The sequence below is a fragment of the Variovorax sp. N23 genome, from assembly GCF_025486315.1.
GTDB lineage: Bacteria > Pseudomonadota > Gammaproteobacteria > Burkholderiales > Burkholderiaceae_C > Variovorax.
Map to the genome: position 1 here is coordinate 237,501 of NZ_JAOOPY010000002.1, position 111,814 is coordinate 349,314.

The window sequence follows — 111,814 nt, forward strand, 5'->3', positions numbered from 1 at the left end:
TGAAAGACCTGACATATTCCTTGAAATGATTTTGTGTTTCGTAAGAAACGTCAAAGTTATAGGGTCAAGTGAATAAGAGCACGTGGTGGATGCCTTGGCAATGATAGGCGACGAAGGACGTGATAGCCTGCGATAAGCTTCGGGGAGCTGGCAAATTAGCTTTGATCCGGAGATTTCCGAATGGGGAAACCCACCGAAAGGTATCGCATAGTGAATACATAGCTATGCGAGGCGAACCGGGTGAACTGAAACATCTCAGTAGCTCGAGGAAAAGACATCAACCGAGATTCCGAAAGTAGTGGCGAGCGAAATCGGAGAAGCCTGCAAGTGATAGCACAAGACATAACGGAACAGTTTGGAAAGACTGGCCATAGCGGGTGATAGCCCCGTACGTGAAATGACCTGTGTGGTACTAAGCTTGCGACAAGTAGGGCGGGACACGAGAAATCCTGTCTGAACATGGGGGGACCATCCTCCAAGGCTAAATACTCATCATTGACCGATAGTGAACTAGTACCGTGAGGGAAAGGCGAAAAGAACCCCGGGAGGGGAGTGAAATAGATCCTGAAACCGCGTGCTTACAAAAAGTAGGAGCCTCGTAAGGGGTGACTGCGTACCTTTTGTATAATGGGTCAGCGACTTACATTCAGTGGCAAGGTTAACCGAATAGGGAAGCCGTAGAGAAATCGAGTCCGAATAGGGCGATCAGTCGCTGGGTGTAGACCCGAAACCAAGTGATCTATCCATGGCCAGGATGAAGGTGCCGTAACAGGTACTGGAGGTCCGAACCGACTAGTGTTGCAAAACTAGCGGATGAGCTGTGGATAGGGGTGAAAGGCTAAACAAACTTGGAAATAGCTGGTTCTCTCCGAAAACTATTTAGGTAGTGCCTCAAGTATTACCATCGGGGGTAGAGCACTGTTTTGGCTAGGGGGTCATGGCGACTTACCAAACCAAGGCAAACTCCGAATACCGATGAGTACAGCTTGGGAGACAGAGCACCGGGTGCTAACGTCCGGACTCAAGAGGGAAACAACCCAGACCGCCAGCTAAGGTCCCTAAAATTGGCTAAGTGGGAAACGAAGTGGGAAGGCTAAAACAGTCAGGATGTTGGCTTAGAAGCAGCCATCATTTAAAGAAAGCGTAATAGCTCACTGATCGAGTCGTCCTGCGCGGAAGATGTAACGGGGCTAAGCCAGTTACCGAAGCTGCGGATTTGCAATTTATTGCAAGTGGTAGGAGAGCGTTCTGTAAGCCTGTGAAGGTGCGTTGTAAAGCGTGCTGGAGGTATCAGAAGTGCGAATGCTGACATGAGTAGCGTTAAAGGGGGTGAAAAGCCCCCTCGCCGTAAGCGCAAGGTTTTCTACGCAACGTTCATCGGCGTAGAGTGAGTCGGCCCCTAAGGCGAGGCAGAGATGCGTAGCTGATGGGAAACAGGTCAATATTCCTGTACCGATATATAGTGCGATGTGGGGACGGATCTTAATAGGTCATCCGGGTGTTGGATATCCCGGTTTAGTTGGATGTAGGCGTGCATTAGGCAAATCCGGTGCACATATACCGAGGCCAACGATCGAGCCAGCTTGCTGGTGAAGTGACTGAACGAGGTTCCAGGAAAAGCCACTAAGCTTCAGCTATATACGACCGTACCGCAAACCGACACTGGTGCGCGAGATGAGTATTCTAAGGCGCTTGAGAGAACTCAGGAGAAGGAACTCGGCAAATTGACACCGTAACTTCGGAAGAAGGTGTGCCCTATTAGTGTGTAGTGAACAACGAAGCATGAATGGGTTGCAAAAAATCGGTGGCTGCGACTGTTTATTAAAAACACAGCACTCTGCAAACACGAAAGTGGACGTATAGGGTGTGACGCCTGCCCGGTGCTGGAAGATTAAATGATGGGGTGCAAGCTCTTGATTGAAGTCCCAGTAAACGGCGGCCGTAACTATAACGGTCCTAAGGTAGCGAAATTCCTTGTCGGGTAAGTTCCGACCTGCACGAATGGCGTAACGATGGCCACACTGTCTCCTCCTGAGACTCAGCGAAGTTGAAATGTTTGTGATGATGCAATCTCCCCGCGGAAAGACGGAAAGACCCCATGAACCTTTACTGTAGCTTTGTATTGGACTTTGAACAGATCTGTGTAGGATAGGTGGGAGGCTTTGAAGCAGGGTCGCTAGATCTTGTGGAGCCAACGTTGAAATACCACCCTGGTGTGTTTGAGGTTCTAACCTAGGTCCATTATCTGGATCGGGGACAGTGCATGGTAGGCAGTTTGACTGGGGCGGTCTCCTCCCAAAGCGTAACGGAGGAGTTCGAAGGTACGCTAGTTACGGTCGGACATCGTGACGATAGTGCAATGGCATAAGCGTGCTTAACTGCGAGACTGACAAGTCGAGCAGATGCGAAAGCAGGACATAGTGATCCGGTGGTTCTGTATGGAAGGGCCATCGCTCAACGGATAAAAGGTACTCTGGGGATAACAGGCTGATACCGCCCAAGAGTTCATATCGACGGCGGTGTTTGGCACCTCGATGTCGGCTCATCTCATCCTGGGGCTGTAGCCGGTCCCAAGGGTATGGCTGTTCGCCATTTAAAGAGGTACGTGAGCTGGGTTTAAAACGTCGTGAGACAGTTTGGTCCCTATCTTCCGTGGGCGCTGCAGATTTGAGGAAGCCTGCTCCTAGTACGAGAGGACCGGAGTGGACACACCTCTGGTGTATCGGTTGTCACGCCAGTGGCATTGCCGAGTAGCTAAGTGTGGAAGAGATAACCGCTGAAAGCATCTAAGCGGGAAACTCGTTTCAAGATGAGATCTGCCGGGGCCTTGAGCCCCCTAAAGAGTCGTTCAAGACCAGGACGTTGATAGGTCAGGTGTGGAAGCGCAGTAATGCGTTAAGCTAACTGATACTAATTGCTCGTGCGGCTTGACCCTATAACTTTGATCTGTCAGATCAAGGTGTTATGCCAAGTTGACGCATTCAAAATACATTCAAGCAGCGCAGTCATTGCGTGCTGATTCAAAACTCTATGAATTCGTTTGATTGATCATGTGATCAATCAGACATCAAGTTATGCCTGATGACCATAGCGACGTGGTACCACTCCTTCCCATCCCGAACAGGACAGTGAAACGCGTCAGCGCCGATGATAGTGCGGGTTCCCGTGTGAAAGTAGGTCATCGTCAGGCTCTTACAGCCTAGAAAGCCCCAACCAACCGGTTGGGGCTTTCTTATTTGTGCTGCAGAAATCGATTTCTTTGATTTCAGGTGTTGGCGATGACATCGGCAGCACGCCGTGCGGCACCCGAACGCACGAGGTCGTCCAGAACATCCTCCCCAAGGGCTGCAAGATCCCAATTCGGGAAAAAGCGAGATTGAATCGTCCGAAGGTACGGTGTCTCGTCTCGCCAAGCGCTCCATTCGTTCGTCCGCATGGACTGAACCTCCAGCAATTTGAACTTCACCAGCACCTTGAACGCGTGCCGCGCATGCTTGTGTGGATCTGCGGAGAGCCCGTCCAAGCGCCGGCGGGCCGTGGAGAGGGCTCGCGTCACATCCGAGAACAAGGAACCATGCCCTGGGATCACCGTGCGCGGTCCCAATCCCTCGATCAAGTCGAGCGTTGCCGCGACTTCATCAAAGGACGGCTCACCGACAAGCTCCGGAAAGACGACGCCGAAGCCGTTCTCCCAAAGCGCGTCCGCCGAGATGAGCGTCCGCGTGACGGGCTCGAACAGAACGACGGAGTTCGGATCGTGACCCGGCGCAGCATGGACCTCCCAACCATGCACTCCCAGCTGGCGCCGCTGCCCGGGAACGAGCACGCCATCAGCCCGAAAGCGTGGGCACTGTTGTCCTGTCGCGCGGTAGCTTAGCGCGTCGACGTCCCAGCGCGAGACGGCTTCCGCCTCGCCGGGCGGGATCTCGGTGCGCAGGGAGGCGTAGCGCTTCTGCAATGCCAAATTGCCACCGCAATGGTCGCTGTGCAGATGGGTGTTGATCAGGAGCAAAAGAGGACGCTCACCCAATTCGCTTTCGACCAAGGCCACGGTCTGCGCCGCATGCGTGACATAGCCGCTATCGACCAGCACGGGCCGATCGCCATGCAGCAGCACGTTGTTCGACGACAGCCATCCGCGCTCAAAGACCGTGACGCCGGTCGGCAATTCCGGCGTCACGGGTGCGCCGCGGCGGTGTTGACTCGAAGCTGCCGACGCAGAATCTTCCCCACGTTGCTCTTGGGCAGCGCATCTCGGAACTCGATGCTCCGCGGCCGCTTGTAGCCGGTCAGCGCCTGGCTGCAATACCGCAGCACGGCGTCTTCCGTCAGGGTCGGGTCCTTGCGCACGACGAAAACCTTGATGGCCTCACCCTGCTTCTCGTCAGGGACGCCGATCGCCGCGCATTCGAGTACACCCGGGCACAGCGAGATCACATTCTCGAGCTCGTTCGGGAAGACGTTGAAGCCGCTCACCAGGATCATGTCCTTCTTGCGGTCCACGATCCGGCTGTAGCCGTCGGCCTGCATCAGGGCAATATCGCCTGTCCGCATGAAGCCGTCGGCGGTGAAGGCGGCGGCGGTCTCCGCAGGCTGCTGGTAGTAGCCCACCATGACATTGGGGCCCTTGATGCACAACTCGCCGGCCTGGCCTTCGGGCAGCGTTCGACCTTCATCGTCCTTGATCGCGATCTCGATGCCCGGCAACGGCAGCCCGATGTTTCCGGTGAAATGCGTGTTGCTGACCGGATTGTTGGTGCCGATCGCACAGGTCTCGCTCATGCCCCAGCCTTCGATCATCGGGCAGCCGGTGACCTCGAACCACCGCTGCGCGGTGCCCTCGGATGCCGCCATACCCCCCGCCTGGGACACGAACAGCGTCGAGAAATCGAGTTTGCTGAACGCCGGGTTCATCAGGAGCGCATTGAAGAGCGTGTTGACCGCCGGCAGCATGTGGAACGGGCGCTTTTTCAGCACGGCGACGAACTTGTCGAAGTCCCGTGGATTCGGAATCAGGGTCAGGTGCGAGCCCTGGCGGATCGCCAGCAGACAGAGGGTGAGCGCGAAGATGTGATAAAGCGGCAGCGCTGCGATGCTGTTGACCTTGCCCAGGTCGCCGACGCGCTTGAGCGCCGGCGTGAACCACGCTTCGGCCTGCAACGTGGCGGCGACGATGTTCCGTTGCGTCAGCACGGCGCCCTTCGACAAGCCGGTCGTTCCGCCCGTGTATTGGAGGAATGCAACGCTGTCGAGCGTGCTCGTGTCGGCACTGAGCTCACGCCCTGCACCTTCGGCCAGCGCCTGTGTGAACGTGGTGACCGTTCGACCTTCCAGGGGCAGCTTGTACGGCGGCACCATGCGCGCCAGGTGTCGGACGGCCACCGTGATCCAGGTGCCGTACAGGCCGCCGAACAGGTCGCCCATCGCTGTCACGACCACGTGCCGCAACGGCGTGCGATCGATCACCTGCTGCAGCGTGGACGCGAAGTTCTCGAGGATGACGATCGCCGTCGCGCCGGAGTCCTTCAACTGGTGTTCGAGCTCCCGCGCCGTATAGAGCGGGTTCACGTTCACGCAGGTGTAGCCGGCGCGCAGCACGGCGCACATGGTGGCGGCGAACTGCGGGATGTTCGGCAGCATGATCGCCACACGCGCGCCCGGCTCGAGACCCAACGACTGCAGCCATGCACCCAGCGCCTTCGACTGCCGGTCCAGCTCCCCATAGCTCGTCCAGCGCTCCATGCAGACCGAGAACGGCCGCTCGGCGTGGCGCTGGAACGACTCGTCGAACATCTGCCCGAGCGAGCGGTACTGCTCGGGGTGGACCTCGTGCGGCACGCCGGCCGGATAGCTCTTCAACACGGAGGGTTGCATGCGTGCTCCTTTGCAGCGCATTGTGCGAGGCAACGTGTCGATGCCGTCCCGGGGCTTGCCCCAGGGTCGACCGGCGCGACGCCTATTTGAGCCAGCGGTCCAGCACGCGCTGCATGTCCCCCCCGGCCTGCGACAGGTGCAGCCACTGGTCGACATACGCTTTGAACGCCACGTCGTCGCGCGGGAGCATCCAGCCCATCTCGCCGTACTGCAGCGGCTTCTCGGGGTTGATCGCGCACAGCCCCGGCTTGAGGCGCTGCTGCGTGATCGCTTCGGCCGATTCGGTGACGAACACGTCGGCACGATTGGCGAGGATCTCGTCGAAGATGGTCACGTTCTCACCGTGCAGCGTCATCCGGGCACGCTTGAAGTTCGCACGGGCGAAGCGTTCGTTGCTGCCGCCCGGGTTGAAAATCACGCGCGTCTCGGGCTGATCGATCGCCGCGACGGTCTGGTACTTCGCGACGTCCGTGCAACGCGCGATCGGCGTTTTGCCGTTCACCATGTAAGGCGTGCTGAAGAAGGCCCGCTTCTGGCGCTCGGTCGTCACCGACACGCCGCCCACGGCGATGTCGCACTTGTCGGCGACCAGGTCCGGCAACAGATTCGCCCAGGTGGTCTTGACCCACACCGGCTTTGCGCCCAAGCTGCCGGCGAACGCGGTCACCAGGTCGACGTCGATGCCCTCGAAGGGCGCGTTGGCCTGCTGGAAGCTGAAGGGTTTGTAGTCGCCCGGCGAGCAGACGCGCAGCGTCGCCGATTTCTGCACGGCGTCGAGCCGCGACGGAGCGGGGCCGGCCGTCGGCGCCATGGCACATCCACCCAGCGCCGCCGCGAGGGCCAGGGCCGCCAGGGGCTGGAAACGAGAAAAACGGGACATCGTCAACTCCTTGGAAGGCAGGGAAAAGAGCGATTGTGCGCGGGACGCCGCGGCGCCAAAAGGATGCGCGAACGCAACGTTTCCCGAATTTTCTGGAGCAAACACCCCAATCCGTGCGCTTCGTCTCGCTCTGTGAAACCGGTATCTTGTGATCTAGGGATAAACCCTTATATTCGACCCATGAACCCCGCCAAGGCCTTCCTCCGCGCCTCGCTCGGCCTCGGATCCTTCCTGAAGGTCCCGATCGTCGACGCCCAGGCGCACGGCCGTGCAGCATCGGCCCCCGTCATGGTGCCCATCCGCAGCATCGGGCCGCGGGAGCGCGGCCGGATCGCCGCGCATCTGCTGGCGCTGAGCCCCCAGGACCGCTACCTTCGCTTCGGCTATGCCGCGTCGGACGAGCAGGTGCAGCGCTACGCCGACGGCCTCGACTTCGAGCGCGACGAACTCTTCGGCATCTACAACCGCCGTCTCGAATTGATCGCCATGGCGCACGTTGCCTTCGCGCCGAGCGGCCAGCCGCGCGAGTGCGCCGAATTCGGCGTCTCCGTGGCGAGCCATGCGCGCGGCCGCGGCTACGGTGCCCGCCTGTTCGAGCGCGCCGTCGTGGTCGCCCGCAACGAAGGTGTCGGCATGCTCTTCATCCACGCGCTGAGCGAGAACGCCGCGATGCTGAAGATTGCGCGCAAGGCCGGTGCCACCGTGGTGCGCAGCGGTTCCGAATCGGAGGCGCACCTGCAGTTGCCGTCGCCCACGCTCGACAGCCGTCTGAACGAGATCGCGCTGGAGCATTACGCCGAAGTCGACTACCAGCTCAAGGCCCGGGCCAAGCAGTTCTGGTCGTTTCTGGCCGGCGTACAGGAAGTGCGCAGCGGCATGCGTGCTGCGCGCGAAAAGTCCGCGCCCTGACGGCGCCGCGGGCGCCGGTGTCAAATCAATCCGGTATCCTTGCGCTTCCCCAACTCCGCCCTCCCGCAGTGGCCGACCCTCATCCTGAACGCACGCCCGTCGAACGGGAAGACAAACGCGGCTTCCTTCAGAAGCTGGCCGAGTTCATCCATCCCGGACCGGATTCCCGGGACGAGCTGATCGAAACCCTCGCAGATGCCGAAGACAACGACGTGATCGGCGCCGAGTCGCGCGTCATGCTCGAAGGCGTGCTGCGCATGGCCGACATGACGGCCGGCGACGTGATGGTCGCTGCCCCGCGCATGGACCTGATCAACATCGACTCGCCGTACGACACCCTGCTGCACGGGGTGATCGACACCGCGCACTCGCGCTTTCCGGTGTACGAGGGCGAAAAAGAAAACATCATCGGCATCCTGCTCGCGAAGGACCTGCTCAAGCTGCAGCGCGCGCCGGGCCTGAACATCCGCGCACTGCTGCGGCCGGCCACTTTCGTGCCCGAGAGCAAGGGCCTGAACGACCTGCTGCGCGAGTTCCGTGGCAACCGCAATCACCTGGCGATCGTCATCGACGAGTTCGGCCGCGTGGCCGGCCTCATCACGATCGAAGACGTGCTCGAGCAGATCGTCGGCGAGATCGAGGACGAGTTCGACATCGCCGAGGACGAGGGCGATATCTTCGGCCTGGCCGACCACACCTACCGCGTGTCGGGCGACACGCCCATCGAGCGCGTGGCCGAAGCCTTCGGCATCACCTTCGACGACGAAGCGCTGCACGAGGACTTCGACACCATCGGCGGCCTGGTTGCGCACGAGATGGGCCACGTGCCGAAGAAGGGCGAGCACCATGCGTTCGGCGGCTTCGACTTCGTCGTGCTGCACACCAAGGGCGGCGCGGTGCGCTGGTTCAAGGTCTCGCCGGCGCGCGGCAGCGACGCTTCTGATTGAGCGCGTCGATGGCCGCGGCGGCCCCCGCGCCTTCGCGCACCGCCTTCCTCGCCCGCATCGCGCTCTTCGCCGGGGCGGGCCTCGCGCAGGCCGTCTCCATCGCCGCGCCCTGGAACGGCCGCCCGCTGTGGTGGCTGCAATTGCTGTCGCTGGCGGTGCTGGTGTGGCAGCTCGACGCACTCCGCGCCGATCCGCGGCCGAAGCGATGGCGCAGCGCCGCGCTGCATGGCTGGCTGTTCACCACCGTCTGGCTTTGCGGCACCTTCTGGTGGCTCTTCGTGTCGATGCACACCTACGGCGGGCTCCCAGCGCCGCTGGCGGCCACCGCGGTGCTGGCCCTGGCCGCGGCGCTCGCGCTCTACTACGCGGTGGCGTGCGGCGTGTTCGTGGCGGTCGCACCGACGCGTCCGGTGGGCGCGGCCGCCCTGTTCGCGGCGCTCTGGACGCTGGGCGAGCTGCTGCGCGGCAGCTGGTTCACCGGCTTCCCCTGGGGCGCGGGCGGCTATGCGCATGTCGACGGCCCGCTGGCCGTGCATGCCGCCTGGCTGGGCGTCTACGGCATCGGCGCGGTCGCGGCGACGATCGCGGCGCTGGCCGTGCTGGCGCTGCGCCGCCGAACGTGGCGCGCGGCCGCAGCGCTGATCGTCGCGCTGGTCGCGGCGCCCTACGCGCTCAACCTGCTGCGCGACGACGCGGATGCACCGTCCAACGCGCGCGGCAAGCTCGGTGTCGCGCTGCTGCAAGGCAACATCCCGCAGGACGAGAAGTTCATCCCCAGCGGCGGCATCGCTACCGCGCTGCGCTGGTACGGTGAGCAGCTGCGCGACGCCACCGCGCAGCTGGTGATCACGCCCGAGACGGCGCTGCCGCTGCTGTCGTCGCAACTGCCGCCGGGCTACCTCAATGCGATCGCGGCGCGCTATGCGAACGGCACGCAGGCGGCCATCGTCGGCCTGCCGGTGGTGGGCACCACCGGCGAGAACCGCGAGTTCGACGGCTACCGGAATTCGGTGCTCGGCTTCAAACCGGGCGAGGCACAGCCGTACCGCTACGACAAGCACCACCTGGTGCCCTTCGGCGAATTCGTGCCGGGCATGTTCCGCTGGTTCACCGACCTGATGAACATCCCGCTGGGCGACTTCCGCAGCGGTGGGCTGGCGCAGGCGCCCTTCGTGTGGCAGGGCCAGCGCATCGCACCGAACATCTGCTACGAGGACTTGTTCGGCGACGAGATCGGCGCCAATTTCCGCGACGCCGCCAACGCGCCGACGATCCTGCTCAACGTCAGCAACATCGCCTGGTTCGGCGACACCGTCGCCATCGACCAGCACCTGGCCATCTCGCGCATGCGTGCGCTGGAATTCGCGCGGCCCATGGTGCGTGCGACCAACACCGGCGCGACCGTCGTCATCGACCACCGCGGCCGTGTGACCGCTGCGCTGCCGCGCCTGACGCGCGGCGTGCTCACCGCCGAGGTCGAAGGCCGTGCCGGCCTCACGCCCTACGCGCTGTGGGTGTCACGTTTCGGGCTGTGGCCGTTGTGGGGCCTGTCGCTGCTGGTGGTGGTGGCCGCCGTGTGGCAGCGCCGGGGTCAGGGCGATCAGCGCGGCAGGTAAGCCGTCGCCTCGATCTCGATCACCAGCGCGTCGCCGGGCAGGAAGCGCGACACCTCGACCACCGTGCTGACGGGCGGCTCGCCCGGATAGAACAAGCCGCGCACGCGGTTGTACGCCGGGTACTGCCGGATGTCGCGGAAGTACTGCACCAGCTTCACCACGTCGTTCATCGTGCCGCCGTGCTCCGCCGCCAGCTGGCGGATGCGTTCGAGCACGAACCAACTCTGCGCGACGATGGGCGCCTCGTACACGTCCACGGACATCTGTCCGGTGACATAGCCGAGCGTGCGCAGCTCGTCGCGGGCGATCGGCGGCAGGTCGTCATACGAGGCGACGGCCTGGCGCCGCGCCGGGTCGACCGCCACCACGCCGCTCATGAAGACGAAGTCGCCGACGCGTTTGGCGGCGGCGTAGTTCGCCATGGGCGCGCCCATGACCGGCACGTTGCTAGAGCTCATGCTTTCACCGGCCAGTCGCGCAGCTTGCCCGGGTTGAGCAGGCCCAGCGGATCGAAGTGCTGCTTCACCGCGAGGATTTCCGGCGGCAGTGCGCCACCGGCCTTGCCGTCCTCGACGATGAAGGTGTGCGGGTTGTTGATGCGGATGCCGCGGTCGCGGTGGATGCGGATGATCTCGTCGAGCCGCTCCTCGGTCGTGAAGCGCACCAGCTGCAGCCCGCTGCAGGTCAGCAGGCCATCCATGCCGCGCAGGAACTCGATGTGCATCATCACCTCGCCCGCGAGCAAGGCTTCCATCTCGGTGATCTGCTGGATGTACTGGCCGGGCGTGAAGCTGCTCTGCAGGTAGGTCAGCGACTTGTCGATGCGCAGCGCATGCAGCGTCGTGTGGTTCCAGGTGAACTCCATCAGCGTGCGGTTGCTCTTGGCCACCTCGGCCGCATCGCGGCGGTAGGTCACGGTGCCGCCGTGCGCGGCGACCAGGTCCTTCAATGCGTCTTCCGCCGGCTCGTCGACCAGCGACAGCACCGCATGGCAGCCCTTCGACAGGTACTCGGCGAGCTGGCCCAGGTGGTCGGGCACCGGGCTGCCGAAGAAGGCGACCTCGCGCTTGTCGATGCCCGGCGCGCGCGCCAGCGCATCGGCGAAGGCCAGGGCGGTGTCGAAGCGCTCGAAGGTGACCAGCGTTTCCAGCCACGGCCGTGCCGGCGCCATCGCCACCTCGACCTCCAGCACCAGGCCGTTGGTGCCCCACAGATGGTGCATGCGCAGCGCTTCGGCACCGCGCAGCTCGACGATCTGGGGTTCGGGTTCGATCGTCATTGCACGGATGCCCAGCACATTGCCCGGCGCGCCCAGCGGCCCGTAGTTGATCGAGCCGACTCCGCCGAAGCCGCCGCCAAACAGCCCGCCGAGCGTGGCGCTGCGGAAAGTCGACGGGATGCAGCGGAACTCGTGGCCGGTGGGCCGCGTCGCCTTCTCGATGTCGACCAGCCGGATGCCGGCCTGCGCACGCGCCGTGCCGCCGCGCACCCAGCACATCGCGTTGTAGCTGGTCATGTCGAGCACCACACCACCGGCGAGCGGCGTGGTCTGGCCGTAGTTGCCGGTGCCGCTGCCGCGGATGGTGATCGGCAGCTTGCGGCGCGCGCAGGCGCCGACCAGGCGGCGGATCTCGTCCTCGGTGCGCGGCCGCACCACGGTGTCGGCGCGCTTGTCTTCCAGCTGGCGCTTGAGCACGGGGCTGAACCAGGCGAAGTCCTGCGACAGGCGGGCGACACGGCCCGGGTCGTTGATCCAGTCGAGGTCGGGGAGTTCGAGCTGCAGTTGCTCGATGGCGGAGACGGGAGCGTTCATGGCAGGGGTCGTGTCAGTCTTGGGAAATTTCGCTCGCGTGCCAGGAGCCCAGCGCCAGCTTGGAGAGCCAGGCCATCAGCACGAACAGGCCCACGCCGGTGAGCGAGATGAGCAGCAGGGCCGCGAACATGCGCGGGATGTTGAGTTGGAAGCCCGCCTGCAGGATCTGGTAGGCCAGGCCCGCACCCGAGCCGCCAGTGCCGGCGACGAATTCCGCGACCACGGCACCGATGAGCGCAAGGCCGCTCGAGATACGCAGCCCGCCGAAGAAATACGGCAGCGCGCTCGGGATGCGCAGGCGCACCAGCTGCTGCCAGCGGCTTGCGCGGTTGAGCTTGAAGTAGCTCTGCAGGTCGGGGTCGATGCTGCGCAGGCCCAGCGTGGTGTTGGCGATGATCGGGAACAGCGCCACCAGCGCGGCGCACACCGTCATCGCCGCCACCGGGTTCTTCACCCAGATGATGATCAGCGGCGCGACCGCCACGATGGGCGTCACCTGCAGCAGCACCGCGTACGGGAACAGGGCCGTCTCGATGCGCTTGCTCTGCACGAACAGGAAGGAGATCAGCACGCCCGCGACCGTCGCCAGCACGAAGGACAGCACCGTGATCTTCAGCGTGACCAGCAGCGCGTTGCCGAGCGGCACCCAGTCCTTGATCAGCGTCTCCATCATGAGGTAGGGCGAGGGCACGAGGTACGGCGGCAGTTCCATGCCGGTGACCAGGCCCTGCCAGATCGCGACCAGCACGACGCCGACCATCACGGGATAGAACACGCGCTGCACACGCGGCTGCTGGAGAAAGGGCACGCGCGCGGCCGGCCGCGAACGGGATGCAACGGCGCTCATCGGCTCGTCTCCTCGTGGGCGCCGCTCGCGCGCAGCAGGCTGTCCTGCAACTGCTTGGCGTAGCGGCTGAATTGCGGCGACACCATGAAGTCGGGTGTGCGCGGGTAGGGCTCGTCGATGGTGAACTGTTCCACCACGCGGCCGGGCCGCGCGGCCATCATGATTACGCGGCTCGACAGAAACACCGCCTCGTGGATCGAGTGCGTCACGAAGATCACCGTGAGCTTCTTCTTGCGCCACAGGTCGAGCAGGTCGGCGTCGAGCTTGTGGCGCGTGATCTCGTCGAGCGCGCCGAAGGGCTCGTCCATCAGCAGCAGGTCGGGTTGCGTGACGAGGCCGCGCGCGATCGACACGCGCATCTGCATGCCGCCCGACAGCGCGCGCGGCAGGGCGTCGGCGAACTTGTCGAGCCCGACGAGTTCGAGCGCCTCGGTCACGCGCGCATCGGCCTCCTTGCGCGGCACGCCGGCCAGGTCCAGCGGCAGGCGCACGTTGGTCTGCACGCTGGCCCACGGCATCAGCGTGGGCGACTGGAACACGAAGGCCATCTTGTGGGCACAGGTGTGCAACTCCGCCACCGGCCGGCGCCACAGCAGCAGCCGGCCGTCGGTGGGCTCCAGCATGCCGGCCACCATCTTGAGCAACGTGCTCTTGCCGCAGCCCGAGGGGCCGAGCAAGGTGATGAACTCGCCCTCGGCGATCTTCAGGTCCACCGGCAGCAGGGCCTGCGTGCCGTTCGGGTAGGTCTTCTCGGCGGACAGGATCTCCACCGCCGGCGTGGCGTGAGCCCACGCGGTCGGCGGTGCGAGGGTGTCGGGTTCGACGCGGTTCATTCAAGAGCCTTTCGAGGGGGCCGTGCCGTGTGCGGCCGGCCCCTGGGTTTCAGGGCGTGGGGCGCAGCGGGGTCAGGGCAGGACCTTGGCGTCCTTGATGAACTCGGTCGTGTAGGTCTTGGCCAGGTCGACCTTGGCCGGGTCGAGCAGCTTGGCCGACACCAGGAAGTCGTAGCTCGCCTTCGAGCGCGCGTCGGTGATGACGCCGATGCCCAGCTTGGCCGCGTCGCCGCCGGTGATCATTCCCATCTCCTTGAGCTTGGCGACGCTGTAGGCCAGCTGGTCGTCGGTCATGTTGGGGTTGTCCTTCTTGATCAGCGCGTTGGCCGGCGCCGGGTTCGCGAGGTAGCTCTTCCAGCCTTCGGCCGAGGCCTTGACGAAGGCGGCGACCTGCTTGCTGCGGTCCTTCACGGTCTTGTCCATGCACGACACGGTGGTGGCGTAGGCGGGGAAGCCGTGGTCGCTGAACATCAGCACGTTGGCCTTCACGCCGGCCTTCTGGATGGCATAGGGCTCCGAGGTCAGGTAGCCCTGCTGCGCGGCGTTCTTGTCGGCCACGAAGGGCTGGATGTTGAAGGTGTAGGGGCGGGTCTGCTCGTCGGTGAAGCCGAACTTGGCCTTCAGCCAGGGCCAGTAGCCGCGCTGCGCCTGCGCGCCGATCAGCAGGGTCTTGCCCTTGAGGTCCTCGAACTTCTTGACGTCCTCGTGCGCGATCAGCACCTGCGGGTCCTTCTGGAAGAAGGCCGCCACGTTGACCACCGGCACGCCGCCTTCGCGCACCTGCATCATCTGGATGTCGCTCGAGCCCATGATGCAGTCGGCCTGGCCGGCCGCCATCATCTGCGTGATGTTGACCTGCGGGCCGCCCATCTTGATGGTCACGTCCAGCCCATGCTTCTTGTAGATGCCTTCGGCCACGGCCTGGTAGAAGCCGCCGTGTTCGGCCTGCGCGTACCAGTTGGTCATGTAGGTGAACTTGTCCTGCGCCTGGGCAGGTGCCGCGGCGGCGAAGGCCAGCGCGGCGGCGCCGGCGAGGGAGGCGAGACGGAAGACGGAAGGCTGGCGCATGGAGTGGACCTCTCGAAGTGCGGGGTGAAGGAAATGCAAGGGAAAGACGAAGGAGCAATGCAAGGAGCGCGCCTCAGGCGGGCTGGCGCAGCCCCTCGGCGGTCTGGATGAAGCCGGTCTCGTGGCCGCGGCCCCAGGTGGGTTCGTCGCGCACGATCCAGCGCAGCGCGTACAGCTCGGTCAGCGCCTGCACCCAGCTGTCGGACAGCGTGTCGAGGATCTCCAGCCCTTGTTCGCGCGTGGCGCTGGTCGGGTCGCCGATCACGCCGCTCGGGCCGAAGTCGCGCGCCGTCCAGGCGCAGGCCGGGCGGCCGTCGGGCGACAGCAGCTTGATGGGGAAGGGCGGCGGGAAGTTGGCCGCGGCACGTTCCATGTGCACCGTGTCGGGGGCCAGCGCCAGCATCAGTGCCGTCTCCGAATGGCCGGCGTGCATGGCGAGCTTCTTCTCCTGCTCGCTCACCTGCTGGCTGGCGGCGCTGGGCAGGCGCGACACGCCGTGCGGCACCACCACGAAGTCGCCATGGCGCAGGCGCAGTTCGCGCGCGGCCATCTCCAGCACCTGCGGCTGGCCGCCGTGGCCGTTGGCGAACAGCAGCTTGCGAAAGCCCGAGCGGTAGACCGACTCGCCGATCTCGATGATGGTCGACAGGAGCGTGGTGCCGGTCAGCGTCATGGTGCCGGGGAAGTGCAGGTGCTCCTCCGACTTGCCGTAGGTGATGGTCGGCAGCGCGAAGGCGCGCACCTCGGCGGGGAGTTTCTCGAGCGCCTTGCCCATGACGCCGGAACTGATCACGCTGTCGACCGAGCAGGGCAGGTGCGGGCCGTGCTGCTCGATGGCGCCGCAGGGCAGCACGATGACGGTGTTCTCGCGGTCGGGCAGCGCGTCGATCTCGGTCCAGCTCAGGTAGGGCAGGAAGCGGTGGGGCGGGATGTAGCCGTGGAGCATGGGTGTCCTTGTCGTTCGTGTCGTGTCAATCGTCCCGTTATCGGGGAAGGAAGGGCGTCGCGTCGCCCTGTGTCACGCCGCCCTCGCGCAGCACCACGCGCTTGGCGCTGCGCGAGGGCCAGCCGTGGCGGTCGGCATCGGTGAAGAGCACCAGGTCGGCCGGCGCACCGACCAGCGTCGGCCGCGCCGCGGCGGACGCGCGCTGCAGCCAGTCGCTGCGGCACAGCGCCTCCGACCAGGTGTCGAAGGGCTCGTCGAGCTGTGCGACGAGCGCGGCCGTGCCCATGGCCTCGACCGGATCGAAGCTGCCGAGCCGGCAGAAGGGGTCCTGCACGTTGTCGCTCGCGAACAGCAGCGGGATGCCGCGTTCGCGCGCTTCCTTCACCAGCGTGATGCCGCGCTGGCGCGGCGTGCGGCCGGTGACGGCGTCCTGCAGCAGCAGGTTGGTGGCGGGCAGCGAGACGATGGTGATCGGCGCGCGCGCCACCGCGTCGAGCGTGGCCAGCGCCTGCGCCTCGGGCTGCGCCGCCAGCGCGCAGACATGGCCGCAGACCACGCGGCCCTCGTAGCCGATCTCGCGCAGGAGGCGGGCGGTGGTCTGCAGGCCGACCGATGCGGCGTTGAGCTCCTCGTCGACGTGCAGGTCGATGTCGAGCTCGCAGGCCTGCGCCGCCAGCAGCAGGTGGCGCAGCGCGGTCTCGCTCCAGTTGGTGGAGTGCACGAAGCCGCCGAGCAATGCATGCGGGCCGGTGGCCTTCACCTGCTTGGCCAGACGCATCGCCTGGTCGGCGTCCTCGAACAGCGGCAGCTTGATCAGGCTCACCTGTTCGAGGCGCACCCGGCCGGCCCATTCCTGCGCCAGCTCGGCGATCACGGGCCAGGCCATCGGCGTCGCGTCGGGCTCCCACCAGTCGACGTGCGTGCGCACATGGGTGGTGCCGCATTCCCAGGCCCACTGCAGGCCGCGCGCGGCGCGCTCGCGCACGTCGGCGGGTGTCCAGTTGACGCGGTCGGCCAGCATCGCGTCGATGGCGCCGAGCAGTCCGGGCTCCACCTGCTGCATGCGCGGCAGCGTGAAGGCCTTGTCCAGGTGCGTGTGGGCGTCGACGAAGCCGGGCAGGGCGAGCGTGCCGGCGGCGTCCCAGGTTGCAGCCGATGGCGCCGGTGCCTGCGTTGCCGGCTGCACCGAACGCACGCGGCCCGCTTCGATCGCGAGGCGCGCCAGCACGGGCACGCCGCCCTGCTGCGGCCAGTCCGTCGGTAGCAGCCAGCGCGGCAGCCGCAGGTTGTCGATCGCGGTCGGCATGGTGGGCGTGTGCATCGGGTGATCAGCCAAAACGCGCCATCGCCTGGCCGACGCGCGCCTTGAAGCGCGTGAGCTGCGGCTCGGTCGCGATGTTCATGTGGTAGTGCGCGTGGTAGTCGACCCGCGCGGCCTGGCCGGTGAGCCGCAACATGTACCGCGTGACGATCTTGCGCGGCGGGTCGCCCATGTACCAGGCGACCCAGCGCGGGCGGCCGTAGGTCACGACGGCCGAGATGCGCTTGATGTGCGTGAGCATCGGCTTCACGTTGGCCGGGTCGCTGATGTCGAAGGCCACGCCGGGCATGAAGAGCCGGTCGAAGAAGCCCTTGAGCATCGCCGGCAGGCCGAAGCACCAGGTTGGGAAGCAGAAGACGATGGCTTCGGCCCGGTTCAGCCGGTCGATGTAGGGCTGCAGCGGAATGCGGTTGCTCGGCACCTCGTGGTAGCCCAGCCGCTCCTCGCGGGAAAGCACCGGATTGAAGCCTTCGGCGTACAGGTCGCAGTCGTCCACCTCGTGCCCGGCGGCGCGCAGGTTGGCCAGCACCTCCTGGTGCAGGGCGGAAGCGAAGCTGGTTTCGACCGGATGGCAATAGACGACGAGCACGCGCATGGTGTTTGACCGCTTAATCAGAGCAAGTGGTCAGATCCATGCAAAGGGCGTGCCAAGGCGGACGCACCGAATCGGAGCGGACGCCGGGGGGCGGTCGGGGGCGACCGCTTCAGCCGGTCGACGGATTCAGCGGCGGCAGATGCCCAGCACGACTTCCTGCTCGGTGCAGGGCTTGGTGCGCACCGGCGCAGCGCCCGGGGGAGGCCGCCCGACCGACGCCACCGCGCGCTGCGACGCGCAGGCACGCAGGCGCTTCTCCATGGGCGCGAAATAGCGCCAGCCCGGGCCCAGCGGCGGCAACTCGAGCCGCACCTGCTTCCACTTCGGGTGGCCCTGCGCCTGCAACTGGTCGAAGTTGGCGCACAGCGCGTCGGCGAAGCGCGTGAGGTCGCCGACCGTCGCGCGCAGGCCGTAGTCGTAGGTGACCAGGTAGGCCTGCACGCTCAGCGTCGGCACGTCGGCGGCCAGCCAGTTGGCGTAGCTGGCCGCGCGGATGGTCGCGGCCTGGTAGGTGCCGCGGGCGCGCCCGCTCTCGACGGCGGCGTCGTCGCGCCGAAGCAGCTTGATGAAGCGCCGGGCCTCGGGCTTCATCTCGGTGAAAAGCTTCGCGGGCTGCCCGGCCACGATGACCGCCACGTCGATGCTCTTCTCCACCGTCAGCTGGGCCAGCGCCTCCTCGTTGCTGAGGTACTGCGCGCTGTCGGGCGGCAGCGGCACGTCGAACATGCGCTGGTACAGCGTGCGCGCGGTGAGGGCCGTGCCGCTGCCGATCGGCCCGACGCCGATCTTCTTGTCGCGGATCTCGTGGATGGCGTTCAGCGGCGAATCGGCCCGCACCACGAAGTAGATCTCTTCCTCGTACAGCGGCATCACGAGCCGCAGCGGCCGGATGATGTTGCCCGCTTCCGCGTTGCCGGCCTTGGCCTCGTCGAGGTAGGCCTGGTAGACGTCGGACTGCACCAGCGCGAGCTTCACGCCGGGCTCGTAGCGCATGCGCAGAACGTTCTCGGCCGAGCCTTTCGACTCCAGCACCTCGAGCCCGATGCCGGCCGGCGGCGCCACCCACTTGGCCAGGTCCCGGCCGATCTGGATGTACGTGCCGGCGCTCGACGCCGTGACGATCTTGTAGTCCGCGGCCGAAGCCCCGACGGCGCCGATCAGCGCCAGGCCCGGCAGCAACGCCGCCCGTGCGACGCGCCGCAGCAGGGTGCGAGCATCAGGGTGCATATCCGCTCCTTGCGGTGTTCGTCGGCTGGCACAGCGCCAGCGCGACCAGGGCGGCATTGCAGCCGCCCGGCTGCGCCGCGGTGGTGGGTTGCGGGCTGACGGCGCCGACGATCTGCACGGTGTCGTCGGCACGCGCCGGCTCGGGTTCGGGCCGCGCCGGCGCATGGAAACCGAGCGCCAGCGACGCGCGACGTGCCGCTTCCTGCAGCCGCTCGCGTCGCTGCGCTTGTGCCTGTTCATGCCGGCCGATGGCCTGCCGCGCCGCGTGCACCCGCGGGTCGTCGGGGTGCGCGGTGGCGACGAGGCCGAGCGCCCGTTCCGCCGCAGCGAAGTCGCCTCGCGCCACGGCCGCCTGCATCTGCGCCATGCCGGCCTCGATCGCATGCTGCGACGCGCCGTGGCCCTGCCGCCCGAAATAGAAGTAATCGAGCGCGAGCCCCATGCCGAACAGGCCGAGGACGAGCGCGATGCTGACCATCAGGCGCCGGGTGGCCTGGGCGTCGGCGGACCAGCCGGACGATGCGTCGCGGGCCGGCGTGGCGCCGCGCTCCGGGGCCAGGTGCGCAGCCGATGGTGCTGGAAGATGGGTCACCGCCGCCGGGGGCGGCATGGCTGTCTGCAGTGGCTCGTCCGCATCGTCGAGCGGGAGCACGGTGTCCGGGTCGTCGGCGGCGTTCTGACCGAACTCGTGCAACGACTGCACCAACGCCGCATCGTCACGCGGCTCGTCCGCCGGGGACGGGCCGGGCATCCATCCGTAAGACAGGATACCGGTGGGTGGGGTGGACATCTTCGACCCTTCGCGCGTGAACGGAAGTAGTAGAAAAGACGCATCCTTCGCCCTTTGCCCGGGGCGGTCATCAGGGTCTACCCATAGAGGGGCAGCCGCAGATGTTTCAAGGTGAAAGCCGCGGGGCGTCGTGCCGCGGCGGGCTAGCTTGTTTTCGGCGCGGTCTGGATGCCGCAGCCGCCGAGCACGAAGGCGATCAGCTCGCGCGCCACCTGCTCGCGGTCGATCGCCGTCTCGGTGCCCACGCCCATCATCACGCGCGCCTGCAGCGCGTAGTCGGCGTGGTACTGGGTCATCGCCCAGATGTGCTGCAGCAGCAGGCGCGGGTCGAGCGGGCGCATCAGGCCGCGCGCGATCCAGCCGTTGATGATGTCGATCTTCTTCTGCGTCCAGGCCTGCGAGTTGGGCCAGTAGCCCTCGAGGTTCCGGCCGCCGTCGAGCACCTCGCGCGTGAAGATGCGCGACATCTCGGGGTGGTCGAAGGCGTGGTCGAGCTTCTTGCGGATGTAGTCGCTCAGCACCGCGGCCGGCCCGCTGGCGGCCTGGTCGAAGGAGAACACGACCTTCCAGGCGTGCAGCACCTGCATCAGCAGCTCTTCGTAGAGCTCTTCCTTGCCGGCGATGTAGTAGTGCAGCTGCGGCTTGGTGATGCCGGCGCGCAGCGCGATGGCCTGGGTCGACGTGCCCTTGAGCCCGTGCAGGCTGAATTCGGTGACGGCCGCCTCGCGGATCGCCGCCATGATGCGTTCGCGCCCGGGGCGTGCCCGGGACAGCGGCCCGTCGGGCGCGGGCATGTCCTGCGGTGGGAGGGGGGAGGCGGCGGGAGTTTCCACGGTAGGCAGGTGAGCGGCGGCGCCATGCACGGCGCGGTGGCGATGGTACCGCCCCACGGCACCGCGCCCCTGTTGCAGCCCTTGCATGGCGGGATGCCGTCTCTGCATGGCAGCGTGCTGCGGCGGGCACCGTTCTTGTATCCCAATAGCCGCTCTCCGATTTCTCCATCCACCCAGAAGGACGCACATGATCTCCTCTTCCCGCCTGCGCAGCCTCGCCGCTTCCGCAGTGCTGCTCGCCGCCGCCGCGGTGGCCCATGCCCAGGCCGCCTTGCCCAACGTCGTGATCCTGGCCACCGGCGGCACCATCGCCGGTGCCGGCGCATCGGCCGTCAACAGCGCCACCTACGCGGCGGCCAAGGTCGGCGTCGAGAAGCTCATCGCCGGCCTGCCCGAGCTGTCGGCCATCGCCAACGTCAAGGGCGAGCAGGTCTTCCAGGTCGCGTCCGAGAGCATGACCAACGACAACCTCATGACGCTGGCCAAGCGCGTCTCGGCGCTGTCCAAGCAGAGCGACGTCGACGGCATCGTGATCACCCACGGCACCGACACGCTGGAAGAAACCGCCTACTTCCTGACGCTCACCGTCCACACCGCCAAGCCGATCGTCGTGGTCGGCTCGATGCGCCCGGGTACCGCGCTGTCGGCCGACGGCGCGCTCAACCTGTACGACGCCGTGAGCGTCGCGGGCAGCAAGGACGCCGTGGGCAAGGGCGTGCTGGTGACGATGAACGACAACATCGACAGCGGCCGCGACGTGAGCAAGTCCATCAACATCAAGACCAGCGCCTTCTCCAGCCAGTGGGGCCCGCTGGGCATGGTGGTCGAGGGCAGGAACTACTGGTTCCGCGCGCCGGTCAAGCGCCACACCATGAACTCCGAGTTCGACATCGACAGCATCACGGCGCTGCCGAACGTGGGCATCGCCATGGGCTACGAGGGGGTCGAACCCACCGCCATCGAGGCCTTGGGCAAGAGCGGCGTGAAGGCGCTGGTGCACGCCGGCACCGGCAACGGCTCGGTCGCCAACCGCATCGTTCCTTACCTGCAGAAGGTGCGTGCCGACGGCGCCATCGTGATTCGCTCGGCTCGCGTGCCCGATGGCTTCGTGCTGCGCAACGCCGAGCAGCCCGATGACAAGTACGACTGGGTGGTGGCGCACGACCTGCGCCCGCAGAAGGCGCGCATCCTGGCGATGGTCGCCCTGACCAAGACGAGCGACACCAAGGAACTGCAGCGCATCTTCTGGGAGTATTGAAGCGGGGTTGAAGCGAGCTTGAAGCGCGGGCCTCGCCGGGCGGGCGGGCGATCTGTCGCGGCTTGTGGCCCCGTTCACAACCGGCTGCGGTCGCCGCTGGGACGGTGCAAGGGGCGCCGATAAGGTCGGCGCATGACCCCGACCCTTTCGACGCGCTCCACGCGCGCCATCGCTTTTCTTCGATGCGCGGCCGCTCTGCTGGTGCTGAGCGCCGTCACCGCATGCGGCGGCGGCTCCGACGCCAGCAGCCCCACAGCCACCACCACCACGCCGCCGCCGCAAACCACGCTGCCTGTGCCTGTGCCTGCGGATCCGGTGGCGCCGGCGCCCACCCTCAGCGGGACGGCCGCCGTGGGCGCGCCGATCGCGGGCGGCGCCATCGCGGTGCAGTGTGCCCAGGGCGCGACCCTGAACGCCACCACCTCCGATGCGGGCGTGTGGTCGGTCCAGACGGCCGGCCAGACCTTCCCCTGCATCATCACGCTCACCGGCGGGAACCTGGACGCGGCGCTGTACCCGACGGGCCTGCATTCCTTCGCCGTCGACGCGACCCGCGCCAACGTGACGCCCGTGACCGAGCTGATCATGGCGATGGCGCTGGGCAGCGACCCGGCCGCCTGGCTGGCCGCGCAAGGCACAAACCTCGGTGCGCAGTTGACGCAGGTGGCGGCCGATCTGCCCGCGGCGAAGGCATCGCTGTCGAGCTGGCTGGAGAACGCCGGGTACGTGCTGGGCGACGTCGACCCGCTCAGCGGCGTGTTCTCGCCGACGGCGGGCGATGCGTACGACGACGTGCTCGAGGCGCTGAGCACGAACCTGGCGCAGGCGGGCACCTCCCTGGCCGACGTGGTCACGTCCGTGGCCGCCACCGAGCCGGGCGAAGCCCCGGTCGCGCTGCCCGGCGCCTATGTGATCTCGGCGGCGGACGCGGCCGCCATGCCGCAACTCAACGCCTCGACGCTGTCGGTGGCCGATGGCCTGCTGACCATGGCGGCCCCGGCGACGGCGGCCCAGCCCATCGGCGCCTTCGTGGGCGGCGGCACCGGCAACAAGGCGGTGCTCCAGTTCAGCGGCCTCAACGGCATGAAGCTGGCCGACCTGAAGTCCCTCGAGATCGTGGCGCAGCACATCTCCGGCAACACCAACCTCGGGCCGTACTTCAACTTCATCGTCGACCTGCAGTGCAACACGGCGCTGCCCGGCGCGACCATCGGCGACCTGCGCACGCGCCGCGTGATCGGCTTCTCGCCCGGCACGGCCAGCCTCTACACCGCCGACTTCTCGACCGGGATGACCCGGCTCTCGATCACGGACAAGACCCCGGGTTGGTACATCGTGGGCACCCCGCTGCTGGGCGTTCCCGCATCGAACAGCAACAACGGCAACCCGCTCGCCGGTGTGGACGGCTTCGACTTCGCCACCTACCCGAACGCCTGCATCGTGGATGGCCCCTCGGGCGACGCCGGCCTGTTCCGCGATCGGACGGCGGCGGGCTGCGACACCGGCGCGGCGCTGACCACCGCCGACCCGGCACGCTGCGCGAAGTCGCATGCCGGCGCGATCCTGGTGATGGGCGATTCGGTGAGCGTGGCCGCGCGCCAATGGAAGCTCCAGAGCGTGTCGATCGCCGGCCGCAAGTACGCTTTCAAGTAGCGGGCCGCGCCCAGGTGCGCCCTTGCGCCCAGGTCAGGCTGGCGATGCACACCGCCAGCCAGGTGCCGCCGGACAGCAGCCCGGCGGCCACGTCGCTCGCGAAATGCACCTGCAGGAAGATGCGGCTGCACGCGGTGGTGAGGATCACCGCGATGGCCGCCATCACGGCCGGCGCATGCCAGCGCGGCGGCAGCAGCCGCAGCGCGAGATACAGCGCCATGCCATAGGCCACCATCGCGCCCGAGCTGTGGCCGCTCGGGAAGCTGTAGCCGCCCTCGACGGCCAGGCCGTGCTCGTGCAGCGGCCGCGCCCGTGCGAAGAGGCGCTTGAGCATCGGGTTGAGCACCGCGTTGCCGCCCAGCGCCAGCATCCAGCCCAGCGCCAGGCCGGTGTGGCGGCGCCACAGCAGGGCCACGGTCACGCCGACGCCCAGCGCGATCAGCACCGCGGGGTCGCCGACATGCGTGAGCAGGCTGAACGCGCGCAGCGCTGCCCAGGGCAGCGTCGCGGCGATGCCGTCGGCCAGCACCTGGTCGGCGCGGCCGAGCGTGCGCGTCGGCGTCGCCCGCTCGGCGATCCAGGCGAAGACAGCCGCTGCGGCGATGACGGCGACGAAGCCCAGCGCCAGGCTCGGCAGGAGCCGCCGCGGTTGGGGGGCGGCGTCGGCGGTCATCGCCGCACGCCGCCGTTGCAACCCGACACAGGCGGCACCGCCGGCCACCACGGCCGTCAGCAGCGCGAGCAGGAAGATCGGCAGGGCGTGCGGCGCCACGGCGCCCGCCAGCGAGATCAGCAACGGGGTCCCGGATGCTTCAGACATCGGCCAGCGCCAGCGTGTGCACCTGGCCCGGCACGAAGCGGCCTTCGGCGGCGGCATGGTCCCAGCGTTCGACCGTGCAACTGCGCGGCCCCGACATACCGCCGGGCCGCAGCAGGTTGACCGAGTTGGGCTGGCCGCCGCGCACGCGCGACGACACCGCCGTGCCCGCCTGCACTGTCCAGAGCGCGCGCGACAGGCTGGCGTCGGCGTCCTGCGCCGGGCGCACGAAGGGCAGATGGATATGGCCGCCCATCACCACGTCGGCCCCCGCCGCGGCCCATCGGCGCAAGGCGGCGTCGGCGCCGTGCAGGCGGTTGCCACGGTCTTCCGGCCGGGTGACGAGCACCGGCTGATGCGTGACCACGATGCGCACCTGCGCAGGCGTCGCGCGCTCGAGCCGTCGCGCCACCCGCTCGATCTGCGCCTCGGACACCTCGCCATCCGTGTGCCGGTACCAGCGCGTCGTGTTGACCGTGACGACCAGCCAGTCGGGCGACACGAATTCCGGCTCCAGCTCGGCGCCGAAGGCTTCGACGTAGCGGCCGTAGGGGGTGAGCAGCCGCGCACCCAGTTGAAACAGCGGGATGTCGTGGTTGCCGGGGATGGCGACCCACGGCACGGGAAGCCGGTCCATGAAGGCGCGCGCCGCGCCGAACTGCGCCCGCGTCGCGCGCTGGGTGATGTCGCCCGACAGCACCACCAGCGCCGGCTGCGTGTCGCGCACCAGCGCCTCGAGCGCTGCGACCACGGGCGCCTGCTCGGTGCCGAAATGCGTGTCCGATATCTGCAGCAGAACGCTCATTGCCGCGCCGCCTCCAGCTCCGGCGCCACGGCCGGCTTGATGAGCCACAGCGGCTCGGGCGCCACGCGGAACAGCAGCGGCATGTCGAGCCAGGCGAGCTCGCCGTCGGTCGCCACCTTGATGCGGCGCCGGCCGCGCGTGCCGGCCGGCTTCACCGTCATCGAGGCGAAGGGGAAGCTCACGATGTCGTCGGCGTCGCCCAGCTTGCCGAGTGCGCCCCGCACCAGCAGACCCGGCAGCGACCACCAGCGGCCGGGCTTGACCGCGATGGCGGCGAGCTGGCCTTCTTCCGGCGCGTCGGCGTCGTCGATGCCGACTTGGTGCAGCTGCAGCGCATTGTTGCCGACGAAGAGCGACCGCGTGCGCACCTCGCGTTCCTGCCCGCGCAGTGCCAGCCGCAGCCGCCACGAGCGGTGGCCGCCGCGCAGCATGGTCAGCACGGCCGCACCCAAGGCGATGGCGCGGCTCCGGCCGTATTGCCGCTTGACCGACTCGCGTTCTTCCAGCAGTTGGGCGTAGAGCCCGAGACTGGCGTTGACCAGGAACACCTTGTCGTTGACCAGGCCGACCTGCACCGCGCGCGGCGGCTCGTTCAGCAGCACCCGCAGCGCCGCCGCGTTCTCGGCCGGAATGCCGTGGGTGCGGCTGAAGTAGTTGAAGGTGCCCTGCGGCAGCACCCCGAACGCGCAGCCACTGCCCAGCGTGGCCTGGGCCACCGCGTTGATGGTGCCGTCGCCACCGGCCGCCACCACGATGCCGCCGTTGGCGCGCGCCCGCTGCACCGCTTCGCGCGCGAAGGCCGGCAGCTGGCCCGGCGCCTCCACGAGAAAGATGCGGTGTCGCCGCCCCGCAGCGCCGCAGGCCCGCTCGACCGCGGCGCGCACCGGTTCGGTGGCGTGCTTGCCCGACCCGGCGTTCAGCACGATGAAGAGGGGCGCGTCGGGCGCGAGATCGGGTGGCGTCATGGGCATCGGAGGGGGCAGGTGGGCGCCCGTAGCAGGCGCGACACAGGTTATCGCACCCTCGTGGCCGACGAGGCGGCGGGCAAGCGCCCGGCCGCGTGTGGGAGAGACGCCAACCCCGGGCCGCCCGGCCCGTAAAATCGGCGCCTTCGCGGGCCCCGGCCCGCCGACTGTCCAATGCCCGGCCTGCGCCGGCCAGCTTCCATGTTGACCTTCCAGCAAATCATTCTCACCTTGCAGTCGTACTGGGCCGACCAGGGCTGCGCGCTGCTCCAGCCCTACGACATGGAGGTCGGTGCCGGCACTTCGCACACCGCCACCTTCCTGCGCGCCCTCGGCCCGGAGCCCTGGAAGGCCGCCTACGTGCAGCCCAGCCGCCGCCCCAAGGACGGCCGCTACGGCGAGAACCCCAACCGCCTGCAGCACTACTACCAGTACCAGGTTGTGCTCAAGCCCGCGCCGTCGAACATCCTCGAGCTGTACCTCGGCTCGCTCCAGGCGCTGGGCTTCGACCTGAAGAAGAACGACATCCGCTTCGTCGAGGACGACTGGGAGAACCCCACGCTCGGCGCCTGGGGCCTGGGCTGGGAGGTCTGGCTCAACGGCATGGAGGTGACGCAGTTCACCTACTTCCAGCAGGTCGGCGGCATCGACTGCAAGCCGATCACCGGCGAGATCACCTACGGCCTGGAGCGCCTGGCCATGTACCTGCAGGGCGTCGACAACGTCTACAACCTGACGTGGACCGAGGGGCTCAGCTACGGCGACGTCTACAAGCAGAACGAGGTCGAACAGTCGACCTACAACTTCGAGCACTCCGACGCCGACTTCCTCTTCACCGCCTTCAACGCGCACGAAAAGCAGGCCAAGCACCTCATGACCGAACAGCTGGCGTTGCCCGCCTACGAGCAGGTGCTCAAGGCGGCGCACAGCTTCAACCTGCTGGACGCGCGCGGCGCGATCAGCGTGACCGAACGCGCCGCCTACATCGGCCGCATCCGCAACCTCGCGCGCAGCGTGGCGCAGAGCTACTACGAGAGCCGCGAGCGGCTCGGTTTCCCGATGGCCCCGCGCGAGTGGGTCGCCCAGATGACGCCGACGACCAAGAAGGCGGCCTGATCCCATGACCATGACTTCCAAGAACCTGCTCGTCGAACTGTTCGTCGAGGAACTCCCGCCCAAGGCGCTGAAGAAGCTGGGCGACGCCTTCGCCGGCGTGCTGCGCGACCAGCTCGTCGCGCTCGGCCTGGCCGATGCCGGTACGGTGCTCACGTCCTATGCCTCGCCGCGCCGGCTGGGCGCGCACCTCACGAACGTGGTGGCGCAGGCCGCCGACAAGGCCGTCTCGCAGAAGCTGATGCCGGTGGCCGTCGGCCTCGATGCGGCGGGCAACGCCACGCCGGCGCTGCTCAAGCGCCTGGGCGCGCTCGGCGCCGACGCGTCGGCCGTGCCGGGCCTCAAGCGCGCAATGGACGGCAAGGCCGAGGCGCTGTTCTACGAGAGCACCGCCCAGGGCGCGACGCTGGCCGAGGGCCTGCAAAAGGCGCTGGCCGACGCCATCGCCAAGCTGCCGATCCCGAAGGTCATGAGCTACCAGCTCGAGAACGGCGAACTGCCCGGCTGGACCAGTGTGAGCTTCGTGCGCCCGGCGCACGGCCTGGTCGCGCTGCACGGCGGCGACGTGGTGCCGGTCGAAGCGCTGGGCCTCACGGCCGGGCGCGAGACGCACGGCCACCGCTTCGAGGCCAAGGTCGATCCCGTGGTGCTGCGCGACGCCGGCAGCTACGCGCTGCAGCTGGAAGAAGAGGGCGCCGTGATCGCCGGCTTCGAGGCCCGCCGCACCGAGATCGCCCGCCAGCTGACGCTGGCCGCCGCGAAGGTCGGCGGTGGCGCGAAACCCATCGACGACGACGCGCTGCTCGACGAAGTCACCGCGCTGGTCGAGCGGCCGAACGTGCTGGTCTGCAGCTTCGAGCGCGAGTTCCTCGACGTGCCGCAGGAATGCCTCATCCTCACGATGAAGGCCAACCAGAAGTACTTCCCGCTGCTCGACGCCGGCGACAAGCTCACGAACCAGTTCCTGGTCGTCAGCAACATCACGCCCGACGATGCCAGCGCGGTGATCCAGGGCAACGAGCGCGTGGTGCGCCCGCGCCTGGCCGACGCCAAGTTCTTCTTCGACCAGGACCGCAAGAAGTCGCTGGCTTCGCGCGTCGAGTCGCTGGGCAAGGTGGTCTATCACAACAAGCTGGGCACGCAGGGCGAACGCGTGACGCGCGTGATGCACATCGCGCGCGCCATCGCCGAACAGCTGGGCGACGGCACGCTCGCCGCGCAGGCGACCCAGGCCGCGCAGCTTGCCAAGGCCGACCTGGTGACCGACATGGTCGGCGAGTTCCCCGAACTGCAGGGCACCATGGGCCGCTACTACGCGCTGCACGACGGCCTGGCCGTCGACGTGGCCGACGCCATCGAAGACCACTACAAGCCGCGCTTCGCCGGCGACACGCTGCCGCGTGGCGAAGTCGGCGTGGTGGTGGCGCTGGCCGACAAGCTCGAGACGCTGGTCGGCATGTTCGGCATCGGCAACCTGCCTACCGGCGACCGCGACCCCTTCGCGCTGCGCCGGCATGCGCTGGGTGTCGTGCGGATGCTGATCGAGAAGGACCTGCCGCTCGACCTGAAGGCGCTGCTGACCGGCGCCGCCGCCGTCTTCCAGGGTATCGACGGTTTCGACCGGGATCGCGCCGTGGTCGACCTGGAGGGCTTCATCCTCGATCGCCTCGCCGGCAGCCTGCGCGAGCAGGGCGCCAGCGCGCAGGAGGTCGATGCCGTGCTGGCCCCGCAGCCGCAGCGCCTGGGCGACGTCCCCAAGCTGCTGGCCGCGGTGCGCGCCTTCGCCGCACTGCCCGAGGCCCCGGCGCTCGCCGCCGCCAACAAGCGCATCGGCAACATCCTGAAGAAGTCGCCCGAGGCCGACGCCCACGTCAGCCCGGTGCTGCTGCAGGAGCCTGCCGAGAAGTCGCTGCACGAAGCGATGGAACGCATCCTGCCCGCCGCCGACGCGCAGTTCGACGCCGGCGACTACACCGGCTCGCTGCAGACCCTGGCCGCCCTGCGCGCGCCGGTCGACGCCTTCTTCGACGGCGTGATGGTGAATGCCGAACAGATGGACCTGCGGCTCAACCGCCTCGGCCTGCTGAAGCTGCTGCACGCCGCGATGAACCGCGTGGCGCTGCTGGAGCGGCTGGCCGCTTGACGCGCTGCATTCGATAATCCGCGCATGAACCGGCAACAGCAGATCGACGACTTCCTGCTGCAGGCACACCGCCTGGCGGTGGCGCGTCTGCGCGCCGATCCGCCTCGCCTGGCCGAGCTCGTTGGCACGCTCTCGCGTTGGCGGACGAACGCCGGCGCCACGCGTTCGGACCCCTATTGGGACGAATGGCAGGCGATGCTCGCTGCGGGCATTGATGCCATCGAACTCGGTACTTGCGGCACCGACGATCACGCGGCGGCCTTGCGAAGCGTCTCGCCAGTGGGCGTGCTGATCACGCAGGCCGAGCGCGGCGAGATGCTGCGTGCCGCGCGACGGGGCGACGATGCAGCGTAGCGAGGCGGAGCATGTGCTCCGAGCGGCGGCGGCCATTGCGCAGGAGCAGTCGTTCGTCGTGGTGGGCAGCCAGGCCTTGCTGTTCCTGATGCCGCATGCGCCCGACGCTTTGCTGGTCTCTCGCGAGCTGGACCTCTATCCCGCACTTCATCCGGAAAAGTCCGACCTGATCGATGGCGCGATCGGTGCGCTGTCGAGCTTCGACACCACCTTCGGCTACCACGCCGATGGCGTGGGCCCCGAGACGGCCGTGATGCCTGGCGACTGGATGCAGCGGGCGAGTCTCCACTACGTCGGAGACCTGACCGTCATCTGTCCTGAACTGCATGACCTGGCGCTTTCCAAGTGCGTGGCCGCGCGCGAGAAGGATGCGCTGTTCGTGCGCGAGCTGATCCAGCGATCGCTCATCGCCGTCGCCACGTTGCGCGAACGCGCCGCGATGCTCGACGCCGACAAATACCCGCATCTCGCGGCGTGGATCGACCGCCGCGCGCTCGAAGCGAAAGCCCCTTTCCCATGAAACTCGTCATCCTCGACCGCAACGGCAGCATCAACCTGCACCGCGACGACTTCGTCAAGAGCGAGACCGAGTGGACGCCGCTGCCGCGTGCGCTGGAGGCCATCGCCAGGCTCAACCATGCCGGCTGGCATGTGGTGATCGCGTCGAACCAGTCGGGCCTGGGCCGCGGGCTGTTCGACGTGGCCTCGCTCAACGCCATGCACGCGAAGATGCACAAGATGCTGGCCGCCGTCGGGGGCCGGGTCGATGCGATCTTCTACTGCCCGCACAGCCCCGACGAGGACTGCGGCTGCCGCAAGCCCAAACCAGGCCTGTTCCTGCAGATCGGCGAGCGCTACGGCGTCGACCTGGCCAACGTGCCGACCGCCGGCGACAGCCTGCGCGACCTGCAGGCCGGTGCCGCCGCGGGCTGCGAGCCGCACCTGCTGCTGACCGGCATGGGCGCGGCCTGCCGCAACGTCGACCCGCTGCCGCCCGACTACCCCGCCAACACGCAGGTGCACGACGACCTGTCGGCGTTCGTCGACTTCCTGCTCGCGCGCGAAGCGCAGAAGGCGGCCTTGCAGGTGGCGGTCTGATGGCTTTCTTGCGTTCGGTGGTCCACATGGGGTGGATGCTGGTCACTGTCATCCCGTGGGGCATCATCATGTGCGTGGCGTCGATCTGGCGCCGCGGCGAGCCGCTGTACTGGATGGCCGAGCGCTGGCTCGGCTGGGCCATCGGCGGGGCGCGGCTCATCCTGGGCATCCGCACGCGCGTCACCGGCATGGAGAACCTGCCGCAGGCACAGCGCGCCGGCGCGGTGCTGCTGGTCAAGCACCAGTCCACCTTCGAGACCTTCCTCATGCCCACGCTGATGCCGCATCCGCTGGCCTACGTGTTCAAGAAGGAGCTGATCTACGTGCCCTTCTTCGGCTGGGCGATGGCCCGGCTGGACATGATCCACATCGACCGCAGCCAGCGCGCGCAGGCCTTCAACAAGGTGGTCAAGCAGGGCCGCGCGCTGCTGGCGCAGGGCATCTGGATCATCATGTTTCCCGAAGGCACCCGTATTCCGCGCGGCCAGCAGGGCACCTACAAGAGCGGCGGTACGCGGCTCGCGATCGAGACCGGCGCGCCGGTGATTCCGATCGCCGTCACCTCGGCCAAGGTCTGGCCGCGCAAGGCCTTCATCAAGCGGCCCGGCGTGGTCGATGTGTCGATCGGCCCGGCCATCTCCAGTGTCGGGCGCGAGCCGGTGGAACTGATGCGTGAGGTCGAGGCCTGGATCGAAGCCGAGATGCGCCGGCTCGACCCCGAGGCCTACCGCTGAATGAAGAGCGTGCGATGCGCGGCCTGATGCAATTCACCCTGGACCTGTTCGACGAACTGCGCGTCGAGCCGCCAGCGCCTGCGCCTGTCGCACCGAAGGCCATCGCGCCGCAGGGCCCGTCGCTGCCCGCCGTGCCGCTGTCCGACACGCTGCGCCCCGCGCGCTTCGTGCACCCGCGCGCCACGCGCGAGGCGGTGCTGGGCCATGCGCACGTCGCCTACGAATTCGCGCGCGGCAAGCGCCGCACCATTGGCTTCGTCGTCGGCGCCGAAGGCCTGTCGGTGCGCGCGCCGCGCTGGGTCGCGCTGCGCGACGTCGATGCCGCGCTGCAGGAGAAGGCCGGCTGGATCGTGCGCAAGCTCGACGAGGCGCAGCAGCGCCACGAGCGGCTCGAATCCGCCCGCATCGAATGGAAGGACGGCGCGCGCTTCCCCTTTCTCGGCGAGCCGGTGGTGCTGCGGCTCGACCCGCGCCATGCCTTCGACGGTGTCGGCGCCATGCTCGATGCCGAGCCGGGCGAGGGCGGCGTGCGCGAGTTGCGGCTGTCGGTGGCGAACAATGCGACGACCGCGCAGATCCGCGACGCCGCACAGGCCTGGCTCATGCGCCAGGCCAAGCGCCTCTTCCAGGAACGGCTGACGCTGTATGCGCCGCAGTTGGGCGTGCGCTGGACCAAGATGTCGCTGTCGAACGCCGCCACGCGCTGGGGCAGCGCCAGCGCCGACGGTGCCATCCGCCTGAACTGGCGGCTGGTGCACTACCGCCTGCCGGTGATCGACTACGTGGTGGTGCACGAGCTCGCGCACCTGCGCGTGATGGACCACAGCCCCCGTTTCTGGGAGACGGTGGAAAGCGTGGTGCCGGACTACGGCGCGCTGCGCCAGCAACTCAAGGACGAGCCGGTGCCGCGCTGGTGACCGGGCGCACGCTCACTCCTTGACCGAGCCGGTCATCCCCGACACGTAGTACTCGACGAAGAACGAGTAGATGAAGGCCACCGGCAGCGAGCCGAGCAGCGCCCCCGCCATCAGTGGTCCCCACTGGTACACGTCGCCCTGCACCAGCTCCGTCACCACGCCCACCGGCACCGTCTTGACTTCCGACGACGAGATGAAGGTGAGCGCGTAGATGAACTCGTTCCACGACAGCGTGAAGGCGAAGATGCCGGCCGAGATGAGGCCTGGCACCGCCAGTGGCAGCACGATCTTCACCAGGATCTGCCAGCGGCTGGCGCCGTCGATCAGCGCGCATTCCTCCAGCTCCGCGGGAATCGAGCGGAAATAGCCCATCAGCAGCCAGGTGCAGAAGGGGATGAGGAAGGTCGGGTAAGTGAGGATCAGCGCCCAGCGCGTGTCGAACAGGCCGAGGTTGAACACCACGTTGGCCAGCGGAATGAACAGGATCGACGGCGGCACCATGTACGCCAGGAAGATCGAGAGGCCCACCTGCTTGGAGCCCTTGAAGCGCAGCCGCTCGATCGCATAGGCCGCGAACACCGAGGCCGCGAGCGACACGAAGGTCGACACCACCGACACCAGCACCGTGTTCCACAGCCATTGCGGGTAGGCCGTCTCGAAGAGCAGTTTGTAGAAGTGCTGCAGCGTCGGCTTGATGACCCAGAACGGATTGCCGTCCCGTGCCAGTAGTTCGGCCTCGGGCTTCACCGAGGTCACGGCCATCCAGTAGAAGGGGAACAGCAGCACGATCAGGAACAGCACGAGCGGGATGTAGACCGTCACCGCCTTGCGCGGGATCGAGTCCAGGTAGCTCATGCCGACGCTGTCGACTTGGCTCGAGTTGCTCATTTGTCGCTGCCTCCCTGTTGCCATGCACGGCGCTGCAGGCCGAAGAAACTGAACATCACGCAGGCCAGCAGGAAGGGCACCATCGCGATCGCGATCGCCGCGCCTTCACCGAGGGCACCGCCGGAGATGGCGCGCTGGAACGACAGCGTCGCCATCAGGTGCGTCGCGTTCAGTGGGCCGCCGCGGGTGATCACGTAGATCAGCTGGAAGTCGGTGAAGGTGAACAGCACCGAGAAGGTCATGACCACCGCGATGATGGGCGTGAGCAGCGGCATCGTCACGTGGCGGAACTGCTGCCAGGGCGTTGCGCCGTCGATGGCGGACGCTTCGTAGTACGAAGGCGAAATCGTCTGCAGCCCGGCCAGCAGCGTGATCGCGACGAAGGGCACGCCGCGCCACACGTTGGCGATGATGACCGAGATGCGCGCGTTCCACGGGTCGCCGAGGAAGTCGATGTAGTGGTCGATCAGCCCCATCTTCACCAGCGCCCAGCTGATGATGGAGAACTGCGAGTCGTAGATCCACCAGAAAGCGATGGCCGACAGCGCGGTCGGCACGATGTAGGGCAGCAGGATCACCGCCCGGAAGAAGGTCTTGAAGCGGATGTTCTTGTTCAGCAGGATCGCCAGCCACAGGCCGAGGATGAACTTGAAAACGCTCGCCACGAAGGTATAGAACAGCGTATTGAACAACGCCAGCCGCGTGACCGCGTCGCTCCACAGGTACTCGTAGTTCTCCAGCCCGACCCACTGCCCCGGCCGGCCGACCTTGGCATCGGTGAAGCCGAGCCAGGTGCCCAGCCCGAGCGGGTAGGTCAGGAACACCAGCAGCAGCAGCGCCGCCGGCAGCATGAACATGGCGCCGAGCGCGTTGCGACTGTTCTGGAATCGGGCCAGGAGGTTCATGGGCGGGATGTGGTCGAAGGACGAGGGCAAGCCGCCCGGCACCGCAGCACCGGGCGGGCGGGGGCGCTCAGAGTTTGTAGTAGCGCTCGGCGCGCTTCTGCGCGCGCTCGGCCGCTTCCTTGGGCGTCTTCGAGCCGCTCGCGGCCTCGGCCACCATGTTCGGGATGATGAAGTCCGCCGCGGCACCGGCAGAGGCATAGCCCAGCTTGCCGTCGTAGCCGCCCGGGCGCAGGTTCTTCACCGAGTCGCGGTAGGGCAGGTTCTTCGGGTCCGAGCTCCAGATGGCGCTGTTCTCGTAGTAGCGCAGGGGTTGCGCTACATAGCCGCCACCCCCTTGCAGCCACGGGTCGAACTGCTCCTTCTCCATCATGAAGCGCAGGAACTCCTTCGAAGCCTGCGGAAACTTCGTGTACTTCATGATCATCTGGTTGAAGAACAGATGCGACTCGGTCGGCACGCCCACCGGCCCGATCGGGAACACCGCATGGTTGATGTCGGCCGCCATCTCCTTGATCTTCGGGTCCGGCGAGTTCTTCGCGGCGTAGTAGATCGAGATGCCGTTGTTGGTGACGCTGATCTGTCCGTCGAGGAAGGCCTTGTTGTTGTTCGGGTCCAGCCACGACAGCGTGCCGGGGATGAAGTTGGCGTACAGCTCCTTGCCGTACTCCAGCGCCTTGATGGTCTCCGGGCTGTCGATCACGACCTTGTTGCTCTTGTCGACCAGCTTGCCGCCGTGCGACCAGACCAGCCAGTTGCACCAGGTGCTGTCGCCGGTCGCATTGCCCAGCGCCATGCCGCCCGGCGTGCCCTTTTCCTTGAGCGCCTTGTAGAGCTTGAGGAAGTCGTCGGTGTTCTTCGGGAAGGTCGCGAAGCCCGCCGCCTTCACCATGCTCTCGCGGTAGACGATGAGCGAGCCGGAGGCGCCCAGAGGCAGGCCCAGCCAGCGCTTGCCGTCGGGGCGCATGAAGGTCTCGCCCGCGGGGTACCAGCCGCCGTACTTCTTGCCGAGGTACTCGGCCAGGTCGGTCACGTCGAGCAGCTTGTCGGGGTAGAGGTTGGCGTCGTCGTTGGTCGACAGGATGATGTCCGGGCCCGCGCCGGTGTTGGCCGCCACGGCCGCCTTCGGACGCACGTCTTCCCAGCCTTCGTTGTCCACGCGTACCTCGACGCCGGTGGCCTCGGTGAACTTCTTGACGTTGGCCATGTAGGCGTCGATGTCGCCCTGCACGAAGCGGCTCCAGCGCAGCACGCGCAGCTTGGCGCCCTTCTCGGGCTTGAAGCTCATGTTCTGCGCATGGGCGAAGGGCGCGAAGAGGGCGGTGCCGGCGCCGACCGAGGCGGCGGCGGCGACGCCGGCCGTGCCTTCGAGAAACTTGCGGCGATTGAAATCACTCATTCGATGTCTCCTGTCTTGTTGAACGAACCGGGGAAGCGAAAGTCAAGCCGCGAGTCTTTGCCCGCTGGCGGCGTCGAAGAGGTGGGCGCGCTGCAGGTCGGGCTGCAGGTGGATCGTGCTGCCGGGCGCGAAGTCGTGGCGCTCACGGAACACGGCCGACAGTTCGGTGCCTTCGTGCCGGCACGCGACGAAGGTGTCCATGCCGGTGGGCTCCATCACCGCGACGCGTGCCGGGATGCCGCCGCTCGACGCCAGGGCCAGGTGCTCGGGCCGCGTGCCGTAGACGACAGGCTGGCCGTCGGTGCCGCCCGCATGCAGCGGCGCGTCCAGCTGCGTGCCGTCCTGCAGTTCGACGCGCGCCACGCCGCCGCTGCGCCGCAGCGTGCCCGGCAGGAAGTTCATCGCCGGCGAGCCGATGAAGCCGGCGACGAACTGGTTGGCCGGGTGGTCGTACAGCTCCAGCGGCGTGCCGGTCTGCTCGATGCGACCGTCGCGCATCACCACGATCTTGTCGCCCATCGTCATCGCCTCGATCTGGTCGTGCGTGACGTAGATCGACGTGGTCTTGAGCCGCTGGTGCAGTTCCTTGATCTCGCTGCGCATCGCCACGCGCAGCTTGGCGTCGAGGTTCGACAGCGGCTCGTCGAAAAGAAAGACCTGCGGGTCACGCACGATGGCGCGGCCCATGGCCACGCGCTGGCGCTGGCCGCCGGAGAGCTGGCGCGGGTAGCGGTCGAGCAGCGGCGTGAGCGCGAGGATCTCGGCCGCACGCTGCACCTTGCTCGCGATGGTCGCCTTGTCGGCCTTGGCCAGCGTCAGCGAGAAGGCCATGTTGTCGCGCACCGTCATGTGCGGGTAGAGCGCGTAGTTCTGGAACACCATCGCGATGTCGCGTTCCTTCGGCGGCAGGTCGTTCACCCGCTTCTCGCCGATGCGGATCTCGCCGCCGTGGATCTCTTCCAGCCCCGCGATCATCCGCAGCAGCGTCGACTTGCCGCAGCCCGAGGGGCCGACCAGCACCGTGAACGAACCGTCGGGGATGTCGATGTCGACGCCGTGGAGGATGGGGACGTCGCCGAAGCTCTTCTTGACCGCCTGAATCGTGACACTGGCCATGCAATGCAATCCTGTGAATTCGCGGGGAGAGGACGACGAGGAGACTTCCGCGTCGCAGCCCGCGCAGTATCTGCCGCTCGTCTGCAACCGGTATCAGGGCAAACCGGTAGGAGAAAACCCCTGGTGATTTGTATGATCACCCGATAACCGTGCGCCAAAACCCCGCTGCCGTGCAGGCAAACCGCTCTACCGTCCGTCCCTCTGCCGAACCGCTCCGCCTCATGGCGGATCGCCTGTCCGATCGTCTCGCGCAGCGCCTGAGCGACCAGATCAAGTCCGGCGCGCTGCGGCCCGGCGACCGCCTTCCCACCGAGCAGCAGCTCGCGCTCGCGCATGGCGTGTCGCGCACGGTGGTGCGCGAGGCGGTGCACCAGCTGCGCTCGCGCGCGCTGCTGGTGTCGCGCCAGGGCTCGGGCGTGTTCGTGGCGCAGACGCCGACGAACCAGCCGCTGGCCTTCGACCCGACCGTGCTCGACTCGGTGCAGGCCGTGGTGCATGTGGTCGAGGTGCGCCGCGTGCTCGAAGGCGAGATCGCCGCACTGGCGGCCGAGCGCGCCACGCGCAGCCAGATCGCGGCGCTCCGGCGTGCCCTCAAGGCCATCGACGCCGCGGTCGCCGCGGGGCAGGACGGCGTGGCCGAAGACCTGGCCTTCCACCGCGTGATCGGCGAGTCGAGCGGCAACCCGCAGTTCCGGTTGCTGCTCGGCTTCCTCGAGCAGTACCTGCGCGAAGGCATGCGCATCACGCGCGGCAACGAGGCGCGGCGCCTCGACTTCATGGAGGCGGTGCAGCACGAGCACCGCGCCATCGTCGAGGCCATCGCCGCGCGCGACCCGGACGAAGCCCGCCGCTGCGCCACGCACCACATCCTGCGTGGCGAGCAGCGGCTGGTCGAAGGCGGTGTCATCTCGGGGCGCCGCAAAAGAAACAAACCTGAAGGAGACTGACCCATGAAACTACTGATCACCGGAGGCGGCGGCTTCCTCGGCGCGCGCCTGGCACGCACCCTGCTGACGCGCGGCACGCTCGACGGCCAACGCATCGAACGCATGGTGCTGACCGACATCGCGCCGCCGCCCGCCGACCTCGTGGCCGACCCGCGTGTCGAGGCGCGCACCGGCCCGCTGCTCACGCAGACCGAGGCGCTCAAGACCGAGGCCTTCGATGGCGTGTTCCACCTCGCCTCCGCCGTGTCGGGCGAATGCGAGGCCGACTTCGACCTCGGCCTGCGCTCCAACCTCGACAGCACGCGCGCGCTGCTCGATGCCCTGCGCGCCAACGTGAATGCCGGCGGCAAGGTCACGCGCTTCGTCTTCTCGAGCTCGGTCGCGGTGTTCGGCCCGGACCCGGCCGTGCCCTTCCCGAAGCTCGTCGCCGACGACACGCTGCCCACGCCGCAGACCTCGTACGGCACGCAGAAGCTGATCTGCGAACACCTCATCGCCGACTACACCCGCAAGGGCTACCTCGACGGCCGCGCGGCGCGCCTGATGACGGTGACGGTGCGCCCGGGCAAGCCCAACGGCGCGGCCTCGTCCTTCTTCAGCGGCATCATCCGCGAGCCCCTGGCGGGCGTGGAATCGATCTGCCCCGTGTCGCCCGAGGTGTCGCACCCGATGGCCTCGCCCACGCGCACGGTCGAAGGCCTGATCGCGGTGTACGAAGCCACGCGCGAGGCCTTCGTCGGCCGCACCGCGCTCAACCTGCCGGGCCTGAACGTGCGCGTGGCCGACATGCTCGATGCGCTGGAAGAAGTGGCCGGCCCCAAGGTGCGCGCGCTGGTGCGCTTCGAGCGCGACGAGCGCGTGGCCGGCATCGTGGCCAACTGGCCGGCGGGCGCGACTGCGGTGCGCGCCGGCCGGCTCGGCCTGCATCCGCACGACAGCTTCGCCGACATCATCCGGCTCTACATCGACGACTGCAAGGCGCAGCCGAACGCCGATCAAACCCTGAAGGGACTGTCCCTGTGAAAAAGAAAAGCCCCACACCCAAGAGCCAACCCAAGAAACCTGCCGGCGCCCTCAAGCTGCGCTCGCAGGCCTGGTTCGACAACCCGGCCAACACCGACATGACGGCGCTCTACCTCGAGCGCACGATGAACTACGGGCTCGGCTTCGACGAGCTGCAGTCGGGCCGCCCGATCATCGGCATCGCGCAGACCGGCTCGGACATCGCGCCCTGCAACCGCCACCACCTCGTGCTGGCCGAGCGTGTGAGGGAAGGCATCCGCGACGCGGGCGGCATCGCCTTCGAGTTCCCGATCCATCCGATCCAGGAAACCTGCAAGCGCCCGACCGCCGCGCTCGACCGCAACCTGCAGTACCTGTCGCTGGTCGAGATCCTCTACGGCTACCCGATCGATGGCGTGGTGCTCACGACCGGCTGCGACAAGACCACGCCGGCGCAGCTGATGGCGGCCGCGACGGTCGACATCCCGGCCATCGCGCTCAACTCGGGCCCGATGCTCAACGGCTGGTACAAGGGCGAGCGCACCGGCTCCGGCACCATCGTGTGGAAGGCGCGCGAGCTGCTCGCCGCCGGCGAGATCGACGACAAGGGCTTTCTCAAGCTGGTGGCCTCGTCGGCGCCGTCGACCGGCCACTGCAACACGATGGGCACCGCGTCGACGATGAACTCGCTGACCGAGGCCCTGGGCATGACGCTGCCCGGCAGCGCCGCGATTCCCGCGCCGTACCGCGACCGCCAGGAGATGGCCTACATGACGGGCAAGCGCATCGTCGAGATGGTGCGCGAGAACTTGAAGCCCTCGGACATCATGACGCGCGCCGCCTTCGAGAACGCGATCATCGTGAACTCGGCCATCGGCGGCTCGACCAACGCGCCGATCCACCTCAACGCCATCGCGCGCCACATCGGCGTGGAGCTGCACACGGCCGACTGGGAAAAGCACGGCTACAAGATCCCGCTGCTGGTCAACCTGCAGCCGGCCGGCGAGTACCTGGGCGAGGACTACTACCGCGCCGGCGGCGTGCCGGCGGTGGTGGCCGAGCTGATCGCCAAGGGGCTGATCCAGCCGGCGCTCACGGCCAACGGCAAGACCCTCGTCGAGAACTGCGAAGGCCGCTTTACCGAAGACCGGAAGGTGATCTTCCCGTACGCCAAGCCGATGAAGAAGAACGCCGGCTTCCTGAACTTCAAGGGCAACCTGTTCGACTCGGCCATCATGAAGACCAGCGTGATCACGCCGGAGTTCCAGGCGCGCTACCTCAACGATGCGAAGGACCCGATGGCTTTCGAGGGCACGGCCGTGGTGTTCGACGGGCCGGAGGACTATCACCGGCGCATCGACGACCCGAAGATGAAGATCGACGCGCACAGCATCCTCTTCATGCGCGGCGTCGGCCCGGTCGGCTACCCCGGCGCGGCCGAGGTGGTGAACATGCGCGCGCCGAGCTATCTGCTGAAGAAGGGCATCACCGCATTGCCCTGCATCGGCGACGGCCGGCAGTCGGGCACCTCGGGCTCGCCGTCGATCCTCAATGCCTCCCCCGAGGCCGCGACCGGTGGCGCGCTGGCGCTGCTGCAGACCGGCGACCGCGTGCGCATCGACCTGAAGAAGCGCACCGCGAACATGCTGGTGTCGGACGAAGAACTGGCCAGGCGCCGCGCGAAGCTCGACGCGGCGGGCGGCTACCCGTATCCGCCCAGCCAGACGCCGTGGCAGGAGATCCAGCGGGCGGTGGTCGACGAGCTGTCCGAAGGCATGGTGCTCAAGCCGGCGGTCAAGTACCAGAAGATCCACGCGACCTTCGGCGTGCCGCGCGACAACCACTGAAGCCGCGAGCAGCGGCGGCCCGCGGGCCGCCGCTGCCGCGCCAGGGGCCTAGAAGCGGTCGACCAGTCCCATGGCCGGATCGCTGACCGAATGGCGGCCGGTCTCGACCCGGCCGGCGAAGCGGCGATAGAAGGCCGCGTCCGCATCGCAGGTCACGACGAAGTCGTACCAGTTGCCGCTGCCGTCGAGGTGCCAGCGCATTTCCGCATTGGCATGGCCCTTGACGTGGAGGCGCCACGACCGGTCGTCGCCGTGGCCCGGCCCACCGTGGTGGCCGCGGTCGTCGCCCCTGCCGCGCTCATCCCTGCCGCGGTCGTCCTTCCCCTCGTCGTCCCGTTCGTGGTCATGGCCGTGGCCGCCGTGGACGGCCGGCGGCGCATAGGCCGCGTTCGACTGCACCGTGAAGCGGCAATCGCGGCGGCCGTCGTTGCGCAGCTGCAGGTAGAGGTCGCCACGGCGCGTGTCGTAGCCGACACGGATCTCGGGCGAGGGCGCACCGCCGGCGCGCAACCGGTTCAGGTCGCCCTTGAACTCGCGGTGGAAACCGTTCGGCCCGAGCACCCACAGGTCGTAGAGGCCCGCGTCGTCCGTCATCGCCGTCCAGTGGGCGTCGAGCTGCTTGCCGGGCTCGACCATGTAGCGGCGCGGCAGCCGGTCCGACAGATGTAGCTTGTCGTACACGTGGAAGACCGCCGCCGCCCGCCCGCTGTTGGCGAACAGCAGCTGCACGCGGCCGTTCAGCACGTCGGCGCGCGCACTGGTGTGCAGTTCGTAGGGCAGTGCGCGCGAAGGACGCACGCCGGTCGCCTGGGCCGGCAGCGCCAGATCGGGCTGCGGCGTCAGTTTGGGCAAGGCCTGCTGGGCGGCGGTGAGCGCGTCGGCCTCGGCCTTGGTGGTACGGCCGGCCAGCGTGGGCAGCGGCTCGTCGTTGGGGCGCTCGAAGTTGAAGGCGCTGGTGAGGTCGCCGCAGACGGCGCGGCGGTACGCGCTGATCTGCGGCTCCCGCACGCCGAAGCACTTCTCCAGGAAGAGCAGGGTGGAGGTGTGGTCGCAGACCTGCGAGTTGACCCAGCCGCCGCGGCTCCAGGGCGAGACGATCCACATCGGCACGCGCGGGCCGGGGCCGTAGGGGCGGCCATCGGCCGCTGGCTGGCTGGTGGTGGCGGGCGCGTAGTCGTGGTACTCGACGGCGACGTCGGCCGCCGCCATGGTGGTGCCGCCCGCCAGCGTGCCGTCGGGGTTGCGCGAGGGCACCGAGGGCGTGGGCAGGTGGTCGAAGAAGCCGTCGTTCTCGTCGAAGTTGATGAGCAGCACCGTCTTGCTCCAGACCTCGGGGTTCGAGGTCAGCGCGTCCAGCACTTCCTGCACGTACCAGCCGCCCTTGGCCGGGCTCGAGGGGCCGGGGTGCTCGCTGTAGGCGGACGGGGAAATGATCCACGACACGGCCGGCAGGGTGCCGTTGCGGATGTCTTCGCGGAAGGTCTCCAGGAAGCCGTAGGGCATCGTGTTGCCGAAGCCCTTGGCCAGCGGGCTCAGCGCGTCGTCCACGCTCGCGTCGTAGAACGGGCCGGCCGCCGTCACCGGCTGCGTGATGTCGGTGGCGGGCACGTAGACCGGGCGGCGCGACGCGGGCATCTGCTCGATGGCCGCGCGCCAGTGGCGAAAGCTCATCATCTCGTTGCAGCCGTAGTTGTCGATCAGGCTCTGATAGACCTTCCACTTCACGCCGGCCTTCTCCAGCCGGTCGGCATAGGTGGTCCAGGTCCAGCCCAGGGTCGACGGGCCGATGTCGTTGCCGCCGTTGAACTGGTTGTTCAGGCCGGCGACCTGCACCTTGCTGCCGTCGACCGGGCTCACGCCATTCGGGCCGTTGGTGCCGGTCCAGTAGAAGAGCCGGTTGGCGATGGTGCCGGTGTGCATGCCGCAGTGGTAGTGGTCGCACAGCGTGAAGGCATCGGCCAGCGCGCGCTGGAAGGGCACCTCCGCCGTGTCGTAGTAACCCATCGACAGCAGGTTCTTCGCATCCGGCCACTTGAACATGCGGCCGTGGTCCCACGCGGCCTGCGAGTCGATCCAGGTGTGCGGCGTGCTGCCGGCGCGCTGCGCATTGCCCTGGCTCTCGTCCAGGTGGTAGGGCACGTAGGTGGTCGGCGGCGTCGTCCTGGTGTAGGTCTGATGGAAGACGGTTTTGCCGTTCGGCGCGGGCACCGCGAAGCGGTCGCCATAGCCGCGCACGCCCTTGAAGGTACCGAAGTAGCTGTCGAAGGAGCGGTTCTCCTGCATCAGCAGCACGACGTGCTTGACGTCCTTGATGGTGCCGGTGTCGTGGTGCGCGGGAATCGCCAGCGCGCGGCGGATGCTCGGGGGAAAGGCGGCGAGCGTGGCGGCGGCGATGCCGGTGGTGGCCGTGCCCTTGATGAAGCTGCGGCGCGAATTTGTCGTGGTCATGGGGTGCGTCTCTCCGGCGTTCACGGGGCGTAGTGCACGTCGGCTGGCGTGGCTGCGGCCGAGTCCGTCGCTGGCGCTTCGGTCTTGGCGGTGGCGTCGGTCTTCTGCGCGGCCGAGCCGGTGGCGGCGGCATCGCCACCGCCGCAGCCGGCGAGCGCGCAGGCCAGCGCGCCGGCGACGGTCAGGGCGCCGGCGGCGCGGAGGGAGGAAAGGTCGAAGTGCATCTGAAGGCTCGCTTTCTGTGGCGGGAGCGGGCGTGGGGGCCCGCATGGCGAAGGTCCGCCAAGCCGGCTTCAGGGGGCGCCTTGCCAGCGTCGTCGGACCGGGCCAAGCCTAGGCAGCGGCCATGTCATCGGTGTGACCTTTGTCACGCTTTTTTGCCTGCGAACGCGTGCTGCAGGCGCGGGCTCAGCGCCCGTAGGCCGCTCCACCGTCGACCACCAGCGTCGAGCCCATCACGTAGTCGCCGGCGCGCGAGGCCAGGAAGATGGCCGCGCCCGCCATGTCTTCCGGCGTGCCGATGCGGCCGGCGGGGATGCGGCCCTTGACCTCGTCGCCGTGGTCGCGCGCTTCCTTGTTCATGTCGGAGGCGAAGGCGCCCGGGGCGATGGCGCTCACCGCGATGCGGTCCGGTGCCAGGCGCAGCGCCATGCGGCGCGTGAGGTGGATCAGGCCGGCCTTGCTCGCCGCGTACGAGTAGGTCTCCCAGGGGTTCACCGAAATGCCGTCGATCGACGCGATGTGGATCACCTTGGCCAGGTGGTCGGTGGCCGCCTTCTTGAGCATCGGCGTCAGCGCCTGCGTGAGGAAGAAGGGCGCCTTCATGTTCAGGTCGACCACCTTGTCCCAGCCGCTCTCCGGGAACTCCTCGTAGGGCGCGCCCCATGCCGCGCCGGCGTTGTTGACCAGGATGTCGAGCGAGTCCTCATGCGCGGCATAGGCCGCGACCAGCGCGTGCGCGCCTTCGATGGTCGACACGTCGGCCGGCAGCGAGACGCAGGGGCCGAAGGCCGACAGCTCCTTGGCCGCCTGGTCGCAGGCCGCGGCCTTGCGCGCCGAGATGTAGACCTTCGCGCCTTGCGCCAGGAAGCCCTCGGCGATCATGCGGCCGATGCCGCGCGAGCCGCCGGTGATGAGCGCGGTGCGGCCCTTGAGCGAGAAGAGTTGGGTGGTGTCCATGGTGTGTCTCCGGGTGTGGATGTGCCGCGGCAGCTTAGTGGCCGCTGCCGGCGGCTGACGTCACCAAGGCGCCACGCGCCGTTCAGCGCAGGGCGTCGATCCGGGCGTTGATCTCGGCAAAGCCAGGACGCGATGCGACCGTCGGCTGCACGCATTGCGCTTGCAGCGCCTGCAGCGCCGGGTCGGCCCCATCGCAGCGCGCCAGCAGTTCCTCGAGCAGGCAGCCGAAGGCACGCACCTCGATGCGCTCCAGCGCCGCGGCCATCGGCGCCGGATGGAAGGACGCCGCGCCGAAGTCGCCCAGCAATGCGCCGCCTGCACCGTCGTGCAGGATGTTGTGCGCGTACAGGTCGCCGTGCATCAGCCCCTGCGCGTGCAGATGCGCCGCGGCGCTCGCGATGCCCGCAGCCAGCGAGAGCGCGGCCTCCGGCGTGAAGCGGGTGTCGGGCGCATAGACGTCGCGCGTGCACGAGTCCAGGCTGGGTGGGCCCGCCAGCACGCGGAAGGCCGGGTCGATCAGCGGCATCACCAGCCCCTGCACGCCCTCGGGGTGGCCGACGACGCGGCCCTGCGCGCCGATCAGCCCGCGGTGCATGCCCGCAGCCATGCCGGCGGCCATCTCGCTCAACGGCGAGCCGTCGCTGGTCATGGCGCCTTTGAACAGCTTGACCGCCACCGGCTGCCGCGTGCCGTCGGGCTGTCGCAGCGCGGCTTGCTGGATCACGCCCGAGGCGCCTTCGCCCAGCACGGCACCGGTGGCCAGGCGCGGCCAGTCGATCTCCGGCAGCGCATGGCCGTCGAGTGCGCGCGCTTCCTGCGCGGCGGTCGGCGGGTTGCCGCCGTGCGCCAGCCAGGCCAGCCGCGGCAACGTGCCCAGCCAGCCGGGCAGGGCCGTGAAGCGGTTGGCCGCGATGCGCAGCAGTTCGAGCGACGTGCAGCCGCTCGCCATCGTGTCGGGCAGCGAGCTCAGCCGGTTGCCGGCCAGCATCAGCTTCTGCAGGCGCGGACGCTGGCCGAGCGCGGGCGGCAGCGATTCGATCGCGTTGTCGGTGAGGATCAGCCAGCGCAGCCGCGGCGGCAGCGCATCGCCCGGCACGGTGTGGATGCGGTTGGCCTTGAAGCCGACCATCTCCAGCTGCGGGCAGCGGCCCAGCACGGCCGGCAGGTCGGTGAAGCGGTTGTCGGAGCAGAAGAGGACGCGCAGGCGGTGCAGCCGGGGCAGGTCGTCCGGCAGCGTGTCGAGCGCATTGCGCGACAGGTCGAGCACTTCGAGCGTGTCAGCCAGCGCAAAGATCTCGTTCGGGAATTCGGTGAGCCCGGCATCGCGCAGGTCGAGCCGCTGCGCGCCGGCGAGCGCACCGCTGCGCAGGCGCGCGAGGGTGCCCTGGCTCATCGGGTGGCGAAGCGGTAGATGCCGTCGTCGCCGCGGGTGCGCCGCAGCTGGCCGGCGTGCCACAGCAGGTGCAGGTGGGCGATGGTCTCGCCCATCGCGAAGGTCAGCTGGTGCAGGTCGAGCGCGCGCTTGAACATGATCGGCACGCCGTCGGCCGCCGACAGCGGCCGCTCGCGGCAACCGGCCAGCAGCTCGGCCAGGCGGTCGCGGTGGTGCTCCTCCAACTGCTCGACGCGGCGGTGCACGCCGGTGAAAGGCTTGCCGTGCGAAGGCAGCGCCAGCACGTCGGCCGGCAGTTCGCGAAAGCGCGCGATGCTGTCGAGAAAGAGCCGCAGCGAATCGGCATCGGGCTCGTCGGCATGCACGCTCACGTTGGTCGAGATGCGCGGCAGCATCATGTCGCCGCCCAGCAGCAGGTTCAGTTCTTCGCAGTACAGCGCGATGTGCTCGGGCGCATGGCCGTAGCCGCTGATGCAGCGCCAGGTGCGCCCGCCGATGTGCACCGTGGTGCCTTCCATCAGCCGCACGTACTGGCTCGGCAGCGCGGGCACCATGTTGCGGTAGTAGTTGGAGCGCTCGCGGATCTTGGCCACGGCCTCCGGGTCGACCAGCCCGTGCGAGGCGAAGAAGCGCGCCGCCGAGTCGCCGCCCGCTGCGTTGTCCGTGCCGCCGGGGCTGGTCATGTTGCGCGCCACGTAGTAGTCGGTGGCGCTCATCCACAGCGGCGCGTTCCAGTGCGCGCACAGCCAGTGGGCCAGGCCGATGTGGTCGGGGTGCATGTGCGTCACGATCACGCGCAGGATCGGCAGGCCCTGCAGCTGTGTCTCGAAGACGCGCTCCCACTGCTCGCGCGCCTCGCCGCGGTCGATGCAGCAGTCGACCACCGTCCAGCCCTCGACGCCGTCGATGCGGTCGCGCAGCAGCCAGAGGTTGATGTGGTCGAGCGCGAAGGGCAGCGACATGCGGATCCAGCGCACGCCGGGGGCGACCTCGATCGTCTCGCCGGGCGCCGGCAACTGGTCGCCCAGCGGGTAATGGAGTTCGCGTTCGAGGAGGTTCATGTAGGATCGGAGGTTGACGTTAACGTCAACGTCACAGGAGGGGCCTTCATTGTAGGCAGCGCAGCCGGCGCCTGCTGTCGCGCCCGCAACGGCCCTCGAAGACCATCCGCCCGCAAGGGTGAACGCACCAGGAACATCGCTTTTTCGTGCCCATGCCATCGACCTATTCCATCAGCGAACTCGCCCGGGAATTCGCGCTCACCACCCGGGCGATCCGCTTCTACGAGGACAAGGGCCTGCTGGCGCCCGAACGCTCCGGCGCGGGCGGCCTGCAGCGGGTGTACAGCGCGCGCGACCGCACGCGGTTGGCGCTCACGCTGCGCGCCAAGCGGCTGGGGCTGAGCCTCGACGAGGCAAAGGATATCCTCGACATCTACGACAGCCCGCGCGACACCGCGGCACAGTTGCAGAAGTTCCTCGATGTCCTCGGTGTTCACCGGGGTCAGCTGGAAGCCCAGATGGCCGAACTGCAGGCCAACCTTGCCGAAGTGCATGACCAGGAAAAGCAGGCGCGCAGCGCCCTGGCGCGCGCCCTGAAGACCGCCAAGGCGCCCCGCGCCCCGAAGAAGACCCGTGCGCACTGAGCGCACCTAACGAAGCCGAGAACGACCATGCCCGACGAATCCCTCGAAGACCTGTTTGCCCACAACCGCGCCTGGTCGGCCCAGATGGAGCGCGACCGCCCCGGCTTCTTCACCAGCCTGGTGAAGCAGCAGACACCCAAGTACATGTGGATCGGGTGCTCCGACAGCCGCGTGCCGGCCAACCAGATCACGGGCCTGGACCCGGGAGAGGTGTTCGTGCACCGCAACGTGGCGAACATCGTGGTGCATTCCGACCTCAATGCGCTGTCGGCCATCCAGTTCGCAGTCGACATGCTCAAGGTCGAGCACATCATGGTGGTGGGTCACTACGGCTGTGGCGGTGTGAAGGCAGCGCTCGACGGCGTCCGGGTCGGCCTGGCCGACAACTGGATCCGCCACATCCAGGACGTTCGCGACCGGCACCACGTCATGCTCGAGTCGCTGCCCGAACAGGTGCGCGCCGATGCACTGGTCGAACTCAACGTGGCCGAGCAGGTGGTCAACGTGGCTGTGAGCACGGTGATGGTCGACGCCTGGAGCCGTGGCCAGAAGGTGACCATCCATGGCTGGAGCTTCGGCGTGCACGACGGCCTGCTGCAGAACCTGCAGATGTCGGTCGACGGCAGCAAGCCGCTCGATGCGATCTACAAGGCTGCGGTGCAGCGCATCCGCTACAAGTGGAGCAAGCCCGGCGAGTCGACGACCATCGTGCCGCGCCCGCGCAGCGAGTCGTCGGTCGATGCGTTGCCGTTCGACGGCATTGCCGGCCGGCCTGCGCCGACCCCCTGATTTCCCTGGCGATCCATCCCCTCAATCTCAAGGAGACCTTCATGTCCGAATCCATCGTCATCGTCGGCGCCGCACGCACCCCCATGGGCGCGTTCCAGGGCGACTTCACTTCCCTCGCGGCCCATGACCTCGGCGGCGCCGCCATCCGCGCCGCCGTCGAGCGCGCCGGCATCGACCCGGCCGTGGTCGGCGAGGTGCTGTTCGGCAACTGCCTGATGGCCGGCCAGGGCCAGGCCCCGGCGCGCCAGGCCGCGTACAAGGGCGGCCTGCCCGACAGCGCGGGGGCGGTCACGCTGAGCAAGATGTGCGGCTCGGCCATGAAGGCCGCGATGCTGTCTTGCGACATGCTGATGGCCGGCACGCACGACGTGATGGTCGCCGGCGGCATGGAGAGCATGACCAACGCGCCCTACCTGATGCTCAAGGGCCGTGGCGGCTACCGCATGGGCCACGACCGCATCTTCGACCACATGATGCTCGACGGCCTCGAAGACGCCTACCAGCCGGGCCGCTCGATGGGCACCTTCGGCGAAGACTGCGCCGCCAAGTACGGTTTCACGCGCGAGCAGCAGGACGCCTTCGCCACCGCCAGCGTCGAGCGCGCCAGGCACGCCACGGCCGACGGCCTGTTCAAGGCCGAGATCGTGCCGGTCACCGTCAAGAGCCGCAGCGGTGAGACGGTGGTGGCCATCGACGAAGGCCCGGGCAAGGTCAAGCTCGACAAGATCGCCACGCTCAAGCCCGCCTTCAAGAAGGACGGCGGCACCATCACCGCCGCGTCGAGCTCGTCGATCAACGACGGCGCCGCCGCGCTGGTCCTGATGACCGAATCGCACGCGAAGAAGATCGGCGCCAAGCCGCTCGCGCGCATCGTCGGCCACGCCACGCACGCGCAGCAACCCGAATGGTTCTCGACCGCACCGGTCGGCGCGGTGCAGAAGCTCTTTGCCAAGACCGGCTGGGGCGTCAAGGACGTCGACCTGTGGGAAGTGAACGAGGCCTTCGCCGTGGTGCCGATGGCGCTGATGAAGGAGATGGGCGTGGCGCATGACGTCGTCAACGTGCACGGCGGCGCCTGCGCGCTGGGCCACCCGATCGGCGCGAGCGGCGCACGCATCATGGTCACGCTCATGCACGCGTTGCAGTCGCGCGGCCAGAAGCGCGGCGTGGCGACGCTTTGCATCGGCGGCGGCGAAGGCACGGCCGTCGCCATCGAACTCGTCTGACCGCATGATCTTTCCGAAGAAGAGCGCACTCGCCCTGACCACGGCGCTGCTCCTGGGCAGCGCCGGCTTCGCGCCCGCGGCCTGGGCGCAGAAGCGCGACAACGTGCTGTTCGACGCGGCCACCAGCGAGCAGCCGGCGGTCGTGAAGACGCTGGAGCGCCTGGTCAAGATCGAGAGCGGCACCGGGGATGCCGAAGGCATCGCGGCAGCGGGCGCGCTGCTGGAAGGCGAACTCAAGGCGCTGGGCTTCACGGTCACGCGGCAGAAAGCCGCCGGCAACGTGGTCGGCGACAACATCGTCGGCCGGCTCAAGGGCCGCGGCGGCAAGAGCCTGCTGCTGCTGTCGCACATGGACACCGTGTACCCGCGCGGCATGCTCGCCAAGGCGCCGTTCCACGTCGAAGGCAACAAGGCCTACGGGCCGGGCATCGCCGACGACAAGGGCGGGAGCGCGATCATCCTGCATGCGCTGAAGCTACTCACGACCTACGGCTTTCGCGACTTCGCGAGCATCACGGTGCTGTTCAACGTCGACGAGGAGAAGGGCTCCTTCGGCTCGCGCGACCTGATCCAGCAGGAGGCGCGCGCGGCCGACTACGTGCTGTCCTTCGAGCCCACCAGCGCCGAGCGCGAGAGCTTCTACCTCGGCACCTCCGGCATCGCCTACGTGCAGGCCGACATCAAGGGCAAGGCCTCGCACGCGGGCGCCGCGCCCGAGGCCGGCGTCAATGCGCTGGTCGAGGCGTCCGACCTGGTGCTGCGCACCCTGGACCTCGACGACAAGGCCCGCGGCCTGCGCTTGAACTGGACGGTGGCCAAGGCCGGCACCGTGTCGAACATCATCCCGGATGCCGCCACGCTCAACGCCGACGTGCGCTATGCGCAGAACGAGGATCTCGAGGCGATGCTCAAGACGCTGGAAGAGCGCGCCCAGCAGAAGAAGCTGCCCGCCGCCGAGGTCAAGCTCACCGTCACGCGCGGCCGCCCGGCCTTCAACGCCGGCGCCGAAGGGCGCAAGCTGATCGACAAGGCCAGCGCCTTCTACCGCGAGGCCGGCGGCGGGCTCGAGGTCGACGAGCGCAGCGGCGGCGGCACCGACGCGGCCTACGCCGCGCTGTCGGGCAAGCCGGTCATCGAAGGCCTGGGCCTGCCGGGCTTCGGCTACCACAGCGACAAGGCCGAGTACGTGCTGGTCGACGCGATCCCGCGCCGGCTCTACATGGCGGCACGGCTGATCATGGACCTGGGCGCGGGCAGGTAGCGGCCAACGCGCCTTCCGCAACCGAAACGAAGAACGAGAGACAACCATGCTGCTGACCCCCGACCAGGAAGCCATCCGCGACGCGGTGCGCGACTTCGCGCAGAAGGAACTGTGGCCGCACGCCCCCGCGTGGGACCGCGAGCACGCCTTCCCCAAAGCCGCGCACCAGGGCCTGGCCGCGCTCGGCGCCTATGGCATCTGCGTGCCCGAGGAAGACGGCGGCGCCGGGCTCGACTACCTCACGCTCGCGCTGGTGCTGGAAGAGATCGCGGCCGGCGATGGCGGCACCAGCACCGCCATCAGCGTGACCAACTGTCCCGTCAACGCGATCCTCATGCGCTACGGCAATGCCGCGCAGAAGAAACAGTGGCTCTGGCCGCTGGCGCAGGGCCAGATGCTCGGCGCCTTCTGCCTGACCGAGCCGCAGGCCGGCAGCGACGCGTCGAGCCTGCGCACCACCGCGCGCAAGGACGGCGACGCCTACGTGATCGACGGCGTCAAGCAGTTCATCACCAGCGGCAAGAACGGCCAGGTCGCGATCGTCATCGCCGTCACCGACAAGGGCGCCGGCAAGCGCGGCATGAGCGCCTTCCTGGTGCCGACGGACGCGCCCGGCTACAACGTCGCGCGTCTGGAAGACAAGCTCGGCCAGCACAGCAGCGACACTGCGCAGATCAACTTCGACGGCTGCCGCATCCCGGCCGAGAACCTCATCGGCGCCGAGGGCGAGGGCTACAAGATCGCGCTCGGTGCGCTCGAAGGCGGCCGCATCGGCATCGCCGCACAGAGCGTGGGCATGGCGCGCAGCGCCTTCGATGTGGCGCTGGCCTACGCCAAGGAGCGCCAGGCCTTCGGTGGATCGATCTTCGACCAGCAAGCCGTCGGTTTCCGCCTCGCCGAATGCGCGACGCGGCTCGAGGCCGCACGCCAGCTCATCTGGCACGCCGCCGCGCTGCGCGACGCCGGCCGGCCCTGCCTGAAGGAGGCTGCGATGGCCAAGCTCTTCGCCAGCGAGATGGCCGAGAAGGTCTGCAGCGCGGCCATCCAGACGCTCGGCGGCTACGGCTACGTCAACGACTTTCCGCTGGAGCGCATCTACCGCGACGTGCGCGTGTGCCAGATCTACGAAGGCACCTCGGACATCCAGAAGCTGCTGATCCAGCGCGCGCTCGCGTGAGCCGCTAGACGTACTTGCCGGTGATGCCGCCGTCGACGACCAACTCCGTGCCGGTCACGTAGGCCGCCGCGTCGGAGGCCAGGAAGGCGCAGGCATGCGCCACGTCCCAGGCCGAGCCCATGCGGCCCATCGGCACCTGGCGCGCGCGGGCGGCGCGTGCGTCGTCGAGGCCGCTGTCCGAGAACATCTTCGCCACCGTCGTCGCGATGCGCGGCGTGTCGATCAGCCCCGGCACCACGGTGTTGGCGCGGATGCCATGCGGCGCGTACTGCTGCGCCACCATGCGGGTGAACTGCGTGACGGCCGCTTTGGTCACGCTGTAAGCCAGGTGCGGATAGCCGATGTAGCGCATGCCGGCCACCGACGAGATGGCGATCAGCGCGCCGCGCCCCCGTTCCACCATGCCGGGCAGCACCTGCTGTGTGCACAGCAGCAGGCTGCGCACGTTGACCGCATGGATGCGGTCGAAGTCCTCGGCGCTGGTCTCCATCGGGCCGCCGGTCTGGCCGATGCCGACGTTGTGGTGCAGCACGTCGATGCCGCCGAAGCGCGCGCGGGCCTCGGCGAAGAGCCGTTCAACATCCGCGGCCAGCGCCACGTCGCCGACGAAGGTGGCGGCCTCGCCGCCCTCGGCGAGGATCAGCGCGGTGGTCTCTTCGGCCGAGGCGGCGTCACGGTCGGCCACGCACACGCGTGCGCCCTGGCGCGCGTAGGTGACGCAGGACGCGCGGCCGATGCTCCAGCCCGGGCCGGCCGAGCCGCCGCCGGCGACGAACACGACCCGACCGCCGAGGTCGAGCGGCAGCGCCGGTGGTCGCCCGGCGCTCATGCCTTGCCGCCTTCGCCCACGTAGGGGATGGCGTGCTCCACCGTGTCCCAGATGAAGCGACCCGACGGGCTCTGCTGCTCTTCGACGATGTGCGCCACCAGCCCGGCCGCGCGCGAGATCACCGCGAAGCCGCGCATCACGTTGGTCGGCACGCCGATCTCGCCGAGCAGCGCGGCCACGGCGCCTGTGGCGTTGATGGTGATGGGCCGCCCGGCCACTTCGTCCACCGCCTTCGACAGCGTCTCCAGCGCGCGGATCTTGTCGCCCGCCAGTTCGCCCTCGGCGCGGCCCAGTTCGAGCAGCTTGTAGGCGCGCGGGTCGACCGGTTTGTGCAGGTGGTGGCCGAAGCCGGGCATGGCGCTCTTCGTCGCCTTGTGTTCGCGCGCGATCGCCATCGCTTCGGCGGCAGGGTCCGCCGCGGCGGTGATCCGGTCGAGCAGGCGCGAGCAGTTCTCCATCGTGCCCACGAAGGAGCTGCCCACCGCCAGCAGGCCGGCCGACACGGCGCCCTGCAGGTTCTCCGGCGCGCTCATGTAGATGAGCCGCGTGGCGATGGCGCTGGGCGTGAGGCCGTGTTCCATCAGCACGATCAGCACCACGTCGGTGATGCGCAGGTCGACCGGGCGTGGCGTGCGGCCGAGGATCTGCATCAGCATCACCTCGGTGAAGGTGCGCTGGCCCATCAGGTCCTCGACCAGATCGGCGTCGCGGTAGTGCAGGCTGGTGAGCGTGTGCGTGCACAGGCGGGTGACGGGCGGGTTCGTTGTCGATGCCATGGGATGTCTCCGTGTTCGTGAAAGAGGTCAGGCGGTGGCCAGGGCTTGTTCGCGCACCGCGGTCTTGAGCACCTTGCCGACGGGCGAGCGCGGCAGGCTGTCGTGGAAATGCACGCGCTTGGGTGTCTGCACCGGGCCGAGGCGCTCGCGCACGAAGGCGATCAGCTCGGCCTCGGTCGCCTGCTGGCCGGGGCGCAGCTGCACCGCGGCCTGCACCGCCTCGCCCCACTTGTCGTCGGGGATGCCGAAAACCGCGCACTCGTGCACCGCCGGGTGCTGGCCCAGGGCGTTCTCGACGTCGACGGGATAGACGTTGAAGCCGCCGGTGATGACCATGTCCTTGAGCCGGTCCTTCAGGTAGAGGTAGCCGCGCGCGTCGATCAGGCCGCGGTCGCCGGTGTGCAGCCAGCCGTCGACCAGCGTCTCGGCCGTCTTCTCCGGCAGGCGCCAGTAGCCGGTCATCACGAGGTCGCCACGCGCCACCACTTCGCCCACCTCGCCGGTCGGCAGCAGGCGGCCGTCGGGCGCCATGACGGCCACGTCGCTGAACCAGGCGGTGCGGCCGACCGCGGCCCAGTTGCGCTCGTCCTCGAAGTCCTCGGGGCGCATCACGGTGAGGATCTGCGGCGCCTCGGTCTGGCCGTAGGTCGTGCCCAGTACCGGGCCGAAGAAGGCGCGCACCTCGCGGATCTTTTCCGGCGGCATCGGCGCGCCGCCGTAGATCAGCCGGCGCAGTTGCGGGAAGTCGGCGCGGCTCGCGCCCGGCAGCGCCATCAGCATGTAGACCAGCGTCGGCGGCATGAAGCACACCGTGCCGCCGCGTTCGCGGAAGGCCGTGCGCACCGCCTCGGCGCCGGCCTCGGCCAGCACCACATGGCAGCCGCCCTGCGCGAGGATGGGCACGATGTAGGTCGAGGTGCCGTGCGTGATCGGCGCAGCCACGATGTAGCGCTCGTGCGCGTCGAAGCCCCACGCATGGATCTGGTTGGCGATGTTCGCCATCCAGGCGCGGTACGGCTGCATCACGCCCTTGGGGGCGCCGGTGGTGCCGCCGGTGAACTTGATGGCCTGCGTGGCATCGTCGGGCAGCGTGAACGCCGGCCGCGCCGTGCCGGCATGGCGCGCCACCAGGCCGGCCACCGTGGGTGCGCCCTCGCCGGAAGGGCCGTGGGTGTGGATGCGCTCGCCCGGCGCGCCGTCGAGCAGCCCGGCGCAGTCGCCATCGAGCACCAGGATGGACGGCTCTGTCGCGTCGACGATGCGCCGGATCTCGGGTCGCGTGCTCTTGGGGTTGAGCGGCACCCACACCTTGCCGCAGGCCAGCACCGCGAGCAGCGCCGTGATGTGCTCGGCGCTGTTCTTCGCGCAGATGCCCACGCGGCTCTGCGGCGTCGGGTCGATGGCGACCAGGGCGGCCGCCAGTGCCGCGACGCGCGCGGCGAGCGTGTCGTAGCGCGTCGTGCCCTCGGGGGCGTCGATGGCGATGCGCTCGGGCCAGCGCTCGGCGGCGCGCCAGAAGAAATCGATCGGGTACATGGGTGAGAGTGCTCCTGGTGATGGGGGACGCAGTGGCTTTATTCGGCCTTGGCGCCGGAGGTCTTCACGACCTCGCGCCAGCGCTGGATCTCCGCCGTGGCGAAGCTGCGCATCTGCGCGGGCGTGCCGGGCTCGGGCGAGGCCGCCAGGTCCTGGAAGCGCTGGCGCAGCTCGGGCGCGGCCAGCACCTTGTTCAGCTCGGCATTGAGCCGATCGATGACGGGCTTCGGCGTGCCGACGGGCGCGGCCAGGCCGAACCACGACTGCACGTCGAAGCCGGGGAAGCCCGACTCCGCCACCGTCGGCACGTCGGGCAGCAGCGGCGAGCGCTTGGCGCTCGTGATGGCGATGGCGCGCAGCCGCCCGCCCTGCACATGCGGCAGCGCCGAGGGCGTGTTGTCGAACATCGACTGCACCTGGCCGCCCAGCAGGTCGGTCACGGCCGGGGCGCTGCCGCGGTAGGGCACATGCAGCATGTTCAGCTTGGCCTGCATCTTGAACATCTCGCCCGACAGATGGATCGACGAGCCGCTGCCCGACGACGCGAAGGTGATGCCGTCCTTCGATTCCTTGGCGAAGCGCACGTAGTCGGCGATGCTCTTGATCGGCAGGTTGTTGTTGACCACCAGGATGTTCGGGATCTTGGCGATCAGGCCGATCGGCTCGAAGTCCTTCTGCGGGTCGTAGCCCAGCTTGCCGTAGAGCGACGCGTTGATGGTGTTGGCGATGGTGAAGACATACAGCGTGTAGCCGTCGGGCGGCGACTTCGCCACCACCTCGGCGCCGACGTTGCTGTTGGCGCCGGCGCGGTTGTCCACCACCACGGGCTGGCCGAGCCGCTCGCCCAGCTTCACGGCCACCAGGCGTGCGATCACGTCGGTGGCGCCGCCCGCGGCATAGCCGACCACCAGCTTGATGGGGCGGGTCGGCCAGGCGTCGGGCTGGGCCTGCAGCGGCAGGGCGGTGGCGCAGGCGATGCCGGCGGCGAGGGCCAGCAGATGCCGGCGCGAGAGGGTGCCTTCGAGGCGCATGGCGATGTCTCCTTTTGTGTATCGAGAATGTCCCGGGGCCGCGGCGCGGTGGGCCTGCGGCACACTGGCGAGGACCCCGTCGACGCCCAAATTCTTCGCCATGACCACGCTCCCATCCAGTCGAAACGTTCGTTCAGCGGACGTTTCTCGGCGCGTCGCCGCGGACGACGACGCCGGCAGCCGCACGCTGCGGCGCGGCCTGCAGCTGCTCGATGCGGTGCTGGCGGGCGGTCGCGACGGCGTGCGCGTGGTCGACCTCTGCCGTGCGGCCGGCCTCGAGCGCGCCACCGTCTACCGCCTGCTGGCCACCCTGGTCGACAGCGGCTACGTCGCGCCGCAGGGGCGCTTTCGCTACGTGCCGGGCCCGCGTGTGGCGGCCCTGGCGCCGACGGACGTGCTGCCCAACATGGCGGTGCGGCTGCAACCGGTGCTCGCGCGCATCAGCGCTGCCTGCGGCGACGCCGCCTTCGCGGTGGTGCGCGAGGGGCCGTTCTCGCACTGCATCGCGCGGCAGGTGGGCACGCACCCGGTGCAGGTGCTGGTGATCCAGGTCGGCACGCAGCAGCCGCTGGGGGTCGGGGCCGCCGGGCTGGCGCTGCTGGCCGCGCTGCCCGACGCGCAGGTGGCGTCCATCATCGCGGCCAACGCGCCCCGGCTGCACGCCTACGGCGGCATGACGCCCGAGCGGATGCAGATCCTGGTGCGGGCCACGCGGGAGCGTGGCTGGTCGGTCATCGGCAACCATGCCACCCGCGGCGTGCTCGCGGCGGGCATGGCGGTGCGCAACGCCGGCGGCGAGCCGGTGGCGGCCATCAGCGTGGCGTCGACCCTGCCGCGCATGCCGCGCGAGCGCCAGCAACTCATCGCACGCACCATCCGCGAGAGCCTCGCCGAAATGCTCCCGGACGGCGCATGAGAGGCCACCGCGCAGGCCCCCGGGTGGCTGCGCCGCCGCAGGTGTTCCAATGGGGGCTTCGATGAGCAACAAACCACTCTCCGGCCCCTGCCCCTGCGGACGCACCGACCAGCGTGCCCGTCCGCTCCAGTACGCGCTGTGCTGCGGACGTTATCTCGAGGATTTCGCGGGCACGCCGGCCCCCGATGCCGAGTCGCTGATGCGCTCCCGCTACACGGCCTTCGTGCGTGAGCAGGCCGATTACCTGCTGGCGACCTGGCATGCGTCGACCCGGCCGGCCGAGCTGTCCTTCGCGCCCGGCACCAAGTGGCTCGGCCTGGACGTGCGCTCGCGCTCGGTGCTCGACGCCGACCATGCGCGGGTCGAGTTCGTGGCCCGCCAGCGCGATGCCGCCGGCACCGCCAGCCGCCTGCACGAGCGCAGCAATTTCGTGCGCGAGCCCGACGGCGAGCTGCAGCGCTGGTACTACGTCGACGGCGAGGCCGGGTAGGACGACGGCGCGGCATTGTCTCGAGGAGAGAGACGCTGCGGTTCCTTTCGGCGTATTTATCTGCGTGCCGTGCCGCGGCACACTGGCCGCTTTCCCGCCGCCCGACCGGCCAGGAGCTTCCCATGTCATCCGCACACCCGGCGCATCCGTCCCTTCCCCGCGCGTGGCCGGGCCTGGCCTGGCTGCTCGCGGCCGCCCTGGCCTGGGCCGTGGGCGGCGCTGCACAGGCGCAGCCCGCGGCGTCGGCCTGGCTGACCGGCTTCTCGGGCGCCGCACCGGGCCCGGCGCCCGAGTCCTGGCACTTCACCACCCTGCCGCACAAGAACCCGACCACCTTCGAGGTGGTGCGGCAGGACGGCAAGTCGGTGCTGAAGGTCCAGGCCGACGACTCCTACGGCAACCTGGTGCATCCGGTGCGCGTGGCGCTGGACGGGGCCGCCTCGCTGGCCTGGCGCTGGCAGGTCGAGCGCTTCGTCGCAGGGGCCGACCTGCGCAGCCGCAGCGGCGACGACGGCGCGGCCAAGCTCTGCGTGTTCTTCGCGCTGCCGACCGACCGGCTGCCCTTCGGCGAACGCACCCGGCTGGCGCTGGCGCGCTCGGCCACCGGCGAGGACGTGCCGAGCGAGACGCTGTGCTACGTGTGGGACGAGAAGGAAGCGAAGAACACCGTGCTGCCCAACGCCTTCACGCGGCGCATCCGCATGTGGGTGCTGGAGTCGGGGCCGGCAGGTACCGGCGCCGCCGGCTGGCGCGGCGAGCGCCGCAACCTGCTGGCCGACTACCAGCGCGCCTTCGGCGACGAGGCCGGCGGCCTGCAGCCCGACATCGTCGGCGTGGCCGTCTCGGCCGACGCCGACAACACCGCGGGCCACGGGCTGGCCTTCTTCGGCGACCTCGAGATGCAGGGCGCCCCGGCGGCGCCGCAGGTGCAGGCCACGCTCGCCCCCTGAGGCGGCGAGCGGCCCGTGCCGGGTTAACGGATTAGCGGATTGGCGGATTGGCGGATCAGCGGATGACCTTGCCGGTCGCCACGTCGATCACGCTGCCGTCGACCAGGCTCACGCGGTAGATCTCGCGCATCACGTTGCCGGCAAAGGCCAGCTCGACGATCGACACGTCGCGGAAGGTGGTGTCGATGCCGTTGGGCAGCACGGTGTTGAACTTCGCGGCCACCTGGTTCATCGAGGCCTGCAGCGCCGGCGTGAACGGCGTCATGCTGTAGACCAGCGTGTTGTGCGGGTTGTATGAACGCAGTTCCTTGCCGTCCTTCACCACGTTCACGCCACTCACGCCCACCGTCTTCACCAGCTCGCGGCCGGCCTCGGCCATCTTGGCGTAGACCGGGCCGGTCACGCGCGGCAACGGGCCGTCGCGCAGCGGGGCCATGGCGGCGGTGGTCACCGTGTTGTAGGCCATCATGGCCTCGAAGCCGGGGCCGCTCTTCACGATGCCGAGGTCGAGCCACCACGGGCGGCCGGCGTCCTTGGCGGCCTCGGTCGTGTAGAAGTTCTTCAGCGTGAGCTGGATCGGGGCCGGCGGCTTGGGCAGTGCCTTGAGCATCTTCTGCGGCGTCGTCGGGTCGGCACTGTGGATGTGCACCACCGTCACGTGCGGGATGTTGAAGTTCTGCGCTTCGGCCTGCAGACCGAGGCGCACCAGGTCTTGCCGCAGCACCGGGTACACGCGTGCGTCGAGCACGTCGTTCACGTCCTTCGGCAGCTTGTAGACCACGCCATAGGTCGCCTTGTGGGCGCGGAATTCGGGCTGGCCGATCGCACTGTTGTCGATGGCGGGCGCCGAGGGGCCGGTGGTGCCGCAGGCCGTCAGGAACGAGCCGACGAAAGCGGTGAGGACCAGGGGCCGAAGGGTGCGAATCATGGGCAACTCCAATTTTTCAAGAACAAGGTGGCGGCATGCCACCGACGACAAAAGCCGGCACGGGCGAATTCCCGTGCCGACGGGGACCATGGGGGTTCAGTCCGGCAGGGCCGGCAAAGCGGTCGATGGCGGGGCAGCGATGACCGCGGCGTCGCTGCGGTCCTTGAGCTGCACGCCGGTGAGCTGCAGGCGCCGCGCCTCCTGCGCCAGCCACCAGAAGCGGCCGGCGGCGGCCGCGGGCGCGAGGCCTTCGGGGCGGATGTTCGAGATGCAGTTGCGCTCGGCGTCGTGGCGTCCGACGGCCGGCTTCCAGGTGAGGTACAGGCCCAGGCTGTCGGGCGAGCTCAGGCCCGGGCGCTCGCCGATCAGCATCGCGACCAGGCGCGCGCCGAGCAGCGCGCCCGCTTCGTCGGCCAGCGCGACGCGCGCCTGCTGCGCGATCACCACCGGGCCGAGCGACCAGCCCGCGGGCAGGCCGGCGCGGATGGCGGTGACCATGGCGTGCGCGTTGCGCTCGACCGCCAGCGACGAGAGCCCGTCGCCGATGACCAGCAGCAGGTCGCAGCCCGCCGCGGGGCTGGGGCCGGCGGCCTCGCGCAGCACCTGCGCGCTGGCGTCGTCGAGCCGGCGGCCGAGGTCCGGGCGCAGCAGGTAGCTGGCGCGGTCGGCGGCGGCGCTGTGCACCTGCAGCGTGGGCAGGCCGTCGGCGGCCAGCACGTCGGCCAGCGCCTGCGTGTCGAGCTGCACATGCACCGCGTCTCGCGCCTGCGCATGCGCGAAGCCAAAGCGCAGCAGTTCGGCGGTCGGCATGCTCGACCCGGCGCGGCCGAGTGCCAGGCGGGCGGCAGTGTAGGCGCGCAGGTCGTCCCAGGGGTCGGGCGTGCTCATGTCTGGCTCCCGTCGCCGAGACGCAACTGCCGCAACTGCTGCAACGCCGGATGCTGCGGCGTCACGCTCGCCACGCGGCCCTGCGCATCGGCCAGCTGCATGCGCTGCAGCCAGGCGTCGAACTCCGGCGCGCGCTTCAGGCCCAGCACCTCGCGCAGGTAGAGCGCATCGTGAAAGGAGGTGCTCTGGTAGTTGAGCATGATGTCGTCGGCCCCCGGCACGCCCATGATGAAGGTCAGGCCGGCGGTGCCCAGCAGCGTCATCAGCGTGTCCATGTCGTCGGAATCGGCCTCGGCATGGTTGGTGTAGCAGACGTCGCAGCCCAGCGGCAGGCCCATCAGCTTGCCGCAGAAGTGGTCCTCGAGCCCGGCGCGGATGATCTGCTTGCCGTCGTACAGGTACTCCGGCCCGATGAAGCCGACCACCGTGTTCACCAGCAGTGGCCGGAAGGCGCGGGCCACGGCATAGGCCCGTGCCTCGCAGGTCTGCTGGTCGACGCCGTGGTGCGCGCCGGCCGACAGCGCGCTGCCCTGGCCGGTCTCGAAGTACATGACGTTGTCGCCCAGCGGCCCGCGTTGGAGCGACAGGGCGGCCTCGTGCGCTTCCTTCAACACGGCCAGGTTCACACCGAAGCTGGTGTTGGCCTTTTCGGTGCCGGCGACCGACTGGAACACCAGGTCGACCGGCGCACCCTGCTCGATCATCTGCACCGTGTTGGTCACATGGGTGAGCACGCAGGACTGCGTCGGGATGCCGAGCTTGACGATCACCTCGTCGAGCATGTGCACCAGCCGCGTCAGCGCGGGCACGCTGTCGGTGGCCGGGTTGATGCCGATCACCGCGTCGCCGGCACCGTAGAGCAGGCCGTCGACCATCGACGCGGCGATGCCGCGCAGATCGTCGGTCGGGTGGTTGGGCTGCAGCCGCACCGCCAGGTGGCCGGGCAGGCCGATGGTGTTGCGAAAGCGCGTGACCACCCGGCACTTGCGCGCGACGAGGATCAGGTCCTGGTTGCGCATCAGCTTGCTCACCGCCGCCGCCATCTCGGGCGTGATGCCGGGCGCCACGCGCGTCAGCATCGCGCTGTCGGCGGCATCGGACAGCAGCCAGTCGCGCAAGTCGCCGACCGTCAGGTGCGCGATGGGCGCGAAGGCCGTGGCGTCGTGCGTGTCGATGATGAGCCGCGTGACCTCGTCGTCTTCGTAGGGCACCAGCGCCTCGTCCAGAAAACGCCGCAGCGGCACGTCGGCCAGCGCCATGCGCGCGGCCATGCGTTCCACCGCCGTCTCGGCCGCGACGCCGGCCAGCACGTCGCCCGAGCGCGCGGGCGTGGCCTTGGCCATCAATGTGCGCAGGTCGGCGAAGTGCCAGGTGGTGTCGCCGGCGGCGTGGCGGTAGGGCATGGTGGGTCGGCCTCGTCGTGCGTCAGGCGATGACGAGGCGTTCGCAGGCCTTGCGCAGCGCGGCCAGGCCCGCGACCTCGCGCGCCTTGGCGTCGGTCACGACGATGTCGATGTCGGCCGTGCGCGCGTAGGTCACGCGGCTCGCGAGGCCGATCTTGCTGTGGTCGGCCAGGATGACCACCTGCTGCGCCTGCTCGGCCATGGCGCGGGCCACGGCGGCCTCGTGATGCTCGAAGCTCATGGCGCCGTGCCTGGCGTGCAGGCCCACCGGCGACATCAGCGCCACGTCGACGCGAAAGCGCCGGATGTCCTCCAGCGTGCCTTCGCCATGGGTGGCCTGGGTCTTCACGTCGATCTGGCCGCCGAGCAGGCGCACGTCGTTGCGCGAACTGCGGGCCTCGTCGGCGCCGGCCAGCTTGAGTGCGATGGTGAGCGAATTGGTGATGACCGTCATGCCGCTGAGCGTGGCGATTTCTTCGGCGAGCGTCGACGTGGTGCTGCCGGCGTCGAGGAACAGCGTCTGCCCCGGGCGCAGCAGGCCGACCGCGGCCTTGGCGATGGCGCGCTTCTCCTTCTGGCGCGCCACCAGCCGCACCGACAGCGGCGGTTCGGGCTCGGGGCCGGTGGCGACCGCGCCGCCGTGCACGCGGCGCAGCTCGCCGCTGCCTTCGAGCTCGAGCAGGTCGCGCCGCACGGTTTCGCGCGAGACTTCCAGGTCCTGCACGATGCGCTCGACGCTCACCCGCGAGAAGGTCGCCAGCAAGCTGCGGATGCGGAGGAATCGTTCTTCTTGGAGCATGTGAAAAGAGGGGTTGCGGTGTCAGTGCGCCGACGGAACGGGCTTGCGGGTGATCAGATGCAATAGCAATGCCATCGCACCGACCACCGCCATGATGCAGGTGGAGAACGCGGCGGCCTGCGAGGTGAATCCGGCTTCGTCCAGGCGCATGACCGTGACGGCCCCCATCGACAGCGAAGGGGTGATGAGGAAGATGACGGCCGACAGCGTGACCATCGAGCGCATGAACAGGAACACGGCGATCGCCAGCAGCGTGGTGCGCAGCGCCGGCCAGTAGACGTCGCCCAGCACCCGCGCCACGCCGCCGCCCAGCACGGTGGTGGCGTCGTCCAGGGCGGTGGGCACGGTGCGCATGGCCGTCATCATGCTCACGAAACCCTGCGTGTGGTAGTGGTAGTAGTTGCACAGCGCCAGCAGGAGGGCGCTGCCGTAGAGCAGGCCCCAGGGCATGTCGGCCGTGTTGAAGGTGAAGACGTAGGCCAGGCCGAGCACCAGCCCCGGCACCGCCACCGGTAGCGCGCTCAGCAGTCGCGCCGCGCTGGCGGCCCGGCCGGGCAGGCGCTGCACGCCGAAGGCCAGCAGGAACAGCAGCAGCGTGCCCATCGCCGCGGCGACGAGCGACACGCCGATCGACGTCCACAGCGGCGCATAGCCGCCGGCGATGTCGATGTCGTAGTGCTTGAGCGTGAGGTCGAGCCGGTAGGGCCACAGCCGGATGAAGCTGGCGACGATCACCGTGATCACCACCGCGTAGATCGTGCCCACGATGACGAGCGACGCGGCGAAGAACGTGCCGTCGCGGCCCGCGTGGGGTTGGGGTACCGGCGGCACGGCCGACTCCGCGCCCAGCCCGGCCTGGCGCTGCGCGGCCAGGTGTTCGATGAAGACCGACAGCGCAGCCGGCACCAGCAGCACGATGCCGATGACCGCGCCCATGCCGAACTTCATCTGCCCGCTGACCTGGTTGTAGATCTCCGTGGCCAGCACCTGGAAGTTGCCGCCGATGACCACCGCGTTGCCGAAGTCGGTGATGGTCACGGTGAAGACGACGAAGCCCGCGCTCAGCAGGCCGTAGCGTACGCCCGGCAGCGTGATGTCGACGAACTGCCGCCACGGCGTCGCGCCCAGCACCTCGGCCGCGTCGTACTGGCGCGCGTCGCCGTGGCGCAGCGCGGTGCGCAGGATGAGCACCGCCTGCGGCAGGGCGTAGAGCACGTCGGCGACGAGCAGGCCCCAGAAGCCGTAGATCTCGGGGCGAATGCCCAGTGCCTTGCCGACCACGCCGTTGCGCCCCAGCAGGAAGATCAGCCCCAGACCGAGCACCAGCGAGGGCGCCAGCACCGGCAGCGTCATGCCGATGGCGGTGAAGCTGCGGCCGGGCATGCGGGTGCGCTCGATGCCGTAGGCGACGACGAAGGCCAGCAGCAGCGTGACGAGCGTGGTCGACCCGCCCAGCAGCAGGCTGTTGAAGAGCGCGCGCCACACGCCCGGCGTGTCGAGCAGCGCGGCGTAGTTGCCCAGCCCGATGCCGCCGGTGCCGTCCTGCACCAGGCTGCGCCAGGCGATGCCGAGCATCGGCACGCCGAAGAACATCACGAGCGCGGCCAGCGGCAGCCACAGGCAGGCGCGCAGCAGCCAGCGGTCGGCGGCCTGCATCGGCAGCGGTGCGGTCTTCGTCATGCGTGCACCCAGCTGCAATCGGCCGCGCCGATGGCGAGCGACACGCGCTGGCCGACGGACAGCGGCATCGCGCTGCTGGTTTCGGCCAGCAGCACCTGGTCGTCCCAGCGCACCCGCACGCGCTGGATGCTGCCGAGAAAGCCGATGTCGGTCACCTCGCCGCGCGCACCGGCGGCGGGCTCGAGGCGAATGCGCTCGGGCCGAATGCACAGCAGCGCACCGGCCGCATCGATGTCGGCGGGCAGCGGCGGCAGCACGGGCACCAGCGCGCTGGCGAGCGCGGCCGGCAGCAGGTTGCTGTGGCCCATGAAGTCGGCCACGAAGCGGGTGCGCGGGCGCAGGTAGAGGTCCTGCGGCGAACCCTGCTGTTCGATGCGCCCCTGGTTCATGCAGACGATGGTGTCGGCCATCGACATGGCCTCTTCCTGGTCGTGCGTGACCATCAGCGTCGGAATGCCCAGGCTGCGCTGCACCTCGCGCAGCTCGCGCCGCAGGTCGGCGCGCACCCGTGCATCGAGCGCCGACAACGGCTCGTCGAGCAGCAGCAGCGAGGGGTTGACGGCCAGCGCCCGCGCGATGGCCACGCGCTGCTGCTGCCCGCCCGAGAGCTGGCCGGGGAAGCGCGCGCCGAAGCTCGGCAGCTTGACCATGTCGAGCAGCTCGGCCACGCGCCTGTCGACGGTCGCGGCCGCCTCGCCGCGGATGCGCAGGCCGTAGCCGACGTTCTGCGCCACCGTCATGTGCGGGAACAGCGAGTAGGACTGGAACACGATGCCGAAGCCGCGCTCGCGCGCCGGCATCTGCGCCAGGTCGCGGCCGTGGAGCGACACACTGCCGCCGTCCGCCGCCATCAGCCCCGCGATGATGCGCAGCAGCGTGGTCTTGCCGCAGCCGCTGGGGCCCAGCAGGCAGACGAATTCCGCGCCCCCCACGTCGAGTTCGATGCGCTCGAGCGCGGACTGGCCACCGAAGCGCTTGTGAAGGTTCCTGATCTGCAAGGCCATGCTGTCTGTACCGGTCTCTGTCGTCTGTCGTTGAATCGCTGGGGGCCGTGCCATGGCCTCAGGTGAGGAGCCCCATCTCGGGGTCGCTGATGCCGTCGGCGCCGGTTTCCACGCGGCCGGCGAAGCGGCGCAGGAAGCTGCCGCCGGCGTCGACGTTCGCGCTCACGCTGAAGTCGTACCAGTGCTTGCTGTAGCTCAGGTCCCATTGCTGCACCAGCAGCTGGCCGGGCGCCAGCGCGAAGCTCCACGGGCCGTCGGTGCGGTAGGCGCTGGGCGTGACGGTGACGGTGCAGCTGATGTTGCCTAGGTTCTGCATCTCCAGGTGCACGTCGCCATTGGCCGTGTCGTAGCAGACGCGGATCTCGGGCAGTCCGGCCCCGCCCGCGAGCGAGGCCGGCAGCTTGCCGCGAAAGCGCCGGAAGTAGCCGTTCGGCCCGAACACCGACAGGTCGTAGCCGCCGTCCGCGGCGGGCGCCCAGCTGTCGTTGAGCAGCTTGCCGGGCTCGACCGTGTAGCGGCGCGGCACCTTGTCGAGCGCGAGGTGGTTGTAGACGTGGTACACGGCGCCGACCCGGCCGGTGTTGCCGAACACCAGCCAGAACTTCTGGCGCTCGACGTCGGGCCGGCCGCTGGTGTGCAGCTCATAGGGCAGTGCGCGCGAGTAGCGAACGCCGGTCGCCTGCACCGGCATCGTGCCGGTGCCCGCCGCCGGCGCCGCCGGCGTCGGATAGAGCAGCTGCTGCGCGATCGCGGCGTCGGCCGCGGCGCTGTCGATCGTCGGCAACGCCGGCAACGCGGCGTTGGGCGTCGCGAAGTTGAAGCAGGTCGTCAGGTCGCTGCTGACCGAACGGCGCCAGGCGCTGATGTTGGGCTCCACGACGCCGAAGCGCGCTTCCAGGAAGCGGATCACCGAGGTGTGGTCGGACACCTGGGAGTTGACCCAGCCACCGCGGCTCCACGGCGACACCACGTACATCGGCACGCGCCAGCCCATGCCGTAGGGCGAGCCGAGGTAGGGGGCCTTCAGGTCGTTGCGCTCGCCCAGCGTCGACACCGTGCTCATGCCGGCGTCGGTGCCGTCGGTGTTGCGCGACGGAATGGCGGGTGGCGGCATGTGGTCGAAGTAGCCGTCGTTCTCGTCGAACATCAGGAAGAGCACGGTCTTGCTCCACACGGCGGGGTCGGACGTCAGCGCATCCAGCACGCGTTCGGTGTACTCGGCGCCCCACAGCGGCGAGGACGGCCCGGGGTGCTCCGAGTACTTGGCCGGTGCGACGATCCAGCTCACCTGCGGCAGGCGGTTGTTCTTCACGTCGTCGGCCAGGTCGTCCAGGGTGCGCGTCGACAGCGCGCGCGTCTTGAGTGCGGCCTGCGCGGCGGTCGGTGCGGCCGCGTAGTAGGCCTCGCGGTAATTGGTGAAGCCCTCGAGCGGGTTGTCGGTGAAGTTGTCGGCCATGTCCTGGTAGATCTGCCAGCTCACGCCGGCCGCCTCCAGGCGCTCGGGGTAGGTCGTCCAGCTGTAGCCGGGCGCGTTCGCGAGGTCGTCGTTCGTGTTGTCGATGGCCGGGCCGCCGCCCTGGCCCAGCGGGTCGTTGCTGCCGGTCCAGAGGAACAGCCGGTTCGAGTTGGTGCCGGTGAGCTCGCTGCAGTGGTAGGCGTCGCACACCGTGAAGGCATCGGCCAGCGCGAACTGGAAAGGCATGTCGCTTTCCTGGTAGTAGCCCAGCGCGCGCGCGGTCTTGGCCGCGACCCACTGGTTCATCTGGCCGCCGTTCCAGGCCTGCTGGCCGTCGGGCCAGCTGTGCGCCATCGCGGTGGTGCGCTGTGCGCTGGTGCTGGTCGTGTCGTAGTGGAAGGGCAGGTGCGTGCCGGTGCCCGAGGTCGCGGGCTGGTGCCAGACCGGCTGGCCGTTGGCGAGCGGCACGGGGAAACGGTCGCCGAAGCCGCGCACGCCACGCAGCGTGCCGAAGTAGTGATCGAACGCGCGGTTCTCCTGCATGAAGATCACGACGTGCTTGACGTCGCTGATCGTGCCGGTGTCCTGCGCGGCAGGGATGGCGAGTGCGCGCCGGATGCTGGGCGGCAGCAGGCCGAGGGCCGCCGTGGCGCCCGCGGCGGTGGCTGCGCCGCGCAGGAAGCCGCGGCGGCTGCTGGATACGGAGTCTTGGCTCATGGCGTGTCTCAGGGAGCGCAGCGCACCGTCTCGGGACGGCGCGCGGGGGTGGGGGACGAGGCGTCGCCGCCGGGCGGCGTGAGCGCCGAGGCGGGCGGCCCGGCGGTCGCCGGGTCGTTGGGCGTGACCACGACGGCGGAAGAGCCGCTGCCGCCGCTGCTATCGCTGCTGCTGCTGCCGCCGCCGCAGGCGCTCAGCACCGCGGCAAGGGCCAGTGCGACGGCAAGCCGCAGGGGCCTGCCCGCCGGGCGGGCGGTCGTCTCGAAAGATGAGATGTGCATGGTCGTCTCCGTCAGGGAACCAGCGTCGTGAGCGAGGTGCCGGAGCGGCCGATCGACTCGACTTCCGCGCTCGTCAGTGCCCGGTTCCAGGTGCTGAACTCGCCGAAATCGAAGCGCCCGCCGATGGTGTTGCTGGCGTCGCCGTTGCGGTAGTTCGGGCCGTAACCACCGTCGCCGTCCTCGTTCAGCGAGAAGCCGCTGCCCAGGCCGTCGAGCGCCGCGACGAAGGCGCTCGTCAGCACCGCGGAACTGCTCTGCATGCCGTACACCGGGTCGTAGGCGTGGTAGGTGACCTTCAGGGCCGGCACGTCCACCGCCATCGCCACGTAGACCCAGGTGTTCGCGCTGAAGCTCAGGTCCTTGTCGCCGAGCCGTGCGCCGCCGCGGCCGATGTTGAAGCGGATCGCGCTGCCGTACTGGCCCACGGCGATGCCGGCGTTGTTGCCGCTGCCCCAGTCCTTGTTCGACACGATGGGCATGCCCGAGCGCGTCGCGTCGGAACGGAACCAGAAGCCGAAGGTGAAAGGCGCGCTGGTGCTGGTGACCTGGCTGGTCGGAATGCGGTAGCCGCCGTCGCAGGCACTGCACACGGTCGGGCCGGCATAGCTGGTCGAGGCCAGCGCGGTGTCGGTGCCGGCGAACGGGCCGTCACCCGCGGCGGTGTAGGCCGGCGCCGCGCCGCTGACCCAGGGCGTGAAGGCCTGCGTGCCGCCGATGCGGTCGACCAGCGTCGTCTTCAGCGTGAACAGGTGCGTGATGCCGTTCGCCACGCTCGCCAGCAGCGAGACGGGCTTGACGTAGTTCAGCGTGGCGCGCAGCGACACCGGCACCTGGTCGGCCAGCACCGTGTAGTCGTAGGTGAAGTAGCCGCTGGCGGCGGGGGCCATGGTCGTGTCCTCAAACGCCAGGGCATTGCCCGGCAGCGTGGCCACCGCGACGCCGTCGCGCAGCACCGTGATGGCGGCGGGCGTGGCGGGCACGGTCCAGCTCAACTGGATGCCGCTCTGCTTGGCGTTGGTCGTCGCGGTGAGCTGGCGCACTGCCGCGGCACCGATCAGCGGGCTGCCGTCCATCGCGTACGACGTGGCCGCAGGGCGGGCCGACAGGTGCGCGAGCACCGTCGGCGTGACGTCGGTGGCCGCCGCATAGGCATACCAGGGTGCGATGTCGGTCGGCAGATCGGCCGGCAACGCCGGTGACAGGTTGGCCGGCCTGTCGAGCGCGATGACCGTCGCGAGGTTGGACGGCACCGGAATGCCGTCGGCCACGCCGGTGGCGCCCAGGCCGTGCGTGGTGGTGACGATCACCAGCCAGTCCTCGTTCGGGTGTGCGGCGCGGCGCTTGGCCAGCGACGCCTTCAGCAGCGCGACCTGGCGATCGACCTCGGCCAGTGCGTTCTGGTAGTCGGTGCCGTAGCCCGCCACGTCGGCGACCTGGGCCGGGCCCTGGTAGTCCGCCACGATCAGGTCATAGCTTCCGCCCTCGATGGCGGCTCCGGCTTCGGACGACACGCAGCTGTCGCTGCCATCGCAGTCCTTGGCGAGGTCGAGGTAGCCCGCGGCCTTGTCGGCGCGCAGCAGCAGCGGCAGCCCGCGCCAGCTGGCGATGGCCGCAGTGCCCGCACCGGCGTTGCGCTGCTTGAGCAGCTTGAAGACGGTGTCGGCCTGGAAGGCCTGGCCTTCGTAGTTCGAGCGGATCTCGTGGCGGTCGGCCCAGGCACCGGTCAGCAGCGTGGCCCACGACGGACCATCGGTCGCCTGCTGTTGCGTGGGCTTGCCCATGATGCCGCCGGTATAGGCGGGCAGCACCGTGCCGAGCCCTTGCAGGCTGGGCATGCGTGCCGCGGCCATCGCCTGCTGCAGCGCGGCGTACTGCACGCCGTCGATACCGATCACCAGTGCCTTGCTTTGCGTCGCAGGCGTTGCCGGGATCGAGGTGGCCGGCGAGGTCGGCGAGGGCGTCGCGGCGGGCGCGGGGTCGCTGCCTCCGCCGCCGCAGGCGGTCAGCAGGAGCAGCAGGCTCGTGTGCAGCGCGGCGCGCGCGATGCGGGATCTTGGTGTTTTCATCGGTGGAGCTCGAGCAACGGAAGGGCGCGCGGGCACGTTGTCGCGACGTGTCCGGCTTCGAATCGGCGGACGGGCGGGTGGCCGGCCGTCCGCAGGGTGGGGATCAGCGGCCGATGTTCCTGGTCCAGGCGCCGAGGATCGCGTCGCGGTCCTTGGCGGACTGGGCGAAGTCCATCTTGTAGAGAACGGTGCCGAGGTCGGCTGGCAGGCCGGCGGCCTTGGCCGCCTTCGACTGCGGCGCACCGGGCAGGGTCACCATTTCCTTGTACTTGGTGTAGAGCGCCGACGCGCCGGGCGACAGCGTCCAGTCGAGGAAGCGCTGCGCGTCGGCCTTGTTCTTCGCCTTGGCCATCAGGCCCGAGGCTTCGAGTTCGTAGCCGGCGCCATCGCTCGGGATCACCATCTTGACGGGGTAGCCTTCCTCGATGGACTGCATGGCGGCGAAGGCCAGCGAGGTGCCGATGGCGAATTCACCCGCGCGCGCCGCCTTGCACGGGCGCGAGCCCGACTTGATGTACTGCGCGACATTGCCGTCGAGCGTCTTGAGGAACTTCCAGCCTTCGTCTGTGCCCTTGGACTGCAGCAGTGCCGCGATCTGCAGGTAGCCGGTGCCCGAGGACACCGGGTTGGGCATCACGATCTCGCCCTTGTAGACCGGGTTGGTCAGGTCCTTCCAGCTGGTGGGCATCGGCAGCTTCTTGGCCTTGAGCACCTCGGTGTTGACGCAGAAGGCGCCTACGTAGCCGGTGGTGGTGAACCACTTGCCGTCGGCGGCCTTGTTGGCGGCGGCCAGCTTCTCGCTGCCCTTGGGCGCATAGGGCTCGAGCAGTGCGGTGATGCGCGGGTCGAGCATGTTGGTCAGGGCCCAGCCCCAGATCACGTCGTGCTGCGGGTTGGCCGATTCGGCCAGGATGCGTGCGCCGAGGTCGCCGGTCGACAGGCGCAGCACCTTCACGTCGATGTCGGGCATGTCCTTCTTGGCGGCGGCGACGTAGTCCTTGATCTCGTCCTCTTCCAGCGCGGAATAGACGGTGATGGTGCCGGCGTGGACAGCGCCTGCGAGCAAGGCGGCGACGAGGATGGCGGGGCGGAAACGAGCGGTGGCGGACATGGGAACCTCCAGGGTGCGGTGATCGGAAATGGGGCGGAACGGATCGGGGTGCTTCACCAATACTGTGCAAATAATTGCGTTTGTGCGAATACTGGTAATTTGCAACAATATCCACAAGCACCATCCATGCCACGATCCTGACCGGCATGCATGACAACTCTTTGACAACCTGCGCTGCCTGCGGCCGACTTCCCAATGCCCCACACCGACTACCTCTCACTCGCCGGCCGTCTCGCCGACGTCGCCGCCGCGCACTCGCTGGGCAGCTTCCGTACCGGCCTGCAGGTCGACCTCAAGGCCGACGCCAGCCCGGTCACCCTGGCCGACCGTGCGGCCGAGGCCGCCATGCGCGCCCTGATCAACGAGGCCGTGCCGGCGCACGGCATCCTGGGCGAGGAGCATGGGCGCGAGCGCATCGACGCCGAGCGCGTGTGGGTGCTCGACCCGATCGACGGCACCAAGAGCTTCATCACCGGTTCGCCGCTGTGGGGCACGCTCATCGCGCTGGTGCATGGCGGCCGCGTCGAGCTGGGCATGATCGACATGCCGGTGCTCGGCGAACGCTGGATCGGTCAGCCGGGCATCGGCGCGCACTGCAACGCAAGGCCGGTGCATGCCGGTGGCTGCACCACGCTCGCAGAGGCGCGCGTCCTCACGACCTCGCCCGATGCCTTCGCGCCCGATGAATGGGCCGCCTACGACGCGCTGAGCCGGCGCGGTGCGATGCGGCGCTTCGGCGGCGACTGCTATGGCTACGCGCAGCTCGCGGGCGGCCATGTCGACATCGTGGCCGAGTGCCAGCTGCAGCCCTACGACTACATGGCGCTGGTGGGCGTGGTGGAAGGCGCGGGCGGCGTGATCACCGACTGGCAGGGGCGCGCGCTGTCCATCCACTCGAACGGGCGGGTGCTGGCGGCCGCGACGGCCGCGCTGCACCGCGAGGCGTTGTGCTGGCTGGCGGCCGTGCCGGACATCGCCGCCTGAAACGACAACGGCCCGCATCGTGCGGGCCGTGGCGCTTACGCCCGGGTCATGCCGGGCTCACAGCGCGGTCAGACCCATGGCCGGATCGCTCACCGAAGGCTGGCCCGTCTCGACGCGGCCGGCGAAGCGACGGTAGTAGTTCATGTCGGCATCGCAGGTCACCTCGAAGTCGTACCAGCGGCCGCTGCCCGCGAGCTCCCAGTGCTGCTCGGCCGTGGCGCCGCCCGCAACCGTCGAAACCCACGGGCCGTCCTCCCGGTAGGCCTTGGCGCGGATGGTGAACTTGGCGGCGTTCTTGCCCGTGTTGGTCATGCTCAGGTAGACATTGCCGTTGGTGATGTCGTAGCAGACGCGCACCTCCGGCACCGGCGTATCGCCCGCGCGCAGCATGTTCAGGTCGCCCTTGAAGTGGCGGTGAAAGCCGTTCGGGCCCAGCACCCAGAGGTCGTAGTGACCGGTGTTGTCGGTTGCGGCGTTCCAGACGTCGTCCAGTGCCTTGCCGGCCTCCACCGCGTAGCGGCGCGGCAGGCGGTCGAGGTTGAGGCGGTCGTAGACATGGAACACCGCGCCGGCCTTTCCGGTGTTGGAGAACAGCAGTTGCACCTTGCCGCCGACGCTGTCGACCCGGGCGCTGACGTGCAGTTCGTACGGCAATGCGCGCGAGGGGCGTGTGCCGAGCGCCTGCCGCGGCAATTGCTGCGTGGCCGGCGGAACGATCTGCGCCAGCGCCTGCTGCTGCGCACGCAGTGCATCGGCGTCGCTCTTGTTCTTGCGGCCGGCCAGCGTCGGCAGCACCTCGGTGTTGGGCGTCGCGAAGTTGAAGGCGCTCATCAGGTCGCCGCATACGGCGCGGCGGAAGCCGCCGATGCTGGGCTCCTTCACGCCGAAGCGCTGCTCGATGAAGCGCAGCACCGAGGTGTGGTCGAACACTTCGGAGTTGACCCAGCCGCCGCGGCTCCAGGGCGAGATCACATACGCCGGCACGCGCACGCCCGGGCCATAGACGCGGCTATCGGGCAGCGGCTGCCCGGTGGTGCCGGCCGGCGCCGGATGCGTGAAGCGCTCGAAGGCGATGTCGGCATCGGGCAGCGTGGTCTTGCCGGCGGGCGAACCGTCCGGGTTGAGCGAGGGCGCCGACGGCGAGGGCACATGGTCGAAGTAGCCGTCGTTCTCGTCGAAGTTGACGATCAGTACGGTCTTGCTCCAGACCTCGGGCGATGCGGTGAGGGCGTCCAGCACCTCCTGGGTGTACCAGGCGCCTTGCACCGGGCTCGAGGGGCCAGGGTGCTCGGAGTAGGTCGCGGGCGCCACCACCCAGCTCACCTGCGGCAGCTTGCCGCCGAGCACGTCCTGCTTGAAGGTCTGCAGGAAGCCGCCGTCGGGCATGGTGTTGGCGATGCCCTTGTAGAGCGGGTTGCCGGCGTTGTCGCTGGCCGGGTCATAGGCGGGCGAGACCACGTTGTCGTCCGAGCTCACCAGTTTTCCCGAGGCTTCGTTGGCACGGCGGTACTGTTTGAAGCCGGCGAGCGAGTTGTCGGTGAAGTTGTCGGGCATGTTCTGGTAGACGATCCAGCTGACCTTCGCTTCCTCGAGACGTTCCGGATACGTCTTCCAGTCGTAGCCATTGGTCGAGGCGTCGATGCCGTCCCATTCGTTGTTCACCACCGCCACGCCGGCAGCGGTCGGGCCGTTGGTGCCGGTCCACAGGAAGAGGCGGTTGGAGTTGGTGCCGGTGTGCATCGACGCGTGGTAGGCGTCGCAAACGGTGAACGCATTGGCCAGTGCGAACTGGAAGGGGAGTTCCGCCTCCTTGTAGTAGCCCATGGAAGCCGTGTTCTTGTAGCGCGGCCACTGGTACATGCGGCCGCCGTCCCAGGCGTCCTGGCCATTGCTCCAGGAATGCGGCGTGCCGCTCACGCGCTGCGCATTGCCCTGGGTGCCGTCCAGGTGGTAGGGCAGGATGGGCTTGCCGGTGGCATCGCTCTGTTGCCAGACGTTGCGGTCCTTGGGCAGCGGAATCGTGAAGCGGTCGCCGAAACCACGCACGCCCATCAGCGTCCCGAAGTAGTGGTCGAAGGAGCGGTTCTCCTGCATCAGGATGACGATGTGCTCGACGTCGTTGATCGTGCCGGTCTTGTTGTTCGCGGGGATGGCGAGCGCGCGGCGGATGCTCGGCGGAAAGGCGGCCAGCGTGGCGGCGGCGATACCGGTGGTGGCGGTGTTGCGCAGGAAGTTGCGGCGGGATGTCGTCATGGTGTGTGCTCGCTAAAGGGTCAGGGTGCGCAGCGCATTTCGGGCTTGACGGTGGTGTCAGGCGTAGTGGGCGCGGTCGGTGTCGTGGGGGTGGCCGGCGTGCTGTCGCTGCCGCCGCCGCAGGCGGTCAGCACGAGGGTCAGCAGGGCCAGCGCGGCGCCGGTGGCCAGCCGGCGTGGCGTTGCACGCAAAGAAGATGAGAGAGGGTTCATCGGGGGCTTTCAAGGGGTGGGTCAATGCGGTGAATCCGGCGAATTGCAGTTGCGTCGAAAGTGCAACCAAATCCACAACTACCATTCGTGCCACGGATCTTCATCCGCGTGCGTGACAAGCCTTTGACAGCCGACGAGCGGCAACCAATGCGCGGATCGCGATCACGGTCCTTGCGTCGGCCGCTGCTCGGCCCCTAGAATCCATCCCGCTCCGGGGCGCACGTGTCGACGTGCTGAGATGGCGAATCCATTCGCCGAACCCGCGAACTTGAACCGGTTAGTACCGGCGGAAGAAGAGCTGCAGTTCCCCTGATCCACAGGTCCCGGTCACCGGGCCGTGGGTCCGTCGAGCGATCGCGGAGCACCCCTCATCCCCACAGGAGTGCCTCATGAACGCCACCGACAAGTTCGCCTCGCTGCTCACGCTCACCCGCGAGCCCTTTCCCGCCTCCAGCAAGTCAGCCATCGTCGGCAGCCGGCCCGACCTGCGCGTGCCCGTGCGCGACGTGGCGCTGACCAACGGCGAGTGCGTCTCGCTCTACGACACCTCGGGGCCGTACACCGATTCAACGGTCGCCATCGACGTGCGTCTCGGGCTGCCTGACGTGCGCGGTGCGTGGATCGCGGAGCGCGGCGACACCGAAAGCTACGAAGGTCGTCGGTTGGCCGCGCTGGACGATGGGGTGAAGGGCGAGGAAAACTTGCGCATCGCGCAGCTGCGCGCCGATGCGGCCGCATTGCAGCGCACACCGCGCCGAGCGAAGAGCGGCGCCAACGTCACGCAGATGCACTACGCCCGCCGCGGCATCGTCACGCCCGAGATGGAATACGTGGCGCTGCGCGAGAACGGCAAGCGCGAGTGGATGGCCGAGTACCTGGCCAACGAGGAGCGCGCCAGGCGCGTGGCCGGCAACCCCATGGGCGCGCGCATTCCGCGCATCATCACACCCGAGTTCGTGCGCGACGAGGTGGCGCGCGGCCGCGCCATCATCCCGGCCAACATCAACCACCCCGAGGTGGAGCCGATGGCCATCGGCCGCAACTTCAGGGTGAAGATCAACGCCAACATCGGCAACTCCGCCGTCACCTCGAGCATCGAGGAGGAAGTGGAGAAACTGGTGTGGGCGATCCGCTGGGGCGCCGACAACGTGATGGATCTGTCCACCGGCAAGAACATCCACACCACGCGCGACTGGATCGTGCGCAATTCGCCCGTGCCCATCGGCACGGTGCCGATCTACCAGGCGCTGGAGAAGGTGGGCGGCGTGGCCGAGGACCTGACCTGGGCGATCTACCGCGACACGCTGATCGAGCAGGCCGAGCAGGGCGTCGACTACTTCACCATCCATGCGGGGCTGCGCCTGCCCTTCATCCACCTCACGGCCAACCGCATGACCGGCATCGTCTCGCGCGGCGGCTCGATCATGGCCAAGTGGTGCATCGCGCACCACCAGGAGAGCTTCCTGTACACGCACTTCGAGGACATCTGCGACATCATGAAGGCCTACGACGTGAGCTTCTCGCTGGGCGACGGCCTGCGCCCCGGCAGCGGTGCCGACGCCAACGACGAGGCGCAGTTCGCCGAACTGCGGACGCTGGGCGAGCTCACGCAGGTGGCCTGGAAGCACGACGTGCAGACCATGATCGAAGGCCCCGGCCACGTGCCGATGCACATGATCCAGGCCAACATGGACGAGCAGTTGAAGCACTGCCACGAGGCGCCCTTCTACACGCTCGGCCCGCTGACCATCGACATCGCGCCGGGCTACGACCACATCGCCAGCGCCATCGGCGCCGCCATGATCGGCTGGGCCGGCACCGCGATGCTGTGCTACGTCACGCCCAAGGAACACCTGGGCCTGCCCGACCGCGACGACGTGAAGCAGGGAATCATCGCGTACAAGATCGCCGCGCACGCGGCCGACATCGCCAAGGGCCACCCGGGGGCGCGCTCGCGCGACGACGCTCTGAGCAAGGCCCGCTTCGAGTTCCGCTGGCAGGACCAGTTCAACCTCGGCCTCGACCCCGACACCGCGCGCGACTTCCACGACGAGACGCTGCCCAAGGACGCCAGCAAGACCGCGCACTTCTGCTCCATGTGCGGGCCGAAGTTCTGCTCGATGAAGATCACGCAGGAGGTGCGCGAGTACGCGGCGCAGCGCGGCCTCGACGAAGGCGCGGCGGTGTTCGACGGGATGCATGCCAAGTCGGCGGAGTTCAAGGTGGCGGGCGGGGAGATGTACATCCCGATTCAGGCCGATCGCCCGTAGGGAGGCGGGGCGATTGCTACGATCGCCTCATGAACCTATCTCTCCCCTTCGATGCCGTCCTGTTCGACTGCGACGGTGTGCTGGTCGACTCCGAACCCATCACCAACGGCGTGCTGCGCGACATGCTCGAGGAGCGCGGCTGGGTGCTCACGCGCGACGAGTGCATGCGCATCTTCGTCGGCAAGGCCGTCAAGGACGAGCGTGCGCTGATCGAGGCGAAGACCGGCTCGCCGGTCACCGACGAATGGCTGCAGAGCTTCTGGGAGCGCCGCAACGTGCAGCTCGACCGCGACCTGGTCGAGATCCCCGGTGCACCGGTGGCGGTGCGGGCGCTGCACGCCGCGCTGGGCGGCCGCATCGCCTGCGCGTCGGGCGCCGACCGCAGGAAGGTCGAGCTGCAGTTGCAGAAGATCGGCCTGTTCGATGCCTTCGAGGGCCGCATCTTCAGCGGACACGAGATGCCGCGTTCCAAGCCCTTTCCGGATGTCTACCTCGCCGCCGCGTCGGCGCTGGACGTCGACCCGACGCGCTGCGCGGTGATCGAGGACACGGTGACCGGCGCCACCGCCGGCGTGGCTGCGGGCGCCACCGTGTTCGGCTACAGCCCGGGCGGGCTCGGGCACAGCGGCGCCGAGGCCTTGCGCGGTGTGGGTGTGGCGCAGGTCTTCACCGACATGGCGCAGCTGCCGTCGGTGCTGGCTGCGTGGCGCCTGCGCGCGGCCTGACGGCGCAACGCCTCGGACCTCAGCCCTCGAAGTGCGGCCCCGGCCCCTCCTGCGAGAGCGCATCCTGTGCATTGCGCAGCGGGCAGGCCTTGAGCGACAGGCAGCCGCAGCCGATGCAGCCGTCGAGCTGGTCGCGCAACTGGGTCAATGCCAGGATGCGTGCGTCGAGATCGTCCTTCCAGCCGCGCGAGAGGCGGCGCCAGTCGGCGGCGGTTGGGGTGCGCTCGGCCGGAAGCGCCTGCAGTGCGTCGGCAATGGCCGCGAGGGGAATGCCCACGCGTTGCGCGATCCGGATGAAGGCCACGCGGCGCAGGATCGAGCGCGGGTAGCGCCGCTGGTTGCCGGCGCTGCGCGCGGCGCGGATCAATCCCTTGGATTCGTAGAAGTGCAGCGCCGAGACGGCCAGGCCGCTGCGTGCGGCGACCTCGCCGATGCCGAGTTCGGCGGGTGGAGATGCAAGGGGCATCGAGGGCTCCAGAAAGTTCTTGACCTCAACTTAAGTCGAGGTTTGATACTAGCGCCTTCTTCTTGCATCCCTGCCGCCATGTTGCCCTTCAAGCGTCCGTCCGCTGCGCCTGCCGCGCTCCCCATCCTCATCAATCCGCCGCGTCTGTACGACCCGCGGCCCAACGGTTACTCGCATGTGGCGGTGGCCACCTCGCCGGCGCGCTTCATCTACGTGGCCGGACAGGGCGGCGAAGACGCGGCCGGCGAACTCCCGCCGGCTTTCGAGGCGCAGGTGCGGCAGGCGTTCTGCAACCTGCTGACGGCGCTAGAAGCCGCCGGGGCCGGCGTGGTGGATGTCGTGAAGCTGGTGGTGCTGATCGTCGACCACAGCGAGGCACGGCTGGCCGTGTTGCGCCGGGAGATCGCCGCCGTGTGGGGCGACGAGCCCCCGCCCGTGTGTACGCTGATCCCGGTGCCGCGGCTGGCGCTCGACGGCATGTGCTTCGAGGTCGAGGCGACCGCGGTGCAGGCGGTGCCCACGGCGGCCCGGGCCGACTGAGGCATGCGTCCCGTCCACGTCCTGTCCCCGACGGCGCCAGTCGCGGCCGCACCGGGTCATCTTCGCCTTCCGGTCCTGCTGCTCATGGCGGTGGCCGCGGGCCTGTGCGCCGGCAGCAACTACTTCAATCAGCCGCTGCTGCACTCGATCGCGCTGAGCCTGCAGGTGAGCGATGCCGCGGCGGCGTTCACCGTCACGCTCGCGCAGGTGGCCTACGCCTGCGGGCTGCTGCTGCTGGTGCCGCTGGGCGACAAGCTCGAACGGCGCGCACTGGCGGTCGGGCTGATGCTGCTCACGGCAGCCGGGCTGTTCCTGAGCGGCTTCGCATCGAGCCTCGGCATGCTGATCGCAGGCACGGCGGTGACGGGGCTGTTCTCCGTTGCCGCGCAGACGCTGGTGCCGATGGCGGCCACGCTGTCGGACCCGCAGCGCAGTGGCCGCGCCGTCGGCTGGATGATGAGCGGCCTGCTCACCGGCATCCTCGCGGCACGCAGCGTCGCCGGCCTTCTGTCGGGCGCGGGCGGCTGGCACACGGTGTACCGCGCGGCGGGCGTGGCCATGGTGGTTGTCGCCGTGGTGCTGTGGTTCGTCCTGCCGGCCTCGCGCAATGCGGCGCCGCAGAGCTACGTGCGCACGCTGCGCTCGCTCGGCACGCTGCTCATGGCGCATCCGCGGCTGCGCAGCCGTTCGTTGCTCGGTGCGCTGAGCTTCGCTTCGGTCAGCGTGCTGTTCTCGACCATGGCCCTGCTGCTGTCGGGGCCGAGCCATGGCATGAGCGACGTGCAGATCGGGCTGGTGGGCCTCGTGGGCGTGGCGGGCGCGCTGATGGCGAGCGTCGCAGGGCGGCTGGCCGACCGCGGCCAGGGCCAGACCACGACGGCGGTGTCGGTGCTGCTGATGGCGCTGGGCTGGCTCCTTCTCTGGCTCGGTGCCCACAGCCTGGGCCTGTTCCTGCTGGGCATGCTCGTGGTCGACATCGCACTGCCGGGCGTGCATATCAGCAACCAGAGCGTGATCTACCAGCTGGCGCCCGAGGCCCGGTCGCGCATCAACGCGGTCTACATGACGGCCTACTTTGCGGGCGCGGCGTCCGGGTCGGCCCTGGGCGCCTTGGCATGGCGCCTCGGCGGGTGGCCGGCTGCCTGCGCGCTCGGCGCGGTGCTGGCGCTGCTGGCCGGCGGCGCCCTGTGGCGCGACCAGCGAATCGCCCGGCGCGCTGCCCGCGCCTGAGGCGCCGGCGGTCGATGAGGGCGATTGACGGGCCACGCCCTTCGCACCACAGTGCGTGGGCGCCTGGCCTTCCCCCGTGCGGCGCGCAACCAGGAGCGCCATGACCCAGATCGGTAAACCGCCATGCGACGACGCCGTGATCCGCAGCGGCCACGATGTCGCCGCACCCTGTTCCGACGCGGTCAAGCGCGGCATCCTGCTGGCGGCCATCCTCGGCTCGAGCATGGCCTTCATCGACGGCACCGTGGTCAACGTCGCACTGCCGGCCATCCAGCGCGACCTGCACGCCGATGCCTTCCAGGCGCAGTGGGTGGTGGAGTCGTATGCGCTCTTCCTCGCTGCGCTGCTGCTGGTCGGCGGCTCGCTGGGCGACCACTTCGGCCGGCGCCGCATCTTCGCCATCGGCGTCGCGCTCTTCGCGGTCGCGTCGGCGGCCTGCGCCGCATCGGCCACGGTGCAGCAGCTGATCGCCGCGCGCGCGGTGCAGGGCATCGGCGCGGCCCTGTTGGTGCCGGGGAGCCTCGCGCTCATCAGCGCGTCCTTCCCGGAAGGCGAGCGCGGCAAGGCGATCGGCACCTGGTCGGGCGCGAGCGGCATCACCGCGGCCATCGGCCCTGTCATCGGCGGCTGGCTGGTCGACCAGTATTCCTGGACCTGGGCCTTCCTCATCAACGTGCCGATGGCGGCGGTGGTGCTGTGGGTGGTGTGGCGCCGCGTGCCTGAAAGCCGCAGCCCGTCGGCGGGCGGGCTTGACGTGCTCGGTGCGGTGCTCGCGACGGTCGGCCTGGGCGGCATCGTCTACGCCTTCATCGAGGCGCCGGTGCAGCAGTGGCATGCGCCGGCGGTGATCGCGGCGCTGCTCGTCGGCATCGTGGCGAGCGCCGCCTTCGTATGGGTCGAGTCGCGCGCCCGTGCGCCGATGCTGCCGCTGGCCCTGTTCGCGCGCCGCAACTTCGGCGGCGCCAACGTGCTCACGCTGCTGCTCTATGCGGCGCTGGGCGGCGGCCTGTACTTCTTCCCGCTCAACCTGATCCAGGTGCAGGGCTACTCCGCCACGGTGGCCGGCGCGGCGCTGCTGCCTTTCATCGTCATCATGTTCCTGTTCTCCGCCAAGGCCGGGCAGCTGGTCGACCGCTTCGGACCGCGCCTGCCGCTGGTCGTCGGCCCGACGATCGCCGGTGTCGGCTTCGCACTCTTCGCGCTGCCGGGCATCGGCGCGAACTACTGGACGGCCTTCTTCCCCGCCGTGGTGGTGCTGGGCATCGGCATGACGATCACCGTCGCGCCGCTCACCACCACCGTGATGAACGCGGTCGGGCCCGACCTGGCGGGCATCGCCTCGGGCGTGAACAACGCGGTGTCGCGCACCGCGGCCGTGCTGGCCGTCGCCGTGTTCGGGCTCGTGATGGCTGCCGCCTTCGATGCCAGCCTGGCGGCGAGCCTGCGCGAGATGCAGGCGCCGCCCGAACTCGTCGCGCATCTGGACACGCAGCGCAGCCGCCTCGCCGCGGCCGAGGCGCCCGCGGGCCTCGACGCCGCCAGCGCGCAGGCCGTGAAGGCGGCGGTGCAGCACGCCTTCGTGGCGGGGTTCCGGTGGGTGATGGGGATCAGCGCGGTGCTGGCGCTGCTGAGTGCGGCGAGTGCGTGGCTGTGGATCGGCGGCAGTGGCATGTCCGCAAATGGCCAGCGTCGCGGCGCGTGAGCCCCGACCATCGGGGCTTCTCAGTCAGCACGTTGTCATGAGCCCATCACTCCCCCGTTCCTTCGCCGCCCTCACCGGCGCCAACCTGGCCGCGCAGTCGGCCGAGCAACTGAGCCTGGCGGCCGTGCCGCTGGTGGCCGTGCTGCTGCTCGGCGCCGGGCCGGGCGAGATCGGGTTGCTCGCGGCGATGCAGACGCTGCCCTTCCTGCTGCTGTCGCTGCCGCTCGGCTGGATGGCGGACCGCTTGCCACGCCGTCGGCTCATGGTGGGTGCGGAGCTGCTGCGCGCCGCGTCGCTGCTGGGGCTGCTCGCGGCGGTGGCGACGGGCCGGCTGTCGGTCGGCGGGCTCGCGGTGCTGGGCTTCATCGGCGCGGTGGGCACGGTGGCCTTCAGCGTCGCGGCGCCGGCGCTGGTGCCCGCCCTGGTGCCGCGCGCCGCGCTGGCGCAGGCCAACGGACGGCTGGAACTCGCCCGCAGTGCCGCCTATGCCGGCGGGCCGGCGATCGGTGGTGCGCTGGTGGCGTGGGCCGGCGCGTCGGCCGCCTTCGTGCTGGCGACGGTGCTGTCGGTCGCCGCCGTCGCGCTGCTGTGGCGGCTGGTCGAGCCGCCGATGGCACCGCGCGCGGCGCGCCATCCGCTGCGCGAGGTGCAGGACGGCGCGGTCTTCGTCTGGCGCGACCCGATGCTGCGGCCCATGCTGCTGACCGCCGTGGCCTGGAACATTGCGTGGTTCGTGCTGCAGGCTGCCTACGTTCCGTATGCGATCCGTGTGCTGGGGCTGGGCGCCGGCGTGGTCGGCGTCACGCTCGGGGCCTTCGGCGGGGGCATGGTGGTGGGCGCGCTGCTGGCGCCACGCCTGGTGCGCGCCATGCCCTTCGGCCGCGCGATCCAACTGGGGCCGGTGGTGTCGGTGGCCGCCGCCGCGACCATGGTCGCCACCTTGTTCGTGCCGAGCGCCTGGGTCGCGGGGCTGTCCTTCTTCCTCTTCGGCGCGGGGCCGATCGTGTGGACCATCACCTCGACCACGCTGCGCCAGAGCCTCACGCCCGCCGCGATGCTCGGTCGCGTGGGCGCGCTGTTCCTCACGGTGAACGCGGGTGCCCGGCCGATCGGTGCCGCGCTCGGCGGGCTGGTCGGCGCGCGCTGGGGCGAGGCCGCCTGCCTGTGGCTGGCGCTCGCGGGCTTCGTGCTGCAGGCGCTGCTGATCGTGCGCTCGCAGGTCGGCGGACTGCAGCGGCTGCCGGAGGCCGTGGCGTAGGTCCCTTGCGACGCAGCAGCATGGCGAAGCCGGCTGCACGGTCCGCGCGGCCGAGGGGCATGGCAAGGGGGCGACCCCGGCTGCAGCGCAGAATGCCCCGATGAAAGCTCCTCCCCGTTTGCAGTCGCTCGTCGACGAAGGCCTGATCGACACCGTGGTGCGCCAGCTCATGAGCGGCAAGGAGGCGATGGTCTATGTGGTGCGGTGCGGCGACGAAACGCGCTGCGCCAAGGTCTACAAGGAAGCGACCAACCGCAGCTTCCGTCAGGCCGTCGACTACACCGAGAACCGCAAGGTCAAGAACACGCGCCTGCAGCGCGCCATGGCCAAGGGCACGAAGTTCGGCCGCCAGGCCACCGAGGCCGCCTGGCAGAGCGCCGAGGTCGACGCGCTCTACCGCCTGGCCGCCGCCGGCGTGCGCGTGCCGGTGCCCTACAACTTCTGCGACGGCGTGCTGCTGATGGAGCTGGTGACCGACGCCGAGGGCGATGCGGCGCCGCGCCTGAACGACGTGGTCTTCAGCGCGGAGGACGCGCTGGGCCACCATGCGACGCTGCTCAAGGAGGTGGTCCGCATGCTGTGCGCGGGCGTCGTGCACGGCGACCTGTCGGAGTTCAATGTGCTGCTCGCCGCCGACGGGCCGGTGATCATCGACCTGCCGCAGGCGGTCGACGCCGCGGGCAACAACCACGCCAAACGCATGCTCCTGCGCGACGTGGAGAACCTCAAGGTCTTCTTCGGCCAGTTCGCGCCGGCGCTGCTGCACAGCCGCTACGGCGAGGAGATCTGGAGCCTCTACGAACGCGGCGAGCTCGACACCGCCACGGTGCTGACGGGGCAGTTCGTTCGCGCCAGCGGTCCGGTCGACGTGGGCGGCGTGCTGCGCGAAGTGGACGATGCGCGGGCCGAAGAGTCGGCGCGCCGCGTGCGCATGGCCGGCGGCTGATTCGCCGTCGTTCAGCCGCGTTGCACCTGTTCATCAGAATTCGTCGCAGCCTTACGTGGCGTTCATATCGGGCCGTCAGCATCGAGGCTCCTGAACACGACGCCCACGAAGGAGTTGCCATGATGAAGAAGATGTCCCTTGCCCTCGGCACCGCCGCACTTCTGGCACTGGCCGCCCTGAGCGCGCCGGCCCAGGCCCAGCACTACGACCATCGCCCGGACTACCGGCCACGCGTGGTGGTGGTCCCGCCGCCACCGCCGCGCCATGTGGTGCGGCCGCGTTACGACCATCGCTATGACCATCGCCGCTACGACCGCCATGGCCCCCGCCGCGGCATGCGCGACAACGATCGTGACGGCGTGCCCAACCGCTACGACCGCCGTCCCAACAATCCCTACCGCTACTGAGTGTGGGGCGGCAGTCTCAACGCCCCGCGCGCCGAAATTCGCCGGGCGTCGTGCCGGTCCATTCGCGGAACGCGCGTGAGAAGCTCTTCTCGTTGCGAAAGCCCACGGCCAGCGCGATCTGCTTGATCGGCCGGCTCGTGCGCCGCAGCAGGTCGGCGGCCTGCGCCTGTCGCACCTCGTCTTTCAGCGCCTGCAGCGGCACGCCTTCTTCCTGCAGCTGCCGATGCAGCGTGCGGCTCGACATGTGGAGCAGTGCGGCGATGGCATCCGCCGTGGCGGCTTCGGTCGGGCGCAGGCGCAGCAGCTCGCGTACCCGCTCGCCCAGCAGCCGGTCGCGCCGGTACTGCAGCACCGTCAGCGGCAGGGCGCGCCTGAGCATGCTGCGCAGCGCGGGTTCGTCGCGCTGCAGCGGCAGGTGCAGGTAGCGTTCGTCGAAGCTGTAGCGGGCACGCTCGGCATCGAAGTGCAGTTCGCCGGTGAACATCAGCGGATAGGCGTCGCGGTGCGGCGGCGGCGCGAAGGGAAAGTGCGCGCTGCGCAGCGAGATGCGCGAGTCGATTGCCCAGCAGGCGTAGCCATGCAGGAAGCGCAGGCTCGACACCAGGCAGAACTCGCGGAAGGCGCCGAGCTCGCGGTGCTCGGTGATCGATACCGTCGCCACGCCGCCCGCCACCTGCAGGTTGAGCACGATGTCGTCGGTCAGCAGGCGGTGATGGCGGCACCAGCGCTTGATGGCCACGCCCAGGTCGGGGGCGCCGAGCGAGGCGCGGCACAGCATGCCGTAGCTGCCCCACGGCAGGCGGCGCGTGAACCAGCCGAGCGCCTCGTCGTCGAGTTCCTGCATCGCATGGGCGTTGAGTGCCTCGAACTGCAACGCGGTCACGTGCGCGTTCGGCCGTGCGAGGTCGCGCGGCGCGATCTGTGCCGCGCGCAGGGCCTTCGCCGGGTCCGCGCCGTACCTTTCGTAGCCTTGAACGATCGCTCGCACGAAGGCCATCGGCGTGGCGGCGCGGCCGGGTTTGAGGAAGGCAGGGGCGGTCATGGCGGGTGGCGTTGGAGCTGGCGCAATCTGCAACCATTGTGGCGGCAAATGCGCCGGGGGCGGGCGTAAGCTGCGGCTTTTGCGCGTTGCTGCCTCGTGGCGCATCGCGCGACGCCCCATAGAGGAGACAACGCCCATGCCCGCACCGAGCCTTCCCGGCCTGAACTTCGACCTCGGCGACACCGTCGATGCCCTGCGCGAGGCGATCGACGACTTCGCGCACCACGAGATCACGCCGCGCGCCGCCGCCATCGACCGCGAGAACCTGTTCCCGCACGACCTGTGGAAGAAGCTGGGCGACCTCGGCCTGCACGGCATGACGGTGAAGGAGGAATACGGCGGCACCGAGCTGGGCTACCTGGCGCACATCGTCGCCATGGAAGAGGTGTCGCGTGCGTCGGCCTCGGTCGGTCTGTCGTACGGCGCGCATTCCAACCTGTGCGTGAACCAGATCCACCGCAACGGCAGCGAAGCGCAGAAGAAGAAGTACCTGCCCAAGCTGGTGAGCGGGGAACACGTCGGCGCGCTGGCGATGAGCGAACCCAACGCCGGCTCCGACGTCGTGAGCATGAAGCTGCGCGCCGAGAAGAAGGGCGACCGCTACGTGCTCAACGGCGGCAAGATGTGGATCACCAACGGCGGCGACGCCGACACGCTGGTGATCTACGCCAAGACCGAACCCGAGATGGGCGCGCGCGGCATGACCGCCTTCATCGTCGAGAAGGGCTTCAAGGGCTTCAGCGCCGGTACCAAGCTCGACAAGCTGGGCATGCGCGGCAGCAACACCTACCCGCTCTTCTTCGACAACTGCGAGGTGCCCGAGGAGAACGTGCTGGGCGGCGAAGGCATGGGCGCCAAGGTGCTGATGAGCGGCCTCGACTACGAGCGCGCCGTGCTCTCGGGCGGCCCGCTGGGCATCATGGCGGCCTGCATGGACGCGGTGATCCCCTTCGTGCACGAGCGCAAGCAGTTCGGCCAGAGCATCGGCGAATTCCAGCTGATGCAGGGCAAGATCGCCGACATGTACTCGACATGGCAGGCCACGCGCGCCTACGTCTACGCCGTCGGCAAGGCCTGCGACCGCAACGACCATGCGCGCAGCTTCCGCAAGGACGCCGCCGGCGCCATCCTGTACTCGGCCGAGAAGGCGACCTGGATGGCCGGCGAGGCGATCCAGGCGCTGGGCGGCGTGGGCTACACCAAGGACTTCCCGGTCGAGCGGCTGTGGCGAGACGCCAAGCTGTACGAGATCGGCGCCGGTACCAGCGAGATCCGCCGCATGCTGATCGGCCGCGAACTCTTCAACGAAACCGTCTGAGGCCGCGCCATGGCAGCGAACCCGAGCTACGCCAAGGGCGCCACCGACGTCCCGCTGATCGAGCAGACGCTCGGCGCCTTCTTCGACGACATGGTGGGCAAGCAGCCGGACCAGGAGGCGCTGGTGAGCCGCCACGAAGGCCAGCGCTTGAGCTACCGCGAACTGCAGACGGCATCGAACCGTCTCGCGAGCGCGTTGCTGAACCTGGGCTTGCAGCCGGGCGACCGCGTCGGCATCTGGTCGCACAACAACGTGCCGTGGGTGCTGATGCAGATCGCGACCGCGAAGATCGGCCTGATCCTGGTCAACATCAACCCGGCGTACCGCACGTCGGAGGTCGAGTACGCGCTCAACAAGGTCGGCGTGAAGGCGCTGGTCACCATGGCGCGCTTCAAGAGCAGCGACTACCTCGGCATGCTGCGCGAGCTGGGCGCCAGGCGCCTGCCCCTGCTGCGGCACACGGTGTGGATCGACAAGGCCGGCGAGGCGGACGAGGACGGCATGCAGCGCTTCTCGGCGCTGCTGGCGAGCGGCGATCCGCAGGATGCGCGCATCGCCCGGATCGGCGCCACGCTCAAGGCCACGGAGCCGGTCAACGTGCAGTTCACCAGCGGCACCACCGGCTTTCCCAAGGGCGCGACGCTGACGCACCGCAACATCCTGAACAACGGCTTCTTCATCGGCGAGTGCATGAAGCTCACGCCGCAAGACCGGCTGTGCATTCCCGTGCCGCTGTACCACTGCTTCGGCATGGTGCTGGGCAACCTGGCGGTGCTCACGCACGGCGCCACCATCGTCTACCCGAACGACGGCTTCGATCCGCTGACCGTGCTCGAGACGGTGCAGGCCGAGCGCTGCACCGGGCTGCACGGCGTGCCGACCATGTTCATCGCCGAGCTCGAACATCCGCGCTTCGCCGAGTTCGACCTGTCGACGCTGCGCACCGGCATCATGGCCGGCTCGCCGTGCCCGACCGAGGTGATGAAGCGCGTGGTCGGCCAGATGCATCTGCGCGAGATCACCATCGCCTACGGCATGACCGAGACCAGCCCGGTCAGCTGCCAGAGCAGCACCGACACGCCGCAGGACAAGCGCGTGTCGACGGTCGGCACGGTGCAGCCGCACCTCGAGGTGAAGATCATCGACCCCGAGACCGGTGCGATCGTGGCGCGCGGCCAATCCGGTGAACTCTGCACCCGCGGCTATTCGGTGATGCACGGCTACTGGGGCGACGAGGAAAAGACCCGCGAGGCGATCGACGTCGAGCACTGGATGCACACCGGTGACCTCGCCACCATGGACGACGAGGGCTACGTCAACATCGTCGGCCGCATCAAGGACCTGGTGATCCGCGGTGGCGAGAACATCTACCCGCGCGAGATCGAGGAATTCCTCTACCGCCATCCCAAGGTGCAGGACGTGCAGGTGGTCGGCCTGCCCGACAAGAAATACGGCGAGGAGCTGTGCGCCTGGATCATCGTGAAGCCGGGCCAGACGGCGACCGAGGACGAGATCCGCGACTTCTGCAAGGGCCAGATCGCGCACTACAAGGTGCCGAAGTACATCCAGTTCGTCACCGTCTTTCCGATGACGGTCACGGGCAAGATCCAGAAGTTCAAGATCCGCGACGAGATGGCGGCCAGGCTGGGCCTGCAGGCGGACAAGACCGCATGACTGCGCCCGCGTCAGGGTGCGCTGTTCGGTGGCGCGTCGACACCGGCGGCGTGCCGCGCGATGGCCAGGCGCTGGCGCAGCGGCACTTCCTGCAGGTCGAGTTCGGCGACCAGGCTGCGCAGCGACTCGTCGTTGATGCGGTGGGCGTGGCGTTCCGCGTAGAGGGCCTCGCGCTCGACGTGCAGCGAGCTCAGCCGCAGTTCCAGCTCGACCACGTAGCGCCGTCGGCGCTGGCGGACCACGGCGGTCGTTTCGGCGAGCGCTTCGGGCGTGGCGGGCGCCGGCGCATCTTCGAGCAGGTCGATCCGCTTGCGGTATTCCTGCGTCAGCCGGCCGGCGGATTCCTGGTACTGCGCCACCCATTTCGGGTCCGCCGCGGCGGCCTGCTCCTTGCTCAGCACCATGCCGGCGATCGCGGCCTGGCAGGCGGCCAGCCGCGCGTGGCGCTCTTCGCGCGTGGCGGCCGGCTCACCGCTGGGCGGCATGCGGCGCAGCACCAGCGGCAGGCCGATGCTGCCGACCACCAGCGTGAAGAGGATGGTGCCGGTCGCCAGGAAGACCAGCAGGTTGCGACCCGGAAAGGGAGCGCCGCTGTTGAGCAGCATCGGGACCGACAGGGCACCCGCCAGGGTCACGGCGCCGCGGATGCCGGCCAGCGTGCTGGCCAGCGTGAGCAGGTGCGAGGGCCGCTCGGCCATCTTCCCGTCGCGGTGGGCGCGCCACAGGCTGCCCTGCACGCCCAGCGTGAGCCAGATCCAGCGCAGCACCAGCAGTGCCGACGAGATCGCGACCGCGTAGCCGGCCAGCACCCACCAGAGATGCCCGGCCTCCTTGAGCGTCACACCGATGATCGACGGCAGTTGCAGCCCCAGCAGCAGGAAGACGGCGCCGTTGAAGGCCGACTCCACCATGGCCCAGGTGCCTTGGGTCTGCATGCGCTCGGCCACGAACTCGCTGCGGCTGAGGTCCGCGAAATTCGTCATCACGCCGGCGGCCACCGCCGCGAGGATGCCCGAGACGCCGATGCGCTCGCCCACGATGTAGGCCGCGAAGGGCAGCAGCACGAGCAGCAGCACCATCTGCGTGGCGGCCACGTCACCCAGGCGCCGCGTCACGGTGTCGCGCGCCACGGCGAAGCCCCAGCCGATGAGCGCGCCGGCGCCGATGCCGCCCAGGGCGATCCACAGGAAGTCGCGGGTCACCGCGGTCCAGGAGAAGACGCCGGTGAGCGTTGCCGCCACGGCGAACTTCAGCGCCACCAAGCCCGAGGCGTCGTTCAGCAGCGACTCGCCTTCGAGCACGCGCATCGTCTGCGCGGGCATGCCCAGGTTGCGCGTGATGGCCGAGACGGCCACGGCATCGGTGGGCGAGATGACGGCGGCCAGCGCGAAGGCGACGGTCAGCGGCATCTCCGGAATCATCCAGTGGATCAGGTAGCCCAGGCCGATCACGGTGAACAGCACCAGGCCGAGCGCCAGCTTCAGGATGGGCCGGTAGAGCGCGAAGAACTCGCGCTTCGGAATGCGCCAGCCGTCGGCGAACAGCAGCGGCGGAATGAACAGCAGCAGGAACAGCTCCGGGTCGAAGCTGATGTGCAGGCCCTTCTGCGGCCAGGAAAGCGCCGCGCCCAGGGCGATCTGGATCAGGGGCAGCGGAATGGCGCGGACATAGCGGGCGGCGATGCCCGTGAGCGCACCCAGCATCAGGACCAGGAGCACGGTTTCAACGGTATGCATGAGCGTATTTCGACAACAACGACGACCACAGTAACGGATGCATCATCGGCGAGCGCAGGGGCGGCCGTCCGACGGATGACATCCAAAGGATGAGCATGAGCAAACTCGAGACGAAGTTGAACGCCCGTTCGGCCGATTTCCAGGCCAACGCCGCCGCGATGCGCGCACTGGTCGACGACCTGCATGCGCAGTTCGCCAAGGTGGAGGCCGGTGGCGGCGAAGCGGCTCGCGCCAAGCACGTGGCGCGCGGCAAGCTGCTGCCGCGCGACCGGGTGGCCGAGCTGCTGGACCCGGGTACGCCCTTCCTGGAGATCGCGCCGCTGGCGGCCTACGGCATGTACCTGGACGCCAAGGGCGCGGAGTCGGCACCCGGCGCCGGCCTGATCGCCGGCATCGGCCGCGTGAGCGGCGTCGACTGCATGATCGTCTGCAACGACGCGACGGTGAAGGGCGGCACCTACTACCCGCTGACGGTGAAGAAGCACCTGCGTGCGCAGGAGATCGCCGAGCAGAACCGACTGCCCTGCATCTATCTCGTGGATTCCGGCGGCGCCAACCTGCCGAACCAGGACGAGGTCTTCCCCGACCGCGACCACTTCGGCCGCATCTTCTACAACCAGGCCACCATGAGCGCCCAGGGCATCGCGCAGATCGCGGTGGTCATGGGTTCCTGCACGGCCGGCGGCGCCTACGTGCCGGCGATGAGCGACGAGTCGATCATCGTGAAGGACCAGGGCACCATCTTCCTGGGTGGTCCGCCCTTGGTGAAGGCGGCGACCGGCGAGGTGGTCACGGCCGAAGACCTGGGCGGCGGCGACGTGCACACGCGCCTGTCGGGCGTGGCCGACCACCTGGCGCAGAACGATCTGCATGCGCTGTCGCTGGCGCGCTCGGCCATCGCCAACATCAACCGCAAGGATGCGACCGATGCGCCGCACCCCGACGTGCGACAACCCGAGTTCCCGCGTGAAGAGCTCTACGGGGTGATTCCGACCGATACGCGCAAGCCCTTCGACGTGCGCGAGATCATCGCGCGCATCGTCGACGGCAGCGAGTTCCACGAGTTCAAGTCGCGCTTCGGCGCCACGCTGGTCTGCGGCTTCGCGGAGATCGAGGGCATGCCGGTGGGCATCGTCGCGAACAACGGCATCCTGTTCTCCGAATCGGCACAGAAGGGCGCGCACTTCATAGAACTGTGCTGCCAGCGCAAGATCCCGTTGGTGTTCCTGCAGAACATCACCGGCTTCATGGTTGGCCGCAAGTACGAGAACGAAGGCATCGCGCGCCACGGCGCCAAGATGGTGACCGCGGTGGCCACGGCCAACGTACCGAAGTTCACGGTCATCATCGGCGGCAGCTTCGGCGCCGGCAACTACGGCATGTGCGGCCGTGCGTTCAGCCCACGATTCCTCTGGATGTGGCCCAACGCGCGCATCAGCGTGATGGGCGGCGAGCAGGCCGCGAGCGTGCTGGCCACGGTCAAGCGCGACGGCATCGAAGGCAAGGGCGGCAGCTGGAGCAAGGAAGAAGAGGAGGCCTTCAAGGCGCCGATCCGCCAGCAGTACGAAGACCAGGGCCACCCGTACTACGCGACGGCGCGGCTGTGGGACGACGGGATCATCGACCCGGCCGACACGCGGCGGGTGCTGGCGTTGGGGCTGGCCGCCGCGCGCAATGCGCCCATCCCGGAACCGAAGTTTGGCGTGTTCCGCATGTGATGTGTATGATTTTCATATTTCATACACATCGAGGTGTCCATGCGGACCAACATCGTGATCGACGACAAGCTCATGGCGGCAGCCATGGAGGCGGGCGGGTTCAGCACCAAGAAGGAAGCGGTGGAGGAGGGCTTGCGCCTGTTGGCGCGGCGCAAGGCCTACCAGCAGCTTCTCGCCTTGGGGGGGCAGCTCCAGTGGGCCGGGGACGACAGCGTGGACTGGACACTGGCGTCCACGGATGCGCTCGCCGTGCAGGAGCCTCCGGCGCGTTACGCGGCAAGCGGCGCGAAGAAGGTTCGACCCGCTCGGCGCACGCGATGATCACGGCCGACTCCAGCGTCTGGATCCAGCATTTCCGCGGTCAGGAAACCCCAGCGGTGGCGCAGTTGCGTGCGCTGCTGCAGGAGGGCGTCGAGGACATCGTGCTGCTCGACCTGGTGCTGATGGAGGTGCTGCGCGGCTTCGTGCACGACCGCGACTGGCGCCTCGCCCGGGCGGCCCTCGCGGCGCTGCCACTGGCCACCGCTGGCGGCGAGGCCGTGGCCGTGCGCGCGGCCGACCTGTACCGCCGCCAGCGCCGCCGGGGCATCACCATCCGCAGCGCCATCGATCTGATGGTGGCCGCGTGGTGCCTGGAGCACGGCTGCGCGCTGCTGCATGCGGACCGCGACTTCGACGGCATCGAAGGCCTGACGGGGGCGCTGTAACGCCATGACGCATTCGAGTGCCGGAGGGTTGGGTTGGGATCACGCCGACGGCGTACTCTGCTCCGCGAATGTCCCCCGGCCTGCGGCCTCCTCCTTGATTTCGCTGCGCAGAGCACGCACCCCGAACGCAAGCATTTCGAGAACCTGACATGACCTTCACCAAACTCAAGCTCACCACCGAAGGCCCCGTCGCCCGTATCTGGCTCGACCAGCCCGACACGCGCAACGCCTTCGACGACACGGTCATCGCCGAGTTGACGCAAGCCTTCCTCGAAGCCGGCGCCGCGCCGCAGGTCAAGGCCATCGTGCTCGGCGCCAACGGCCCCGCCTTCTGCGCCGGCGCCAACCTGAACTGGATGCGCCGCATGGCCGACTACACGCGCGACGAGAACATCGCCGACGCGGGCAAGCTGGCCGACATGCTGCGCACCATCGCCGACTGCCCCAAGCCGACCATCGCGCGCGTTCAGGGCGACGTGTATGCCGGTGGCATGGGCCTGGTCGCGGCCTGCGACATGGCGGTGAGCGTCGACACCGCGGGGTACTGCCTGAGCGAAGTGAAGATCGGCTTGATCCCCGCGACCATCAGCCCCTATGTGATCCGTGCGATGGGCGCACGCGCGTCGCAGCGCTACTTCCTCACGGCCGAACGCTTCACCGCCGCCGAGGCGCACCGCATCGGCTTCGTGCACGAGGTGGTCGCGGCCGATGCGCTCGACGCCAAGGTCGACGAACTGCTCAAGGCGCTGACCGGCGCCAGCCCCGCGGCGGTGCGTTCGTGCAAGCAGCTGATCGCCGACGTCACCGGTCGCGCCATCGACGACGCGCTGATCGCGAAGACCGTCGACGGCATCGCCGACATCCGCGCCAGCGACGAAGGCCGGGAAGGCGTGCAGGCTTTCCTGCAGAAGCGCAAGCCCGCTTGGTTGGGATGACCATGCCCGAACTCGACATGCCCCAGTTGCTCGCGCTGGCCGCGGCGCTCGGCTGGGCCAGCGGCATTCGGCTGTACCTCGTGGTGCTGCTGACGGGGCTGGCCGGTTACTTCGGCTGGGTGCCGCTGCCCAGCGGCCTGCATCTGCTGGCGCACCCGGTGGTGCTGGCGGTGAGCGGCTTCATGGTGTTCGTCGAGTTCTTCGCCGACAAGATCCCGGGGCTCGATTCGCTCTGGGACATGGTGCATACCGTCATCCGCATCCCGGCGGGCGCAGCGCTCGCGGCTGGCGTGTTCGGTGGCGACCACGCGGTGATGGCGCTGGTCGCGGCGCTGCTGGGTGGCGGCTTCGCGGCCACGGCGCATGCGGCCAAGGCCACCACGCGCGCTGCCATCAACACCTCGCCCGAGCCCTTCAGCAACGTCGGCGCGTCGCTGGTCGAAGACAGCATGGTGCCGATGGGGCTTTGGCTCGCGGTCGCGCATCCGCTGGTGTTCGTCGTGCTCTTCATCGTCGTGCTGATCCTCAGCGTGTGGCTCATCCGAAAGAGCTGGCGCTTCCTGCGCGGGCTCGTGAGCCGCGTCACGCGCATCTTCAGCGGCAAGCCCGACCCAGGCGTGCAATCCGCCTTCTCATTCAAGACCAAGAACGCTCCCGGAGACCCACCGAATGTTTAAAAAGATCCTCATCGCCAACCGTGGCGAGATTGCCTGCCGCGTGGCGGCCACCGCGCGCCGCATGGCCATCCGCACCGTCGCCGTGTATTCGGACGCCGACGCGAACGCCAACCACGTGCGCGCCTGCGACGAGTCGGTGTACCTCGGCGGCAGCGCGCCGAAGGACAGCTACCTGCGCTGGGAAAAGATCCTCGAGGCCGCCAAGGCCACGGGCGCCGAGGCCATCCACCCGGGTTATGGTTTCTTGAGCGAGAACGAGGAGTTCGCGCAGGCCTGCGCTGACGCGGGCCTGGTCTTCATCGGCCCGCCGCCCTCGGCGATCAAGGCCATGGGCCTGAAGGCCGAGTCGAAGCAGTTGATGGAGAAGGCCCGCGTGCCACTGGTGCCCGGCTACCACGGCCACGACCAGGACCCGGCGCTGCTGCAGCGCGAGGCCGACCGCATCGGCTACCCCGTGCTCATCAAGGCGAGTGCGGGCGGCGGCGGCAAGGGCATGCGCGCGGTCGACAAGTCCGAAGACTTCGCGGCGGCGCTCGCGTCGTGCCAGCGTGAGGCCATCAACAGCTTCGGCGACGATGCGGTGCTGATCGAGAAGTACGTCCAGCGCCCGCGCCACATCGAGATCCAGGTGTTCGGCGACACGCGCGGCGATTGCGTCTACCTGTTCGAGCGCGACTGCTCGGTGCAGCGTCGCCACCAGAAGGTGCTGGAAGAAGCGCCCGCACCCGGCATGACGGAAGCGATGCGCGCGGAGATGGGCGCGGCCGCCGTGGCTGCGGCCAAGGCGGTGAACTACGTCGGCGCCGGCACCGTGGAATTCATCGTCGAGCAGCGCGATGGCGGCGCGATGAACTTCTTCTTCATGGAGATGAACACGCGGCTGCAGGTCGAGCATCCCGTCACCGAAGCCATCACCGGCCTCGATCTGGTCGAGTGGCAACTGCGCGTGGCCTCGGGCGAGCCGTTGCCGCTCAAGCAGAGCGAGCTGAAGATCCACGGTCACGCCATCGAGGCGCGCATCTGCGCCGAGAACCCCGACAACAACTTCCTGCCGGCCACCGGCACGCTGCAGGTCTATCGCAAGCCGCAAGCGACGGCCTTCCAGCGCAGCCGCGTGCGCATCGACGATGGCGTGCGCGAGGGCGGCGAGATCTCGCCCTTCTACGACTCGATGATCGCCAAGCTGATCGTCCACGGCGCCACGCGCGACGAGGCGCTGGCCCGGCTCGACGCGGCCCTGGCGCAGACGCACATCGTCGGCGTGCAGACCAACGTGCAGTTCCTGCGCGGCGTGCTCGCCACCGAATCGTTCGCCAGAGCCAACCTCGACACGGCGCTGATCGAACGCGAACGCGCGGTGCTGTTCGACCGCGAGCCACTCGGCCTGCCGCTGGCCGCGGCCGCATCCATCGCCCGCACGCTGCTCGACGAGCGCGCCACCGGTACGCCCGACCCCTTCAGCCAGCGCGACGGCTGGCGTTCGCTCGGCACCACGGCGCGCATCTTCGCCTTCGAGTTCCGCGGCGAGACGCAGACCGCGACGCTGCGCTACCTGCACGACGGCGCGCTGACGCTCGACGTCGGCGGCGCGGCGGGTCCGCTGGTCATCGGTCGCCTGCCCGACGGACAGATCGAGCTGGCCTTCAACGGCACACGCCACACGCTCGACGTGTACGCGCGCCAGGGCGCCGCGCACGTGTTCGCCGACAGGGGCGCCACGCGCATCACCGCCATCGACCGTCTCGCGCATGCCGGCGATAGCCAGGCCGAAGGCGGGCGCCTGACCGCGCCGATGCCGGGCAAGGTCGTGTCCTTCGCCGTCAAGGCCGGCGACAAGGTCGCCAAGGGCCAGCCGCTGGCCGTGATGGAGGCGATGAAGATGGAGCACACCATCGCCGCGCCGGCCGACGGCACGGTGGAGGAACTGCTCTACGCGCCGGGCGACCAGGTGACCGAAGGCGCAGAGCTGCTGCGCATCGCGGCCTGAGCCGGCAGCTCAGCCGCTGTCGCCCATCCGGAACTCGACGCGCACCGGTCGGGTGGGCTCGGTGCGTTGCTCCTTCATCCACTTCTCGGCGAACTCGCGCACCGTCTTCTCGGCCGCGGGCATCTGCTGCTGCAGGTACTCGGTGCGCTGCGCGCGCTGGGCCAGTTCGGGGCCGAGGTTCTTCAGCAAGTTTTCCTGATTGGCGGCGGCACCCGGCGCCAGCAGGCCGCCGCGTTCACTCGTGATCTGCGCCTTCTGCGTATCGATGCCCGGCGGCAGCAGCGGCTTGGGTGCCGGCACGCTGAGCACGTAGACGTCGCCGTCGAGCGTCAGCGTCCAGGTGTCCGCGAGTGGCAGCCGGTAGGTGTAGTGCACCGGCACGCGGATCTGGCCGATGCGCTCGCCCACGAGCGCCCCGCAGTCCTGCCCGAGCCAGGTGTACGACGAGCGCCACCGGAACTCCTCGGTCTTCACCAGCGTGGAGACCTCGAGAAATCCGCCGGGCGTGCGCAGCACGACGACCTGTGCCGGGTCGAGCATGCGCACCTGTTCCTGCGTCGACCCCCACGGCAGCCCGCGCGTGTAGAGCAGGGCACCCGCGACGCCTACCGCGAGGGCGACGATCGCCCAGAGGACAGGGAAGCGGGCAGGTGGGCGCACGGACTCTCTCGAGGCAAGGATGGATGACAGGTGTTTTCCATCCTAGCAGCCGGTGCCGCGCGCGCGGCCCGCTCAACCCGTTCAGTCCACGCGGATGTTCTTCGCCTTGACGATGCGGCTGTAGATGTCGGCGTCGCGGCGCACCATTGCCACCATCTCGTCCTGCGTCAGGCCCAGCGGTTCGCTGTTGAGGTCGCGGATGCGCTTGGCCAGGTCGGGATCCTTGCTGGCCTGGACCATCAGCGCGTTGAAGCGCGTGACGATCGGGGCCGGCGTCGCCGATGCCGCCCACAGGCCATGCCACGACATCATGGTCAGGCCGGGCACCACCTCCGACAGCGTGGGCACGGTGGGCATGGCGGGGTGGCGCGTCTCGCCGGAATAGGCCAGCGCCTGCACGCGGCCGCTGCTGATCAGCGGGTAGCCGGTGGCGATGGGTTCCATCAGCGTGTCGACCTGGCCGCCGATCAGGTCGGCCACCGGGCTGGCGCGGTAGGGCACATGCAGCATCTCGGTGCCGGTCTCGTCCTTGAGCCATTCGACGATCAGGTGCGAGGGGCTGCCGGCACCGTACGAGGCGTGCGAGATGGTGCCCGGCTTGGCCTTGGCCGCCGCCACCAGTTCCTTCACCGACTTGGCCGGGAACTTGGGTGGTGCGATGAGCACCAGGCCCTGGCGCATGGTGGTCGCCACCGGCACGAAGTCCTTCTGCGGGTCGTAGGGCAGCTTGCTGTAGATGTACGGGTTGATGGTGAACCCGGTCGAGAGGTTGTAGAGGTAGGTGTAGCCGTCGGCCGGTGCCTTGGCCACGGTGTCGGCCGCCAGGTTGCCGGCGGTGCCCGGCTTGTTGTCGATCACCACCGGCACGCCGAGCTGCTTCGACGCGTAGTCGCCGTACAGCCGCGCGAAGATGTCCGGCGGCGTGCCCGGCGCGAAGCCGACCACGATGCGGATGGGCTTGTTCGGCCAGGCCGCGGGCTGCGCGGCGGCCAGGCTGCACGCCAGGCCCAGGCAGAGGGGCGCCAACCATTGAATTCTCGAACGCATGTCTGTCTCCTTATGACGGGCGCTTGCCCGCTTGTTTGAAAAATCGCGCTGCTGTGTGGTGCGTGGGTGGCGGTCGGTCTCCTCAGTCGATCTGCGCGCCGGAGCGCTGCACGGCTTCGCCCCATTTCGCGATCTCGGCGCGCGCGAAGGCGTCGAGCGCGGCACCGCTCATGTCGCTGGGCTCGATGCCCTGCTGCGACAGCTTCTCGCGCACCTCCGGCTGCGCCAGCACCAGGCGCGTGGCCTCGCGCAAGCGGTCGCGCTGGTCGGCCGGCATCGTGGCCGGCGCGTACAACATGAACCAGGCGACCAGGTCGAAGTCGGGCACGCCCTGCTCGATCAGCGTGGGCACGTCGGGCGCGGCGGTGCTGCGTTTGGCGCTGGACACGCCCAGTGCGCGCAGCCGACCGGCTCGCACCTGCGGCAGCACCGCAGCCGGGTGATAGAACATGAACTGCACGTTGCCGGCAACCAGCTCGGTCATGGCCTGTGCGCCGTCGCGGTACGGCACGTGCACGAACTTCTTTCCGAGCCGCACGTTGAGCAGCTCGCCCGCCAGGTGCCCCGAGGTGCCGTTGCCGGCCGAGGCGAAGTTGACGGCCGCGTCGCCCGCCTGCCGCAGGTCGGCCACGTTCCTCCAGGGTGAGGCGGTGGGCACCACCAGCAGCGTCGGCGTGGCGCCGACGAAGCCCAGCGGCGCGAAGTCGCGCAGCGGCGAATAGCTCAGGCGCTTGTAGAGCGAGGGGTTGATGGCGTGCGTGCCGACCGTGCCCATCAGCAGCGTCTGGCCGTCGGTGCCAGGCTTGGCGACCTGCTCGCTGCCGATGGCGCCGCCCGCGCCGGGCTTGTTCTCGACGATCACGGCCTGGCCGAGCTGCCGGCCGAGCGCGTCGGCCAGCGTGCGGCCGACGATGTCGGTCGTCGTGCCCGCACCGAAGGGCACGACCAGCTTGATGGGGCGCGACGAGGGCGCCTGTGCGATGGCTGCACCGGCGGCCAGCAGCGTGCCGGCGATCACCAGACGGCGTGTGAGGCGCCGCGTCATGTCGATGCTCCGAAGCCGGCGGGCACGTCGCCCTCGTACTGCAGTTCGCGCGTGGCCTGGTACGACAGCGCGAAGCCGCTCGGCATCTCGGCCTCTTCGGCCAGGTGCGCGATCAGCCCCGCGGTGCGCGCGAGGATCGGCACGCCGCGCAGCGACGCCACCGGGAAGCCTACGCCCAGCAGCACGGCGGGAATGGCGGCCGAGACGTTCAGCCGCAGTTCCTTGCCGACGATGCCGGGGATCACGCGCTCGATCGCCTGCGCGATGTGCACGTAGCGCAGGTCGGCACCGGCTTCGGTGGCGACGGCGATGAGGCGGTCGACGCGTGGGTCGTTGCTCTTGTGCAGCGGATGGCCGTAGCCGGGAATCGAGCGGCGTTCGGCCTTCAGCGTGCGGATGACATCGGCCGCGACATCGTCGAGCGCCTCGCCTGCATCGACGCGTGCTGCCACCTTGGTGAACAGCCGGCCCGCAGTTTCCGACGCACCCAGGATCACCGAGCCGCAGCCCAGGATGCCCGCGGCCACCGCGCCCTGCAGCGCGTCGGGCGCGGCGGCGTAGGTCATGCGGCTGGCCTGCACGCTCGGCACCAGGCCGTGCTCGGCGATGGCGACCAGCGTGGCGTTGAGCACGGCGCTGCACGTCGCATCGGGGCGCTTGCCGGTGAGCAGCAGGAAGAAGTAGTCCGCGAAGGACACGTGCCCGATCAGGTCGTGGCAGAGGTCTTCGCCGCGCACGACGATGGTGTGTTCGTCCGACGTGCAGATGGCGGTGCGCGGGACGGTGGATTTGCCGATTTTCATGATGACGTGCGGGCTCAGACGGCCGAGGGTTGCAGGTGGAAGTCGTAGTGCGCGGACCAATAGGGCGTGTCCAGCGTGCGGCCGTCGGGCGCGGTGCCTGCGGGGTGCGGCTCGAAGTCGACGATCAGGCTGGGCCGCACGCCGAACACCGCGTCGGAATCGATGTACGGGCTGCCAGCGACGAAGAGGTGCGTGGTGATCGGCACATGCGCCGGGGCCGACACCATCATGTGGATGTGACCGGGCCGGTTGGGGTGGCGGCCCATGCCGTCGAGCATGCGGCCGACCGGGCCATCGACCGGCACCGGGTAGTACGACGGCCGGATCGACCAGAACCAGTAGCGGCCTTCGGCGTCGGTGCGGATGCGCGCGCGTGCGGCCATGCCGGCGCCTTCCACCTGCATGTCGTACACGCCTTCGCCGTCGCCCGACCAGATGTCGAGCAGCGCGCCGGCCAGCGGCTGGCCGCGCGTGTCGGTGACTCGGCCGCTGTAGAAGGTCGGCTCGCCTGGCGTGCCTTTCGCGATGTCGGCACCGCAGGGCATCTCCGGCGCGCCGGCCCAGTAGTAGGGGCCCTGCACCGTGGCTTCGGTGGTCGGCGTCACGGCCAGGCTGCCGGTGGCGCCTGCGCGCTCGGCCTCGCGTGCGGCACGCAGCTGGTCGAGCATCACGACCATCATCGAGGCGCCGAGCGTGTCCGACAGCAGGATGAATTCCTGGCGCTTGGCGTCGCAGGCCTGGCCGGTGGCGGTGAGGAACTCGATGCCGCGCATCCACTCGTCGGGCTTCAGGTCGACCTCGCGGATGAAGGCGTGCAGGTGCGTGATGAGCGAGGTCATGACCTGCGCGAAGCGCGGGTCGGTGGCGCCTTCGAGCCGCTGCAGCGCGGCCTGGGTCAGTTCGTTTTCGTTCGAGGGGGTCATGGGCTTGTCTCCGTTTTCTTTTGGGGGATGCGAGCTCAGGCGTCGCGCAACCGCCGTCGCAGCGGCTCGACGATGGCGTCGTTGTCGGCGCCGAGTGTGGGCGGTGCCGTGACGTCGAGCGGGCGTTCGCCGTCGAAGCTCACGGGTGAGCGAATCGTGCGCCACTCGCCGCCTTCGGGGTGCGGGGCGCTCACCTCGAGCTGGAGATGGCGCGCCTGCGGGTCTTCCATCGCTTCGCGCGTGTCGTACATCGGTGCGTGTGGCACGTCCTCGGCCTCGAGCCGGGCGCACCAGTCGGCGCGCGTGCGCTCGCGGAACAGGCCGTCGAGCAGCGCGATCATCTCGGTCTGGTGCGCGATGCGGCCTTCGCGGTTGGCGAAGCGCGGGTCCTGGAACAGGTCGGGCCGCTCGATGGCGTTGGCCAGGCCCTGCCAGAACTTCTCGGGAGACGACATGTGCAGCGCGATCCACAAGCCGTCGGCGCACTCGAGCACGTACGACTGCGACACGCTGGGCCGGCTGAAGGGGCCCATGATCTCGTTCTCGGAGAAGTAGTGCGTGAAGGCGTCGAGGTTGAAGTGGCACATGGCCTCGAGCATCGACACCTCCACCGTGCGGCCCACGCCCGTGCGGCCGCGCTCGATCAGCGCGCCCATCACACCGTAGGCCGCGTAGAAGCCGGTCATCGCATCGGCCACCGCCGGGCCGACCACGCGCGGGTTGGCCGGGTTGACCAGGAGCTTGAGGAAGGCGCTGGCGGCCTGGGCCACGGTGTCGTAGGCAGGGCGGCCGGCGGCGGGGCCGGTCTGGCCGAAGCCGCTGATGGCGCAGTACACCAGCCGCGGGTTGAGCTCGCGCAGGCGTGCCGCGCCGGCCCCCAGTCGCTCCGCGGCACCGGGGCGGAAGTTCTGGATGTAGACGTCCGACTCCTTCACTAGCGCGTCGAACACCGCCGCGTCGTCGGGCAGCTTGGGGTTGAGCGTGATGCTGCGTTTGTTGCGGTTGTAGGTCTGGAAGTGCGGGCTGTAGAGGCCGCCGCGGAAGGCGCGGAACGGGTCGCCGCTGCCGGGCTGCTCGACCTTGATCACCTCCGCACCGAGGTCGGCCAGGAACATGCCGGCGGCCGGGCCGGTGATGAACGTGCCTTGCTCCAGCACCTTGATGCCGCTGAGGACTTTTTGCAACGCGTTGTCTCCTGTGTTCTGTCGGCCCGTCGAGGGGCTGGGTGCGAACTCTAGGCAACGCGGGCGAATTCTCACAATGATGGTTTTTCATGGCTACCATCGACCGCATCGATCGTGAGCCATCGCATCACGGCACCTGGAGACATCCCATGGAACTGCGGCACCTGCGCTACTTCAGCGCGCTGGCCGGTTCGCTCAACTTCACGCGGGCGGCCGAGCGGCTGCACGTCACGCAGTCGACCCTGTCGCACCAGATCAAGCAACTGGAGGACGAGCTCGGCACGCAGCTCTTCGACCGCAGCGGCAAGCGGGTGGCGCTGACCGAGTCGGGCGAGGCCTTCCTCCACCACGCGACGCGGGCGCTGCAGGAAATCGACCGCGGGCTCGGCGCCTTGCGCGAAGACCCGAAGGAGGCCTCGGGTGAGTTGCGCATCGGCTCGACGCCGACCTTCAACCTCGGCTTCATCCCCGACTGCATCGCCGCCTTCCAGCCGCGCTACCCGGGCGTGCGCGTGGTGGTGGAGGAACTCGCGGCCGACCTGATCGCGCAGCGGCTGCAGCAGGGCACGCTGGACCTGGGCATCGCCTACCGGCCGGCGGCGCCGGGGGCGCTGCAGTTCGAGCCGCTCTACAACGAGGAGATGGTGCTGGTGGTGGCGCAGGGCCATCCGCTGGCGCGCCGCAAGCGGGTGCGCATGGTGGAGCTGCACCGCCTGCCGATGGTGCTGCTGCCGGCGAGCTTCGCCACGCGTCAGATGCTCGACGAGTGCTTCCGCTCCTGCGGGGCCGAGCCGCAGGTGGTGGCCGAGATCAACGCGCTGGCGCCGATCATGGGGCTGGTCGCGAAGACGCGGCTTGCCGCCATCGTCGCGGCCAACGCGGTGCTGCCGCACGCGGGGCTGGCCATCGTGCGGCTGGAGAGCCCGACGCCGGTGCGCACGCCGGGCATGCTGTGGTCGCCGCCGGCGCGCGAGTCGGCGGCCACGCGCGCCTTCTCGGCCATCGTGCGCAAGGTGGCGTTCCGCACCAGCCTGCTGGAGCGCGGCGACGCCAAGACGTAGCGGCTGTCGGCCCCAAGCCAGCGCCTGTCGGCATTTGCAACCGTGCTGGCGGGGATTGCCACCGCCGGGCCGACCGCGTGGCGCGCAGGTTCTTGCAGGCAGGCCGACAATCGAGGGCGGCATTCCTTCCCACAGTGAAGCAAGACAAGAGACACCCCATGAAACTCCCCTCCAAGGTCGAGATCGTCGACGTCGGCCCGCGCGACGGCCTGCAGAACGAAATGCAACCCGTGCCCGCCGCGGTGAAGATCGAGCTGGTGCACCGCCTGCAGGACGCCGGCCTGCGCGCCATCGAGGTGACCAGCTTCGTCAGCCCGAAGTGGGTGCCGCAGATGGCCGACAACGCGGAGGTGATGCACGGCATCCGCCGCGACCCGCGCGTGACCTACTCGGTGCTCACGCCCAACATGAAGGGCCTGGAGGCCGCACTCTCGGCACCGCGCGCCGAGTGGCCCGACGAGATCGTCGTCTTCGGCGCGGCGAGCGAGGCTTTCAGCCAGAAGAACATCAATTGCTCGATCGCCGAGAGCATCGAGCGCTTCGCGCCGGTGGTGGCGGCGGCGCGCGAGAAGGGCATCCGCGTGCGCGGCGCGATGTCCTGCACGGTCGGCTGCCCGTACGAAGGCGAGATCGCACCCGCCAAGGTGGGCTACCTCGCGCAACTCATGAAGGGCATCGGCGTGCAGCGCGTCGATGTGGCCGACACCATCGGCGTGGGCACGCCGCGCAAGGTGCAGGCCGCGATGGAGGCCACGCTGGCGCACTTCGGCATCGACGACATCTCGGGCCATTTCCACGACACCTACGGCCAGGCGCTGGTCAACACCCTCGCTGCGCTCGAACTCGGTGTGTGGAACTTCCAGTCATCCTCCGCCGGCCTCGGCGGCTGCCCCTACGCCAAGGGCGCGACCGGCAACGTCGCGACCGAGGACGTGGTCTACCTGCTGCACGGCATGGGCATCGAGACCGGCATCGACCTCGACCGGCTGGTCGATGCCGGCGTCTACATCAGCGAGGCGCTGGGGCGCAAGACGGGCTCGCGGGTCGCGACCGCCCTGCTGGCCAAGCGCGCATCGGCGAGCTGATCAGGCCGCCGCCACGGCGGCGGGCACGCGCTTCTTGAACAGGCCCAGCGCCAGGCCGGTGACCGCCGCACCGGCCGCGATGGCGGCCGCGTACAGCAGCACATGGTTCACGGCGTTGGGAATGGCCAGCACGAACACGCCGCCGTGCGGCGCCTGCAGGCCGATGTTCCAGGCCATCGACAGGCCGCCGGCCACGGCCGAGCCGAGCACGCAGGCGGGAATGACGCGCAGCGGATCGCGCGCCACGAAGGGGATGGCGCCTTCGGTGATGAACGCCAGCCCCAGCACGGCGGCCGCCTTGGATGCTTCGCGCTCTTCGGCCGTGAAGCGGCTCCTGAACAGCCAGCAGGCCAGGGCGATGCCCAGCGGCGGCGTCATGCCCGCGGCCATCGTCGCGGCCATCGGGTTGGCCACGCCGCTGGCGATCAGGGTGGTGGAGAACACATAGGCGGCCTTGTTGATCGGCCCGCCCATGTCGGCGGCCATCATGGCGCCGAGCACCACGCCCAGCAGCACGGCGCTGCCCGTCTGCAGGCCCTTGAGCCAGTCGGTTAGCGCGCTCATCACCGCGGCCATCGGCGTGCCGATGACCATCAGCATCAGCACACCGACGATGGCAGCGCCCAGCAAGGGCAGCAGCAGCACGGGCTTGAGGCCCTCCAGGCCGCGCGGCAGGCGGATCCAGCGGTTGAGCAGCTTCACGCTGTAGCCGGCGATGAAGCCCGCCGCGATCGCGCCCAGGAAGCCGGCCCCCACGGTGCCGGCCAGCATGCCGCCGATCATCCCGGGCGCGATGCCGGGCCGGTCGGCGATGGAGTAGGCGATGTAGCCGCCCAGCGCCGGCAGCATGAGCGCGAAGCCCGCCTTGGCGCCGATCTGGAACAGCACCCAGCCCAGCGTGCCCTTGTGGGCGTCGTCGTACACGTAGATGCCGCCCAGCGCGAAGGCCAGGGCGATGAGCAGCCCGCCCGCCACCACGAAGGGCAGCATGAAGGACACACCCGTCATCAGATGCTTGTAGGCGCTGACGGATTCGCGCTGCGGCGACCCGGAGGTCGATGCGGTCGATGCGCCGGCCGACGCGGCGGCGGCCTCCTCGCCCGCGCCCCACACCGCGGCCTGTGCCTGCGCCTGGGCGAACACCGCCGCCGCATCGTGGATGGCCGCCTTGGTGCCGGTGGCGTACAGGCGCTTGCCCGCGAAGCGGTCGCGGTTGACCTGCGTGTCGGCCGCGATCACGACCAGGTCGGCGTCGGCGATGTCCTCGGGCGTCAGCGTGTTCTGCGCGCCCACCGACCCCTGCGTCTCTACCTTGATCCGGTAGCCCAGGGCCTTGGCGCCTTGCTCCAGCGCCTCGGCGGCCATGAAGGTATGGGCCACGCCCGTGGGGCAGGAGGTGATGGCGACGATGCGCAGCGGTGCCACCGGCGCACCCGCCGTCGCGGCACCGGCAGCCCCCACCGCGGCCGGTGCGCGCGGTGCGGCCTCGACGGTCACGCCCGCCAGTGCAAGCGCCTCGCGCACCACCCGCGTGGCGTCGGCCAGTACGGCGGCCGGCGACGCTTCGTGCACGGGCGCGGCGACGGTGCCCAGCAGCTCCTGGCGGTCGATGCGCATGTCGGCGGCCACGATGACGGCGCTGGCACGTGCGAGTTCGGTGTCGCTGAAGCCGCCCTGCGTGCCCAGGCTGCTGTGCACGCTGAGCGCGATGCGGTGACCGAGCGTGGCGGCTGCAGCGCGCAGCGCCTCGGCCACCATGAAGCTGTGCGCCGGGCCAGCCTGGCTCGCGGCGATGGCGATGAGTTGGGCCATGGTGAATGTCTCCTGAGTCGGGGTTACAGCGGCAGGGCGGTGATGGCCGCCGCCAGGGCGTCCACGTCGGGGCGCGGCGGCAGGCCGGGGGCCACACGCTGGATGCGTGCGGCCGCGCAGGCCATGCCGAAGACGGCGGCTTCGGGCATGGCCCGGCCTTGCGCCAGGGCGGCCAGCGTGCCCGCGACCAGCGCATCGCCCGCGCCCACGGTGGTGGCCACGGGCACCGTCGGCGCGGCGGCGTGCCAGCAGCCTTCGGGCGAGGCGATCACGGCGCCGTCCCCGCCCAGCGACACGGCCAACTGACGCACACCGTGGTCGCGGCACAGGGCCCGGGCGGCGGCGGCCACGTCGGCCAGCGCGGGCAGGGCACGGCCGGCCAGTTCTTCCAGCTCGGCCCGGTTCGGCTTGATGAAGGCCACGGGCACCACAGGGCCGCGCGCCGGGTCGGCCAGATGGCGCAGCAGCTGCAGCAGCACGGCGCCGCCGGTGTCGATGGCGATGTGCGCGCCGCGTGCGGCCAGGGCGCGAGCGATGCGTTCCCACACCGCCGCATCGGCGCCGGGCGGCAGGCTGCCGGCCAGCTCGCACCAGTCGCCGGGCTGCACGCGTTGCGCTAGGCTGACCAGCAGGTCGATCTCGGCGCGGGCCAGCGCTTCGGGCGACAGCGCCAGGCCGGGCAGGTTGATGTCAGTCGAGTCGCCGCGCGCCGTGTCGGCGATCTTGATGTTGGTGCGGGTGCTGCCGGGCAGCCGCAGCATGCCGTCGTCGATGCCGCGTGCGGCAAAGGCCTCGCGGAACACGGCGTCGTTGTCCGCGCCCAGCCAGCCGCAGGCGGTGACGGGCTGGCCCAGGGCGGCCAGCACGGCGGCCACGCCGACGCCCTTGCCGCCGGCTTCGACCTGCTGGCCTTCGGCGCGATGCACCGCGCCGGGCGTGAGCGTGTGCACGCGCACGGTGTGGTCGATGGCGGGGTTGAGGGTGATGGTGAAGATGCGCGGGGCCGCCAGGCGGGGTGCGGGCACGCTGTCGGCCGGGGCGTGGTGAAGGGCAGGGGACATGGTGGGCTCCTCGGCCTCAGGCGCCGGCCGAGCGCAGCGCGGCACCCAGGGCGCGCACCTCGTCGGCGGTGTCCACGTCCAGCGCGCGGCGCGCCAGGTCCTGCAGCTCGGCCAGCGAATGGCGGCGCAGCAGGGCCTTGACGGTGCCTACGTCGCTGCTGCTCATGCTCAGCTCGTCCACGCCCAGGCCGACCAGCAGGGCGGCGCCCAGGGGCTCGCCCGCCAGGCCGCCGCACACGCCCACCCAGCGCCCGTGTCGGCGCGCGCCGGCCACCGTGCGCTCCACCAGGCGCAGCACGGCGGGGTGCAGGCTGTCGGCCATGCCGGCCAGCTCCGGGTGCTGGCGGTCCACCGCCAGGGTGTATTGGGTGAGGTCGTTGGTGCCGATGGAGAAGAAGTCCACGTGCGCGGCCAGCCGGTCGGCCAGCAATGCGGCCGAGGGCACCTCGATCATGATGCCGACGGGCACGGCGGGGGCGTTCAGCTCGGCGCGCACGGCCTCCATGCGCGCGCGCAGGGTGCGCACTTCCTCCACCGTGCTGATCATCGGGAACATCACCTGCAGCGGCCCGTGCCGTGCCGCCCGGTACAGGGCGCGCAGCTGGGGCACGAGCAGGTCGTCGCGGCGCAGCGCCAGGCGGGCGCCGCGCACCCCGAGGAAGGGGTTTTCCTCCACCGGCAGATCCAGGTGGGGCACCTTCTTGTCGCCGCCGATGTCCAGCGTGCGCACCACCAACGGCAGGCCGTGCAGGGCCTCGACCATGGCGCGGTAGGACTGGTACTGGTCTTCCTCGTCGGGCACGGTGTTGCGTTCCAGGAAGAGGAACTCGGTGCGCATCAGGCCCACGCCTTCGGCCCCGGCCTCCAGCGCCCTGGCGACCTGGTCGGCGCGGTTCACGTTGGCGGCGATCTCCACCGTGTGGCCGTCGGTGGTGGTGGCGGGCTGCTGGCGGCTGCGGGATTCTTCCTCCTGCAACTGGGCCAGGCGGGCGATGTGCGCGCGGGCCTCCACCAGCGCGATCTCGCTGGGCGCCACGTACAGGCGACCGCGATAGCCGTCGAGGATGGCCACGGTGCCCGCCAGGGAAGGCGTGCCCGCATCGCCACTGGCGCCGGCCGGCAGCACCGCCGGGCCGGCCGCCACCACGGCGGGCAGGCCCAGCGCCCGCGCCAGGATGGCGGTGTGCGCCGTGGGTCCGCCGCGCGCGGTGCAGAAGCCGCGCACCCGGGCGGGGTCGATCTGCGCCGCCATCGAGGGCGAGATGTCGTCGGCCAGCAGGATGGCGTCCTCGGGCCAGGCGGGCTGGCTCGAGCCGGTGTCCTGGCCCCGGCCCAGCAGGTGGCGCAGCACGCGCTCGCCCACGTCCTGCAGGTCGGCCGCGCGCGCGGCGAGGGTGGCGTCGGCCAGTGCGCGCTGGGCGCTCACGCGCTCGGCCATGGCCTGGCGCCAGGCCCAGGCGGCGCCGTGCTGCTGCACCACGCTGCGGCTGACGGCCTGCAGCAAGTCGGCATCCTGCAGCAGGCCCTGGTGGGCGGTGAAGATGGCCGCCTGTTCCTGGCGTCCGCCGGTGCGTGCCTCGGCCGCCAGTTGCTGCAGCTGGGCCAGGGCGGTGGTCAGGGCGTGGTCCAGGGCCGCGGCCTCGGCGGCGACGGAGGCGAAGCGGTCTTCCACCTCCAGGGCCGTGTCGCCCACATGCACCAGGGTGCCCACCACCAGCCCGGGGCTGGCGGCAATGCCGGTGACGGTGCGGCGTGCGGCGGGTTGCCAGTCGCCCAGCGCGCGGCCCAGCCCTTGGGCCTGGGCCTGGCGTGCGGCCGACAGCTCGGCCTGGCGGCTTTCTTCGTCGCCCAGGCGGGCGATGGTGGCCGACAGCGTGGCCACGGCCGCCGCCGCATCCGCCCCCTGGGCCGACAGGCGCAACTGCGCGCCCCGGCCGGCGCCCAGGCTCAGCAGCGCGGCGACGCTCTTGGCGTCGGCCACCGTGTCGCCGCAGCGCACGTGCACGCGGGCCTGGAAGCGCCCGGCCACACGCGCCCATTCGCCCGCCGGGCGGGCATGCAGGCCGCTGGGGTAGTTGAGCGACAGCTCGCGCCCCAGCGGGAAGTCCTCCAGCGCCGCGGCGTCGCCGGCGGCCCCGGCCGGGGTGTCGGCGACGAGCGTGCGGACGATCTCCTGCGCGTCGGTGGTGGTGGCCAGGCGCTGCATGAGCGCGCTGTCGCGCATCACGCGGGTCAGGCGGCGCAGCACCTGCAGATGCTCGTCCGACGCGGCGGCGATGGCCACCACCAGGCGCGCCTGCTTGGCATCGTCGCCCCAGCGCACGCCTGCGGGCACCTGCAGCACGGCCAGGCCGGTGCGCAGCACCAGATGCTTGTCCTCCACCATGCCGTGGGGAATGGCCAGGCCCTCGCCCAGGAAGGTGTTGGCCGCGTTCTCCCGCTGCCACAGGCTGTCGACGTAGGCCGGGTGGATGTGGCCGGCCTGCGCCAGCAACGCGCCCGCCGCGCGCACGGCATCCTCTCGGTTGTGCGGGGCCGCGCCCAGGCGGACCTCGACCGGAATGGTGGACATGCTCGTGTCTCCTGAAAATTTGGTATCGATTCCAGAAACGGGATTATGAAATGCCGGTCGCGGGCGCGGCAAGATGGCGCTGCCCGCATGGGCCGTCGTTTGCGGGAAAACCCTGAGGAAATGACACGGGTCGACAGCGGGTTGTCGCCTTCGATGTCTCAGGAATGGCCGGGGCGCCCATCCCTCATCGATGGTGCTTGCACATCTTTTGTTGAAATCGTTACCATCGATTGCCGCACGCCAGAACCAACCGGAACCCCGTTGGCGTGCCGTCCCGCCGTGGGCGGGTGGTGCGGGGCAGCTTTTGCAGGAGTTCGGGAATTGGCCAGCATCAAGGACGTGGCGCAGCGCGCCGGCGTATCGACCACCACCGTCTCGCGGGTGCTCAGCACGCCGCAGGCGGTGCGCGCCCCGCTGCGCACGCGGGTGGAGCAGGCGATCGCCGACCTGGCCTACCGCCCCAACCTGGCGGCGCGCCGCCTGCGCCAGCGCCGCGCCTCGCTGGTGGGGCTGATCGTGTCGGACATCCGCAGCCCTTTCTTCACCGACGTGGGCCGCGCCGTGGAAGACATGGCCTACCGCCACGGCTTGCGCCTCATCCTGTGCAACAGCGACGAGAACCCCGCCAAGGAGCAGTCCTACCTGGAGCTGATGGCCGACGAGCAGGCCAGCGGCGTGATCCTCTCGCCCACCATGCAGGGGCTGCAACGCCTGCGGCCGGAGGCCTGGCCGTTCCCGCTGGTGCTGGTGGACCGGGCACTCGAAAGCACCCGCGCCGACCGCGTGGTGCTGGACAACCAGGCCGCCGCACGCCGCGCCACCGAGCACCTGCTGCAGTCGGGCTACCGCCGCATCGCCCTGCTGGCGGGCGCCCACAGCACCACCGGCCAGCAGCGCCACGCGGGCTATGTGCAGGCGCTGGCCGCGCAAGGCCTGGCGCCCTGGCCGGTGTGGGTCGAGCCCACGCACCAGGCGGGCGTGCGGGCCGCCGCCGACGTGCTGGCCGGCACCGAGCGCCCCGATGCCCTGCTGGTGACCAACGGCCTGCTGCTGCTGGGCGCGCTGCAGGCGGTGCAGGCCGCCGGCCTGCGCACCCCGCACGACATCGGCCTGGCCGGCTTCGACAACAACGACTGGACCGCGCTGCCCGCGCTGGACGTGACCACCGTGGCCCAGCCCACCTACGACATCGGCCGCACCGCCGCCGAGCTGCTGCTGCAGCGCATGCAGGACCCGGCGCGCCCGGTGCGCCAGGTCGTGCTGGAGGGCGCGCTGGTGGTGCGCGGCTCCAGCGCCGGACGCTCATAAGATCGGCGTTTTCAACGAAGGCCCGCAAGGCCGTGCCGATCTCATGTGCGGTTCCGAACTCCACTCCCTCCCCGACAGCGTGCAGCGCGTGGCGCGCCTGCTGCAGGACGCTGGCCATGCACATGCACCGCGCATGCTCGACGACGCCGCGCGCACCGCGCAGCAGGCCGCCGACGCGCTGGGCATCGCGGTCGGGCAGATCGCCAAGAGCATCGTGTTCCGGCGCAAGAGCGACGACGTGGCGGTGCTGGTCGTCACCTCCGGCGACAAGCGCGTGGACGAGAAGAAGGTCGACGCCCTCGTCGGCAAGACCGGCCGCGCCGACGCCGAGTTCGTGAAGGCGAAGACGGGCTTCTCGATCGGCGGCGTGTCGCCCTTCGCGCATGCCACGCCGCCGGTCACGCTGATCGACCGCGAGCTGTTCCGCTTCGACGAGATCTGGGCGGCGGCCGGGCATCCGCATGCCGTGGTGAAGCTGACGCCACAGGACCTCGAACGCCTCACCGGTGCGCCGGTGGCGGAGGTGGTGTGACGATGAACGCGACCGATGCCGCCACGCTCGCGCGCCGCGCGGCCGAGGTCGCCGGCACCATTGGCGACGACCTGCCGTCGCCCTGCGTGTCGGTCTGCCGCATGGACGCCGAGCGCGTGTTCTGCACCGGCTGCCTGCGCACCATCCCCGAGATCGCCGGCTGGAGCCGCTCCGACGCGGCGAGCAAGCGCAGCATCTGGCACGCGATCGAATTGCGTGCATCGGCGCATGCCGATCTCCTTCGATCCACCGGAGACCTCACGCCATGAAGCACATCGACTTCTACCTCGACTTCATCTCGCCCTACGCCTACCTCGCCTTCGAGCACCTGCCCGAAGCGCTCGAGGGCCTGAGCTACAGCGTGACCTACAAGCCGGTGCTGCTGGGCGCCATGCTCAAGCACCACGGGCAGAAGGGGCCGGCCGAAGTGCCGGGCAAGCGGGCCTGGACCTACCGCCATGTGCTGTGGCTCGGCCATGCGCACGGCATCCCGATCGAGATGCCGGCCACGCATCCCTACAACCCCTTGCCGCATCTGCGCCTGGCCTTGTCGACCACGCACGATGGCGCCATCAGCCGCCTCGTGGCCGAGACGATCTTCCGCGACGTGTGGCGCGGCGGTGCGGAGGCGGGCGATGCGAGCCGGCTGGCGGCCCTGGCGTCGCAGCTGACACCGGTGCGTGACGGCAGCGGCGATGCGGCGAAAGCCGCCCTGCGCGCCAACACCGACGAGGCCATCGCGCGCGGCGCCTTCGGCGTGCCGACCTACGTGCTCGACGGCCGCCTGTTCTGGGGCTTCGACGGGCTCGCGATGCTGCGTGCTGCCGCGCAGCATGACCCGTGGTTCGACGGCCCGGCGTGGACCCGCGCCGACCAGCGTCCGGGCCTGTCGCGCAACATTCCTTGACGTTTCCTGCATGCTGAAACCCCGGGCGCGGGTTTCACCTTAAATCGTCAGCGACGGTTCAGTTTGGCGAAAGGCTCCGGTCAGTCGCCCCTCCAAGAATGCGCCACGGCCCGGAAAACCGGGACGCAGTACATCAACAGGAGACGACAGATATGGCAGCCACACTAGATTCGAGGGGGGTGCCGCATCCGGCCCCCCGGCCCATGTCCGCCGAGGAAAAGAAGGTCATCTTCGCTTCCTCGCTGGGCACCGTGTTCGAGTGGTACGACTTCTACCTCTACGGTTCGCTGGCGGCGATCATCGCGCGGCAGTTCTTCAGCGGCCTGGATGCGGGCGCAGCCTTCATCTTCGCGCTACTGGCCTTCGCGGCGGGCTTCCTGGTGCGGCCTTTCGGCGCCATCGTGTTCGGCCGCCTGGGCGACATGATCGGGCGCAAGTACACCTTCCTGGTCACCATCCTGATCATGGGCCTGTCGACCTTCATCGTCGGCCTGCTGCCCAGCTACGCCACCATCGGCGTCGCGGCACCGGTCATCCTGATCGCGCTGCGCATGCTGCAGGGCCTGGCGCTCGGCGGCGAGTACGGCGGTG

The 111,814-nt window shown here is 69.2% G+C and carries 101 protein-coding genes, 2 rRNA genes and 1 riboswitch (1 of these 104 running past the window's edge); of the genes, 49 read left to right on the forward strand and 54 right to left on the reverse strand.

The window, feature by feature from the left end; genetic code table 11:
* The first annotated feature begins 62 nt into the window (after positions 1-62).
* A 23S ribosomal RNA gene (locus N8A90_RS04090) occupies positions 63-2,935 on the forward strand.
* 142 nt (positions 2,936-3,077) lie between these two features.
* Positions 3,078-3,190, forward strand: a 5S ribosomal RNA gene (gene rrf / locus N8A90_RS04095).
* 75 nt (positions 3,191-3,265) lie between these two features.
* On the opposite strand, the gene N8A90_RS04100 is transcribed toward rrf, so the two are convergent.
* The 3 genes from N8A90_RS04100 to N8A90_RS04110 all read right to left on the reverse strand — a co-directional run bounded on the left by N8A90_RS04100 (position 3,266) and on the right by N8A90_RS04110 (position 6,754).
* Positions 3,266-4,180, reverse strand: coding sequence for an MBL fold metallo-hydrolase (locus tag N8A90_RS04100; protein WP_262073368.1), 915 nt, complete (start codon positions 4,178-4,180; stop codon positions 3,266-3,268).
* A complete protein-coding gene (locus N8A90_RS04105) occupies positions 4,177-5,874 on the reverse strand; it encodes an AMP-binding protein (protein WP_262073596.1) in 1,698 nt (565 codons plus the stop codon). Before N8A90_RS04105 ends, N8A90_RS04100 begins: the two co-directional genes overlap by 4 nt.
* Before the next feature lie 82 nt (positions 5,875-5,956).
* Positions 5,957-6,754 (reverse strand): transporter substrate-binding domain-containing protein, encoded by a 798-nt coding sequence (locus tag N8A90_RS04110; protein ID WP_262073369.1) that lies wholly within the window; start codon positions 6,752-6,754, stop codon positions 5,957-5,959.
* A 180-nt stretch (positions 6,755-6,934) separates the two neighbouring features.
* On the opposite strand from N8A90_RS04110, the gene N8A90_RS04115 reads away from it, so the two are divergent.
* The 3 genes from N8A90_RS04115 to lnt all read left to right on the forward strand — a co-directional run bounded on the left by N8A90_RS04115 (position 6,935) and on the right by lnt (position 10,226).
* Positions 6,935-7,663: a GNAT family N-acetyltransferase gene (locus N8A90_RS04115; protein WP_262073370.1), complete on the forward strand. Its 729-nt coding sequence runs from the start codon at positions 6,935-6,937 to the stop codon at positions 7,661-7,663.
* 68 nt (positions 7,664-7,731) lie between these two features.
* The gene (locus N8A90_RS04120) at positions 7,732-8,610 is read left to right on the forward strand and encodes an HlyC/CorC family transporter (RefSeq protein WP_262073371.1); all 879 of its coding nucleotides are present in this window, start codon (positions 7,732-7,734) and stop codon (positions 8,608-8,610) included.
* Positions 8,611-8,618: 8 nt separating this feature from the next.
* Complete coding sequence (lnt, locus tag N8A90_RS04125) at positions 8,619-10,226, forward strand: apolipoprotein N-acyltransferase (RefSeq protein ID WP_262073372.1); 1,608 nt, start codon at positions 8,619-8,621, stop codon at positions 10,224-10,226.
* On the opposite strand, the gene N8A90_RS04130 is transcribed toward lnt, so the two are convergent.
* The 11 genes from N8A90_RS04130 to N8A90_RS04180 form a co-directional block, all read right to left on the reverse strand.
* Positions 10,211-10,684, reverse strand: coding sequence for a RidA family protein (locus N8A90_RS04130; protein ID WP_262073374.1), 474 nt, complete (start codon positions 10,682-10,684; stop codon positions 10,211-10,213). The genes lnt and N8A90_RS04130 overlap by 16 nt on opposite strands.
* Positions 10,681-12,039 carry an FAD-binding oxidoreductase gene (locus N8A90_RS04135; RefSeq protein WP_262073375.1) on the reverse strand — a complete coding sequence of 453 codons (1,359 nt, stop codon included), beginning with the start codon at positions 12,037-12,039 and terminating at the stop codon, positions 10,681-10,683. Before N8A90_RS04135 ends, N8A90_RS04130 begins: the two co-directional genes overlap by 4 nt.
* A gap of 13 nt (positions 12,040-12,052) precedes the next feature.
* Positions 12,053-12,886 (reverse strand): ABC transporter permease, encoded by an 834-nt coding sequence (locus N8A90_RS04140; protein WP_262073376.1) that lies wholly within the window; start codon positions 12,884-12,886, stop codon positions 12,053-12,055.
* Entirely contained in the window at positions 12,883-13,719 is an 837-nt protein-coding gene (locus N8A90_RS04145; protein ID WP_262073377.1) for an ABC transporter ATP-binding protein, read from the reverse strand. Before N8A90_RS04145 ends, N8A90_RS04140 begins: the two co-directional genes overlap by 4 nt.
* Positions 13,720-13,791: 72 nt before the next feature.
* Positions 13,792-14,787, reverse strand: coding sequence for an ABC transporter substrate-binding protein (locus N8A90_RS04150; RefSeq protein ID WP_262073378.1), 996 nt, complete (start codon positions 14,785-14,787; stop codon positions 13,792-13,794).
* A 73-nt stretch (positions 14,788-14,860) separates the two neighbouring features.
* Positions 14,861-15,733, reverse strand: coding sequence for a creatininase family protein (locus N8A90_RS04155; protein WP_262073379.1), 873 nt, complete (start codon positions 15,731-15,733; stop codon positions 14,861-14,863).
* Positions 15,734-15,770: 37 nt separating this feature from the next.
* The gene (locus N8A90_RS04160; RefSeq protein WP_262073380.1) at positions 15,771-17,054 is read right to left on the reverse strand and encodes an amidohydrolase family protein; all 1,284 of its coding nucleotides are present in this window, start codon (positions 17,052-17,054) and stop codon (positions 15,771-15,773) included.
* A 7-nt stretch (positions 17,055-17,061) separates the two neighbouring features.
* Positions 17,062-17,649, reverse strand: coding sequence for an NAD(P)H-dependent oxidoreductase (locus N8A90_RS04165; protein ID WP_262073381.1), 588 nt, complete (start codon positions 17,647-17,649; stop codon positions 17,062-17,064).
* Positions 17,650-17,775: 126 nt separating this feature from the next.
* The gene (locus tag N8A90_RS04170) at positions 17,776-18,876 is read right to left on the reverse strand and encodes a TAXI family TRAP transporter solute-binding subunit (protein ID WP_262073382.1); all 1,101 of its coding nucleotides are present in this window, start codon (positions 18,874-18,876) and stop codon (positions 17,776-17,778) included.
* The gene (locus tag N8A90_RS04175; protein ID WP_262073383.1) at positions 18,866-19,666 is read right to left on the reverse strand and encodes a hypothetical protein; all 801 of its coding nucleotides are present in this window, start codon (positions 19,664-19,666) and stop codon (positions 18,866-18,868) included. The genes N8A90_RS04170 and N8A90_RS04175 overlap by 11 nt, the downstream gene beginning before the upstream one ends.
* A gap of 143 nt (positions 19,667-19,809) precedes the next feature.
* Entirely contained in the window at positions 19,810-20,460 is a 651-nt protein-coding gene (locus tag N8A90_RS04180) for a TetR family transcriptional regulator C-terminal domain-containing protein (RefSeq protein ID WP_262073384.1), read from the reverse strand.
* Between the two features lie 226 nt (positions 20,461-20,686).
* Here N8A90_RS04180 and N8A90_RS04185 point away from each other — a divergent pair, with 226 nt between their 5' ends.
* Positions 20,687-21,757 carry an asparaginase gene (locus N8A90_RS04185; RefSeq protein ID WP_262073385.1) on the forward strand — a complete coding sequence of 357 codons (1,071 nt, stop codon included), beginning with the start codon at positions 20,687-20,689 and terminating at the stop codon, positions 21,755-21,757.
* Positions 21,758-21,889: 132 nt separating this feature from the next.
* Complete coding sequence (locus N8A90_RS04190; protein ID WP_262073386.1) at positions 21,890-23,410, forward strand: hypothetical protein; 1,521 nt, start codon at positions 21,890-21,892, stop codon at positions 23,408-23,410.
* Here the strand turns inward: N8A90_RS04190 and N8A90_RS04195 are convergent.
* The 3 genes from N8A90_RS04195 to N8A90_RS04205 are packed head-to-tail and all read right to left on the reverse strand — an operon-like array spanning position 23,403 to position 25,997.
* The gene (locus N8A90_RS04195; RefSeq protein ID WP_262073387.1) at positions 23,403-24,230 is read right to left on the reverse strand and encodes a phosphatase PAP2 family protein; all 828 of its coding nucleotides are present in this window, start codon (positions 24,228-24,230) and stop codon (positions 23,403-23,405) included. The two genes, N8A90_RS04190 and N8A90_RS04195, sit on opposite strands and share 8 nt — an antisense overlap.
* Positions 24,223-25,032: a metallophosphoesterase family protein gene (locus tag N8A90_RS04200; protein ID WP_262073388.1), complete on the reverse strand. Its 810-nt coding sequence runs from the start codon at positions 25,030-25,032 to the stop codon at positions 24,223-24,225. The genes N8A90_RS04195 and N8A90_RS04200 overlap by 8 nt, the downstream gene beginning before the upstream one ends.
* Entirely contained in the window at positions 25,029-25,997 is a 969-nt protein-coding gene (locus N8A90_RS04205) for a diacylglycerol/lipid kinase family protein (RefSeq protein ID WP_262073389.1), read from the reverse strand. Before N8A90_RS04205 ends, N8A90_RS04200 begins: the two co-directional genes overlap by 4 nt.
* Before the next feature lie 201 nt (positions 25,998-26,198).
* Here N8A90_RS04205 and glyQ point away from each other — a divergent pair, with 201 nt between their 5' ends.
* From glyQ to N8A90_RS04240, 7 genes are read left to right on the forward strand one after another with little or no spacing between them, the layout of a single operon-like run.
* Positions 26,199-27,113 (forward strand): glycine--tRNA ligase subunit alpha, encoded by a 915-nt coding sequence (gene glyQ / locus N8A90_RS04210; protein ID WP_262073390.1) that lies wholly within the window; start codon positions 26,199-26,201, stop codon positions 27,111-27,113.
* Positions 27,114-27,123: 10 nt separating this feature from the next.
* Complete coding sequence (glyS, locus tag N8A90_RS04215; RefSeq protein WP_262073391.1) at positions 27,124-29,253, forward strand: glycine--tRNA ligase subunit beta; 2,130 nt, start codon at positions 27,124-27,126, stop codon at positions 29,251-29,253.
* A 24-nt stretch (positions 29,254-29,277) separates the two neighbouring features.
* Positions 29,278-29,607: a hypothetical protein gene (locus tag N8A90_RS04220; RefSeq protein WP_262073392.1), complete on the forward strand. Its 330-nt coding sequence runs from the start codon at positions 29,278-29,280 to the stop codon at positions 29,605-29,607.
* Positions 29,576-30,127 (forward strand): DUF6036 family nucleotidyltransferase, encoded by a 552-nt coding sequence (locus N8A90_RS04225; protein WP_262073393.1) that lies wholly within the window; start codon positions 29,576-29,578, stop codon positions 30,125-30,127. The genes N8A90_RS04220 and N8A90_RS04225 overlap by 32 nt, the downstream gene beginning before the upstream one ends.
* Positions 30,124-30,705: a D-glycero-beta-D-manno-heptose 1,7-bisphosphate 7-phosphatase gene (gmhB, locus tag N8A90_RS04230; RefSeq protein ID WP_262073394.1), complete on the forward strand. Its 582-nt coding sequence runs from the start codon at positions 30,124-30,126 to the stop codon at positions 30,703-30,705. The genes N8A90_RS04225 and gmhB overlap by 4 nt, the downstream gene beginning before the upstream one ends.
* Entirely contained in the window at positions 30,705-31,439 is a 735-nt protein-coding gene (locus tag N8A90_RS04235; protein ID WP_262073395.1) for a lysophospholipid acyltransferase family protein, read from the forward strand. Before gmhB ends, N8A90_RS04235 begins: the two co-directional genes overlap by 1 nt.
* Before the next feature lie 26 nt (positions 31,440-31,465).
* Positions 31,466-32,356 carry a M48 family metallopeptidase gene (locus N8A90_RS04240; protein WP_410087633.1) on the forward strand — a complete coding sequence of 297 codons (891 nt, stop codon included), beginning with the start codon at positions 31,466-31,468 and terminating at the stop codon, positions 32,354-32,356.
* A 12-nt stretch (positions 32,357-32,368) separates the two neighbouring features.
* On the opposite strand, the gene N8A90_RS04245 is transcribed toward N8A90_RS04240, so the two are convergent.
* From N8A90_RS04245 to N8A90_RS04260, 4 genes are all read right to left on the reverse strand, one after another.
* On the reverse strand, positions 32,369-33,244 hold the full coding sequence (locus N8A90_RS04245) for a carbohydrate ABC transporter permease (RefSeq protein WP_262073397.1): 876 nt from the start codon (positions 33,242-33,244) through the stop codon (positions 32,369-32,371).
* A complete protein-coding gene (locus N8A90_RS04250) occupies positions 33,241-34,149 on the reverse strand; it encodes a carbohydrate ABC transporter permease (RefSeq protein WP_262073399.1) in 909 nt (302 codons plus the stop codon). Before N8A90_RS04250 ends, N8A90_RS04245 begins: the two co-directional genes overlap by 4 nt.
* Before the next feature lie 67 nt (positions 34,150-34,216).
* A complete protein-coding gene (locus N8A90_RS04255) occupies positions 34,217-35,545 on the reverse strand; it encodes an ABC transporter substrate-binding protein (protein ID WP_262073400.1) in 1,329 nt (442 codons plus the stop codon).
* A 42-nt stretch (positions 35,546-35,587) separates the two neighbouring features.
* On the reverse strand, positions 35,588-36,661 hold the full coding sequence (locus tag N8A90_RS04260; protein ID WP_262073401.1) for an ABC transporter ATP-binding protein: 1,074 nt from the start codon (positions 36,659-36,661) through the stop codon (positions 35,588-35,590).
* A gap of 221 nt (positions 36,662-36,882) precedes the next feature.
* On the opposite strand from N8A90_RS04260, the gene N8A90_RS04265 reads away from it, so the two are divergent.
* The 3 genes from N8A90_RS04265 to N8A90_RS04275 are packed head-to-tail and all read left to right on the forward strand — an operon-like array spanning position 36,883 to position 40,457.
* On the forward strand, positions 36,883-37,608 hold the full coding sequence (locus N8A90_RS04265; protein WP_262073402.1) for a FadR/GntR family transcriptional regulator: 726 nt from the start codon (positions 36,883-36,885) through the stop codon (positions 37,606-37,608).
* 3 nt (positions 37,609-37,611) lie between these two features.
* The gene (gene denD, locus N8A90_RS04270) at positions 37,612-38,631 is read left to right on the forward strand and encodes a D-erythronate dehydrogenase (protein WP_262073403.1); all 1,020 of its coding nucleotides are present in this window, start codon (positions 37,612-37,614) and stop codon (positions 38,629-38,631) included.
* Complete coding sequence (locus N8A90_RS04275; protein ID WP_262073404.1) at positions 38,628-40,457, forward strand: IlvD/Edd family dehydratase; 1,830 nt, start codon at positions 38,628-38,630, stop codon at positions 40,455-40,457. Before denD ends, N8A90_RS04275 begins: the two co-directional genes overlap by 4 nt.
* Before the next feature lie 48 nt (positions 40,458-40,505).
* Here the strand turns inward: N8A90_RS04275 and N8A90_RS04280 are convergent, their stop codons facing one another.
* From N8A90_RS04280 to N8A90_RS04300, 5 genes are all read right to left on the reverse strand, one after another.
* Positions 40,506-42,905: a phosphocholine-specific phospholipase C gene (locus tag N8A90_RS04280; protein ID WP_262073405.1), complete on the reverse strand. Its 2,400-nt coding sequence runs from the start codon at positions 42,903-42,905 to the stop codon at positions 40,506-40,508.
* A 20-nt stretch (positions 42,906-42,925) separates the two neighbouring features.
* Positions 42,926-43,129 (reverse strand): hypothetical protein, encoded by a 204-nt coding sequence (locus N8A90_RS04285; protein ID WP_262073406.1) that lies wholly within the window; start codon positions 43,127-43,129, stop codon positions 42,926-42,928.
* 184 nt (positions 43,130-43,313) lie between these two features.
* The gene (locus N8A90_RS04290; RefSeq protein WP_262073407.1) at positions 43,314-44,084 is read right to left on the reverse strand and encodes an SDR family oxidoreductase; all 771 of its coding nucleotides are present in this window, start codon (positions 44,082-44,084) and stop codon (positions 43,314-43,316) included.
* An 82-nt stretch (positions 44,085-44,166) separates the two neighbouring features.
* A complete protein-coding gene (locus N8A90_RS04295) occupies positions 44,167-45,477 on the reverse strand; it encodes a leucine-rich repeat-containing protein kinase family protein (protein ID WP_262073408.1) in 1,311 nt (436 codons plus the stop codon).
* The gene (locus N8A90_RS04300) at positions 45,474-46,538 is read right to left on the reverse strand and encodes an MBL fold metallo-hydrolase (RefSeq protein ID WP_262073409.1); all 1,065 of its coding nucleotides are present in this window, start codon (positions 46,536-46,538) and stop codon (positions 45,474-45,476) included. Before N8A90_RS04300 ends, N8A90_RS04295 begins: the two co-directional genes overlap by 4 nt.
* A 152-nt stretch (positions 46,539-46,690) precedes the next feature.
* Between N8A90_RS04300 and N8A90_RS04305 the strand changes: the two genes are divergently transcribed.
* Genes N8A90_RS04305 through N8A90_RS04325 form a run of 5 tightly spaced genes read left to right on the forward strand, consistent with a single transcriptional unit; the run spans position 46,691 to position 51,575 of the window.
* On the forward strand, positions 46,691-47,122 hold the full coding sequence (locus tag N8A90_RS04305) for a MerR family transcriptional regulator (protein WP_262073411.1): 432 nt from the start codon (positions 46,691-46,693) through the stop codon (positions 47,120-47,122).
* 27 nt (positions 47,123-47,149) lie between these two features.
* Positions 47,150-47,911, forward strand: a complete 762-nt coding sequence (gene can, locus N8A90_RS04310) for a carbonate dehydratase (protein ID WP_262073412.1) — start codon at positions 47,150-47,152, stop codon at positions 47,909-47,911.
* A 41-nt stretch (positions 47,912-47,952) separates the two neighbouring features.
* Entirely contained in the window at positions 47,953-49,137 is a 1,185-nt protein-coding gene (locus N8A90_RS04315) for an acetyl-CoA C-acyltransferase (protein ID WP_262073413.1), read from the forward strand.
* A 4-nt stretch (positions 49,138-49,141) separates the two neighbouring features.
* On the forward strand, positions 49,142-50,398 hold the full coding sequence (locus N8A90_RS04320; RefSeq protein ID WP_262073414.1) for a glutamate carboxypeptidase: 1,257 nt from the start codon (positions 49,142-49,144) through the stop codon (positions 50,396-50,398).
* Between the two features lie 46 nt (positions 50,399-50,444).
* On the forward strand, positions 50,445-51,575 hold the full coding sequence (locus N8A90_RS04325; RefSeq protein WP_262073415.1) for an acyl-CoA dehydrogenase family protein: 1,131 nt from the start codon (positions 50,445-50,447) through the stop codon (positions 51,573-51,575).
* Positions 51,576-51,579: 4 nt separating this feature from the next.
* On the opposite strand, the gene N8A90_RS04330 is transcribed toward N8A90_RS04325, so the two are convergent.
* The 4 genes from N8A90_RS04330 to N8A90_RS04345 are packed head-to-tail and all read right to left on the reverse strand — an operon-like array spanning position 51,580 to position 55,747.
* The gene (locus tag N8A90_RS04330; protein WP_262073416.1) at positions 51,580-52,404 is read right to left on the reverse strand and encodes an SDR family NAD(P)-dependent oxidoreductase; all 825 of its coding nucleotides are present in this window, start codon (positions 52,402-52,404) and stop codon (positions 51,580-51,582) included.
* The gene (locus tag N8A90_RS04335) at positions 52,401-53,180 is read right to left on the reverse strand and encodes a citryl-CoA lyase (protein ID WP_262073417.1); all 780 of its coding nucleotides are present in this window, start codon (positions 53,178-53,180) and stop codon (positions 52,401-52,403) included. The genes N8A90_RS04330 and N8A90_RS04335 overlap by 4 nt, the downstream gene beginning before the upstream one ends.
* A 27-nt stretch (positions 53,181-53,207) precedes the next feature.
* Entirely contained in the window at positions 53,208-54,716 is a 1,509-nt protein-coding gene (locus tag N8A90_RS04340) for a class I adenylate-forming enzyme family protein (RefSeq protein ID WP_262073418.1), read from the reverse strand.
* 38 nt (positions 54,717-54,754) lie between these two features.
* Positions 54,755-55,747: a Bug family tripartite tricarboxylate transporter substrate binding protein gene (locus tag N8A90_RS04345; RefSeq protein ID WP_262073419.1), complete on the reverse strand. Its 993-nt coding sequence runs from the start codon at positions 55,745-55,747 to the stop codon at positions 54,755-54,757.
* A 100-nt stretch (positions 55,748-55,847) separates the two neighbouring features.
* Here N8A90_RS04345 and N8A90_RS04350 point away from each other — a divergent pair, with 100 nt between their 5' ends.
* The 3 genes from N8A90_RS04350 to N8A90_RS04360 all read left to right on the forward strand — a co-directional run bounded on the left by N8A90_RS04350 (position 55,848) and on the right by N8A90_RS04360 (position 58,103).
* Positions 55,848-56,663, forward strand: a complete 816-nt coding sequence (locus N8A90_RS04350; RefSeq protein ID WP_262073420.1) for an IclR family transcriptional regulator — start codon at positions 55,848-55,850, stop codon at positions 56,661-56,663.
* A gap of 61 nt (positions 56,664-56,724) precedes the next feature.
* On the forward strand, positions 56,725-57,153 hold the full coding sequence (locus N8A90_RS04355; RefSeq protein WP_262073421.1) for a YchJ family protein: 429 nt from the start codon (positions 56,725-56,727) through the stop codon (positions 57,151-57,153).
* A gap of 122 nt (positions 57,154-57,275) precedes the next feature.
* Positions 57,276-58,103, forward strand: coding sequence for a DUF3047 domain-containing protein (locus N8A90_RS04360; RefSeq protein WP_262073422.1), 828 nt, complete (start codon positions 57,276-57,278; stop codon positions 58,101-58,103).
* Positions 58,104-58,158: 55 nt separating this feature from the next.
* On the opposite strand, the gene N8A90_RS04365 is transcribed toward N8A90_RS04360, so the two are convergent.
* The 10 genes from N8A90_RS04365 to N8A90_RS04410 form a co-directional block, all read right to left on the reverse strand.
* Positions 58,159-59,031, reverse strand: a complete 873-nt coding sequence (locus tag N8A90_RS04365) for a hypothetical protein (RefSeq protein ID WP_262073423.1) — start codon at positions 59,029-59,031, stop codon at positions 58,159-58,161.
* Between the two features lie 96 nt (positions 59,032-59,127).
* On the reverse strand, positions 59,128-59,919 hold the full coding sequence (gene eutC / locus N8A90_RS04370) for an ethanolamine ammonia-lyase subunit EutC (RefSeq protein ID WP_262073424.1): 792 nt from the start codon (positions 59,917-59,919) through the stop codon (positions 59,128-59,130).
* Complete coding sequence (locus N8A90_RS04375) at positions 59,916-61,322, reverse strand: ethanolamine ammonia-lyase subunit EutB (protein WP_262073426.1); 1,407 nt, start codon at positions 61,320-61,322, stop codon at positions 59,916-59,918. The genes eutC and N8A90_RS04375 overlap by 4 nt, the downstream gene beginning before the upstream one ends.
* Positions 61,323-61,344: 22 nt before the next feature.
* On the reverse strand, positions 61,345-62,121 hold the full coding sequence (locus N8A90_RS04380; protein ID WP_262073427.1) for a DeoR/GlpR family DNA-binding transcription regulator: 777 nt from the start codon (positions 62,119-62,121) through the stop codon (positions 61,345-61,347).
* 21 nt (positions 62,122-62,142) lie between these two features.
* Positions 62,143-63,801, reverse strand: coding sequence for an ABC transporter permease subunit (locus tag N8A90_RS04385; protein ID WP_262073428.1), 1,659 nt, complete (start codon positions 63,799-63,801; stop codon positions 62,143-62,145).
* Complete coding sequence (locus N8A90_RS04390; protein ID WP_262073429.1) at positions 63,798-64,805, reverse strand: ABC transporter ATP-binding protein; 1,008 nt, start codon at positions 64,803-64,805, stop codon at positions 63,798-63,800. The genes N8A90_RS04385 and N8A90_RS04390 overlap by 4 nt, the downstream gene beginning before the upstream one ends.
* Positions 64,806-64,863: 58 nt before the next feature.
* Entirely contained in the window at positions 64,864-66,978 is a 2,115-nt protein-coding gene (locus N8A90_RS04395) for a phosphocholine-specific phospholipase C (RefSeq protein WP_262073430.1), read from the reverse strand.
* Positions 66,979-66,986: 8 nt separating this feature from the next.
* Positions 66,987-67,259: a hypothetical protein gene (locus N8A90_RS04400; RefSeq protein WP_262073431.1), complete on the reverse strand. Its 273-nt coding sequence runs from the start codon at positions 67,257-67,259 to the stop codon at positions 66,987-66,989.
* A gap of 11 nt (positions 67,260-67,270) precedes the next feature.
* On the reverse strand, positions 67,271-69,325 hold the full coding sequence (locus N8A90_RS04405) for a LamG domain-containing protein (RefSeq protein WP_262073432.1): 2,055 nt from the start codon (positions 69,323-69,325) through the stop codon (positions 67,271-67,273).
* Positions 69,326-69,428: 103 nt separating this feature from the next.
* Positions 69,429-70,436, reverse strand: a complete 1,008-nt coding sequence (locus tag N8A90_RS04410) for an ABC transporter substrate-binding protein (RefSeq protein ID WP_262073433.1) — start codon at positions 70,434-70,436, stop codon at positions 69,429-69,431.
* Positions 70,437-70,631: 195 nt separating this feature from the next.
* Between N8A90_RS04410 and hisN the strand changes: the two genes are divergently transcribed.
* Positions 70,632-71,420 carry a histidinol-phosphatase gene (hisN, locus tag N8A90_RS04415; RefSeq protein ID WP_262073434.1) on the forward strand — a complete coding sequence of 263 codons (789 nt, stop codon included), beginning with the start codon at positions 70,632-70,634 and terminating at the stop codon, positions 71,418-71,420.
* Between the two features lie 57 nt (positions 71,421-71,477).
* Here hisN and N8A90_RS04420 read toward each other — a convergent pair whose 3' ends face one another.
* Both N8A90_RS04420 and N8A90_RS04425 read right to left on the reverse strand, forming a co-directional pair.
* Positions 71,478-73,673 (reverse strand): phosphocholine-specific phospholipase C, encoded by a 2,196-nt coding sequence (locus tag N8A90_RS04420; protein WP_262073435.1) that lies wholly within the window; start codon positions 73,671-73,673, stop codon positions 71,478-71,480.
* Between the two features lie 20 nt (positions 73,674-73,693).
* A complete protein-coding gene (locus N8A90_RS04425; protein WP_262073436.1) occupies positions 73,694-73,885 on the reverse strand; it encodes a hypothetical protein in 192 nt (63 codons plus the stop codon).
* A gap of 202 nt (positions 73,886-74,087) precedes the next feature.
* Positions 74,088-74,197, forward strand: a riboswitch (TPP riboswitch).
* 77 nt (positions 74,198-74,274) lie between these two features.
* Between N8A90_RS04425 and thiC the strand changes: the two genes are divergently transcribed.
* On the forward strand, positions 74,275-76,155 hold the full coding sequence (gene thiC / locus N8A90_RS04430; RefSeq protein ID WP_262073437.1) for a phosphomethylpyrimidine synthase ThiC: 1,881 nt from the start codon (positions 74,275-74,277) through the stop codon (positions 76,153-76,155).
* 29 nt (positions 76,156-76,184) lie between these two features.
* Entirely contained in the window at positions 76,185-76,880 is a 696-nt protein-coding gene (locus N8A90_RS04435; protein ID WP_262073438.1) for an HAD family hydrolase, read from the forward strand.
* 19 nt (positions 76,881-76,899) lie between these two features.
* Here the strand turns inward: N8A90_RS04435 and soxR are convergent, their stop codons facing one another.
* Positions 76,900-77,346 (reverse strand): redox-sensitive transcriptional activator SoxR, encoded by a 447-nt coding sequence (gene soxR / locus N8A90_RS04440; RefSeq protein ID WP_262073439.1) that lies wholly within the window; start codon positions 77,344-77,346, stop codon positions 76,900-76,902.
* Between the two features lie 78 nt (positions 77,347-77,424).
* Between soxR and N8A90_RS04445 the strand changes: the two genes are divergently transcribed.
* From N8A90_RS04445 to N8A90_RS04470, 6 genes are all read left to right on the forward strand, one after another.
* Positions 77,425-77,886, forward strand: coding sequence for a RidA family protein (locus N8A90_RS04445; RefSeq protein ID WP_262073440.1), 462 nt, complete (start codon positions 77,425-77,427; stop codon positions 77,884-77,886).
* Positions 77,887-77,889: 3 nt separating this feature from the next.
* A complete protein-coding gene (locus N8A90_RS04450) occupies positions 77,890-79,116 on the forward strand; it encodes an MFS transporter (protein WP_410087634.1) in 1,227 nt (408 codons plus the stop codon).
* A gap of 100 nt (positions 79,117-79,216) precedes the next feature.
* Positions 79,217-80,818, forward strand: a complete 1,602-nt coding sequence (locus N8A90_RS04455) for an MFS transporter (protein WP_262073441.1) — start codon at positions 79,217-79,219, stop codon at positions 80,816-80,818.
* A 37-nt stretch (positions 80,819-80,855) separates the two neighbouring features.
* Complete coding sequence (locus N8A90_RS04460) at positions 80,856-82,076, forward strand: MFS transporter (protein WP_262073442.1); 1,221 nt, start codon at positions 80,856-80,858, stop codon at positions 82,074-82,076.
* A 100-nt stretch (positions 82,077-82,176) separates the two neighbouring features.
* Positions 82,177-83,022 carry a PA4780 family RIO1-like protein kinase gene (locus N8A90_RS04465; RefSeq protein WP_262073443.1) on the forward strand — a complete coding sequence of 282 codons (846 nt, stop codon included), beginning with the start codon at positions 82,177-82,179 and terminating at the stop codon, positions 83,020-83,022.
* Between the two features lie 122 nt (positions 83,023-83,144).
* Positions 83,145-83,429: a hypothetical protein gene (locus N8A90_RS04470; RefSeq protein WP_262073598.1), complete on the forward strand. Its 285-nt coding sequence runs from the start codon at positions 83,145-83,147 to the stop codon at positions 83,427-83,429.
* Between the two features lie 16 nt (positions 83,430-83,445).
* On the opposite strand, the gene N8A90_RS04475 is transcribed toward N8A90_RS04470, so the two are convergent.
* On the reverse strand, positions 83,446-84,471 hold the full coding sequence (locus N8A90_RS04475; protein WP_262073444.1) for an AraC family transcriptional regulator: 1,026 nt from the start codon (positions 84,469-84,471) through the stop codon (positions 83,446-83,448).
* Positions 84,472-84,607: 136 nt separating this feature from the next.
* Between N8A90_RS04475 and N8A90_RS04480 the strand changes: the two genes are divergently transcribed.
* Positions 84,608-85,789 carry an isovaleryl-CoA dehydrogenase gene (locus N8A90_RS04480; protein ID WP_262073445.1) on the forward strand — a complete coding sequence of 394 codons (1,182 nt, stop codon included), beginning with the start codon at positions 84,608-84,610 and terminating at the stop codon, positions 85,787-85,789.
* A 9-nt stretch (positions 85,790-85,798) separates the two neighbouring features.
* The gene (locus N8A90_RS04485; RefSeq protein ID WP_262073446.1) at positions 85,799-87,463 is read left to right on the forward strand and encodes an AMP-binding protein; all 1,665 of its coding nucleotides are present in this window, start codon (positions 85,799-85,801) and stop codon (positions 87,461-87,463) included.
* An 11-nt stretch (positions 87,464-87,474) separates the two neighbouring features.
* Here N8A90_RS04485 and N8A90_RS04490 read toward each other — a convergent pair whose 3' ends face one another.
* A complete protein-coding gene (locus tag N8A90_RS04490) occupies positions 87,475-89,199 on the reverse strand; it encodes a Na+/H+ antiporter (protein ID WP_262073447.1) in 1,725 nt (574 codons plus the stop codon).
* 95 nt (positions 89,200-89,294) lie between these two features.
* Between N8A90_RS04490 and N8A90_RS04495 the strand changes: the two genes are divergently transcribed.
* From N8A90_RS04495 to N8A90_RS04520, 6 genes are all read left to right on the forward strand, one after another.
* Positions 89,295-90,917: a carboxyl transferase domain-containing protein gene (locus N8A90_RS04495; protein ID WP_262073448.1), complete on the forward strand. Its 1,623-nt coding sequence runs from the start codon at positions 89,295-89,297 to the stop codon at positions 90,915-90,917.
* 39 nt (positions 90,918-90,956) lie between these two features.
* Positions 90,957-91,238: a type II toxin-antitoxin system VapB family antitoxin gene (locus N8A90_RS04500; protein WP_262073449.1), complete on the forward strand. Its 282-nt coding sequence runs from the start codon at positions 90,957-90,959 to the stop codon at positions 91,236-91,238.
* On the forward strand, positions 91,235-91,624 hold the full coding sequence (locus N8A90_RS04505) for a PIN domain-containing protein (RefSeq protein ID WP_262073450.1): 390 nt from the start codon (positions 91,235-91,237) through the stop codon (positions 91,622-91,624). Before N8A90_RS04500 ends, N8A90_RS04505 begins: the two co-directional genes overlap by 4 nt.
* Positions 91,625-91,773: 149 nt before the next feature.
* Positions 91,774-92,559 (forward strand): enoyl-CoA hydratase/isomerase family protein, encoded by a 786-nt coding sequence (locus tag N8A90_RS04510; RefSeq protein WP_262073451.1) that lies wholly within the window; start codon positions 91,774-91,776, stop codon positions 92,557-92,559.
* 2 nt (positions 92,560-92,561) lie between these two features.
* Positions 92,562-93,236 carry a DUF4126 domain-containing protein gene (locus N8A90_RS04515; RefSeq protein ID WP_262073452.1) on the forward strand — a complete coding sequence of 225 codons (675 nt, stop codon included), beginning with the start codon at positions 92,562-92,564 and terminating at the stop codon, positions 93,234-93,236.
* A complete protein-coding gene (locus N8A90_RS04520; RefSeq protein ID WP_262073453.1) occupies positions 93,229-95,223 on the forward strand; it encodes an acetyl/propionyl/methylcrotonyl-CoA carboxylase subunit alpha in 1,995 nt (664 codons plus the stop codon). The genes N8A90_RS04515 and N8A90_RS04520 overlap by 8 nt, the downstream gene beginning before the upstream one ends.
* A 9-nt stretch (positions 95,224-95,232) precedes the next feature.
* Here N8A90_RS04520 and N8A90_RS04525 read toward each other — a convergent pair whose 3' ends face one another.
* The 6 genes from N8A90_RS04525 to N8A90_RS04550 all read right to left on the reverse strand — a co-directional run bounded on the left by N8A90_RS04525 (position 95,233) and on the right by N8A90_RS04550 (position 100,885).
* Complete coding sequence (locus N8A90_RS04525) at positions 95,233-95,883, reverse strand: hypothetical protein (RefSeq protein ID WP_262073454.1); 651 nt, start codon at positions 95,881-95,883, stop codon at positions 95,233-95,235.
* 81 nt (positions 95,884-95,964) lie between these two features.
* Complete coding sequence (locus N8A90_RS04530) at positions 95,965-96,930, reverse strand: Bug family tripartite tricarboxylate transporter substrate binding protein (RefSeq protein WP_262073455.1); 966 nt, start codon at positions 96,928-96,930, stop codon at positions 95,965-95,967.
* A gap of 82 nt (positions 96,931-97,012) precedes the next feature.
* A complete protein-coding gene (locus N8A90_RS04535; RefSeq protein WP_262073456.1) occupies positions 97,013-97,975 on the reverse strand; it encodes a Bug family tripartite tricarboxylate transporter substrate binding protein in 963 nt (320 codons plus the stop codon).
* The gene (locus N8A90_RS04540; protein ID WP_262073457.1) at positions 97,972-98,778 is read right to left on the reverse strand and encodes a citryl-CoA lyase; all 807 of its coding nucleotides are present in this window, start codon (positions 98,776-98,778) and stop codon (positions 97,972-97,974) included. The genes N8A90_RS04535 and N8A90_RS04540 overlap by 4 nt, the downstream gene beginning before the upstream one ends.
* 14 nt (positions 98,779-98,792) lie before the next feature.
* Positions 98,793-99,701: a dioxygenase gene (locus tag N8A90_RS04545; protein ID WP_262073458.1), complete on the reverse strand. Its 909-nt coding sequence runs from the start codon at positions 99,699-99,701 to the stop codon at positions 98,793-98,795.
* A 35-nt stretch (positions 99,702-99,736) separates the two neighbouring features.
* Positions 99,737-100,885: a CaiB/BaiF CoA transferase family protein gene (locus N8A90_RS04550; protein WP_262073459.1), complete on the reverse strand. Its 1,149-nt coding sequence runs from the start codon at positions 100,883-100,885 to the stop codon at positions 99,737-99,739.
* Between the two features lie 149 nt (positions 100,886-101,034).
* Here N8A90_RS04550 and cynR point away from each other — a divergent pair, with 149 nt between their 5' ends.
* A complete protein-coding gene (cynR, locus tag N8A90_RS04555; RefSeq protein WP_262073460.1) occupies positions 101,035-101,946 on the forward strand; it encodes a transcriptional regulator CynR in 912 nt (303 codons plus the stop codon).
* Between the two features lie 158 nt (positions 101,947-102,104).
* A complete protein-coding gene (locus N8A90_RS04560; protein WP_262073461.1) occupies positions 102,105-103,031 on the forward strand; it encodes a hydroxymethylglutaryl-CoA lyase in 927 nt (308 codons plus the stop codon).
* On the opposite strand, the gene N8A90_RS04565 is transcribed toward N8A90_RS04560, so the two are convergent.
* Genes N8A90_RS04565 through ptsP form a run of 3 tightly spaced genes read right to left on the reverse strand, consistent with a single transcriptional unit; the run spans position 103,032 to position 108,476 of the window.
* The gene (locus N8A90_RS04565; protein WP_262073462.1) at positions 103,032-104,843 is read right to left on the reverse strand and encodes a PTS fructose-like transporter subunit IIB; all 1,812 of its coding nucleotides are present in this window, start codon (positions 104,841-104,843) and stop codon (positions 103,032-103,034) included.
* Positions 104,844-104,866: 23 nt separating this feature from the next.
* The gene (locus N8A90_RS04570; RefSeq protein WP_262073463.1) at positions 104,867-105,904 is read right to left on the reverse strand and encodes a 1-phosphofructokinase family hexose kinase; all 1,038 of its coding nucleotides are present in this window, start codon (positions 105,902-105,904) and stop codon (positions 104,867-104,869) included.
* A gap of 16 nt (positions 105,905-105,920) precedes the next feature.
* The gene (gene ptsP / locus N8A90_RS04575; protein WP_262073464.1) at positions 105,921-108,476 is read right to left on the reverse strand and encodes a phosphoenolpyruvate--protein phosphotransferase; all 2,556 of its coding nucleotides are present in this window, start codon (positions 108,474-108,476) and stop codon (positions 105,921-105,923) included.
* A 321-nt stretch (positions 108,477-108,797) separates the two neighbouring features.
* Here ptsP and N8A90_RS04580 point away from each other — a divergent pair, with 321 nt between their 5' ends.
* The 5 genes from N8A90_RS04580 to N8A90_RS04600 all read left to right on the forward strand — a co-directional run.
* The gene (locus tag N8A90_RS04580; RefSeq protein WP_262073465.1) at positions 108,798-109,784 is read left to right on the forward strand and encodes a LacI family DNA-binding transcriptional regulator; all 987 of its coding nucleotides are present in this window, start codon (positions 108,798-108,800) and stop codon (positions 109,782-109,784) included.
* 43 nt (positions 109,785-109,827) lie between these two features.
* Positions 109,828-110,316 carry a YbaK/EbsC family protein gene (locus N8A90_RS04585; protein ID WP_262073466.1) on the forward strand — a complete coding sequence of 163 codons (489 nt, stop codon included), beginning with the start codon at positions 109,828-109,830 and terminating at the stop codon, positions 110,314-110,316.
* 2 nt (positions 110,317-110,318) lie between these two features.
* On the forward strand, positions 110,319-110,585 hold the full coding sequence (locus tag N8A90_RS04590; RefSeq protein ID WP_262073467.1) for a DUF1289 domain-containing protein: 267 nt from the start codon (positions 110,319-110,321) through the stop codon (positions 110,583-110,585).
* The gene (locus tag N8A90_RS04595; RefSeq protein ID WP_262073468.1) at positions 110,582-111,223 is read left to right on the forward strand and encodes a 2-hydroxychromene-2-carboxylate isomerase; all 642 of its coding nucleotides are present in this window, start codon (positions 110,582-110,584) and stop codon (positions 111,221-111,223) included. Before N8A90_RS04590 ends, N8A90_RS04595 begins: the two co-directional genes overlap by 4 nt.
* 152 nt (positions 111,224-111,375) lie before the next feature.
* A protein-coding gene (locus N8A90_RS04600; RefSeq protein ID WP_262073469.1) for an MFS transporter crosses the window boundary here: on the forward strand, positions 111,376-111,814 show its start. Its footprint extends 1,256 nt past the window's final position; 439 of the gene's 1,695 nt are visible here — the first part of the coding sequence; its start codon is at positions 111,376-111,378; its stop codon lies off the right edge, out of view.

What these genes read in the sequence shown, in the direction of transcription:
- N8A90_RS04105 (WP_262073596.1), bottom strand. Translation starts at nt 5,874, where the DNA reads ATGCAACCCTCCGTGTTGAAGAGCTATCCGGCCGGCGTGCCGCACGAG.
- N8A90_RS04110 (WP_262073369.1), bottom strand. Translation starts at nt 6,754, where the DNA reads ATGTCCCGTTTTTCTCGTTTCCAGCCCCTGGCGGCCCTGGCCCTCGCG.
- N8A90_RS04115 (WP_262073370.1), top strand. Translation starts at nt 6,935, where the DNA reads ATGAACCCCGCCAAGGCCTTCCTCCGCGCCTCGCTCGGCCTCGGATCC.
- lnt (WP_262073372.1), top strand. Translation starts at nt 8,619, where the DNA reads ATGGCCGCGGCGGCCCCCGCGCCTTCGCGCACCGCCTTCCTCGCCCGC.
- N8A90_RS04130 (WP_262073374.1), bottom strand. Translation starts at nt 10,684, where the DNA reads ATGAGCTCTAGCAACGTGCCGGTCATGGGCGCGCCCATGGCGAACTAC.
- N8A90_RS04135 (WP_262073375.1), bottom strand. Translation starts at nt 12,039, where the DNA reads ATGAACGCTCCCGTCTCCGCCATCGAGCAACTGCAGCTCGAACTCCCC.
- N8A90_RS04140 (WP_262073376.1), bottom strand. Translation starts at nt 12,886, where the DNA reads ATGAGCGCCGTTGCATCCCGTTCGCGGCCGGCCGCGCGCGTGCCCTTT.
- N8A90_RS04145 (WP_262073377.1), bottom strand. Translation starts at nt 13,719, where the DNA reads ATGAACCGCGTCGAACCCGACACCCTCGCACCGCCGACCGCGTGGGCT.
- N8A90_RS04150 (WP_262073378.1), bottom strand. Translation starts at nt 14,787, where the DNA reads ATGCGCCAGCCTTCCGTCTTCCGTCTCGCCTCCCTCGCCGGCGCCGCC.
- N8A90_RS04155 (WP_262073379.1), bottom strand. Translation starts at nt 15,733, where the DNA reads ATGCTCCACGGCTACATCCCGCCCCACCGCTTCCTGCCCTACCTGAGC.
- N8A90_RS04160 (WP_262073380.1), bottom strand. Translation starts at nt 17,054, where the DNA reads ATGCACACGCCCACCATGCCGACCGCGATCGACAACCTGCGGCTGCCG.
- N8A90_RS04165 (WP_262073381.1), bottom strand. Translation starts at nt 17,649, where the DNA reads ATGCGCGTGCTCGTCGTCTATTGCCATCCGGTCGAAACCAGCTTCGCT.
- N8A90_RS04170 (WP_262073382.1), bottom strand. Translation starts at nt 18,876, where the DNA reads ATGCACCCTGATGCTCGCACCCTGCTGCGGCGCGTCGCACGGGCGGCG.
- N8A90_RS04175 (WP_262073383.1), bottom strand. Translation starts at nt 19,666, where the DNA reads ATGTCCACCCCACCCACCGGTATCCTGTCTTACGGATGGATGCCCGGC.
- N8A90_RS04180 (WP_262073384.1), bottom strand. Translation starts at nt 20,460, where the DNA reads ATGCCCGCGCCCGACGGGCCGCTGTCCCGGGCACGCCCCGGGCGCGAA.
- N8A90_RS04185 (WP_262073385.1), top strand. Translation starts at nt 20,687, where the DNA reads ATGATCTCCTCTTCCCGCCTGCGCAGCCTCGCCGCTTCCGCAGTGCTG.
- N8A90_RS04190 (WP_262073386.1), top strand. Translation starts at nt 21,890, where the DNA reads ATGACCCCGACCCTTTCGACGCGCTCCACGCGCGCCATCGCTTTTCTT.
- N8A90_RS04195 (WP_262073387.1), bottom strand. Translation starts at nt 24,230, where the DNA reads ATGTCTGAAGCATCCGGGACCCCGTTGCTGATCTCGCTGGCGGGCGCC.
- N8A90_RS04200 (WP_262073388.1), bottom strand. Translation starts at nt 25,032, where the DNA reads ATGAGCGTTCTGCTGCAGATATCGGACACGCATTTCGGCACCGAGCAG.
- N8A90_RS04205 (WP_262073389.1), bottom strand. Translation starts at nt 25,997, where the DNA reads ATGACGCCACCCGATCTCGCGCCCGACGCGCCCCTCTTCATCGTGCTG.
- glyQ (WP_262073390.1), top strand. Translation starts at nt 26,199, where the DNA reads ATGTTGACCTTCCAGCAAATCATTCTCACCTTGCAGTCGTACTGGGCC.
- glyS (WP_262073391.1), top strand. Translation starts at nt 27,124, where the DNA reads ATGACTTCCAAGAACCTGCTCGTCGAACTGTTCGTCGAGGAACTCCCG.
- N8A90_RS04220 (WP_262073392.1), top strand. Translation starts at nt 29,278, where the DNA reads ATGAACCGGCAACAGCAGATCGACGACTTCCTGCTGCAGGCACACCGC.
- gmhB (WP_262073394.1), top strand. Translation starts at nt 30,124, where the DNA reads ATGAAACTCGTCATCCTCGACCGCAACGGCAGCATCAACCTGCACCGC.
- N8A90_RS04235 (WP_262073395.1), top strand. Translation starts at nt 30,705, where the DNA reads ATGGCTTTCTTGCGTTCGGTGGTCCACATGGGGTGGATGCTGGTCACT.
- N8A90_RS04240 (WP_410087633.1), top strand. Translation starts at nt 31,466, where the DNA reads ATGCAATTCACCCTGGACCTGTTCGACGAACTGCGCGTCGAGCCGCCA.
- N8A90_RS04245 (WP_262073397.1), bottom strand. Translation starts at nt 33,244, where the DNA reads ATGAGCAACTCGAGCCAAGTCGACAGCGTCGGCATGAGCTACCTGGAC.
- N8A90_RS04250 (WP_262073399.1), bottom strand. Translation starts at nt 34,149, where the DNA reads ATGAACCTCCTGGCCCGATTCCAGAACAGTCGCAACGCGCTCGGCGCC.
- N8A90_RS04255 (WP_262073400.1), bottom strand. Translation starts at nt 35,545, where the DNA reads ATGAGTGATTTCAATCGCCGCAAGTTTCTCGAAGGCACGGCCGGCGTC.
- N8A90_RS04260 (WP_262073401.1), bottom strand. Translation starts at nt 36,661, where the DNA reads ATGGCCAGTGTCACGATTCAGGCGGTCAAGAAGAGCTTCGGCGACGTC.
- N8A90_RS04265 (WP_262073402.1), top strand. Translation starts at nt 36,883, where the DNA reads ATGGCGGATCGCCTGTCCGATCGTCTCGCGCAGCGCCTGAGCGACCAG.
- denD (WP_262073403.1), top strand. Translation starts at nt 37,612, where the DNA reads ATGAAACTACTGATCACCGGAGGCGGCGGCTTCCTCGGCGCGCGCCTG.
- N8A90_RS04280 (WP_262073405.1), bottom strand. Translation starts at nt 42,905, where the DNA reads ATGACCACGACAAATTCGCGCCGCAGCTTCATCAAGGGCACGGCCACC.
- N8A90_RS04285 (WP_262073406.1), bottom strand. Translation starts at nt 43,129, where the DNA reads ATGCACTTCGACCTTTCCTCCCTCCGCGCCGCCGGCGCCCTGACCGTC.
- N8A90_RS04290 (WP_262073407.1), bottom strand. Translation starts at nt 44,084, where the DNA reads ATGGACACCACCCAACTCTTCTCGCTCAAGGGCCGCACCGCGCTCATC.
- N8A90_RS04295 (WP_262073408.1), bottom strand. Translation starts at nt 45,477, where the DNA reads ATGAGCCAGGGCACCCTCGCGCGCCTGCGCAGCGGTGCGCTCGCCGGC.
- N8A90_RS04300 (WP_262073409.1), bottom strand. Translation starts at nt 46,538, where the DNA reads ATGAACCTCCTCGAACGCGAACTCCATTACCCGCTGGGCGACCAGTTG.
- N8A90_RS04305 (WP_262073411.1), top strand. Translation starts at nt 46,691, where the DNA reads ATGCCATCGACCTATTCCATCAGCGAACTCGCCCGGGAATTCGCGCTC.
- can (WP_262073412.1), top strand. Translation starts at nt 47,150, where the DNA reads ATGCCCGACGAATCCCTCGAAGACCTGTTTGCCCACAACCGCGCCTGG.
- N8A90_RS04315 (WP_262073413.1), top strand. Translation starts at nt 47,953, where the DNA reads ATGTCCGAATCCATCGTCATCGTCGGCGCCGCACGCACCCCCATGGGC.
- N8A90_RS04320 (WP_262073414.1), top strand. Translation starts at nt 49,142, where the DNA reads ATGATCTTTCCGAAGAAGAGCGCACTCGCCCTGACCACGGCGCTGCTC.
- N8A90_RS04325 (WP_262073415.1), top strand. Translation starts at nt 50,445, where the DNA reads ATGCTGCTGACCCCCGACCAGGAAGCCATCCGCGACGCGGTGCGCGAC.
- N8A90_RS04330 (WP_262073416.1), bottom strand. Translation starts at nt 52,404, where the DNA reads ATGAGCGCCGGGCGACCACCGGCGCTGCCGCTCGACCTCGGCGGTCGG.
- N8A90_RS04335 (WP_262073417.1), bottom strand. Translation starts at nt 53,180, where the DNA reads ATGGCATCGACAACGAACCCGCCCGTCACCCGCCTGTGCACGCACACG.
- N8A90_RS04340 (WP_262073418.1), bottom strand. Translation starts at nt 54,716, where the DNA reads ATGTACCCGATCGATTTCTTCTGGCGCGCCGCCGAGCGCTGGCCCGAG.
- N8A90_RS04345 (WP_262073419.1), bottom strand. Translation starts at nt 55,747, where the DNA reads ATGCGCCTCGAAGGCACCCTCTCGCGCCGGCATCTGCTGGCCCTCGCC.
- N8A90_RS04350 (WP_262073420.1), top strand. Translation starts at nt 55,848, where the DNA reads ATGACCACGCTCCCATCCAGTCGAAACGTTCGTTCAGCGGACGTTTCT.
- N8A90_RS04355 (WP_262073421.1), top strand. Translation starts at nt 56,725, where the DNA reads ATGAGCAACAAACCACTCTCCGGCCCCTGCCCCTGCGGACGCACCGAC.
- N8A90_RS04360 (WP_262073422.1), top strand. Translation starts at nt 57,276, where the DNA reads ATGTCATCCGCACACCCGGCGCATCCGTCCCTTCCCCGCGCGTGGCCG.
- N8A90_RS04365 (WP_262073423.1), bottom strand. Translation starts at nt 59,031, where the DNA reads ATGATTCGCACCCTTCGGCCCCTGGTCCTCACCGCTTTCGTCGGCTCG.
- eutC (WP_262073424.1), bottom strand. Translation starts at nt 59,919, where the DNA reads ATGAGCACGCCCGACCCCTGGGACGACCTGCGCGCCTACACTGCCGCC.
- N8A90_RS04375 (WP_262073426.1), bottom strand. Translation starts at nt 61,322, where the DNA reads ATGCCCTACCGCCACGCCGCCGGCGACACCACCTGGCACTTCGCCGAC.
- N8A90_RS04380 (WP_262073427.1), bottom strand. Translation starts at nt 62,121, where the DNA reads ATGCTCCAAGAAGAACGATTCCTCCGCATCCGCAGCTTGCTGGCGACC.
- N8A90_RS04385 (WP_262073428.1), bottom strand. Translation starts at nt 63,801, where the DNA reads ATGACGAAGACCGCACCGCTGCCGATGCAGGCCGCCGACCGCTGGCTG.
- N8A90_RS04390 (WP_262073429.1), bottom strand. Translation starts at nt 64,805, where the DNA reads ATGGCCTTGCAGATCAGGAACCTTCACAAGCGCTTCGGTGGCCAGTCC.
- N8A90_RS04395 (WP_262073430.1), bottom strand. Translation starts at nt 66,978, where the DNA reads ATGAGCCAAGACTCCGTATCCAGCAGCCGCCGCGGCTTCCTGCGCGGC.
- N8A90_RS04400 (WP_262073431.1), bottom strand. Translation starts at nt 67,259, where the DNA reads ATGCACATCTCATCTTTCGAGACGACCGCCCGCCCGGCGGGCAGGCCC.
- N8A90_RS04405 (WP_262073432.1), bottom strand. Translation starts at nt 69,325, where the DNA reads ATGAAAACACCAAGATCCCGCATCGCGCGCGCCGCGCTGCACACGAGC.
- N8A90_RS04410 (WP_262073433.1), bottom strand. Translation starts at nt 70,436, where the DNA reads ATGTCCGCCACCGCTCGTTTCCGCCCCGCCATCCTCGTCGCCGCCTTG.
- hisN (WP_262073434.1), top strand. Translation starts at nt 70,632, where the DNA reads ATGCCCCACACCGACTACCTCTCACTCGCCGGCCGTCTCGCCGACGTC.
- N8A90_RS04420 (WP_262073435.1), bottom strand. Translation starts at nt 73,673, where the DNA reads ATGACGACATCCCGCCGCAACTTCCTGCGCAACACCGCCACCACCGGT.
- N8A90_RS04425 (WP_262073436.1), bottom strand. Translation starts at nt 73,885, where the DNA reads ATGAACCCTCTCTCATCTTCTTTGCGTGCAACGCCACGCCGGCTGGCC.
- thiC (WP_262073437.1), top strand. Translation starts at nt 74,275, where the DNA reads ATGAACGCCACCGACAAGTTCGCCTCGCTGCTCACGCTCACCCGCGAG.
- N8A90_RS04435 (WP_262073438.1), top strand. Translation starts at nt 76,185, where the DNA reads ATGAACCTATCTCTCCCCTTCGATGCCGTCCTGTTCGACTGCGACGGT.
- soxR (WP_262073439.1), bottom strand. Translation starts at nt 77,346, where the DNA reads ATGCCCCTTGCATCTCCACCCGCCGAACTCGGCATCGGCGAGGTCGCC.
- N8A90_RS04445 (WP_262073440.1), top strand. Translation starts at nt 77,425, where the DNA reads ATGTTGCCCTTCAAGCGTCCGTCCGCTGCGCCTGCCGCGCTCCCCATC.
- N8A90_RS04450 (WP_410087634.1), top strand. Translation starts at nt 77,890, where the DNA reads ATGCGTCCCGTCCACGTCCTGTCCCCGACGGCGCCAGTCGCGGCCGCA.
- N8A90_RS04455 (WP_262073441.1), top strand. Translation starts at nt 79,217, where the DNA reads ATGACCCAGATCGGTAAACCGCCATGCGACGACGCCGTGATCCGCAGC.
- N8A90_RS04460 (WP_262073442.1), top strand. Translation starts at nt 80,856, where the DNA reads ATGAGCCCATCACTCCCCCGTTCCTTCGCCGCCCTCACCGGCGCCAAC.
- N8A90_RS04465 (WP_262073443.1), top strand. Translation starts at nt 82,177, where the DNA reads ATGAAAGCTCCTCCCCGTTTGCAGTCGCTCGTCGACGAAGGCCTGATC.
- N8A90_RS04470 (WP_262073598.1), top strand. Translation starts at nt 83,145, where the DNA reads ATGAAGAAGATGTCCCTTGCCCTCGGCACCGCCGCACTTCTGGCACTG.
- N8A90_RS04475 (WP_262073444.1), bottom strand. Translation starts at nt 84,471, where the DNA reads ATGACCGCCCCTGCCTTCCTCAAACCCGGCCGCGCCGCCACGCCGATG.
- N8A90_RS04480 (WP_262073445.1), top strand. Translation starts at nt 84,608, where the DNA reads ATGCCCGCACCGAGCCTTCCCGGCCTGAACTTCGACCTCGGCGACACC.
- N8A90_RS04485 (WP_262073446.1), top strand. Translation starts at nt 85,799, where the DNA reads ATGGCAGCGAACCCGAGCTACGCCAAGGGCGCCACCGACGTCCCGCTG.
- N8A90_RS04490 (WP_262073447.1), bottom strand. Translation starts at nt 89,199, where the DNA reads ATGCATACCGTTGAAACCGTGCTCCTGGTCCTGATGCTGGGTGCGCTC.
- N8A90_RS04495 (WP_262073448.1), top strand. Translation starts at nt 89,295, where the DNA reads ATGAGCAAACTCGAGACGAAGTTGAACGCCCGTTCGGCCGATTTCCAG.
- N8A90_RS04500 (WP_262073449.1), top strand. Translation starts at nt 90,957, where the DNA reads ATGCGGACCAACATCGTGATCGACGACAAGCTCATGGCGGCAGCCATG.
- N8A90_RS04505 (WP_262073450.1), top strand. Translation starts at nt 91,235, where the DNA reads ATGATCACGGCCGACTCCAGCGTCTGGATCCAGCATTTCCGCGGTCAG.
- N8A90_RS04510 (WP_262073451.1), top strand. Translation starts at nt 91,774, where the DNA reads ATGACCTTCACCAAACTCAAGCTCACCACCGAAGGCCCCGTCGCCCGT.
- N8A90_RS04515 (WP_262073452.1), top strand. Translation starts at nt 92,562, where the DNA reads ATGCCCGAACTCGACATGCCCCAGTTGCTCGCGCTGGCCGCGGCGCTC.
- N8A90_RS04520 (WP_262073453.1), top strand. Translation starts at nt 93,229, where the DNA reads ATGTTTAAAAAGATCCTCATCGCCAACCGTGGCGAGATTGCCTGCCGC.
- N8A90_RS04530 (WP_262073455.1), bottom strand. Translation starts at nt 96,930, where the DNA reads ATGCGTTCGAGAATTCAATGGTTGGCGCCCCTCTGCCTGGGCCTGGCG.
- N8A90_RS04535 (WP_262073456.1), bottom strand. Translation starts at nt 97,975, where the DNA reads ATGACGCGGCGCCTCACACGCCGTCTGGTGATCGCCGGCACGCTGCTG.
- N8A90_RS04540 (WP_262073457.1), bottom strand. Translation starts at nt 98,778, where the DNA reads ATGAAAATCGGCAAATCCACCGTCCCGCGCACCGCCATCTGCACGTCG.
- N8A90_RS04545 (WP_262073458.1), bottom strand. Translation starts at nt 99,701, where the DNA reads ATGACCCCCTCGAACGAAAACGAACTGACCCAGGCCGCGCTGCAGCGG.
- cynR (WP_262073460.1), top strand. Translation starts at nt 101,035, where the DNA reads ATGGAACTGCGGCACCTGCGCTACTTCAGCGCGCTGGCCGGTTCGCTC.
- N8A90_RS04560 (WP_262073461.1), top strand. Translation starts at nt 102,105, where the DNA reads ATGAAACTCCCCTCCAAGGTCGAGATCGTCGACGTCGGCCCGCGCGAC.
- N8A90_RS04565 (WP_262073462.1), bottom strand. Translation starts at nt 104,843, where the DNA reads ATGGCCCAACTCATCGCCATCGCCGCGAGCCAGGCTGGCCCGGCGCAC.
- N8A90_RS04570 (WP_262073463.1), bottom strand. Translation starts at nt 105,904, where the DNA reads ATGTCCCCTGCCCTTCACCACGCCCCGGCCGACAGCGTGCCCGCACCC.
- ptsP (WP_262073464.1), bottom strand. Translation starts at nt 108,476, where the DNA reads ATGTCCACCATTCCGGTCGAGGTCCGCCTGGGCGCGGCCCCGCACAAC.
- N8A90_RS04585 (WP_262073466.1), top strand. Translation starts at nt 109,828, where the DNA reads ATGTGCGGTTCCGAACTCCACTCCCTCCCCGACAGCGTGCAGCGCGTG.
- N8A90_RS04590 (WP_262073467.1), top strand. Translation starts at nt 110,319, where the DNA reads ATGAACGCGACCGATGCCGCCACGCTCGCGCGCCGCGCGGCCGAGGTC.
- N8A90_RS04595 (WP_262073468.1), top strand. Translation starts at nt 110,582, where the DNA reads ATGAAGCACATCGACTTCTACCTCGACTTCATCTCGCCCTACGCCTAC.